Source organism: Microvirga sp. P4_A5, from assembly GCF_056402495.1.
This window is the reverse complement of sequence record NZ_JBFUHH010000001.1, coordinates 54772-166130: the sequence shown is the minus strand read 5'-3', so window position 1 is coordinate 166130 and position 111359 is coordinate 54772. Positions and strand designations below refer to the sequence as shown.

Here is a 111359-nt window from a genome sequence, read left to right as displayed (position 1 = left end):
ACCGGCGGATGACGGAGCTTCGGCAGGTCAACAGCCACGTGAACGACACCATCGTGGAGGTGTCCGACATGGAGCAATACGGACGGGAGGATTTCTGGGCCCTGCCCACCAGCGGACAGGGCGATTGCGAGGATTTCGCGCTCCTGAAACGCAAGCTCCTGATGGAACGGGGCTGGCCGGCCTCGGCCCTGTCGATTGCGGTGGGGGCGACCGCGCAGGGCGAGACCCACGCGGTGCTGGCGGTCGCCACCCAGCAAGGCACCTATGTGCTCGACAACCTCACCTCGGCCATTCTGCCGCCTGCCCAGACCGGACACGTCTTTCATGCGCGCCAGGCCGGCCGGGGTTGGATCTCGGCCTCGGGCGCCAAGACCCGGGAGCCCACAGCCGACCTGCCGGTCGCCCGTCGACCCGCGCTGACGCTTGCCGGCGCGAACTGATCGCAGACGACTCTGCATGAGGTTGGGAACCATTCTGCGCGTTCTAAATTATTAGCAGACAATTTGAGCTACTGATTCGATCAGCCCTCGTAGACCGTAATGGTCCGCGAGGGCTTTTTAATTTAATGACTCGTTAATGTTTGTATAACTTGGCTATAAAAGATAATTTATTGGARTAGTTCCTGCCCTATACTGAATATCTTTCTATCGTTCTCGTCGGAACTATGACGCCTCTTTGACGTATTCTCGGCAGTCAGGTTGCTTCACAGCGGCCTACCCCAGTTAACCTGTTCTCCGAGGTGTTTCCATGAAATATTCGCGTGCTCTCGCGTTGTCCGGCGCAGCCCTTTTCGTCGCCCTGTCGACCCCCTCCTTCGCTCAGCCGACGATGCCGGGGCAGCAATGCCAGCCGGCGGTCGCGGACCCCTCGATGTATGGCAATTGTCGCCTTCGCGTCGTCGAGGGCAACGAAGTGTGCCGTTGCGCGATTCTTCCCCGTTCGCTTCGTCCCGCCGCTCAAATGTCCGGGCGGGATTCGGATGTGACCGGTTCGCTCGGCGCCACCACGACGCCAGGCGAGATGAGCGGCACGCTGGGAGTGTCGAACCCGGGCGGCAGCGCAGCTGTCAACGGCCGCTCCGGTGGGAATAACGGATCCGGTGGTCTGGCGGGCGGAGTTAGCCAAGCTTCCTCGGGAAGCGGTAGCGTCGGTGGCGTCGCCGGCGGGACCAGCAGCGTCTCCAATGGCGGCGGCAGCGTGAGTGCGGGTGGTGGCGCCGGGAGCGTCGGTGGCGGAAGCACCGGCGGCAGCACCGGCGGAACGACCGGCGGCAGCRCCGGCGGAACGACCGGCGGCAGCACCGGCGGAACGACCGGCAGCGTGGGCGGCGGCGGCACCGGTGGCACGACCGGCGGCGTCGGCGGAGGCGCAGGTGGCAGCGTGAGCGCCGGCAACCCCGGCAACGACAATGCCGTCGGCAATGCGGGTGAAAGCCCCAATGGCGGCGATTTCGGCGGCGGTTCCAAAGGCCGCGGCGATGTCGGCAATGACGGCGGCAACGGTCGTGGCGGCAATGGCGGACACGGTAATGGCGACCATGGCGGCGGCAACGGTCGTGGTGGCAACGGCGGCCACGGCAACAACGACAACGCCGGCAATGGCGGCAATAACGGCTTCGGCAACGGCGGCGGCGACGGCAGCCCCAACGGCAAGGACGATTCCAACCGCTAACCGAGTCGATTCCTTTTGATTGCCGAACCCCTGGCTGCAAGCGCGGCCAGGGGTTCGGTGTTTCGAATTCGGGCGCTCAGATGAGGGAATGCTCCGCCCATGCGCGGTTTTCCGCGCGGATGCGGATTGCCAGAACCGCCGCGTTGAGAATCGAGAATGTCAACGCCCAGACGGGCAATCCGAAGGCGAGGGGCAACACCGCCATCTCACCCGCCACCACCCAGTAATTGGGATGCGACAGGAACCGGTAGGGGCCGCTGCGAATCGGCGCCGCGCCGGGCAGGACGATGATGCGGGTCGTCCAGCGCTCGCCGAGGGTGACCAAAACCCAGACCCGGCCCGCCTGCAGGGCCGCGAAGGCCGCGAGCCAACCCGGGTTCACCGGCCGGTTCCAACCGAGCCACCACAAGCCGACGAGCCAGCTCGCATGGAGCAGCACGATCAGCGGATAATGCCCCGATCCGACCTCCACCGCGCCCCGCGCCATCAGGCGGCGGGTGTTGCGCCGGGCGATCAGGAGTTCGCCGCCGCGCTGCAGGGTGACGAAGAGAAGGACCGCGAAGCCGAGCGTCACGCGGCTTTCTCCAAAACCACGCAACTGGTGGAAAAGCCCGGTCCCATGGCGTTGACGACGCAAAGTTCGGGCAGGCCGTCGGCGATCACGCGTTCCAGCACGAACAGAACCGTGGGCGCCGACATGTTGCCGTGACTTTCCAGCACTTCGCGCTCGTGGTCGAGAGATCCGACCGGAAGGTCGAGCGCCGTCTCCAGAGCCTCGATGACCTTGCTGCCGCCCGGGTGGCACACGAAGCGGTCGACGCTCTCCGTCGCATGATGGGACCGCTCGAGGATCTCCGTGACGGCTGGTCCGACATTTTGCCGCGCGAAAGGCGGGATCGCCTGGGCGAAGACGACGCCGAAGCCCAGCGGGTCGACATTCCATCCCATGATGTCGAGGGTGTCGGGCCAGGTGTGCTCCCCCGACGCTGCGATGCGAGCAAGTCCCTGCCCGCCGCTGCGCACCACGCACGCTGCCGCGCCGTCGCCGAACAGGGCCGACGCCACCACGTTGGCCTTGGTCAGCGTGTCCATTCGAAAGGCCAGCGTGCAGAGTTCGATCACCACCAGCAGCACCGTGGAACCTGGGCGGGCTTCGGCGAGACGCGCGGCGATCGACAGCCCGGTGACGCCGCCGGCGCAACCGAGGCCGAAGACCGGAACACGTGAAATATCGGGGCGAAAACCCATCGGGCCCATCACGCGCGCATCGATGCTGGGCGTGGCGATTCCGGTCGACGAGACCGTCACGACGGTGTCGACCTCCTCGGCGCGGCAGCCGGCGGCGGCCAGCGCCTTCATGGCGGCATCGATGAAAAGCGATTCGGCGCCCTCGAGATAGACCGCGGTCCGCTCGGGCCAGCCAAGCCGCGTGGCGTACCATTCGAGAGGCCGGACGGCGCGTCGGGTGCGGATCCCGCTCGTCTCGAACACCCGCGCGAGACGGGCGAAATCCTCGTAGCGCGGCGCAAAGATCTCATGCGCCAGCGCGGCCGCCTCGTCCTGCCGAAGCACGTAGGGTGGAACGGCGGTGGCAACCGCGAGGAGGTGGGCTGTTGGTTTGACGTCAGCGCCTGTAGGCAGCATGTCCCGCGCTCTGCTCGGCCGGCGAAGCCATCCTCTCGATCGACGGGCTTTTCGGCCGCTGACCATGCTTAGCACGACCGGTCGCGATCGTCTCGGGCGCTACGGTCGCGGCGGTTCCGCGTTCCGCGAGACCGGTCTGGACACCCTATGTCCAGCAGCGGCGGGTCGGCGCCGGGAAAGCTTGGTTAATCCGGGGACCGTGCTAGACGTGATGAGCCCGGCGCAATGACCGCCGCCGACCACCGGAGTTGTTTTGAACGAGTACGAAGAGGATGTCCCGGACACCGCCGCGCGGGCGTTATCGGAGCGGCATGTGGACGACGTGCGCGAGCAGGACGGTTTTTTCGTCGAGGCCGTGCGTTTGACGCGGATGCCCATGATCGTGACGGATGCGGGCCTGCCCGGCAACCCGATCATTTATGCCAATAACGCATTCATCGCGCTGTCGGGCTATTCTCTCGACAATTGCTGGGTCAGGACCCGCACTTCATGAACGGAGACCGGACCGACCGCAGGATGGCGCGTCCTAGGCGCGCATCTGCTCCTCTCTTCCTGCCCACAAGCCGAGGTCAAAACATGCGCTTACGCTCAATCGCCGTCGTCCTTGCGATGGTGGCCGCCACAGCCTCCCCGGCCTTCTCGCAAGTGCCTCCGCAAGTGGAGGCCTGCCGAAAGTCCGGTCTCGCAGCACTTCAGAAGAGCTCGCCTTCGCTCGACGAGATCGTGCTGGACATGGATTCGCTCGCCATCTCGAAGGCCGACACGAAGGTCGGCAGCACGCCCATCCGGATGGTCATCATGGGCGAGGCCTATCTTCAGCGTGACAAGACGGACAAGCCGAATCGCTTCCTGTGTCTCTTGAGCGACGCGGACGAGGTCGTGCTGACGTTCTTTACCGCCCAATAGCCGCGAGGCGATACGTCGGCCGGAACGAACCCGGGGGAACCTCGTTGAAGTCGCTCGAACCCGACACCTCGACGGCGACCGCTGGGTTACCCGGCCTGCGTCCTTCCGGAGCCCAATGCCCCAATTTCATGAGATCTGCTCCGGACACATTCCGAAGCTTCGCCTACCGTTCTCCACATGGAGAGCGCTCGCGCAGGACCAAATCCTGACGCTTGCCCAGTTGATCGCCGTCGCGGACGACATCGAAAAGTCCCCGGGAATCGGAACCCGGTCCGCGCAGCTCATCCGTCTCGAATTGGCTCGCATCGCCAAAGACGACGTCGCCCTGAAGGCGGCATAGCCCCTGCAGACAATGTCAGGCGCTGACCCGCCTGCCCCGGACAACAAAAAACCGCCCGAAGGCGGTTTTTGGTATCTTCTTGCAGACGAAGAAGAAATTGGAGCGGGCGAAGGGATTCGAACCCTCGACCCCAACCTTGGCAAGGTTGTCACCAGTGTTTCCGCTAGATTCCTGAAGTGTCCGCGTCTCTCCGAAATCCTTGGTGGAGAAGGGTTTTCGTTTCCTCGTTTGGCCTAGTTTATCCTGGAGCTTGCTGATACGGTGGACCCCAAGTGGACCCCAAAGGAATGCATGCCTCCTAAACGAGAACCTGTCCGATTGACCAAGCGAGTCGTAGACGCTGCCCAACCGCGCGCCGCTCGCTATGAGATTTGGGATGCTGATTTGGCAGGGTTTGGCCTGCGCGTTGAGGTAAGCGGCAAGAAGACATTCATCGTCCGCTATCGGGCCGGAGGTGGTGGGAGAAAAGCGACCCGTCGAAACCTGACAATTGGTCGTTACGGCGTTATCACGCCCGACGAGGCGAGAGGCGAGGCCAGCAAGCACCTCGGGGCTGTTGCCATGGGCGGAGACCCCTCCGAGGATCGCAACACCAAACGTGACGAACTGACGCTAGCTGATCTCATTGATCTGTACGAACGGATTGGCTGCGTGATCCAGCGTGGCAAACGTCAAGGGCAGCCTATGAAGCCCATGACGAAACAGTATACCATGAGCAGACTGCGGCATCACGCGGTCCCACTCCTTGGACGCAAAAAGCTCGGCGATATCCGTCCCCGGACAATTGAACAGTTCGTTCGCGATGTGGCGGCGGGCAAGACGGCGAAGGACGAGAAGGTCGGGACCCGACAGAGGATCATTGTGAAGGGCGGCGAAGGCGCAGCTCGAAAACTGGTTAGAGACCTCTCAGCGGTTTTTACGTTTGCGCAGAGGCAGGACATCCTGGTGTCCAATCCCTGCGAGACGGCCGGCGTCAACAAAACAGACAACAAGAGACGGGCCTTTCTGACACTCGATCAAGTAAGGGCTCTTGGAAAAGCGTTACTTGAGCTCGAAAGGGAAGGAGTGAACCCGAAGGCGCTGAACATCGCTCGCTTGTGGGCCCTGACTGGCTTTCGGCGGAACGAGGCCGCCGGGCTCAAACGGTCGGAAGTCGACTGGGTGCGTTCCTGTGTCGTGCTTGGCGACAGCAAGACGGGGTTCTCCGTGAGGCCGCTTGGGACTCCTGCGTTGGTTCTCCTCCGGTCCATCCCGGCTCTGAATAGCGCGACGTCCGACCCCTCGGATTTTTTCTTTCCGGCGGTACGCGGCACAGGTTTTTATCAGGGCACGAAGCGCGTTTGGCCGGAGGCAATTAAGCGCGCTGGCCTGACGAACGTGACCCCCCACACTCTCCGGCATACACTCGGTTCCACCGCAGTCTCGTCAGGCGAATCCCTGAAGATGGGTGGCGCACTTCTCGGCCATGCCACAATTCGCTCATCGGAAGTTTATGCTCACCTCCAGGTCGATCCGACAGTATTGGTGGCAAACAGAGTTTCAGGAGCTATCGCATCCGCGTTGGAGGGGAATGAGGACACGACCATTGTCCCGTCGCGGATGGAGCGCAGTTAGTCCGCACTCAATCTGGCGAGTGCAGACGACACGAGACGACACACGGCTAGGACGGCCATCCGAAAACCCCGCCGCACCGGGGCTGCCGTGTGTCACCTTCAATCGTGCGGTCAAATGCAGTGCGGTGCAATGTACGACCAAGTTGCGAGCGAACTTAGCGACCGTGAAGCCTACGTCCTGCTGAAAAGCCTGGGCTACCCAAAATCCGAGAGCGACGAGGCAAGTCGTCTAGGTGAAAAGTTCCGAGCGTCGGCCGGGTTTTTGACAGGAGGAGACGAAATCGATGGGTGGAAGCTACCCAGAGAGGAAATACGGCTGCCGGTGGACAACTTCATACGCGAACTGCTGGCAAAAAACTCAGAGCCAAGGATAGCGAGTAGGGCAGAGCACAAGAGCTCAATTGTGGTGCGTGAAGGGCCGTATGGGCTCGTACGCTCTCATCTTTGGCATTGCGTCACGTCTATCCCCGACTTTGCCTGGGACGCAACAGAAGCACGTGTCCGCACGGAAGTTGACGAGATGCTGGAAGGCGCGATCCATCAGCTCACTCGCGTACTTGGTCTCTCAGCCCAAGCCTTCGCCCGGCGCGCTGCGGTCGAGGAGACGTGGGCCTCTCACATGGAATTCGACCAAACTCGATCTTACCAGGAAGTGAGAAAACACCGCGAGACCCTCAGGTCCGCGCTGGAAAGCTTGGACGCGTTGATGAAAATGAGTCAGATCGAGTTGGAGCTCACCTGGAGCCATAAAGCAAAGACCGGCCGTAAACCGATACAATGGAAAAAATACTACGTACGGGCCATGGGCCATTTATGGTGGCTTCTGACTGGGACAAAACCCTCGACCGATAGCACGAGCCTATTCTCAGAGTTCGTCGAGACTTGCTGGATTAGCTTGGACGAACGAATGCCGGAAGTTTCGTTTACCCGCGCCATTCAAAACCATCGCACCTAGCGAAACCCCGACAACAAACGAGCGAGTTTCGCGATTACCTTGCTCGTCGTTTCGCCTGATTATCTCACCGTGCCCGATATGTCCGGGCAGAGAGAAACGGTGAGAGAAATGGACCTGAACGAATACGTCGACACTAGGAGGCTCGCGCAGATTACCGGGATCAGTGCATCTACCTGGAACAAGCGCCGCTTGACCGGTGACACTCCGCCATTCAGCAAAATCGGGAAATCCGTCCGCTATCGCGTCGACATAGTGTCGACCTGGATGGCGGAACGGCAACGGCGATCAACATCCGAAAGCACCGCGAAAGCCGCTTGAACCCATAATCACAGGGCCATTCAAGCGGACAAAAAAGAACCCCGACACGGGGACCGCGCGAGGCTCATTGGAGTTTTTACAATGCATCGTTCTTCTAACACATCGTTGCTTCAATGCAACGAGAAACTTCATCGCGACTCTCGTCGAGAGAACGTCCTGAAACCGCTTCATTGGCCGGAGGCAATCAGTACGTCTGATGCTGCCGACTTGGCAAAGCGAGCAGTCACCACAATCCGCTCCTGGGTCTACACTCATGACCTAGGACGCCACGTCGGGACGAATACCCTCTACGTCTCCAAGCCTCTTCTGATCGCGTTCTTGGAAAACGACCGTGAGGCTATGCGGCTCTATCACCAAGGCAAGCGCACGACACCCCGGGTAGCTCAGTATTTCCACCGTTGTGGCATCGATCCAGTGGCGGTTTTCGGGGAGGATCAGTGAAATGGGAAAGGCAAGAGCGAACAAACGTCATGCTGTGCACCTTGACGTCATCGTTGGTGGCAAGAGCCTTCTGCTAGAGGGCCGCGAAGCCTGGGCACTCAAGAATCTAATCGAGCGGGGCGAACGAGGCGTCACACCTATCGACAATCCGGCACCACGCTGGAGCCACTACATCTACAAACTGCGGAGCTACGGCATCACGATTGAAACGCGCCATGAGCCGCACGGCGGCGCGTTCAGCGGCACACATGCGCGCTATGTCCTGCATTCTCCCGTCCGCGTTGTGAGGGCGGCATGATGGAGCACCAACTTCACCCTTATGGGTCAACTCAGCGCGTGAGCATCTTTTCGCTGATGCCAGCAAACAAGCCGATGCATCCTGTCGAGGTGCGTCAGCTCTGGATCCAGTACATCGGCACTGAGTCAGCAATCATCTCACTGCTCAACCGCTACGCGCCGAAAGACGCTCATGCGGAAGCGGATTGGTATGAACGCCTCAAGGTAGCGGTAAATCACCCCGATGTTGTCGCGCGGTTTACAGAGGTCACCGGCATTGAATGGGATACCACGAGCGGAACGTTTGAGAATTTCGCTGGACCAAAAGCCGAAGCCACAAAGGCGTTTCTGACCGCCTTCGTTCCCTGGTTCACCTATCACGTCTGGGCCTCCCCAACTGGAGGTGCGGCATGACGGACGGATTGGTAATCGCAACCATCGGCAAAAATGCCTCGCAAGAGGTGCGCGTGAGCTTGAGTGAATACCGGGGGCATCACAACCTCGATGTTCGGGTCTACGCGCCCTATGGCGAGGGAGGCGAACGCGGACCCACGAAAAAGGGCGTCTCATTAAAATTATCTAAAATAGATGAGTTAATGGATGCGCTGCTCCAAGCCCGAATAGAAGCCGAACGCCTCGGCCTCTTGGAAGGCGGTGACGCTTGACGGATCGCCCCATAAACCTCGCAGCCCTGGCCCGCGCTCTCGGTGGAGAAGTCGCCGGCCGGGATTATCTGCTCGCTCCGGGGCCTGGCCACTCTCGGCAGGATCGGAGCCTGTCGGTCACTGTCAAACCGGACGCGCCGGAGGGGTTCGTTGTGAACTCATTCGCGGGCGATGATCCGCTACAATGCCGTGACCATGTGCGTGCTCTGGCGGGTCTTCCCGCCTGGGCTCCTTCGGATGGGCAGAGGACTGTCCGTCAAGTCGTCTTCACTCCAGCCCTCCCCGATGCTGAAGCCGAACGCAAGGCGGCGTGGGTGCAAGCCCGCGTCGTGGAGCTGTGGGGTGAGGCGCTCGACCCCCGGGGGGCCATCGTCCAGACGTATCTAGAAAGCCGTTGCCTGACGCTTCCTGACGAAGTCGCGGGGATTTCCATCCGGTTCCACCCGGCATGTCCGTGGAAGGACGCGGCGGGTAAGCTGATAGAAGTTCCGGCTATGGTATCGGCGATGCGTTGCGTGCGCACTGACAGGCTGAAGGCCATCCACCGTACCCGGTTGACGTCAGAAGGCCTAAAAGTTGATCGGCGGATGCTGGGTGATGCAACCGAGGCAGCAATAAAACTCGATCCTGATGAGATGGTAACAGCCGGCCTCACGGCCGGTGAGGGTATCGAGACGACTCTTGCGGCTCGCCAGCTTGGTTTCAAGCCGGCTTGGGCAATGGGCTCTGTGGGCGGCCTGGGAACGCTCCCAGTTCTCTCGGGGATCGACGCCCTAACGCTGTTATCAGAGACCGACAAGAGTGGCGCGAACGCCCGGGCAATCGACGCGTGCGGAACACGCTGGCACGACGCAGGACGGATCGTTCTCACGGTGGCGTCCCGATCAGGCGGCGATATCAATGATGCCCTGAAAGCAAACAGGAGGGCAGCGTGATGTACGAATTAGCTCCTCCCTCGGAAACGGCTGGCCAATTGGTAGCGCTGGAACAGTATCGGCCGGTTCAGCGGGGAGGGAAGCCCTCCCGCCCAGCCGCCAATCAAAACTTTAGTGACCTCGTCACTGAGGACAGCGCAGCGATCCGCTTTGCCGCCCTACATCGTAACAGGCTGAGATACTGCCATAGCACCGGCTCATGGTTCGTATGGGAAGGCACAAGCTGGAAACAAAATACAACGGGCAAGGCGTTTCAGTGGGCTCGTGAATTGGCTCGCACATTGGCAGAGGAGCAGAAGGACTCGGTTCGCTATGTCACGAGCAAGACCAGCTTCGCTGGCGGAGTAGAAAGATATGCCCGATCAGACGACGCCTTCGCCGTCACCATGGATGCGTGGGATCAAGATCCGTTCCTTTTAGGCACACCACAAGGAACGGTGGATTTGCGGACCGGAGCCTTAAGGGGGAGTCGGCCAGAAGAAGGCATAACCAAGCTCACCGCGGTAGGTCCCGCATCGGCGCCAGAATGCCCTCGGTGGTTGGCGTTTCTTGAAGAGGCCACAGGCGGAGATGCCGAGATGATCCACCTCCTGCAACAGTGGTGCGGGTACTCGTTGACCGGTGATACCCGGGAGCAATCATTGATGTTCGTCCACGGCCCGGGAGGGAATGGCAAGAGCGTGTTCCTGAACGTGCTCACTGGCATTCTGAACGATTACGCCGCTACGGCAGCCATGGACACGCTCACGGCCTCGAAATGGGACAAGCACACCACTGACCTCGCGATGCTGAGAGGGGCGCGACTGGTAACGGCTTCCGAGACCGAGGAAGGCCGCGCCTGGGCTGAGGCTCGTCTCAAGCAAATGACGGGCGGCGATGCCATCTCTGCCCGCTTCATGCGACAGGATTTCTTCACCTACAAGCCGAACTTCAAGCTCACGATTGTCGGAAACCATAAGCCCGCTCTTAAGAATGTCGACGAGGCGATGAGGCGGCGTCTCCGGATCGTGCCATTCGTTCACAAACCCGCACAACCTGACAGACAGCTGGAGGAGAAGCTTAAAGAGGAATGGCCGTGCATCCTGCGGTGGATGATCGACGGCGCACAAGACTGGCAAACCAAGGGCCTCGTGAATCCCAAGAGCGTTGCCGATGCAACCGACGCATATTTCTCAGAGCAAGATACGTTCGGCCATTGGTTGGAGGAAGAGTGTCTGCTCGATCCTAACAACGAACGAACTGCCCTGAAGGCAACGGCTTCTAACCTCTTCGGCTCTTGGAAGGTTTTTGCCCTTAACGCAGGCGAGGATCCCGGTGACGCAAAGGCGTTCAAGCAACAGATGCAGCGCAAGGGGTTTGAGCCGTATCGAAACGCCGGAAGTAGAGGATTCAAGGGCATCGAAATGAAGCCTCGTGATTACGAAGGAATGACACGATGACGGCACATGACACCAAATCAAGCCTGTCGCTCTCACGCGCACGCACGTGTAGTGGGTTATGCGGTTTTGCCGTCACTACGTGTCATCTGTCATCTCTGAGCAGTGGCTTCGCTCGCGGGAGCCTCATAACGCCTCCTCGTGAAGCTAGCTCGGGTGTCCTGGCATGAACGGCCGCCCCAGGCTTCGCGGCGAACGGTCTCCTGTAACGGGACGATTGAAACAGCAATGGACACCTAAGCAGGAGGCTTCTCGGAGGCCTTCTCAGCTGGAAGTGCTGTTGTTCAGCGGCGTCATCATTAAGCAGCACATCCGTGCGGCCCGGGAGTGGGCAAGGATAGCCGGCCGGCATGATCGGGTCATCTCAGCTCCCTCGCGGTCGGCGAAAAGTCCCGACTATCAGTCAGCGCGCTCGGGCAAAGACGATGGAGACGGTTTCCGATGCAATGGCTGCAATGGCGACTGTGAAGCAGCTTGCGAAGCGGCAGAGAAGATCAAACGGCAATGGGATGAGGCAAAGCAAGCCTTGGGCATCGCGTGGGGCCCTGTGTATGACACGGTGCTGCTCGACGAGGCCTGCTCTGCCGAAGAGGGTCTGGTAATTGCACGCGGGTTGGGGAGGCTGGCCAAGTCGTGGGGCTATGCGGATATCGAGAGCAGCAATTCCAACGATAATACGCGCTAGATGCAACACTTGAGGCAAACACAACAGATGCACCATTCGCGAAGAGTTCGACATATAACTACTGGGTTCAATCGTTGCCTATACTGGCGTCTTGTGAGACTATACGAAACACAGAATGGAGTTATTATGTCTGGATGCCTCGACGACCTCACCRGTGCAAAATACCCGGCCGCCATCAGTACGCGGGTACCCTGCGAGATGGCCGTCGACGTACGAGGGCTGGCTGCGGCTGAAAACGTCTCGATGCATGAGTTTGTCCGCCGGGCAATTTCGGAGCGGATTGCCCGTATCGCGACGCCTGTAGCTATCAAAGACGCTGAACTGATCGACGCGGCTACTGCTCTCGGACGGGATAACCCCGAAGCAACCGCCGCTGCTCGTGAGTTCAAGCCTCACGTCCTTGCGCACGCAAAGCAGGCACGGGATTGGCTGGAAATGTTCATTGAGGCGCTGGAGCATGGCGAACAGCCTGGAGGGGCCTCGACTCACGAGTGTCTTCTTCAGTTCAAAGAACAAGCGAACGCGGCCGCCGATTTCGCGGTCTTGGGCGGACAAGCTGCCGCGATGGTGCTGAAACAGGCTGAACAGCGAGCCGCCTTGGTCTCCGCATAGCAGCATGAAATTCACAGAGGTTACTGCCGACCGCATGTTTGATCGTGGGGGTTGGTGGTTCCTCTTTGCGCGTAAGGTTGCCGAACACGAAGGCGACAACCCGCAAGACTACATTTGGGAAGCGATCCGGGGCCAAGCGCGCATCTTCGTGTTTTGGGGTGCTGACGGAAGTCCGGCTGGCGCGTGTGCAACCCGTGTGCAGCTCCGTCACGACGGCACCAAAACGGGCGAACTCCACTGGCAGGCTGGAAGCGGGATGGCCCAATGGCTCCCGGAATGTCTGCCGCACATCGAGCAAATCTTGAAGCGCGACAACGGCGTGAGCGTTTATCGCGCTACGGGCCGAACTGGCCTTGAGCGCGCCCTGAAACCGTTCGGCTACCGCCGTCGCAAAATCATCCTCGAAAAAGGGGCTGGGGAACAATGACCTTCGGAAAAGAAAAAACGCAGACGACCACCACCAATCCGTATTCGGCCGTCTTGCCGGGAATCGAAACGGGCGTGGCATCTGCCACCAAGTGGTTCGGTAGCAACAAGGGGCCGTTAGCCCCCATGAACGCCTATACCAAGGACGCATTGAACCAAACTCGCGCCCTTGCCGGGAAACCGGTGGCAGGTCTGGACCAGGCACAGCAATTTACCTCTGACCTTATCGGGAAAGGCGGCTGGACGGACGACCTGCGACAGGTCCAGAATTATCTGAACCCGTTCGCCTCCGGTCAGTACCAGAACGACCCGCTTCTTGCGAAGGTCATCGCCGAGCGCGAAGGCCGCGCGATGAACGGCGCTGCCACGCAGTTTGGCGGCGGTCGCTATGGTTCCACGGCGATTGGTCTGGGCATGGGGCGCGCGATGTCGTCGGCCGGTGATGAGCTGATGCTCCAGTCGAACGAGAACACGCGCAACCGTCAGCTCACGGCCACCGGCTTGCTCGGTCAGTTGGGCGAAGGCGCGCGCGGTGCCGCAATGCAGGGCGTTTCGCAATTGCCGATGCTTCACGACCTCGGATTCTCTAATGCCGAACGCCTTGCCGGCGTTGGTGACTATTATCAGGGCCGCGCGCAGGCGCGTCACGATTGGCCGCTTGAAAAGAACAAGCAGTTTGCTGGCCTTCTCGGGAGTTACGGCGGCATGGGCAGCACGACCACGGCTCCCGCCAAGGGCTCGACCGCTCAAAGCGCAATCGGTGGTGCCGCACTCGGGGCCGGTGTCGGTGCGGGGCTTGGCGAAGCCTTTCCGAAAATTGGTGGCTGGGGGACGGCCATCGGTGGCCTGGGTGGCGGCCTTCTTGGGCTGCTGGGCGGTTAAGGGGCAACGAACATGGCGGGCGGGATCTTGGGGCTATTTGGCGCTGGGGACGGCGAAGGCAGCGGCCTTCTCGGCAACATGGGCAGCGGGCTGAACAGCTACGCCGCACAGAACAGCAATGCACTGATCGGCGCGGGCGCTGCGCTGCTTGGTGGACAGGGATGGGACGGTGCGGGCCAAGGCTATATGCAGGGCCAGCGGCAGGACATGCTACGGCGTGAAGTGGTCGCGAAAAAAGACGAGAAGATTCAAAAGAAGGCCTGGGCGCGTTCCATCGCTCCGAAAATTGGTATGGACCCGGCCCAAGCTGAGGCCAACCCGGACGCGGCGGAAGCTGTGTGGCGTACGGTGCAGGCAAATAACCTCACGCGGCAGCCGTCCGAGTGGCAACAGCTCATTGCCGGGCTCTCTCCAGAAGACCAGAAGCGAGCGACGGAGCATAAGCTCTTTGGCGCTCCGCCTGCTCCGTCGTGGGGCGTCATCGGTCAAGACGATTACGGGAACAACAATTACGGCTTCGTAGATCCTCGCAAGGGAACGGTCACGCCCTCGACACTACAGCCACAACAGGTTGCTGCGCCTTCAGGCCAAGGTGGCGCGCCGGATGCAGTTTCGCTCCCGCCTGCTCCTGCTGGCGTTAATCCGAAAATCTGGCGAGACGAACAGACAAGGATTGCTGCGAATGAGGGCAAGCAATCCGAGAAAATGCGAGGGGATCTGGCCACAACGCGGCAGGCTGCGGATGGTCTCAAATCCGAGCTTAAGGTCCTCAAGGATCAGGTTAAAAGATACGGCGCTGAATTGGTCGATGGCCCTGAAAAGGCAGCCATGCAAACGACCTACACCAACATTCAGATGCAGTTGAAGAATCTCTACCAGTTGGGTGCCATTACCGGGCCTGACATGGAGATTCTCACCAAGATTATTGAGAACCCGACCGCGAGCGGGCCGGGTGAATACGTCGGAAAGTCGTTCCGGCGCGAAGCGCGCACGGCCGCGCAAATCAATCAATTGGAGCGGATCATCGACAACAGCGTGAAGAATGCAGAGCGTAATCTTGGTGGAAGCTCAGGCGGTGGTGCGTCTGGATCAACGGGCGGGTTCACTCAGTCGGGAGCCGGGCGCACGTCTACAGGCGTTCCTTGGACGGCGAAGCGGTAAGGCGAGGACATGGGAACGCTCACGATTGGCAACACCTCCGTTGAAGTCGGGGACGAGTTCTTTTCGCTCTCACGCGAACAGCAAGCCGCGACCGTTGAGGAAATCGCTCAGTCGTTGGCGGCCGGTGGTGAAGACGGCGGAGAAACTGAAGAGCCTCAAGGCCCGGAACTGACGGCGGGCCGCGTGGCTGGCCTTGGTGGCCGCGCTGTCGTGCAGGCCGCTCCGGGGGCGATTGCCGGCCTTCCTGCCCTCGCGAATGACGGCGTGCAGCAACTCGCACAATGGGGTTATCAGGGCATCGACGCGCTTGCGGGTACGTCATTGGCCGATAGCCATCTGAAGGGCTGGGGCGGCCCCATGGGCACCCTCAACCGGCTTCAGCAATTGGGCGAAGGGGCGGCCGACATGATCGGACTTCCCAAGCCCGAGACCGACATGGAACGGATTGCAGTTACAGGCGGACAGACGGCGCTTGAGGCGTTGGGCGGGGCGGGCCTCGCAAAATCGGCGGGGAAGGTCACAGAGGGCGCGACACGGCACCTTATGACGGAACTCGCGCAAGCACCCAAGACGCAGGCCGCAATCGGTGGCCTGGCTGGTGGTGGTGCGCAGACGGCAGCGGAGAACGATGTTAATCCGCTGGTCGGCATGGCTGGCGGTCTTGCGCTCGGTGTCGGTGGCGTGGCGGCCGGTCAAGGGATCCGGCAGGGCGTCCGATCCGGCCGGGAAGCACTAGACCGCAGCCTAGCCGGCAGTGATGATATGCAAAGGCGGTTGGCGGCGGAGAGGATCCGGGGCGCAGCCTCCGACCCTGATGCGGCATACCGCGAATTGGACGAAGGCGCGGGCGGGAAATTGGTCCCAGGGTCCAAGCCGACCACGTTCCAGTCAACCGGCGACATGGGCCTAGGTGGCCTTGAGCGCGAATTGCAGACGGCCAACCCGGCCGCGTTCGCTGATCGCCGGGCGCAACAGAACTCCGCCCGGCTGGAATCTCTGCGTGCCGTGGAGGGTGAGGGCAACGCGGCTGATCTGGTGGGCTTCCTCAAGGGGCAGCTAGACGAAATCGACAGCGCGACAGAGGGACAGGTTTCGGGCGCCCGATCCACGGCCGAAGCGGCGGCGGAACGGTTCCGGCCCTCCGATGATGCCGAAGGCCTTGGCCGCAAGTTGCGCGGCGGGATGGCAGACGCAGAGGAAGCCGCTCGGGCAAAGGAAAGCGCCCTGTGGGACGCGGTAGACCCTGACGGGTCGTTGGTGGTCTCAACGGGCGGTCTCAAGCAGGCATGGGCCGGCCAATATGGGAACATGACGAAATCGGCACGCGCTGGAATGTCGGCCGAAGAGAGGACGCTGGCGGACCTCGTACAGAGCTTTGGCACTGAGGAAGCTTTTCGCGAATTGAAGGATTTCGGTTCGCAGGCCAAAGCGGCGATGCGCGCGGAAATGATGAGCAAGGGGCGCACTCCGACGTGGGCGCGTCTGGCGCAATTGAGCAGCGCGGCGCGTTCTGGTATGGAGAAGTCAGCGGCAACGAGGTTTGCCAAAGATCCGAGCGCAAGAGCGCGGCTGGGTGCGTATTTTGAAGAATGGCAGTCGGGAAGCGGGCAAGCTGATAGAGGCGCAAGTAGCGCAACTGGAGCCCTACGACCGGGCGGCGTTTCTGGCATGGCTGGAGCCTCGGCTTCGCAAGGCGGCGGATCTGGAGCTTTTGCGAGAAGTCCGGGCGTTCAAGGCCAGCCGAAACAAAAGCAAACCCTCTCCCTAACGCAATTCATCGCCAAAAATGGCGGGCTCCCGCTCGATGCCGAAAGCACGGCGCGGGATTGGGGCAATGTCACCGTCAAGGGACACGGCAAGCTCGCGCGCCCTGACGGTCGGTCGATTGACGGCTACTGGCGTCACAAGCTGATCGAGGAAGGCTATTTCCCTCCTGATGCCGATGGCTATTCAAGCCGCGATATCACCAAGGAGCTTTACGGCGCGCTTGAGAACGAACGGGCCGGCCGCAAGACCTTCACGGCGGAGGATGAGCGGTTCGGGGCTGGATCGTCGGGGGATGATGGCGGGATTGATATCCGCTCCGCGTCCAAGCAGCTTCGCGAGGAATTGAATAGCGCGGGCATTCGCAGCGACGAAGTGAGCCCCACCGCCTTTAACGACGCGGCGGAGCGGCTGGCTCGTGGCGAGGAAAGTGACGCACTGAACGCCTATGAGCGGGCGGTGATGGATCTGGAGGACGAGGGACCGAAGGCGGCTCAGTATGCGCCGCGCGATGGCAAGTCGGCCGGGTCATTGCTCGATGGCTACAGGGATGATCCCCAGGCCGGCAAACGCTACCGGGCTGCAACGGATTCTACACGCGAGCGAGTTGGCACCTTCAGCAAGGGCTACGTGGTTCAAATTCTGCGCAAGGAAGGCGAGAAAACAGGCTCGTACCGCATGGGGGACGCTTCGGTGTCTCGCAATGCTTTCATGCCGGGTCCGACAGGCGGTGAGCGGGTCAAGGCCATTGTGAAGGCTGGCGGCAACCCCTCGGAGCTGGCCGACATTGCGGCGGAGTCCCTCAATAAGCACGTTAAGGATGGGGTGCTCGATCCGAAGGCGTATCAGCGTTGGAAAACCACGCATGACGCCGCCTTGAAGGAATTGCCGGCTGATGTGCGGGCAAGGTTTGCCAGCGCCGCCTTGGCCACACAGGCCCTTGAACGTGCAGCGATGGCGCGCAAGACGGCCCTGAACGAATACAATAAATCCGTGCTCGGCAAGCTCGCGAATATCGAGCCGGCAGACCTGAACCGGATCATTGGGGGCATTCTCAACGGCAAGGATGCGTCGGCGCAAATGCGCAAGCTGTCCATCGCGGCAAGGCAGGATCCGGCCGCGCGTGAAGGCCTGAGGCGTGCCGTGGCGGAATATATCGACAGTCGTTTTATCTCCAGCAAGGAAGTTGGAACGTCGGGCGATAACTCCATTCGCGCCGATGCCTTCGCGTCGTTCGTGAAGGACAAGGCCCCCGCCCTCCGCATGGTGTTCGACGGCCCGGATCTTCTGCGCATGCAGGCGATTGCGGATGATATCAAGCGGGCGGAGCGGTCTCTTCAGGCTGTGCGGGTTCCGGGTAATTCAAACACGGCGGCCGATGTGCTTCCGGCTCTCGAAAAAGCCACCAAGGAAGCGGGCAAGTATACGGTTCTGTCACAGGTGGCGCTTGCCGGGGCTGCCGGCTTTATGGCGGGCGGGCCGAAGGGCGCGGTTGCTGGCGCCTTGGGGGCTTGGGGAAAAAGCCTTCTGGGCAATATGCGGGCGGCGGGTCTTCGGAAGGTGGATGACCTTGTGCTTGAGATGATGCTCGATCCCCAGCTTGGGAAAATCGCGCTCATGAAACAACCACTGTCGAACAAGGGCATGCAACAGCTTCTCTCGCAACGTCTCGCACGGGTCTCGCCTTTTGCTGTCTCTTCGGCCTCTGGAGGGTCCGATGACCGCTGAAGACCGGCTGCAAGAGAACCTCGCGCGGTTCGTCCAGCGTTTCGGGCATCTGCTCTTGCTGAAAATCGACCCGGAGGCCGCGATTGCGCGTAATCTGATGGCCGCCGCGTACTCCAATGAAGGGATGGGCCATGCGCCTCCTGATCATCCTCGTTCTAGCAACACTCTCACTCATGGGGGCGCTCGTGGCGCGCGATAACAGCTATCAGGCGGAGCCCTCCGGCCGCGACGTGACGCAATCCGATGCCTTCTGGAAGACAGAGCACGGAGCAGACATGAAGCGACTTATCGATTTGACGCTGGCCGGCGACAAAGAGGCGGCGAATAAGGCGTATGAAGAATACCGGAAGAAATACAACCCTCCGCCGATGGGATCGGCATACCCTGGCAGCGAGACGCCCGCCCCCCGGCGCTCCGCTCCGAACATGGGTCCTCCGATGCAACTCCCCCCTGAGGCACGATAATGGTTGATCTTGCTGCACTCGGTCTAAGCCCGGCCGATTATGCCATGACCGTTGGCATGGTCATGGGCGAAGCGATGAACGAGGGCCTAGTTGGAATGGGCATTGTTGCCGCCACAGGCCTCAATCGCGCACAGAACCCCTCCGCCTATCTGTCTCGATCTGCTGCCCTCGGGGATATCTTTGCCGCCCCCCACAGTGCCGGAGCGATGATCAGCGCCACTCGGGACGGGCGTTCGTTGCCCGGCGCGGGCCGTCAGTTCTCTCCAACCTTCAACAGCAATATTCCGGGTGCCTCGACGGAGGGTCATCAAAACTTCAAGGCCGGGCTACAGGCTGCCCTTGCTGCTGCCTATAATCCGTCGCTGTCCCCCCAGCTCGGCATTCGGCAGGATAGCTACAACCGCGCGCAAAGGGCCGTTGAGGTTGCGGTTAAGGCCCGCGATATGGGGATCGATCTCGGCTATGGCGTCGAACACTTCAGCGCGCCGGGTTTCGAGCGGGACGCGATGGTGGGCCGCAATCATGCGAAATTCGGAGGGCATAACCTTTCACCGACTGGCGGCTATGACCGGGGCGTGACGCCACCAAGCCGTTCTGAGTTTGCATCCCGCTTTGCCGCCGCTGCGGCCCTGAGCGGGGTCGATATTCCCGATGACCTGGTGGCCGATTTTCTGGCGCACACTGACCGCAACCAAATCAAGACCGCTGCCTCGATTGTCCAGCGTCAAGCGCAAGACTTCATGAGCGCGCAGCTCGGCCAAGACGTGTTTCCGGGCATCAATTACAATGACGTTGTACAGCCTACCGGCCTCAGAGCGGCGGACGTTCCGAATGTCGCGGGGCAACTCGGCATCGACCCCACGGGACAACAGAACTTTGCCAACACGTATGGCATTACGCCGGATAATTACGAAACCATGGGCCTGCCCGATCCGATTGGACGGGTGGACTATGAGGGAGAGTTGGCTCCCCTCAATCCTGCAGAACTCAACCCGGTCTCATATAACGAGGCGCTGGGGCCTCCCATCGGGGGGCTAGGCTGGCAAGGCGACCAGTTCAACAACTTCTCCACCGACCCGCTTCAGGCGGGTTTTTCTTTGCCCGATCCGACCATGCTCGATGTGATGAGTCAGTTTGATGGGCCGACCTATCCGGGTATCACTCATGGGACAGCGTTCGACCCTCTGGCGGGTTTCAGTCCGGCCGCCGCCGCGCCAACCGATTTCTCCGACGTGTCGGTGGGTTCATATCCCGATATCACCGCAGGGACAGCCTTTGACCCATTGTCGGGGATCGGTCCGGTGGATGCGGCCCCGGTCAATCTCTCGGATGTGGATGTGGGTTCATACCCCGAGATTACGGCTGGGGCATACGATCCCCCGTCATGGTCCGCTGATTTCAACCCGGCCCCTGTCAATTTCTCGGATGTCGCCACGCCACAGGTTAGCGGCTTCCATTCCGGCGTTGATGGGTGGTCCGCTCCTGAAACCTACACGCCAGATATGAGCACGGCGCGGGAGGCTCTGACCGCACAGGGGCGGATCGACAGCTTTGCCGATCACCAACTGCCGGGGATCAGCTATGGCAATCAGGACAAGATCAACGCCGATATCATGAACGAGATTGGCAAGCCCGCACCTACCGGCTTTGCTGCCATGTCTACGCCTGACCTTGAAGCGGCTTCCCTCGACAATGAGATGAAGATGGGAGCGCTCAACCAAACGGCCGTCAACGGCTGGGGGCCAACGCTATCCGGTCTCAATGATCAACAGGCGGATCTTGGTTTGGACCCGCTGGCAATGGGTGCAGTGGGCTTCGGAGCGTTCGGCGCCGCGCCCCAGGCTCCAGCTCCGGCCTCGTCCTTTACGTCAAGGGCCTCGTCCTCGATACCTCAGGGCGATTACTCACAGTCGCCTACGCGCTCCCCCTCAAGCGCGACCGGCAGCCCTCGCAGCCAATCCGCTCCGCAAGATGAGTTTGGCGGGTTTGGTGCCACGCTCCCGTCTGCCGATTACGCAAGTCAGGTCAGCTCGACATTCGGAGCCGGGAAGCCCGGTGGCACATTCATGGACGCCATGAACAATCCGATTCACGGGGCCGCGTACAATCCTAACAACGCACAGATGGGTCCGACCTTTGGCGAGAAGCTTTCGACCGGCTGGAGCACTCCCGGCCTGATTGGTGGCGCTGCGCTCGGACTCGCCACCGGCAACCCGTTCAGCGCCATTGGCGGATACAATTTCGGGAAGACAATCGGCAACCTGTTCAGCGGCAATGCCGGGCCAAGCTATGACCAGGCGGAGAAGGGCATACCCGGAACGCTGTCGTCTTTCGGGACGGCTTATGACGATATCGGGATCTCCATGCCGCACGACCGTTACATGGCCACGCCAGGCCTCGCGCAATCGTTCTTCGATCAGAACAATAAGAGCTGGCTCGGGGGCTTGTTCGGAGGCTTCGGGAGCGGCGGCCTGTTCGGAGGCAGCGAGGGCTATTACGGCGGGGGCACGAACAATGCCGGCTCAAGCCTTGGCGACGGGAGCTATGCGGAGAGCGAAGGCTACTCCGACAACAATCCGCAGGGCATCCTATGAGGTTTCCGAACGAGAGAGGCGCAATGGGGCGGACAGGAACGGAAAGCCGCTCTCTGCCCTCCGCAGGCGATTTCTCGGAGGATCYGGATCAACTGGCACGCCTCGCAATCGAGGGCTCGGATAGCCGGGTGACCGACATTGAGGTGGCGGCTTGCGCCCGGTGGTTGTCTCTCATGGAAGAACGGTGAGCAGCATGACGGACGGGAACCGAAACAACCAGAGGACGGCTTATGACCGTTGAGTGTGAGGCCGATACCTCGCGAAAAAACGCGACGACAACGCGCGGGAAGCCCTTTCAGGCCGGTAACGCCGGAAGACCGAAGGGAACCCGCAACAAGGCCACTTTGGCGCTGGAAGCCCTGTTAGATGGGGAAGGCGAGGCCATCACCCGCAAGGCTGTCGAGATGGCATTAGAGGGCGATACGACGGCCATCCGGCTATGCATGGATCGGATCATTCCGCCTCGTAAGGATCGCCCGGTACAGTTCGCCATGCCTGAGCTGAAGACGGCGGCGGATGCCGTTCTGGCAACCTCTGCTCTCGTCCAGGCTGTCGCGGCTGGGGACATCACACCTGGCGAGGCTGGCGACCTGTCAAAGCTCGTGGACGGATTCACCAAGGCGGTTGAACTCCACGACATTCAGCAACGCCTTGACGCGCTCGAAGCAGCACAGGGGACAAAATGACCAGTACAACGATGAGGAGGCTCGACAGGCTGGAGGCTACGGTCTTCCCACCTAAATGGGTGCCATGTCATTGCATCCTCGCGTGTTCGGAAGATGAGGCGGATTCGAAGCGGGCGGCAATGCTCGCGTCTGGGAAAGCCGCAGCGGGAGACGACTTCATGACTATACTTTTGGTCCCTGGGACTGGAGCAAAGCCATGAGTAGGGACATCGAGCGCCGTCTGTCGAAGCTTGAAACCTCCGTTTTGCCCATGCTCGGGTATTGGCATTCCATCTACCCTCGCGACGGCGCGGACTTCGACAGGCAAAGGGCGAACTTGATTGCCACGGGACAAGCCAAGCCCACCGATATGTTCTTTGATGAGAACGCGGGCCTTCCGCTCGTTCGACGGGTCATCCGTGATCCCGAGCGCGCCCCGGTCACGCGGACTCATGATGAGTGGATAGACATTCTAGACCGAAGGGAATCGGTGTGATGAGCAGAACAACCATGAGCCGCCTCGCAAGGCTGGAGGCTGTGAAAGCTTCCGCCAAGGGGAGCAACGTCTGGCATCAGGTTATCGGGGATTCCGACGATGAGGCATACGCGGCGCAAGCTGCTCTTATCGCTTCGGGGAGGGCATCTCCTGAGGACAACTTCATTCATCGGATCATCGTCACGCCCGCCCCTCGGCCCGGAAATGAATTTGTGGGGACGCACTCTTGAACCGGACCACGTTGAGACGCTTGGCGACTCTTGAACAGCAGGTGAGCAACCACGACGGCAACGTGCATATGATTTTCGGGATGAGTGCAGATGAATTGGAGTGCAAGCGATTGGCGCTAGAGGCTTCTGCTGAATGGACGGAGGGAGACCACGTTCTTGCAATCCGGTGGGTCAAAGCGATAGACGGGCGGCCTGCATGAGCTGGTCCGGCGCGCCCAGACAGCAGCGTAATTCAGGGGGGATGGGCTCGCACAGAAAGCTTACCGTTGTCAGGGTTGCTGACGACCCGGTGTGTCATAGTCCTCACGCTTGCGCCACATCCGTTCGCTTCGGATCCAAACCACGTCCGCTGCCGTCAGTTTGTTGAATGCGTCGAGGACATTCTTCTGAATGGCCGTGTTACCATTCGCGTTGATGCGCGTGAACTCGTCGCCAAATCGAGAAGCAATCTCACCGACAGCTGTCTCTTGGTGAAGAGCCCCGTTCTGCCTCAACTCAGATGCCATCCACGCCGCTACATCTTGGGCTGAGACGCTCAAAACTTTTTCCCAGAAGTTTCTGCCTGGGCAACGGGAAGGAGTGATTCGATAGAAAAATGCGCTCTTTCCCGTTTTGCTCCCGCAAACCAAACAGCCCAAATTCCTTTGTCACTCTCATCTGTGTCCACCGTCATCTTTGGGCCGCCGGATTTCAGTTGAACGATATCGCCTTTGTTGAACTTACTTGCCATCAGTTCTCGCCTTCCGTGGAACATGAAAAATCCCAAAGAGGAATTTTAACGCAAGAAGCTTGGCTGTAAAGGAGTATTCGCTGGCAAGGCTTCGCGAATCAGCGCCAATGTCGAGGCGAACGAACGATGTAGTTGAGTTTATAGCTATCTTACGGTAGTTTATAAAAATTCGATAAGATTGGGTAAGGTCGCTAAAAATGGATCCTCGGTTGAACCCATATTCCCCCGGAGCAGGCAGTCCGCCTCCGGAGCTCGCGGGACGGGATCAGATTATTGAGCGCGCCGATATAGCGCTTGATCGAATACGCTCTCGACGCTCCAGCCGCAGCTTTATCTTCTACGGGCTGAGAGGGGTTGGAAAGACCGTTCTGTTAAACCGAATCCGACTCAATGCCGAAGCTAAGCAATACGTAAGCGTATGGATTGAAGCTCCCGAGGAACGGTCCCTCCCGGCCTTGCTTGCTCCGGCCCTGAGGGCGACGCTCCTACGACTTAACCGAGGCGAGGCGCTTCGGGATGCCACCAGGCGCGCGATGAGAGCCTTGGCGGGCTTCTCAAAGGCCTTGAAAGTCAAATATGCCGACATCGAGGTGGGTATCGATCTAGAACCAGAGGCCGGGGTCGCAGACAGCGGGGATTTGGAAGCCGACCTAGCAGACCTTATGGAGGTTATCGGAGAAGCTGCTGCCGAGCGAAACACGGTGGTTGTAATTTATATTGATGAACTTCAGKATGTCCCCGAGGATCAACTTGCCGCTCTCATAAGCGCGTTGCACCGTGCTTCGCAGAATCAGTTGCCGATTACGATGGTGGCTGCGGGCTTACCCCAGCTCGTCGGTCGAACTGGCCGGGCAAAATCCTATGCAGAGCGACTATTCGAGTTCGTGCCCGTTGATAAATTGGATATTGATGCGGCTCGCAAAGCGCTCTGTGTCCCCGCCGAGAAGGAGGGAGTCGTCTTCGCAGAAGAAGCGATTTCGGAGATAACGGACCAAACACGAGGTTACCCATATTTTCTCCAGGAATGGGGCAAGCATAGTTGGGACCTAGCGGACACCTCACCTATTGAGGATGGCGACGCGAAGCGGGCCACGGTCGCTGCGTTAGCAGAGCTTGATGCTAGTTTTTTTCGCGTGCGTTTTGATCGTCTAACGCCCGCCGAGAAACGCTACATGCGCGCCATGGCGGACCTAGGCGCGGGGCCACATAGATCGGGCGACATAGCTGAACGCTTAGATCGAAAGGTAACGACTGTCGCGCCCATTCGGAACTCGCTTATCGCAAAGGGGATGCTTTACAGTCCATCCCACGGTGACACGGCGTTTACCGTTCCTTTGTTCGACGGTTTTATGAGGCGAACGATGCCCGGCAATGTTGAGGATAGTTCTGTCGAAGATGGCGATCTATCCGAGTAACACAACCGCACCCTGCCCGCGTCAGCGGAAAAGCAGGGTGTGGGAAGTGTCTATGGCTCGCCTTTGCCCTTAGCCGGTCACTGCTTGCCGCCCTGCCCGGTATCTGGATCAAGAAGGATCCTCGCGTAGATCGCCTCCTGAGCTTCGTCATCGGGGCTGGGGCTGTTGCGGACCGTCTCTTTCAAAGTCTCATAGAGGGGCGGAAGAAAGTGCGCGGCAAAGGCCCTCGCCGTGCTTGCCAAGGGTTCGGGCTGCTTCCCCGCCTCGCCATCGAGGAATGTCTCGTAGCGCCGCGCCATCTCTTGAACTCCGGCCTCATTCACCATCCCAGCCCGGTGCATCGACTGCATCGCGTGGTCGTAAAGCAAAAGGCTCATCAACTTGTCCAGAACGAAGAGCGTTCCCGTAATCTGTTCTGCTGTGAGCGGGGATATTTCTGGCGTCTTGTCGTCCATTATGCGGCGGCCTTTCTGACAGGGCGTTTAAAATAGAATTCATCCCCGGACACGGCCGCCAGCTCCCATCTTTCCCCGCCCAATTTCTGCAAGAGCTTCGGGATGTTGCTGCTCGTTCTGGGGCGCATGGCGGCTCGGTATTCCCACCCGTCTGTCGGTTGGCCGCTGTCGTCTGTTGTGTGCTCTGAGGCGTGACGCGTAAGGGCGGCCGTGAGCCGTTCAAGCTTGCTGCTGACATGCCCATGGGCCTCAAGGTCGCCGGCTATCTCGACAGCAAGGGAAGCCATCGCGGCCGCCTCTGTTCTCGTCATTGCGTTGTTCATGGATCTCGATCCCTCAGGCGAACGCCCGCCCCTCCCCCATTCTCGGGGATAAACTGCAAGCCCGCTTTCTCGAATGTCTCGACCAGGGCGCGATTATTCATTGTCGCCATTCGCGCGCCCTCGTCCTTGGTTTCGAACGCGCCAATGGTGGATTTCGAGACGCCAGACGCCTCCACCAAGTCGTTCTGTTGCCAGCCCAACAAAGCGCGGGCCGCTCGGCATAGCCGGGGCGTTAGCCGGATCGGCTTCTTGTCGTCAGTCATTTAGCCCCCTTCTGCACTGAAATTACTGTATCTCAAATACAGCCCTGTTGACAAGGTGCCGTTTGTCCCCCATACCTGTATCACAAATACAGAACAGGTCTGGAGATACAGATATGAGCCTCCACCGCAAAATTGACTGGAGAGCCGCAAAGCAAGAGATGCGCTCCGCTCGTCCTCGGATCGATACCGCTGCGATCCTAGCCCGGTCTCTTGAGGCCGCTCGCGTCCTGACCGCCCGCAACGTCGCCGCTGCCCGTCCGCTGGTGGCGAATGGCGCTTACGACCTCTCCGCCATCATGGGAGCAGCGCTCGCACAAGCCCGCCTCGACCGTTCCAAGGGCTCGACCATCGCATGGTCCGTGCTGATCGGTGCTGCCCTCCGGTTCGTCTGGAGCCGCGCAAAGGCTCTGCGCAATGCGGGGGCACACTGATGGCCGCGTTCCAAGTCTGCGCCTGCTGTGCCAAGCATAGCCGCCCCTCTCGCCTCGTCTGCACAGGCTGCGGCGCGACGGCATTCCGTCTCCCCACCGAAGCCGAACAACACCGCGTAGCCGCTGCGTGGGAACACGTTGGCAACCTCATTGCCGCGTCGATCCCAAAGGCCTCGCCCTGGTCAACCGGAAGCGCGTCATGACTTGGACCCTCTATCTCGTTGGGCAAGCCCTCCGCCTTGCCTGTGGCTTCGGTCTTCTCGTTCTCGCCTGTCTCCTTGTCGCCGTCTCAACCACCTAAGGGAGTGACCACAATGGCCGTCTTCAACCTGTTCCGCCGCGATCCTGCCAAGCCCCGCCTCTCGATGCGGGAGCGTCTGCACAACACCGCTGCACGGATCCTGCCCCGTATGTCTCGCGCCCATAGGAAGGGCGGGGGCGGCACGGACGCAGCTCGCAGGGCCGTCGTGACCGGGACACTCGCCGTTGCCGCCGTGGGTGCGGTTCCGGCGATTGCTGCGGCCCCCAGCAAGGACGTTGAGCTTATTCGCATCGGCCACTTGCGAGACGCCGAATTTGCGATTGCGACGGCCGGAGACGGCGAAGGCAAGAGCGATGCGGAATTTAGTGCGGCGTGCGAAAAGTATTGCGAAATCGAGTTCCGGATTCACGATATCCCCGCGCATACGATTGAAGGCCTCGCCGTCAAGGCGCGGCTCGCGCTGGAATATGCCACCCCGAAGGACCCCGATCAGCCCACCTTAGACGATATCATCGTCTCTTTGCTTGAAGACATTCTGCGTCTCGCGGGACGGGGGACAAAGGCATGAACGCGCACCCCTCGCAATGTGCTTTCTCCTTCACCCCAACCCAACGCGACCCCGCTTTGCTGGCGGTGGCTGACTGCTCCTATGCATGGAAGCGCTACACGGCCGCACTGGGCGAACGCGATGACCCGGAGGCGCCCGACGAAACGCGGGACCTCTTTGACGCGAGGGCCGCTGAGGCACTGTATGATTGGGAAGCAGCATGGCGGTGTGTGCTGCACGTCACCCCTACGACAGTCGCCGGGGCGGTCGCCCTGGCTGCGTTTCTTGCCGCGCACAATGACGAAACGGGCGGGGACGAAACCGCACGGGAGACCCTGAGCGCCCTCGCCGTTTCGCTCAAGCACTTTTCCGAGGCGGCGTGATGTTCACCGTGGAGATCAAGCGCATCCGATTCATGAACGCTACGGTGGCCGCGATGCTCGATAATGTTGAACGGCAACTTAAGGCGGGCCTGGTTGGTGAAAACGGACAGAGCGTAAGGGTCGCCGTCCGCGTTCTTGAAGAGCACACCGTTACTCTCGCCCGGCTGGTGATCGAACTCCGCAAGACCATACAGGCGGCGCGACATGAGGGGTGAAATGGGTCTTTCGCGCGGTTCGGGCGGATTGGCGAAAGGTCGGACCGCGCCATGAAACCCGCCACACTCGTTTTCGCCCTCTGTCTGTTGGTCCATGTCGGCCGCGCTGAAACCTTGGCCGAAAGCGTAGACGGCCGCTCCGCCGTTATCATTGATGGCGATACGGTAGCTATAGGTGGGGAGAGAATCCGACTTTTGAACGTGGATGCGCCCGAAAGTTTCCGGCCTCGATGCGAACGAGAGCTTGTCGCGGGCCTCAGGGCCAAGGAACGTCTCGCGGAACTGCTGCGGGCTGGATATGTCTGGATCGAGCGCCAGGGGCAGGACCGCTACAGGCGCACCCTTGCCCGGCTTTTGCTCGTACAAGCCTCAAGTGGCGCTCCCCGTGATGTGGGGGCTATCCTCGTCTCGGAAGGCCTTGCCGTGCTGTGGCAATCCGGCAGGGCTGCCTGGGAATGGCGGCGGCGTCATTGGTGCGGAGATTGAGCCGGGCTGGCCGCCTCACTCTTTTGAGTCGCCTTGGCTTCCTTGCGCCCCAACGGGTTTCCCGTACTATTCCTCTCAAGCACTTGCGGTCGGTGTTGGGTAGAGCACGATGGAACTCACTGTTGCAAGCGAGCGATCCGAAATCGAGATTCAGCAGCATGCGGATAGCGAGCGGGTAAAGCACTCGCTTCGACAACTAGCCGCCAACATGCTTCGCATAGTCCGGGGGGCCGGCTCTCCTAAGCTCGCTCGACAAATGGGCGATTGCGTTGACGCCTTCGAGGCCTATCGGGCGTCACATGGCAGCTATCCACCGTTCCAATCGATTCAAGAGTATCTGGACCCGGACAAGACCACTTCGGAAAACCGGCCGTGGAGTCTCCCGGACACTCAACAACTGATAAGATGGGAAGCTGACGGAAGCGTCGACCGAAAGTTCGCCTTGCAGGAAATTCGCAGCGGAGCGCTCCAGTTAGCCGCTTCCCAACTCGTGGATCAGCTTACTCATGAGGCGCGAGGCAAGCACGAGCTACTGGACGGCGTTCGCGCATACATCGCTGCACAGGAAAAGGGTCGCGAGTACCATCGCAGCGAATTGAAACGTACGACGACAACGGGTCGTAGAAAACGGCCGAAGACCGTCAAGTGGAAATGACGAACGCAAGCCGGCATATCGACGGCCGCCCGATCCTCTGGACGGATCCCGCTGGCACGACTCATTCATGTGTGCGGGCTGAGGCAGTGAAGGGCGAATACCTGATTTGGACGGATTGTCGAAAGGACGTCCCCCCCGACGCCGCGCATCTGTCGGGGCCCGACGAGCTCGTGACGTGCTTTGATTGCCGCACCGCCCAACATGGATGACGGGGGCGTTGATTGCCCTCCCCTTCGGCCATAAAACGGCGGGATGAAACCAGGTCGCAACCCCCGCCGCTCCTATGACGAGCACGGCAACCAAATCACTCCCGCGACAGTCGGGGAGCTGATCACTGGCAAGTGCAACTCCGTAATGGCCTATTGCGAAGCGGTTGGCTGCGGCCATGGTAGTGCGGTGTCCTTGCATGGCTGGTTATCGGAGACGTTCGTTCCTGACATGGCGTTGCGTCTTCGGTGCAGCAAATGCGGATCAAGGAGGATCAAAACGATGCTGAACACGGCAGAGATTTACCGGATGAGTTTCGGCCCTGGGGGCTATCAGGGGACATTCACCAGGGGGAAGAACATGGCGGAAATCGTGGAGATGATTGTGGGTCTGGGCCCCGGCAAACGGTTGGCGCTATCACGCAACGACGTGCGACTAGAGTTCGGAGATGGCGAGGCAGGCCTTGTTGCCCTGACAGAAGTTGCGCAGGACCACAATTGCGCGGTTGAGGCTGGCGACTCTACGACGGTAACCATTGCTAAGTATTCAGGCGTCCTCGTCTCGGGTGCCCTTGAATGAAGGGTGCCTTAGCTGGCCAGTATTGGTCCGGTCGCGGTACTCAACCTCCACTCGGATCTCGGGGCGCGTCCACGTGGCGCTCTTGCTTTTGACCCCGACAACAGCTGGTTTTTCTGTTCTGACAGCGTCGAGCCGGAGCTTTAACGCTCGTGCGCTGGCCACGCTAAAACCAGTTCCGACGCTTCCGGCGGCGTGCAGGCCGGTCGCGGTTTCCTCTGCCACGTAAATGCTGGCGAGAGACCCCGCACTCTTCTCGTACCCCACCACAACGAACGTGTCTGATCTGGTGCATTTGGTCTTGCGCCATTCGTCACGCCGCCCGGACCGATAGGCCGCATCTCGCCGCTTGGAGACGATCCCCTCCAGGCCGTGCCGGCAGGCATGGGAGAAAATGGTGGGACCGTCGCCCTCAATCTCCTCCGAGAGCAACAGCGGCCATTCTGCCGTGCCTATGATGCTCTCCAGTGCGTCTCGACGGTTTTCCAGCCTCCAGCTGCGCAAGTCATGCCCATCCAGGAATAGAAGGTCGAACGCATAGAACCCGGCGCGATCAGCGGGGGCGCGGCCCTTGCCCAAGGCGACCTGAAGCGCCGAGAAGTCCGAGCGCCCCTCTTCGTCCAGGACAACGGCCTCTCCGTCGAGGATGGCACTATGAATCGGCAGATTTTCTAAGGCATGGGCAATGCCGGGGAACCGTGCTGTCCAGTCGTGGCCTCGCCTCGTGCGGATCGTCACCTTGCCGCTGTCGATGTATGCGGAGATCCGGTAGCCATCCCACTTGACCTCGTGGACCCATTGCGCACCGCTCGGAGCCTTTGGGACGAGTGTCGCGAGGCAAGGTTCAATCCAGCTTGGCAAAGGAAGGTCAAAGAGCGCGGCCTGACGCGGATCCGGTGCCTTCGCCACCAGAGGCTGGCTGACCGCTTTCGGGTTGGCGACGTTGGCGCGCTGGACGGGGCGGCGGGGCGGCTTGACCATTTGTCAAGGGTGCAAGCCCTCGTGCCAGGAGTCGAATCGGATCGTGAGGCTGGGTTAACGACAGCAGTCTGTTATGCCCGCCGCTATCATCGGGAACGAGCAAGTTCGCGGCCCTGATCAATTCGAATGGCGAAGGAACTAGACTGGATCGACTTCCGTTCCCGCTTGACGCCCTAAGAACATAACCCTATGTCCCTTTCCGAAACGCGCTTGTCCTCGTCACTGAGGACGAGTTGTTGCATGTCCGGCAAGGGGTGACCCGATGCGAAAGAGACCATGGCCCACGATGGACCTCGCCTATATGGGAGCGTTTCTCGGCATGGGGATCGGTGCCGCACATAACTTCTATCACCTTGCCGACGGCGGGACCTCTTCCGAAAATCCAATTCTCCACATTCTCGTAGACGAGGTGGCGGCAACAATAGGTGTTGCTGGTCTGCTGGCCTGTTTTTCAGGCTTTCGCAACTGGCTTGTGCGCGCCTCCCCAAATTCTGATTTGTGACAAAGACCAGGAACCAACCAGGGCCCCCTTCTGAACTGGCAGGTGCACTACGCTGGGCGGAACAATACGCGAACCACGCTTTTACCTCCTGGGGCGATCAGTCCGGCGTTGAACTCTTCGCCAGTGGGAAAAGGGCTGGGTGGCCTTTATTGACACGGCAGCCGCGTCCCTTATTTCTTCTCCACCATGACAGTTCGCAAGACACGCAACGTGTCTCTCCCACCTGAACTTGCAACGAGCGATGAACGCGCCGCCTAGCCCTTCCACAGAACTCGAGCGCCTGCGGGCAAGCCACTCTGATCTGGAGATCGAAGTCGATAGGCTACAACATTGCCTGCGCCACGCGGAAGAGGCCCTTCAGGCGAGTAGGGCACTCAAGAGTGCGATTCTCGATGCGGCTCTCGATTGCATCATCAGCGTCAGCGACGAAAGCCGCATCGTTGAATGGAACGGCGCGGCCGAGAAAACATTCGGATACTCTCGCGAGGAGGCGCTGGGGAAGGATCTGGCTCAGCTCATCATCCCTCCTGAGTTGCGGGAGCGGCACTATCGCGGGTTGACCCGTTATCTCTCCACCGGTCAGGGCTCGGTTGTCGGAAAACGAGTGGAGGTGGAAGCACTGCGCGCGGACGGCACCCGGTTCCCGATCGAACTCGCGATAAACGCGACACAACTAAAGGGCAAGACGGCTTTCACCGCCTATCTCCGTGACATGACCGACCGCAAGCAAGCGGAGGCAACCCTACGCGAAAATGAACAGCGGTTCCGCGCCACCTATGAGCACGCCTTTGTCGGCATCGGAGAGGTGGGTCGTAACGGTCGTTTCGTGCGCGTGAATGAGCAGCTCTGCTCCCTCACTGGGTTCACGCGGGACGAGTTGCTCGCCCGGACATTCTGGGATCTGACCCATTGGGAGGAGCGCGAGGCGGACCTAGAGCAGTTCGCCCTCCAAATGGTGGGGAAACTGCATACCTACACGCTAGAGAAACGTTACATCCACAAAAGCGGCCGCATCGTCTGGGTTGAGGTCGCCGCGTCAAGGGTGGATGACGCGGCTGGTCGGCCACTCTACGGCGTTCGCGTGGTGCGAGATATCAGCGGCCGCAAGACGGCTGAGGAGCATCAGCAACTTCTCATCAACGAACTGAATCACCGGGTTAAGAACACGCTGGCGACGGTACAGTCCATCGCCTCACAGACGCTACGAACAGCATCCACACCTCAGACCGCAGTGGCGGCGATCGAAAGCCGGCTGTTTGCCCTCTCCCGTGCGCACAATGTGCTCACCAGTGAGAACTGGGAGGGTGCGTATCTGCGCGATATCGTCAGCGAAGCGCTTGCGCCCTACGGCAGCGACCAATCGGCCCGCGTTCATTGGCGGGGCTCCGAGAACCTGATTTCGCCAAGGATGGCTCTCGCCCTATCGATGGCGCTTCATGAACTCGCGACCAATGCGCTCAAGTACGGAGCCCTCTCCAACGACACCGGAGCGATCCACTTGACGTGGCTGGTCGATCATACGCTCAACCCTCCACACATCTTGCTCCGCTGGGAAGAGAAGGGCGGGCCGACGGTCAAACCTCCCTCGCGGGCGGGCTTTGGGTCACGTCTGATCGAACGCAGTCTGTCTCAAGACCTAGATGGGAAGGTGAAGATTGAATACGAATCGACTGGCCTCATTTGTACGATCGAAGTTCCTGTGCCTGTCTGAGGAGATGCGCGTTCCTTGAGCATCAGGCGCGCTTCCGTCGACCCGCGTTCTCATCACAGGAATACTGCGGAGTTGTGTGTTCAAACCTTTAGTTCTCAGCAGGGGAGTCTTGCTTCGCCCGCGCCCGACAACCCGATGCGCGCCGTCCGGTAACGGCCGTCGCCGCCCTCGTCCAGACATCGCCCTCGAAGCTGTCCTTGCTGCCTTTAACGCCGATGGAGACTAGAGCTGGTTACCATGGCCAAAGCCCGGAGAGCGCGATCCTCAAGACCTTTCGGATCTCTCTGGCCCGCCCTGGCACATTCTACGAGCTCCATGGCGATAAGGTCGCGGATTCGATTCGCCGGTATGTCCAGGCTGGATCTCTTCGTGGCAACCGACGCCATGGCCCGGTCATAAGCACGCCCCAGAAGTTGGGCTGATTCAGTGTCGAGGCATAGATACTCTCTACGTTCGGAATTTGGGATATCGCCACTCATGTTTGGGGCGAACTCGCTCTTCAAGGTCGGATGGGCGGGCATGGATACGACTCCGGAGAGGCTCAGACGCGCTAACCCACGAGCGTCGCCGTTGTTCCGTGCACGGTCTTTCCAAGAGCCTTAATTGGGTAACTTCCACAGCCAACACGCCCCAGGAGCTGTATGGCTAAGTCACTCGCCGCGAGCGCGCTGTTCGAGTAGCATTGTTCGAAAAGATTACTGTAAGAGTTGATCGAATCGTCTACCTTCGGTTCCTAGAGTGGGGGCGAATGGCAAACGGTAGCGAAAAGCCTCGTTCGAATAAAGATGATCCGGTCAAAAATCATGTCAAAGCGGTCTTGAGAAAACTGCTGACGCGGCACCCACCTGCTGAAAAGCGTTAGCCGCCTCAATGATGATCTATCCCAAGATCGAGTATAAAAAGAACATTCCCGGCAGCATCCGATACTTCCAGCGTCCATCCGCCAAGGGCGGCCTCGCTCCCAGCTTCAGTACGAAATTCCTCGACGGCTTTCCGCGCCTGTACGCATGCGTACTCAAAGCTTCCCGCTTCGATACCGGTGTCATCTGGGATGCGCTCCGTGTCGCTCGCCAAGTGGAAGAAAAATCTCACACCAGCCCCTCGTGCGCTTGGGTCAAAACGAAAAGTCGCCCGCGACGGGTATATAGGCTTACTATCATTAACGAGGGCTAAAGCTAACTCGCCGGAGAACCTAATCCTGAATTGCTACAAAGGTTCCTCAGCGTGGCGCGACCCGAACAGAGCCACGACTTCATGGCCAGCGTATTTCTCTTGCGTCGAGACGAGGATTTTGTGGGTCAGTTTCCCAAACGATTGCATGCTTGTAACTGCGCTAGAGCTTTACCCGGAGCGTACCAACTGGCTATCGGCTACTGTCTGTCAGTAAGTGCGTAGCCCCTCCGCCTCTTTAAAGCTTCAAACGCCACGAGAGCCGCGACTGCCTCCCCCCTCCCCTCGATACGCATCAAGCCGCGTCCTGCCGGGGCTGTTAATCCGCCTCCAGCGCCGCACGAGCACGACCTGGTCGAATAAGTCCCTCTCAACTGCCATCGTGTAAAAGCGAGCCATGTTTCGCGCGGGATYGATCCGCCAAAGCGAAACGGTGTCCAGCGATAAGGCGAGCTGCTCGGGACAATCTTGGTAACGGACTTTGTGGCGCAAGGCGGGGATGCCTCCGACCGAGCCCGTTCTAGAGTGCCATCAAGCGCCAGACTAGTTCAGGTCGTGATTGCATGACGCAGACCCCAACCGGTTCCATCTCACGCGAGTCTCCCGGCGCGAGTTCCGCCAACACTGTAAGGCTTATATCCCCAGAGTCCCTTCATGCTGTTCACCCGCAACCCTTCACCCCGCCCTCGGACTCGATCATCGTATGTGTCGTCCTTCCACATGAAGCAGAACCATTCGTCCGCAACCTTGCCGTGTGAATTTTGGAAGGATCCAATTTCCCAGAAGTACACATGCCTGTGGTCATCGAGGCGCTGCAAATACCATTCCTTCGCCTCGGCATAGTCTGCAAAGTGGCGCTCTTTCTTTTCCTCGGCATGTGAATTGTTCGTCCACTCAACGCAGAAGGGGGTCTCGTAAGGAAGTGTCATTGCTTGCTCACAATAGCTTAGGAGGGGGAGTATATGCGCTGACTTACCAGTGCCAAGTGAGTTCGCAGCCGGGCGGTATCTGGAAATGGCTTGTTGTTCCCACCTTAAGTGTTGGCTTTCGCCAAGTCGGCCGGGTTATCGATTATCGGTGAGTTCTATGACGAGGCAGTGAGCGGCGCGGATCATGTGACGGGTCCGCTCTGGCTTGGCTGCCATACGGAGCGGATTGCCGGCAACGGCGTTCGGTGAATCATCATTGAGATGGCCAACCGCTTCGCATTACCTAAAATGCGCGATCCGTGTCACAGGCCCGTCCGGGCACACCTGCTTTTATCGAGCTCGCCTGCACACGGAACTGAGATAGCAATGGCTCTTTGCTTTGATCGTGGACCTCAGGTGGACCCCAACGCAGCCCAACAAAAAACCGCCCGAAGGCGGTTCATTGTATCTCTATGAAAATAAAAGAGAAATTGGAGCGGGCGAAGGGATTCGAACCCTCGACCCCAACCTTGGCAAGGTTGTGCTCTACCCCTGAGCTACACCCGCGCTCCTCGGCTTGCGCCGTTGCGAGGCCGCTCATTTGCCCCAAAACGATTCACATTGCAAGGGGCTTTCTGTTTGCAAAGGGGCTTTCTGTGGCGGATGGTCGGCGTTGTGCGACGGCGCGACGGGATGGAGGACCCCTTTTGCGGACCCGACCGCGCCGGGCTTTTTTGCCGGCCGTCTTGAGCCGGATCGCTCCGGCCTCTAGAACCGCCCCAAGCGGAGTTTCCGGATCGTGGACCACCTTTCTCCCCAGGCGCTTCTGGCGCATCTCGCGTCCCTCGGCATCGAGACCGAAACCGTCGAACATACGGCGGTCTTCACGGTTGCGGAATCCCGCCCTGTCAAGGCCGGCATCCCGGGCGCCCATTCCAAGAACCTGTTCGTGAAAGACAAGAAGGGCCGCTTCTTCCTCATCACGGCGCGGGACGAGACGGCCATCGACCTCAAGCGGGTGCATGCGGCGATCGGCGCCTCGGGCCGGGTTTCATTCGGCTCCGCCGATCAATTGCGTGCCCGGCTGGGCGTGGAGCCCGGATCGGTGACCCCTTTCGCCATCGTCAACGACCACGCCGGCGACGTGACGATGATTCTCGACGCCAACCTGATGGACCATGAGCGGATGAATTTTCATCCGCTGGTCAACACCATGACGACGGGGATTTCCCGCGAGGATCTGCTTCGGTTTCTGCGCGCGACCGGCCACGAGCCGCTCATCCTGCGGCTGCCGGAACCGGCCTCTCTTGCCGAGCCGGAATTGTCAGAAGGGGCCTGAGCGCCCATCTGACTGATAACGCCATCCCTCAAGCTGTGTCCGAGGCCGCCATGCTGAACGATCGTCCCGCCGCCGGAATCGCCGATTCCGACCTCATCAAAGACACGACCACCAAGGATTTCCGGCAGGACGTGATCGCGGCCTCGATGGAGCAGCCGGTGCTGGTCGATTTCTGGGCGCCCTGGTGCGGGCCCTGCAAGCAACTCACCCCCGTCATCGAGAGGGCCGTTCGCGAAGCCGGCGGGAAGGTCAAGCTCGTGAAGATGAACATCGACGACCATCCGCAGATCGCCGGCCAGCTTGGCGTCCAGTCGATTCCCGCGGTCTTCGCATTCCAGAAGGGCCAGCCGGTCGATGGGTTCATGGGCGCCCTGCCGGAGAGCCAGATCAAGGGGTTCATCGAGCGCCTCGTGGGGCCCCTCGGGCCGAGCGCCGTCGAAGGGCTGATGGCGCAGGCCGATGCGCTCGCGGCCGAGGGCGACGCCGCCGGGGCGGCGGAACTTTATGCTGCCGTGCTGACGCAGGACCCCGAGCAGGTGGGCGCTCTCGCGGCTCTGGCGAAGCTGCATCTGGAATTCGGCGACCTGGAGGGCGCCAAGCGCTTCATCGCCATGGTCCCGGCAGCCAAGCAGAATGACCCGGCGGTCGCCGGCGCCCGCGCCGCCATCGATCTCGCCGAGCAGGCGGAATCGGTGGGAGACCTGTCCGACCTGCAGGCGCGCGTGGCCGCCGAGCCCCTCGACCATCAGGCGAGGTTCGACCTTGCCATCGGGCTCAACGCGCAAGGAAAGCGTGAGGAAGCGGTCGACCAGCTTCTTGAAATTGTGCGTCGCGACCGCAATTGGAACGAGGACGGCGCGCGCAAGCAGCTCGTGCAGTTTTTCGAAGCGTGGGGCCCGATGGACGACATGACCTTGGCGGGCCGCCGAAAGCTCTCGTCGATATTGTTCTCGTGACCGGGAGCCAATGGAGATCCGAATGGGAATGAACGCGGTCTACCGGGGGCCGAACGATTGCCCTGCGGTGATTCCGGTCTTTCCGCTTCCGGGCGCTCTCCTGCTGCCGCGGGGCCAGATCCCGCTCAACATCTTCGAACCGCGCTATCTTTCGATGATCGACGACGCGCTCAAGGGCGACCGGATGATCGGGGTCATCCAGCCGGATCAAGACAACGGCGGCTCGGCCGCTCTGCCGCGTCTCTATCACGTGGGTTGTGCCGGGCGGATCACCCAATTCGCCGAGACCGGCGACGGGCGTTATCTGGTGACCCTCGTCGGGGTGGCGCGGTTTCGCATCCTGGAGGAGCTCGGCACCACGACGCTCTACCGTCAGTGCCGCGTGAATTTCGACGCCTATCCGACCGATTTCATCGCGCGGGCCGGCGAGGACGAGGTCGACCGCGCCGGCGTCGTCAAGGCTTTGCGCGATTTCGTGCAGGCTGCCGACGTGCGAGTGGATTGGCAAGGCATCGAGGATGCGCCCAACGAGGCCCTGGTGAATGCCCTGTGCATGATGAGCCCCTTCGGCGTTCGCGAGAAACAGGCCCTTCTGGAGGCCGAAACCCTGAAGACCCGTGCCGAGGTGCTGATCGCCCTGACGGAGATCGAGCTGGCGCGGGGCGCAAGCGGCTCCGACACGACATTGCAATAGGACGAGACCCCATGACCGATGCCTCCCCCCAGCCCGTCGAGGCCACCCGGATCGACCCGAAGCTCCTCGAAATGCTCGTCTGTCCCCTGACGAAGGAATCGCTCGATTACGACGCGGCGCGGCAGGAGCTCATCAGCCGCGGCGCCAAGCTTGCCTATCCGATCCGCGACGGCATTCCGATCATGCTGCCCGAAGAGGCGAGGCCCCTGGACGATTGACGCCCGCCTTCGTCACATCGGTCGCCTGATAGTCACCTCGGCGAGCGCAAGGACGCGCCTCGCCATATCGGCATGGAGCCGCTCGACCATGCGACCCTGAAGCGCGATGGCGCCCCGCCCGGCATTTTCGGGCTGCGCGAAAGCCTCCACGATCGCGCGGGCACTGGCGATCTCCTGTTCGGACGGTGCGAAAATCTCGTTCGCGGCGGCAATCTGGTTCGGGTGGATGAGCGTCTTGCCGTCGAAGCCGCAATCGCGACCCTGCTCGCATTCGGCGCGAAAGCCTGGCTCGTCCCCCAGCAGGTTGTAGACGCCGTCCAGAATGTCGATGCCGTTGGCTCGCGCGGCCGCGAGCGCGCTCATCAGCCAAGGCAGCATGGCGGCCCGGCCGGGTGCGAGGCGCGTGCGCGTTTCCTTCGCGAGATCGTTGGTGCCCATCACCAGACATGTCAGGCGCGTATCCACATCGTGCGCCGCCGCCGCGATGGCGCCGATGTCGAGAAGCGCCAGCGGCGTTTCGATCATCGCCCAGACCCGCGTGCGCTCGGGCGCCTTCATGCGGCGCAGGCGCGTGCCGACAGCCACCAGCGCTTCGGGCGTCGACACCTTGGGAACCAGGATGGCGTCGGGGCCTGCGCCGGCCGCCGCCGCGAGGTCGTCTTCGCCCCAGGGCGTGTCGAGGGTGTTGATGCGGATCACCACTTCGCGATTCCCGTAGCCGCCCTGTCGAACGGCCGCGCAGACCCGATCGCGGGCCGCGGCCTTCTCGTCCGGCGCGACCGCGTCCTCGAGATCGAGAATCAGCGCATCTGCGTCCAGCGAACGGGCCTTTTCGAGCGCCCGGAGATTGGACCCCGGCATGTAGAGTGCGCTGCGTCGTGGAATGATGGCATTCATGGCGTTCTCCTTCGGGTCTTCATAGCGCGCAACGCAATCCTGCCAACTCCAAACATGCGCCGCGGGGCTTGCCGAGCCGATGGGTCAGGAGGAATGATGCGAAGGACGCGGAATAAGGAGCGCTGCGATGGACGGTTCGGGGGCTTCCAACCAGGATATCCTGCTGCGGGACGGTGCAGACGGTGTCGTGACCCTGACGCTGAACCGGCCCGCCGGCTTCAACACCTTGTCGGAGGACATGCTGGCGGCTCTGCAAACGGCGCTCGACGACATCGCGACGGATGAGCACGTTCGCTGCGTGGTGATCGCCGCGACGGGCCGTGCGTTCTGTGCCGGGCATGATCTCAAGGAGATGCGCGCCCATACCGATCAGGCCTATCACGAGGCGCTGTTTGCCACTTGCAGCCGCGTCATGCAGTCCATCGTCCGTCTGCCGGTTCCGGTCGTCGCCAAGGTGCAGGGCATTGCCACCGCGGCCGGCTGCCAGCTCGTCGCCACATGCGACCTCGCGATCGCGGCGGAGAGCGCCACCTTCGCGGTATCGGGCATCAATGTCGGGCTCTTTTGCTCAACCCCGGCGGTTGCGCTGTCGCGCAACGTGGCGCCGAAGCAGGCCTTCGACATGCTGATGACCGGCCGCTTCATCACCGCGTCCGAAGCCCTGTCGAACGGGCTCGTCAGCCGCGTCGTGCCGGATCGCGAACTCGACGCGGAGACGGCGACGCTGACGCGTGACATCTGCTCGAAAAGCCCGGTCGCGGTGCGGACCGGCAAGGCCATGTTCGCCCGGCAGCGCGCCATGAGCCTCGAAGACGCCTATGCGTATGCGGGCGGCGTGATGGCGCACAACATGATGGCGCAAGACGTCGCGGAGGGGATCGACGCCTTCATGGCGAAGCGCAGGCCGGAATGGACGGGGCGGTGAAGAGCGCGACGCTTCAGGATGTTCCCGCTTCTTTCCGCGCGCGCGCCATTTCGCGCAGGCGGAATTTCTGAATCTTGCCCGTCGAAGTCTTGGGCAATTCGGCAAACACGACGGTGCGTGGACATTTGAACGATGCGAGGTGCTGCCGGCACCAGGCGACGATATCCTCGGCCGACGCGGTCTCCCCGGGTCTCAGCTCCACGAAGGCGCACGGCGTCTCGCCCCATTTGTCGTCGGGCATCGCCACCACGGCGGCGGCCTGGACGGCGGGATGCTTGTAGAGCGTGTCCTCCACCTCGATGGACGAAATGTTCTCGCCGCCCGAAATAATGATGTCCTTGGAGCGATCCTTGAGCTGGATATAGCCGTCCGGATGCTTCACCCCGAGATCGCCCGAATGGAACCACCCGCCCTCGAAGGACGCGGCTGTGGCGGCGGGGTTCTTGAGATAGCCCTTCATCACCACGTTGCCACGAAACATGACCTCCCCCAACGTCGCTCCATCGGCGGGCACGGCGATCATAGTTTCCGGGTCGATGACGTCGACACTCTCCAGCACGGGGTAGCGCACGCCCTGGCGCGCCTTGAGGGTCGCGTAATCGGCACCCTCTCGCTCATCCCATGCCGAGTGCCATTCGTTGACGACGGCCGGGCCGTAGACCTCCGTGAGGCCGTAGAGATGCGTCACGTCGAAACCCGCCTGCTTCATGGCGGCAAGCACCGCTTCGGGTGGCGGCGCCGCGGCGGTGAGGAACGCGACCTGGCGCGGCAGGGGCCGCTTGTCGGCCGCCGGTGCATTGAGCAGCGTCGACATTACCACGGGCGCGCCGCACATATGGGTGACCCCGAGATCCGCGATGGCATCGAAGATGGGTTTCGCCCGCACCGCACGCAGGCACACATGGGTGCCGGCGACGATGGACAGGGACCACGGAAAGCACCAGCCGTTGCAATGGAACATGGGCAGCGTCCAGAGATAGACCGGATGCTGGCCCATGCGGCTCGTCAGGATGTTGCCCATCGCCAGCAGGTAGGCGCCGCGGTGATGGTACACGACGCCCTTGGGGTCGCCGGTCGTGCCCGACGTGTAATTGAGCGAAATGGCGTCCCATTCGTCGGCCGGCGGGCTCCAGGGGAAGTCCGGGTCGCCCTGATCGAGAAGCGCCTCGTATTCGATGGAGCCGACGCGCTCACCCTCGCCTGCGAATTCGGGATCGTCATAATCAATGACGAGCGGTTTCTCCGCGAGCTGTTCGAGGGCCGCTTTGGCCACGGCGGAAAATTCGCGATCGACGATCAACACCTTGGCGCCGCTATGCGCGATGGAGAACGCCACGATCGGCGCGTCGAGGCGCGTGTTGAGCGTATTGAGCACCGCGCCCGCCATCGGGACTCCGTAATGGCACTCGATCATCGCAGGCGTATTGGCCAGCATCGCCGACACGGTGTCGCCCCGCCGGACGCCGTGCTTTGCGAGCGCGGAGGCGAGACGGCGCGACCTTGCGTAGAAATCCCGGTAGTTGCGCCGCAGATTCCCGTGGACGATGGCCGTCTGGTCCGGGTGGACGCTGGCGGCCCGCTCCAAAAAGCCGAGCGGCGTCAGAGGCTGAAAATTGGCGGGATTGCGCTCAAGACCCTTGTCGTAGACGCTCTGGCTCACGGGAGAATTCTCCAGTTGCGGCGGCGTGCGGTCCGACCTTCGGGGAATGAAGGCAAAGGATTGGCGCACGCGCCACACTAGCCGCCGCGAGCGCCGGCGATCAACGGGCGAATTCAGTGACCCAGCGGCATCGATCCATGCTCAGGCGCCGGAGACGAACTCCACGTAGGGCTCGAGGCTGGAGAACGGCAGAGTGAAGCGCTGGCCGCGAAACATCGTCGGCACGTCCTGCCCGCCGGCATAGCCGGAGGTCAGCTTTCCGATCACCGTGAAGGTCTCGCCGGCCTTCACCGGGCCCCAGGGCTGGTCGATGTAGTCCACGACGCCGAGTTCGCTCAGCTTTTCCTCGACCGCCAGCGTCCGGGCGTGGGACGGAAGCTGCCGCAGGCTGTTCTGGATGTCGTCGCGCAGGCCCGCATAGGCCGGGTTGCCCACCTTGTAGCGGAGCTCCGCATCCTGCGTGAAGCGCCAGACCGAGCCGCGCACCATCTGGTCGAGCTTGGTGAGCGGCTTGTCCTCCGCCTTCTCCTTGCGGCCTTTGGCGCGCGCAGGGGCCTCGGCATGTTGCACGTCGCCGATCAGCGCCCATTTGCCGGTCCATTCGACGGCCCGGTAATCGCCGTTGGTCAGGCGATCGGTGAATTCCAGAATGTCGGAATCGATGGGACGGTTGCCGCCGCTCGACTCGAAATAGCGCAGGCGCATGTCATCGGGAAGCAGCAGGTAGAACGAGTCGCTTTTCACGTCGACGTCGAAGATCTTCTTGACCTTGACGACCTGTTCGCGCGCCGACGGAGCCTGAACGCCGTCACCGGTCGGGTAGACCATCGTGCCCTTGGGAACGCGAATATAGCCGCTCTGCTGAATCTCTGACATAAGAATGTAGTCTCGCTCTCGGAATAAACCATGCATGAAAGCCCGCGCACCGCGCAGGCAATCCTCCAAGTGCCCCGTAAACTCGCAAATAGCCACCCGTTACGGAGCGCAAAATGCTATCTGGGCCGCTTTTGTCACGCCCGCATGGCTGCTTTGCGGCGACGCGATAGCAAGTCGCTCGCGTATCGAGCCGTGGGACAGGGCGAGGCCCGGCGACAGCCATGAGCGGCCGTCGCCGGAATTGGAAGGGCTTCGTCAGGCCTTCTTGGAGCCGACTTCTTCGTCCCAGCGCCTGAACGCGATCACCATCTTGTCCGGTGTCAGCGGCAATTCGATCGGGTTGTTGGCGATCAGGTCGGCATATTCGGGACGGCCGAATTGCCGGATCACGTCCTGGCTCTCCTTCGGCGCCATCGACAACGGCACGTTCTTCACCGCCGGCCCCGGATAGAGATAGCCCTCGTCATACGAGAAGGCCTGCTGCTCGGGCTTGAGCAGGAAGTTCATCAGGTCGAGCAGGACCGCCAGCTTGTCGTCGGACACGCCCTTCGGCACGGTCATGAAGAATGCGTCCGACACCCAGTGGAAGCCCTTGAGGGTGCCGATCTGGGCGCTTGCCGGCACGATGCCGAGGGCGCGCGGATTGATGTCCCAGCCAGTGGTCGAAATGATGATGTCCCGCGAGCCTTCGCCGAACTCCTTCATGGTCGCGCCGGTGCCGGCCGGATAATACTCGATATGGGGGTTGAGCTCGCGCAAGTACTCCCAGGTCTTGTCCCAGCCCTTGACCGGATCCGTCGGGTCCTTGTCGCCGAGGATGTAGGGAAGCCCCATCATGAAGGTGCGGCCCGGGCCGGAATTCGCCGGCCGCGCATACATGAACCGCTTCGGATGAGCCTTGGCCCAAGCCAGAAGCTCTTCGGCCGTCTTCGGCACATCCTTGACGCGCTCGGGGGCGTATTCGATCAGCGGCCCGGAAGGGTAATAGTTGATGACGACCCCGAAGCCCTGTCCCTGTGCCTTGTGAAGGTTGAGCGCGGCCGGTTCGTAATTGGCCTCGAGACCGGGGAATCTGTCGTTGTAGGTCGGCAAGAGCTTGACCCAGAGATTCTGCTCGAGACCCGCCGCGAGACCGTCGCTTCCGGTCAGCACCATGTCGATATCGACACGGCCCGCATCCTGCTGGGCCTTGATCTTCGAGGCGAGCTCCGGCGCCGGCGCCTTCACGTAGGTGATGCGCGACACCAGTTCGGGCTTGGCCTTGCGGTATTCCTCGAAGGCCTTCTGCATCAGCGCCAGGGCGCCGCCGACATCGATGACGTTCAGCGCAACCGGGGCCTTGGGTAGCGGCAGGCCCTGCGCCCGCGCGCCGGTGGCCGCGAGGGCCGCAATGGTAGCAGCTCCTCCCACGAAGGTGCGGCGATCGATATTATTTCGTTCATGACTCATGTTTGTTCCTCACTGGTTTTTCAGGATCGGTGTCGACTTCCCGTTCGTCGCTATTGTGCAATCAGCCGATGGACGACCTCCTTACGGCGAGCGCCGCGTTTCATCGCGAAAAGACCTCGTCGCCCGCGCGGACTTCGAGAACGCGCAGATCGTCCGACCACAGAACCCGGCCGCGATCCGGCAGGGACACGCCGTGCCGGCGCAGCGCGGGCGCGATGAGCTCGAAAGGATGGTCGGAGGCCATCGCCAGCGCGTCCTTCGCGTCTGCGATGCCCCATTCGACAATTCTGCGGATGGCGCCATCCATCGTCAGCGCCGAGCCTGCGAGCGTGCGTCCACCCGGCGAACGCACGGAACCGTCGCTGCCGTGCTCGATGGTCATTCCGGCGAATTCGTAGGTTCCCGGTGGGGTCGCGGCGGCCGAGACCGCATCGGTGACGAGAATCGAGCGCGCGATCCCTTTGGCGCGGATCATCGCGCGCAGGGCCGGTTGCGGCAGGTGGATGCCGTCGACGATGAAACTGGCATGAAGATCCGGATCGGCCAGTTGCGCGAACAGCGTGTTGTCGAGTTTGGGCAGGATCTGCGGCAGGCCGTTGCCCAGATGGGTCGACATGCGGGCGCCTGCGCGAACCGCCATCGCCACCGTTTGCGCATCCGCCGCCGAATGACCGATCGCCACGATCTTGCCGGCCTCCGACATCGCGCGGATGAAGGCCTCGCTGCCGGGAAGTTCGGGCGCGATGGTGACGAGGAGGATCGGTTTCGACAGGCCGGCTTCGAGCCGGAACACGAGGTCCGCATCCGGCGCGATCATCACGGATGGCGGATGGCATCCCGCGTAGCCGTCCGCCGGATTGAGGAACGGTCCTTCGAGGTGATAGCCCGGCACCATCTGGCGCGCGCGCGGGCTTTGCGCGACGGCGCGATCGAGCGCGGCGAACCGGGCCGCAAGATCGCCGGCCGAGGCTGTGATGATCGTCGGCAGACACGACGTCACGCCCGTGGCGAACATCGCCGCGAGCGCCGTATCGAAAGCACGGGGGTCGAGGCGCGACGTGTTGAAGTCGACGCCCGCGAAACCGTTCACCTGAAGATCGACGAGTCCATGACTCTGCATTCCGGCCCTCTCATGCGCAGGCGGGAAGGGCGGCGGAATTCCGCCACCCTCCCCGTCATTCTGTCCACCCGCTGCGTCTATTGACGGGCTTTCGATCCGCCGATCTCGCGATCCCACTTGTCGAACATGGCGACCAGCGGCTTGGCGTCGAGCGGCGGCTCGATCGGGTTGTTGGCGATCAGGTCGGCATATTCGGGCCGGCCAAATTTCTTGATCGTGTCCTGGCTCTCCTTCGGCGCCATTTCGAGCGGCACGTTGTGGATTGCGGGACCCGGATACATGTAGCCGTGATCATACATGAAGGCCTGCTGCTCGGGCTTGAGCAGATAGGCGATCAGTTGCAGCAGCACGTCCACCTTTTCCTGCGGAACGCCTTTGGGGATCGCCATGTAATTGGCGTCGCCGACCCAATGGAAGCCTTTCAGGGTTCCGACCTTGAAGTCTTCGGGCACGATTCCGAGGTAGCGGGGGTTGATGTCCCAGCCGGTGGTGGTCGCGATGATGTCGCGCGTGCCTTCGCCGAGTTCCTTCATGGTGGCGGTGGTGCCGCCGGGATAATACTCGATGCAGGTGTCGAGCTGCTTCAGATACGCCCAGGTCTTCTCCCAGCCATTGACCGGATCCATCGGGTCCTTGTCGCCAAGAAGGTAGGGCAAGCCCATCACGAAGGTGCGGCCGGGGCCGGAATTCGCCGGCCGCGCGTACATGAACTTGTTCGGATGCGCCTTGCACCAGGCGAGCAGCTTCTCGGCGGTGTCGGGCATATCCTTCACGCGCTGCGGCGCGTATTCGAGCAACGGGCCGGATGGATACCAGTCGATCACGAAGGCCTGCCCGCGACCCATCTTCTGCATGGCATAAGCGCCCGGCATGTAGAGCTTCGACAGGTCGGGAAAGCGATCCTGATATTTTGGCAGGATTTCGAGCCAGACGCTCTGCTCCATGCCGCCTGCCAGCGCGTCGTTGCCGGTCAGCACGAAGTCGATATCGACGCGGCCGGCGTCCTGCTGGGCTTTCAGCTTCGCGGCGAGTTCCGGCGCCGTCGCCTTGGTGAAGACGAAGCGGCTGACGAGTTCCGGGTGATCCTTCCTGAACTTCTCGATCGCCGGCTGGCTGATCTGAAGATCGCCTGCCACGTCGATGACGCTGATCGTCACCGGAGCAGCGGGCTTCGCCGGCGCGGTCTGCGCGAGACTTCCGGTCGCGAACGCGGCCGCGACCGCGAAACTCGCGATGCCGCCGTAACGAGGCTTGAACTGGACATTCATCGACTCACTCCTCCGGTGTTGAAAAATCTCTGGTGGTTCTCGGGCGTTGTCACTGCTGGGTGATGCGGGCGCGAAAGGCTTGCGAAAGCTTTCCCGCCGAATCCGTGTCGAGGAAGATGCGGCAGGCCGGATGCTGCTGGACGATGGAGGCCGGGCAGGCGTTGGTGACCGGGCCTTCGAGCGCCTCGCGCACCGCCTCGGCCTTGCGCGCATCGGGGACCGACAGCACCAGAAGCTTGCTCTTCATGATCTGGCGGACGCTCATGGAAATCGCGGTCTGCGGCACATCCTCGAAGGTCGGAAACCAGCCTTCGCCGAATTGCTGGCGACGGCATTTCTCGTCGAGCGACACGACGATGTAGGGCTCCTCGGTGTCGAAATCGGCCGGCGGGTCGTTGAACGCGAGATGCCCGTTCTCGCCGATTCCCGCGAAGGTGACGTCGATGGGATGGGCCTTGATGGCATCCGACACGCGCTTGAGCTCCGCGTCGAGATCGGCGGCGTCGCCATCGATGAAATGGAACGCGCCGAGCGTCGGGAGTTTGGAGGTGAAACGCTCGCGGAGGTAACGCCGGAAGCTTGCCGGATGGGTGTCGGGCATCCCGATATATTCGTCCAGATGAAAGCCCGTGACCTTCGACCAATCGATGCTCCGGTCGGCAACGAGCGCTTCGAGAATCTCGAACTGGCTTGCGCCCGTGGCGATCACGACATTGGCGTGTCCCCTGGTGTCGATCGCCGCGCGGATCGCGTCCGCGCCGGTCGCGGCGGCAGCTTTGCCGAGCTCCGTCTTGGTGGTGAAAAGCCGAATGTCCATCATGTCCTGCATTTCTCGCTGAGTTTTCGTGTTCACGAGGCTGCCGCGAGCGGTTTTGCTCCCGCGTCCGTGCGCCTCGAAGGTTTTCGGGGTGGGGCGGTGGTGGCGCGAACCACCAGTTCGGTCGAGATGATCACCCGCTCCGTCTCGGCGCGGCCGCCCTGGAGAATTTGGCACAACAGGGCGACGGCCTGCGTACCCGATTCGGCGCAATGGGCCGCGACCGTCGTCAGGGGCGGATAGGTTCTTTCCGCCAGCACATCGTCGAACCCGACGACGCTCATGTCGCGCGGCACCTGGAGACCGCGATCGGCAAGCCCCGCCATGATGCCTTGCGCCACCAGGTCGTCGAACGCCACCGTCGCAGTGACGTCGGCCCGCAGCAATTCATCCGTCGCATTCTGTCCGCCCTGATAGGTCGGGTGAAGGGCCGGCACGGCCACAAGCGTGAGGTCCTGCGCCTTCGCGGCTTTCACCGCCGCCTTCTGGCGCTGCTGGTTGGCCCAGGAGGCGGGCGGCCCGCTCACATAGGCGATGCGGCGGTGCCCGAGATCGGTCAGATGGGCGATGGCCTGCGCGATACCCGCTTCCACATCCATGAGAATCCGCGGCAACCCGTCGATATCGCGGTTGATGAGGATCAGCGGGCGGCGCGCCGCATGGGCGCGGATGCGTTGCTCGTCGAGACGCGGAGACGCGAGGATGAAGCCGTCCACCTGCGCGGCGATCTTGGTGAGGAGAACGTCCTCCCGCTCCGGTTTTTCGTCGGAATCGCCGAGGAAGACCGCGAAGCCCGCCTCGTCGGCGCTCGCCTGCGCGGCGCGGATCAGAGGCGGAAAGAACGGATTGGCGATGTCGGGAACGATCAGCGCGATGTTGCCGGCGCGCCCGGTGCTCAGGGCCCGGGCGACCTGGTTGGGGACATAGCCGAGCCTCGACGCGACCGCGCGCACTCGTTCGGTGGTTTCAGGCGTGAGAAGCTCCGGCCGGCTGAAGGTCCGCGAGACGGTCGCGCGCGACACGCCGGCGGCGGCTGCCACCTCGGTGATCGTCGGCATCCTGTCCTTCGGCGTGGTCAAGGCCTGTGCCTCCCGCAACGGAAGACCTATGTAACCGGTTGCAGAGCCGTGTTGTCAAGCAGTCATGCCGTAACGGCATCTCGTGCGGGGAGAAGTCACCCTTCTCCGAAAATCGACGGCGTGCCGCCCGTATGGAGGATGCACGCGGCCTCGTCGGGCGGAAGGGCCCCGCCGGCGATGCCATCGAGCAACCCCGCGAAGGTCTTCGCCACATAGATCTGTTCCAGCATCAGCGCCTCGTGCCGGGCGAGCAGGGACGCCGCCGCGACGGACGCCTCGGTGGGAATACCGTAGCCTTCGCCCAGTTGCGCCACGTCGATGCGCAGGCGATCGGAGAGGCCCGCGGGCTGTTGTCCGAGCGCTCCGGCCAGTGCGCCGAGGATCCGGTCGAGGCGCTGGCGCAAAGTCGCGGCATCGTACTCGACGCTGATCAGATGAAAGGTCCACGGCAGGTTCAGGCAGGCGGCCCCGAAGATCATGCCGGCCTCGGTGACGCCCATCGATCCCGGAAGGATGATATGGTGGAGATCGCAGCCCATCGCGAAGGCCTGTTCGGCCAGTTCCTGCGCGGCGCGCACATAGCCCAGCGCCCCGACCAGCGGATCGCCCACGAGGTAGGGGCGTCGCCCGGCTTTCTCGAGATCGGCGACAGCCTGCCGCGCGAGGGCTCCGCGCTGCGCTTCGCTCACCGGGCCGAGCCTGCGGATCTCGGCGCCCAGGCGCTGCGTCAGCAATGCATTTCCGCGCAAGGGCAGCGACGCGTCGCCCGCATAGAGCACCTGCACCTCGAGGCCGATCTTTGCCGCTGCCGCCGCGGTCAGCCGGCATTGGTTGGAGGCAAGCCCACCCGCGATCACCAGCATATCGCTGTCGCGGGCAAGCGCCTCGCCGAGCCAGTATTCGAGGCTCCTGACCTTGTTGCCGCCGAACGCGAGCGGCATGCAATCGTCCCGCTTGACGAAGAGCAGCGGATGACCGGTCAGCGCTCCGATGCGGCGCATGGGCTCGAGCGGCGTCGGGACGCCCACGAGATCGATCCGGGGAAACCTGTCCGGCACCATCAGTCCAGATCGACGATCTTCGCCCCGCCGACGCGACGCTCGGCCCAGCGGGCGAACCGGAGCACCGGATAGCAATAGACGAAATACATGGCGGCGATCAGCCCGTAGATGAACAGCACGTCGCGGGGGAAGCGCAGGATTGAGATTTCGCCCTGGCGCGTCAGTTCCGAGATGCCGATCACCGACAGGATCGCCGTGCTCTTGATGATCATCACATAGACGCCGCTCATGGGCGGCACCGTGAGTTTTAAAGCCTGCGGCAGGACCACGTACCAGAGACGTTCGAGCCTCGTCATCCCGAGCGCTGTCGCGGCTTCGGATTGGCCGCGCGGCACGGCCTCGATGGCGGCCTTGACGATCTCCGCAACGTAGCTCGACGTGTAGACCGACAGGGCGACGAACGCGGCCGTCACCGAATCCCAGCTCAGCCAGGAGATGCCGGTATTCGGCAGCACGAAATAGAACAGGTAGAGTTGCACCAGAAACGGCGTCCCGCGCAGGGCATGAATGTAGAGGCCGAACACGCCGCTGAGCACCGGCACGCGCTGGCTGCGCACGATTCCGATCAGGAAGCCGATCAGCGACCCGGCCACGATGGCCACGAGCGAGATGTAGAGCGTCTCGACGAAGCCCTTCCACAGGAAGGGGAACAGCGCGGTGGTGATGGACCAGTAGCGTTCGATCATGGCATCAGCCCTGTGCGTTCCAGGCCGGACCGGCCAGCCGTCGCTTGACCATCCGGGCGAGCAGCAGGATGACCCCGTAGATCGCCAGATATCCGAGCGCGATGGTGATGAAGCTCTCGTTGGGCCTGACGCGTTCGCTGTTGAGCAAAATCCCGGCGCTCGTGAACTCGAACACGGTGATGATGGACAACAGCGACGTGTCCTTGATCAGCACCGCCGTCTGTCCGATGAGCGGCGGCAGCGTGTTGGCGAAAGCCTGCGGCAGCACGATGTGGCGAAGCCGCTCGTTATAGGTCATGCCCACCGCCTTCGCGCCTTCGATCTGTCCGCGCGGAACCGATTCGATACCAGCGCGGATGATCTCGCCCATATAGGGCGCGCTGTTGAGCACCAGCGCGGCGATGCCGAAATACATGTCGCTCCAGGTCTTGGCGACCGGCAGGAGCGCGGGAAGGCCGTAATAGACGAGGTAGATCTGCACCAGAAGCGGCGTCGCGCGGATGAACGCCACATAGGCCGCGATGGGACGGTAGAGCGCTTGGCGTCCCGAGAGCAGCGCCACGGCGATGAACGTACCGAAGATCACCGACAGAACGAGACTGATTCCGGCGGCCGTCAGCGTGTTGCCAAGACCGACCGCGAAACGGTCGAGATATTGGGCGACAATCCGGTAATTATAAAAGTCGAGAAGCCAATACATGCCAGCCCGATCGCCTGCATTCACAGAAGAGAGCCGGCCCGAAGGCCGGCTCCAAGGGGTTGATCGGGATTACTTGTGGTCTTTTTCCCAATCGGTGGAATTCCACCAGTAATTCACCTGCTTCTCCAGCCGGCGATCCGCCGTGACCAGCTCCACGTAGTTGTCGAGCCACATCTTCAGGTGGAAGGCGTTTGCCTGAACCGCGAAGGAGAGCGGCTCGCGGGTGATGATGCCGTCGAGGATCTTCAGGTTTCCGAACTCACGCACGAAGTTCGACACGTTGCCGAGGTCCGAGACCGCCGCGTCGAGACGGCCGCCCGACAGCGCCTGCGTGACTGCGGCCGTACCGCCGGCGAATTCCTTGAGGGTCGCCCTCGGCATGAACTTCTTGATCGCCTCGCCATAGGAGCTCGCCTGGGTGGCGCCGATGTTGAGGCCTTCCTTGTTGAGGTCTTCCCAGGCCTTGTAGGGCGCATCCTTGAGAGCGACCGCGACCGTCTCCTGGTAGAACATCGGACGCGAGAACAGCAGCTGCGCGGCGCGCTGCGGCGTCGGGGTCATGTCGGCGGCGATCAGGTCGACCTTGCCGGACAGGAGCGCCGGGATCAGGCCTTTGAAATCGTAGTCCTGGAACACGATCTTCACGCCAAGGTCGGTCGCCATCATCTTGGCGAGTTCGACCGCAAGACCTGTCCGTTCCCCCTTCTTGTTGACGAAGCTCACGGGTGCGCCCTGCGACTGCACGGCGACGCGCAATTCGCCGCGCTTGAGAATCTCGTCCATCTCGTCGGCATGCGCGACGCCGACGAAGCCCATGCACGCCGTGACGGCGGCCATGATGGCATTGCGAAGTCTCTTCATTGGTGTTCCCTCTGGTTGGTTGATAGGCGTTCCCGCGGCGCGTTTCGAGCGTCAGAGAATCTGGTCGAGAAAGGCCCGGGTCCTCTCGTGCGACGGGGAGGCGAAGAAGGCGCCCGGTTCACCCTCCTCGACGATCCGGCCCTGATCCATGAAGATGATGCGGTCCGCCACTTCGCGGGCAAAGCCCATCTCGTGGGTGACCACCGCCATCGTCATGCCGTCGCGGGCGAGTTTGCGCATGAGGTCGAGAATGCCGCCCACCATCTCGGGATCGAGCGCGGAGGTGGCCTCATCGAACAGCATGATCTTGGGGTCCATGGCGAGCGCGCGCGCAATCGCCACGCGCTGCTGCTGGCCACCGGAAAGCTGGCTTGGATAATGGTTGGCCCGGTCGGCGATGCCGACTTTGTCGAGCAGGTCGCGGGCCCGCGCCAGCGCCTCGCCGCGGGGCCGCCCGCGCACGACCACCTGCGGCAGCACGACGTTCTCGAGCGCCGTCTTGTGCTGAAACAGATTGAAGTGCTGGAACACCATGCCGATCTCGGCCCGCATCCGGTCGAGATTGGTGCGCTTGTCGCCGAGCGCCACGCCGTTGACGACGATGTTGCCGGAATCGAACTTTTCCAGCGCGTTCAGCGTGCGCAGCAGCGTGCTCTTGCCGGAGCCGGAGGGGCCGATGATGACGAGGACCTGCCCGGGCTCGATGGTGAGAGAAACCTCGTCGAGGGCGAGATGAGACCCGCGCCCATCCGCGGACGGGAAAGTTTTGGAGATCTTGTCCACCACCACGATGGGATTAGCCGTCATCACGACACCTTCCGATTGGCGGGAAAATTGCCCGAGAACGCCACCGCGACAGGCCCGGTGAGCGTGATGCTCTCGTCATCGTGGATCTCGACCCGAAGCAGACCGCCGGGCATCTCGACGGTGGCGCAGCTTGCGTCGGTCAGGCCTCGTCGCCGCGCGACCAGGACCGCCGCGCAGGCGCCGCTGCCGCAGGCTTGCGTCAGGATGCCGGGGCGTTCCCACACCACGAGGCGGAGCCGGTCGGGAGCCGCCATCTGGGCAACGCCCACATTGGCGCCCTCCGGCAACAGGGGATCGTTCTGCAGGACGGAGGCATGACGCGGCACGTCGACGGCGTCGCGATCCTCGACGAAACAGACGAGATGCGGATTGCCGAGGTTGACGGCGCTCGGTGCCCTCAGCGGTCCCGACGCAAGGTCGAGCGCGAGGGTGTCGGCCGGGGAGGCGAGCGGAATGCTCGCCCAGTCCCAGCGCGGTGCCGGAAGCCGAAGCGAAACCTCGCCGGCGCCGGCGACGCTGGCGTGGATCAGGCCGCCGAGGGTTTCGAGAAGGATCGAGTCGGAGCGGCTTTCGCCCAGGAGCATCGACGACACGCAGCGCGTCGCGTTGAGGCAGGTCTGCGCTTCGCTACCGTCCACGTTGTAGATGCGCATCCGCGCCACCGCCTCAGGGGCCGTCGGAGGCTCGATGACGAGAAGCTGGTCGCCGCCCACGCCCACATGACGGTCGCAGACCCAGCGGATGAAATCGCCCGACGGCGAAAACGCGTCCGCGCGGCCGTCGACGATGACGAAATCGTTGCCCAGGCCATGCATTTTCAGGAACGACCGGCCTGGAGATGGAACAGCAGTCAAGATGGAACCGCGCAATAACAGAACCTGCCTACGACCCGGCGGCAAGCGGGACCGCAGACTGGTCTTTGCGCATCGGCAAGTCAAGCAGGCCGCCTCTGGCCCGATACGGAGCGCGGCGGCAATCGATTGGCGCAGGGCCGAACTTCGCCTAAAGCTTCCAACACCGAGTATCTTTGGCGCGAGATCGCATGTCCCGTTCGTATGTCGATTCCTACTACAGCCGCACGCTGGCATCCTCCGAGACCTATCCGCCCGCCGAGGGGTCGATCTCGACCGACATCTGCATCGTCGGCGGGGGTCTCGCGGGGTTGACGGCCGCCCTCGAACTGGTGCGAAGCGGCCGGTCGGTGGTGGTGCTGGAGGCGCAACGCGTGGCCTGGGGGGCGTCGGGCCGAAACGGCGGCTTCGTCACGCCGGGCTATGCGACCTCTCTATCAGCCATCGAGCGCAAGGTCGGGCAAGCGCAGGCCGAAGATCTCTATCGCCTGTCCATCGAGGGCATGGAGATCGTGAGGCGCAACATCGAGAACCTCTCCATCGACGAGGCCCAGCCGACCTCGGGCATCATGCGGGTCGTGCGCTACGACGGCGGCGCCGGCCTGAGGGCCTTTCGCGATCTCCAACAGGAGAAGTTCGGCCGCAAGCTGCGCTATCTGCCCAAGGAGGAGACGCGCGCGGTTCTCCAATCACCGAAATACCACGCGGCGCTGCTGGAGGAGGATTCGTTCCACTTCCACCCATTGAACTACGCCCGCGCGCTGGCCCGCGAGATCGTCCGCCTCGGCGGCCGGATCTGCGAAGGGTCGCCGGTCGTCTCGGGCGATTTCGACGCTAAACGAAAGCGCCTCCGCACGGCGGGCGCGACCGTCGATGCGGAGAACGTGCTGTTCACCACAGGCGGCTATACGGGGAACGTCTTTTCGCCCCTTCGCCGAGCCTATCTGCCGATCAGCACCTACGTGCTTCTGACGGAGGCCGCCCCCGAGCTGATCGCGAGCGCCATCCGCACCAAGGCAGGAATCGGCGACGACCGCCGCGCGAGCGATTATTACCGGCTCGTGGAAGGCGGGTCGCGTCTGCTCTGGGGCGGGCGCATCACCACGCGCACCACGGACCCCCGTGACATCGCCCAATTGCTTCGCCACGAGATGGTCACGACCTATCCGCAGCTCTCCGACCTCAAGGTCGAGATCGCATGGTCGGGGCTGATGTCCTATGCGCGCCACCTGATGCCGCAGATCGGGCAATACAAGCCCGGCCTCTGGTACTGCACCGCCTTCGGCGGCCACGGCATGAACACGACGGCGATCGGCGGCACCGTGGTGGCGGAGGCGATCAAGGGCGAGAGCGATCGCTTCCGGCAGTTTTCCGCCTTCGGCCTGCCGTGGAACGGCGGCGTGTTCGGCACCGCGGCGGCTCAACTCACCTATTGGGCCTACCAGGCTGCGGACTTCGTGCGGGAGCGCCGGCCGTGAGGGATGCCACGGGAGACAGAATCGGGCTGGCGCATCTGCCGACGCCGCTCGAGCCCCTGACGGTTCTGAGCACGTCTCTCGGCGGCCCGGAAATCTGGGTCAAGCGCGACGATTGCACCGGCCTCGCGGGCGGCGGCAACAAGGCGCGCAAGCTCGAATACCTCATGCACGACGCCATGATGCAGCGCGCCGACACGATCATCACCGCGGGCGGCATCCAATCGAACCACGCGCGGCAGACGGCGGCCGCCGCCGCGAGGCTCGGGCTGCGCTGCATCCTGCTTCTCACCGATTCGGTGCCCGGGCAAGGCGAGCTTTATCATCGCGGCGGCAACGTTCTCCTCGACCGCCTCTTCGGCGCCGAAATCCGGCTTGTCGGCGGGGAGGTGGATCCGCTGGTTGCCATGGCTGAGATCGCCGAGGAGTGCACTCAGGACGGAAGGCGACCCTATGCGATTCCGGTGGGCGGTTCGAATGCCATCGGGGCTCAAGCTTATGTGGATGCTGCCGGCGAGATGCTCGACCAGGCGGCGGACGCGGGAATCGGGTTCAGCCATGTGGTGCTGGCGACCGGCAGCGGCGGCACCCATGCGGGCCTGGTCGCCGGGCTTTCCATCCGGGGTGCATCCACCGAGGTCGTGGGCGTCAGTGTCAGCCGGCGGCGCGAGGAGGCAATCGGCAGGGTCGCCGACCTCACCCGCGACACCTTCGCGCTTCTTGGCCTCGACCGTGCGGTTCCCGAAATCTCCATTGACGACCGGTTTGTCGGCGAAGGTTACGGCCTTCCGACCTCCGCGATGGCGGACGCGGTTCGGATGGTTGCGCGACGCGAGGGCCTGCTTCTCGATCCGGTCTATACCGGCAAGGCGATGGCGGGCCTCATGGCAATGGTCGCCGAAGGCCGATTGACGCCGGCCGACCGGGTTCTGTTCTGGCATACGGGCGGGAGCTTTGCGCTCTTCGCCTATGAGGAGGTTTTCGCGGCTACGTGAGAACATCGCCGACGATTGACCGCGCGGCCATTTAGGGCACAGTCGCGAGTGGACCGAACACCGGGCGGGACTCATGGGCGGGGATTTCATGGGCAAGACAGTGCCGGCGGACAATATCAGGCTGAAACGGGCCTACGAGCCCCCCTCGCCGGAGGACGGCGCGCGCATCCTCGTCGACCGGTTGTGGCCCCGGGGCGTGACGAAGGACGAAGCGGCGATCGATCATTGGGCCAAGGATCTCTCTCCCAGCACGGCGCTGCGCAAGCGATTCGGGCACGATCCCGAAAAATGGGACGCCTTCCGTCGAGCCTATGCGGAGGAGCTTCAGGAGAGCGAGGCGCAGCTGAAAAACCTGCGCGAACTCGCCAGAGAGCGGAAAATCACGCTCGTCTTCGCGGCCCGCGAAGAAAAGCGCAATAACGCGGTCGCCCTGCGCGATATCCTTCTGGGCCGGTGAGGCTTCAGCAGCCCCCGCGCTCCTACTCATTCATGAGTACGTTCCGGCCGGTTCCGGCGATCCATTCGCTAACGCAGTAATACTTCAGGAACGTTGTCAGCCCATCGGGAAGGGAGAAGGATGACGGCCGTAAGCGAAGAAACTTTTCTCCGCTGAGGCGCACAGCCTTGGCGTCGTACAATTTCCAGTATGCGTCCCCGCGTCTGAAGATTGTCGCCCCAGACCTGTGCCTCCCTCCTGTCGCGCACACGGAGTTGCACATGAGTTCCGGCATTCTTCCCGCCTCCCTCGAGGACCTCGAAGCCCGCAATTCCGACGGAACCGGCAACAACGCTGCCGGCCTCGGCAGGCCCGGTCTCTACGTCCGTGTCTCGGACAACAGCTATGCGGATGGGGCCGGGGCGATGGAGGTGGACGGGCTTCCGACGCCGCGCGCGATCAGCAACACGATCCTGGCGCAGCCGCAGGTGGGCGGCGTTGACGTCGACCTTCCGAATGCTGCCGAATACAATGAGTTCTTCCAGTTTTTCGGCCAGTTCATCACGCACGACATTACCGAGGCGGCCGGTGGCGGTGCGCCCGTGTCGGGTGTGGACGGCGTTCCGTTCTTTGGCCGCACGTTGTCGACCCCCGTCAATGGGGTCCAGGAGCAGATCACCAACGCGACGAGCTTTCTCGATCTGTCCATGGTGTACGGCACCAGCGACGCGATGCGGGACCTGCTGCGCGACAACGTCGTGGTGAATGGTGCGACCGTCCAATCGGCCAAGTTGCTCACATCTCTCTCTGGTGTGTTGCCGAGCTTTCAGGACGTGGCGACTGATGCCGGAGTATCCACCGACGACGTATTCGCAATCAACGGAGGAACGACGGCGCTGGGAGCGAAAGACATAACGCTCCTCGTCTCCGGCGACGACCGCACCAACCAGAGCGCCGCGCTCATCACCCAACACACGATATGGCTGCGCGAACATAATTATCAGGTCGACCGTCTCGCGGCGAAATTTCCAGGCTGGAACCAGAACCAATTGTTCGAGGCCGCCCGGGCGATCACCGAGGCCGAATGGCAGCATGTGATCTATTCCGAGTATCTGCCCAAACTCCTCGGAGCGAACGCCATTGCAGATTATACGGGATACAAAACATCCGTCGATCCGTCGGTCATCAACGAATGGGCGACCGTCGCGTTTCGGTTCGGTCACGACCAATCGAGCAATTCGTTGAACACGCTTGAGGAAAACGGCGGCGTCGCCGGCACTTTCACGCTCGCCGATGCATTCAACCTCGCCAATGCGTCAAAAGCCATCCGCACTGGCGGCAATCTCGACGAGTGGGTGCGCGGGCAGCTCGCGCACCAGACTCAGGAAATCGACGGCAAGATTGTCGACGGCAACCGAAACCTTCTGTTCGGCACCAACAACCCCGGAGTCACTCTCAGCATCGACCTCAACGTCTTCGACATCCAACGCGGGCGGGACCACGGTGTCGGTGACTACAACACCTTGCGGAAAGGCCTCGGTCTCGGCACTTATGACAATTTCGCAGAGTTCGCGAGCGACAATAATCTTGATTCAGAGACCCTCAGGTCACTTGTCGATGTCTATGACAATGACATCACCAAGCTCGATTCCCTCGTCGGCGGTCTTCTGGAGAAAAAAGCGCCGGGATCACAGCTTGGGGTAACGTTTACGATTCTGACAGTGATGCAGTTCGAGCGTGTTCGCGACGGCGACCGTTTCTACTACGAACAACGGTTTGCAGAAGAGCCTGATCTCATTGCGGCAATTGAATCGACATCTCTCTCCGACATCATCGCGCGCAATACCGGCCTCCAGTACATGTACCACGACGCTTTCGCGGCGCATGAACGTGTGGGCGGGACGGACGGTGCCGAAACCCTGAACGGCTTTGCCAAGAAGGATCTCATCATCGGCTTCGCGGGTGACGACGTCGCCAATGGCGGCGACGGCGACGACGATATCTATGGCGGACAGGGCAACGACCATCTGCGCGGGCAAGCCGGGAATGACAGGCTCGCAGGCGAAGCCGGAAACGACACGCTGGAAGGCGGGGCGGGCAGCGACCGCCTCAATGGCGGCGACGGCTCCGACACCGCGAGCTATGCGGCCTCGGCGGCCGTGGCGATCGACCTGCAGAGTGGCAGCGCATCGGGCGGGGAGGCCAGCGGCGACACCTTAGTGTCCATCGAGAACCTGATCGGCAGCGCCGGCGCTGACGTGCTCTCCGGCGATCAGGGCAACAACCAGTTGAGCGGTGGGGCCGGAAACGACGCGCTCCAGGGAGCCGCCGGCAACGACACGCTCGACGGCCAGGACGGCAATGACTATCTCGACGGCGGCGCGGGCGCGGACCTCATGCGCGGCGGGACGGGGGACGACGTCTATTTCGTTGATGACGCCTTCGACATCGTGTTCGATTCGAGTGGCTACGACACGGTCTATGCCAGCGTGAATTATACGCTCGCGGCCGATTCCGGAATCGACGCCTTGATCATTACCGGCGGAAATGGGGTCAACCTTTCGGGCAATGCCTTCGCCAATATCCTCATGGGCGGAAGCGGGCCCGACCGTCTCGACGGGCTTGGCGGCAATGACCGATTGTACGGCAATGTCGGAAACGACAAGCTCTATGGCGGGCGCGGCATTGATTATCTGTTCGGCGACAGCGGCAACGACCGTCTTTATGGGGGCGCGGAGAACGACAGGATGTCGGGGGGTGCCGGCTCCGACACCTTCGTGTTCAACACCAGGCCGAACAAGAAAACCAATCTCGACAGGATCGCGGATTACAGCGTCAAGTACGATTCGATCGCGCTCGACGATGCGGTCTTTAAGAAGATCGGCAAGGGAAGCGAGACGAAACCCGGCAAGCTCAGCAAAAATTACTTCACGCTCGGCGACCACGCGAAAGATTCGAACGATCACGTGTTCTACAACGGCAAGACCGGCATCCTGTATTACGATTCAGACGGCACGGGAGGCGCCAAGGCGGTCGAGATCGCGGTGCTGAAGAAGCATCTGAAGATGACCTACAAGGATTTCTTCATCGTCTGAGCGGGGGTTCCACCGGCGATGCGGGTGCCTTAAGAAATAAGTCGCCTTGAAAGCCGGTCGCACATATGCACTCTCTGGCGATCTTACGATCAGGTGGCATGTGCCACACGTCCAGAGAGGAAAAATCATGACGAATCACGTCGCTCGGCGCTGGGTATTGGGCGCGACAGCGGTCTTGGGCCTGACATTCGCAGGCGTCGCCGCCGCGCAGGCCCCCACCTTCTTCCGCATCGGAACGGGCGGCACCGCCGGCACCTACTTCCCCATCGGCGGCCTGATCGCCAATGCGATTTCGGGTTCCGAAGGCAAGGGCGTGCCCGGGCTCGTCTCGACGGCGGTCGCGTCGAACGGTTCGGTCGCCAACATCAACGCGGTCCAGGGCGGCTCGTCGGAATCCGGCTTCACGCAGTCTGACGTGGCCTTTTGGGCCTACACCGGCACGGGCCTCTATGAAGGCAAGGGCAAGGTCGAGGATCTTCGGCTGATTGCCACCCTCTACCCGGAGACCATCCATCTGGTTGCGCGCAAGGGCGCCAACATCAAGTCGGTGGCCGATCTCAAGGGCAAGCGCGTGTCGCTGGACGAGCCCGGCTCCGGAACGCTGGTGGATGCGCGCCTCGTGCTGACCGCTTTCGGGCTCACCGAAAAGGACGTCCACGCCGAATACCTGAAACCCGGCCCGGCCGGCGATCGCCTCCGCGATGGCGCGCTCGACGCCTATTTCTTCGTCGGCGGCTATCCGACCGGAGCCATCTCCGAACTCGCCACCTCGTCGGGCATCGAACTCGTGCCGATCAACGGCGCGCCGGTCGAGAAGCTGCTGGGCGAGTACAAGTTCTTCGCCAAGGACACGGTGCCAACCGGTGTGTACCAGGGCGTCGGCGAGACGCCGACCATCTCGGTCAATGCCCAGTGGGTGACCAGCGCCAAGCAGCCCGAAGATCTGGTCTACAAGATCGTCAAGTCGGTCTGGAACGCCGATTCGCGCAAGCTGCTCGATGCCGGCCACGCGAAGGGCAAGCTGATCACGCTGCAGAACGCTACCAGCGGTCTCGGCATTCCGCTGCATCCGGGCGCGGAAAAGTTCTACCGCGAAGCCGGCGTCCTGAAGTAAGCGCCGATCAGGGAGGCGCGCTCGTCGCCTCCCTGTCTCTCTTTCTCACCGTTCATCATCACGTGAAGACGCGCGCAGACGCGTAAGGGGACGTTTCATGTCCACAATGGAACTCGACGAGGCGAAAGCCCGGGAACTCGAAGAAAAGTTCGATTCCGAAATCCGTTTCCGGCCGCTGGCGCCGCTCGCCGCGAAGCTGGTGGGCGGGCTCCTCGTGGTGTTGTCCCTGTTCCATTACTACACGGCGGGCTTCGGCCTGCTGCCCGAGATGATCCATCGCGGAATCCATCTGTCGTTCGTCCTCGGGCTCGTGTTCCTGGTCTTCCCGTTTTCCAAGCGCGGTTACGACCAGCCGACGAAATCCACGCTTCTGCGGCCCCTCGGCATTTCGGTGATCGATTGGGCGCTCGCGATCGGCGCCGTCATCGCGGTCTGCCATGTGCCGCTCATTCCGTTGGACGATCTGGCGTTCCGGGTCGGTAATCCCACCCGCACGGACGTGATCCTCGGCGGACTGCTGATCGTCGTGCTGCTCGAGGCGACCCGCCGGTCAGTGGGCTGGCCGTTGCCGATCATCGCCATCCTGTTCATGGCCTACGCGATCTACGGCCAATCGATGCCGGGCATCCTCGTGCATCCCGGCGCCACGTATTCGCAGTTGATCGATCACCTTTATCTGACGAGCCAGGGCATCTACGGCATCGCGCTCGGCGTGGTGGCAACTTATGTGTTCCATTTCGTCCTGTTCGGAGTCTTCGCAACCCGAATGGGACTCGGACAGCTTTTCCTCGACAACGCCGCCTGGGTGGCGGGCCGGTATTCGGGCGGCCCCGCCAAGGTGTCGATCTTCGGCTCGGCGCTGTTCGGCATGATCTCCGGTTCGTCCGTCGCCAACACCGTCACGGTCGGCTCGCTGACGATTCCGGCGATGATCCGCCTCGGCTACAAGAAGCATTTCGCGGCCGCGGTCGAATCGACCGCCTCCACCGGCGGTCAGATCACGCCGCCCATCATGGGCGCCGCCGCCTTCCTGATGATCGAGTTCCTGGGCCTGCCCTACAGCACCATCATCCTGGCCGCCATCGTCCCGGCCTTCATGCACTTCTTCGGCGTGTTCATGCAGGTCCATTTCGAGGCCAAGCGCAACGGGCTGCGCGGCCTGCGCCCGGACGAGATGCCGGACCTGAAAGAAGCCTGGCGGCGCGACTGGCCAACCGTCATTCCGCTCATCGCCCTGATCGGCATTCTGGTGGCTGGGTATACGCCCTATCTGGCGGCGTTCTGGGGCATCACGCTCTGCATCGCGGTGGGTCTGTTGAACCCGCGCCGACGCATGTCCATCGGGGAGGTCTTCGAGGGTTTGCGCGACGGCGCGAAATATGCGCTCGCGGTCGGTGCCGCCGCCGCAACGGTCGGCATCGTGGTCGGAGTGGTGACCCTCACGGGCGTCGGCTTCAAGCTGTCCTTCATCGTCACGTCGACGGCCGCCAACCTCGCGGACCTCGTGGGCGCGATCCTGCCGACCTGGTTTGCAGCGCCCACGACCCTCACGTTGCTGTTCACCCTCGTGATGACGGGCGCCGTCTGCATCCTGATGGGTTGCGGCATTCCAACGACGGCGAACTACATCATCATGGTGACGATCGCCGCGCCGGCTCTCGTGCTGCTCGGCGTCGAGCCCATCGTGGCGCATTTCTTCGTCTTCTATTACGGCGTGCTGGCTGACATCACGCCGCCGGTGGCGCTGGCGGCCTACGCCGCCGCCGGCATGGCGGGCGCGGATCCGTTCAAGACCGGCAACACGGCCTTCCGTCTCGGCCTTGGCAAAGTGCTTGTCCCGTTCGTCTTCGTCTTCTCGCCGTCGCTGCTGCTGGTGACGTCGGATTTCACCTGGGCGAATTTTACCCTGGCATTCGTCGGCTGCGCCCTCGGCATCACGTGTCTCAGCGCCTCCCTGTCGGGCTGGTTCCTCGTGGCGACGCGCGGCTGGGAGCGGATCGTGCTGATCGTCGCGGCGCTGCTGCTGATCGCGCCGGAGCTCTATTCGACGCTGCTGGGCGGGTTGCTGATCATCCCGATCGTCGTCAGGCACCTCGTGGCCTGGCGCGCGGGACCCGTGCCGGCAACGGTCTGAGGGAACGGCGCGTTCGAGAATTCCTGTTCCGGCTCGGTCGGGACAGGAGCGCCTCACGAGACCACAGACGATCTAGCGGATCTCGGCGAGGCGCCCGACGCTCTGCCGCCGCATAGGGGCACTCATCACCTTGTTGCGGCCGCTCTGCTTGGCCTTGTAGAGCGCCGCATCCGCCATGGCGGTGAGTTCCGCCGCCCCCGCGGAGGTTTCGGGGATCGACGCCACGCCCATCGAGGCGCTCACCGTGACCCCCTCCACTGACGACAGGTCGGCGATCTTGATGCGAATCGCCTCCGCTTTCGCCACCGCCATATCGAGATCGCTGTCAGGCAGAAGGACGATCAATTCCTCGCCGCCATACCGGCACGCGATGTCGGTTTTTCGAAGCGCTGCCATGATCACGCCGGCCACGTCCCGCAGCACGGCATCGCCCGCCGCGTGACCGTGCTGATCGTTGAGCTGCTTGAAATGATCGAGATCGATCATGATGGCGGAAATCGGCGCCTTGCGTCTCTCCGCCTGGACCGTGAAGCTTTCGAGCACCTCTTCCATGAAACGCCGGTTGTAGAGTCCGGTCAGCGGATCGCGCAGGGCCTGATTGCGGAGGCGCTCGCGCAGCGCGATGCTCGACAGGGCCAGCGACATGCTGTCCGCCAGCGCCATCGCCAGGGGCTTCACGGATTCGAGAGAGGCGCCCGTCGGGTCGCTGCTGAAAATTTGCAGGAGGCCGTACAACTCGCCGCGCGCCATCATGGGGATTTCGAGCGCGCTCTTTCCCTCGATCGCATGGCCGCACCGGAGCGCGCCGGACGTGCCGAGATTGACATGGGCCTTGCCGCGCTTGAGGGCCCAGCATTGCGAAGGCGAGATCACCTGCGCGACCGACGGGTCCGTGTCGTCCGCGCCCCATGCGGTGGAAAGATCGAGGCGGTCCCGCGAATTGTTGAAAATGTAGAGCGCACCGCCGAGACCCGGCAGGAGTCGCTGCGCGGTGGCGCGCAGCACGCCGTTCGCATCCTCATAGCCGGTTGCGCTCTGCAGCATGTCGGCCATGCCGAACAGATGCTCCACCTGCTCGCGGCTTTGCACCGCCTCGGTCACCGCGACGGCGCGCGCGCGCGCCTGTTTGGACATACCGGTGAACGCCAGGATCAACGCCCCGAGGACCGTGCTTCCACTGACGATCTGCAGCACCAGCAGCCATTGCGTGAGAAGCGCCAGACTGTCCTCGGCCTTGTTCGCGGCCGCTGTCTGGATCGTCAGAAACTGCACGATGTACTGGCGCAGCGTGTCCATCGTGGCCTTGGTGTTATCGAGCCGCGCCCGTTGGCCCGCGAGATCGATTCCGCCGCTATGAGCAAGTTCAATCATGCGGCCGACCTCGGTGCGCAGATGCGCCAGCAGCGCCGAGAACGTTCTCGTTCCCGGTGCGCTCTGCGTGCTCTCCTCCACGAACCGGTCGAGGACGGCAAGGGTCGGCTTGTAGACTTCCAGCACTTCGAGCCCGCCCATATAGGGCTGCAGATAATCCATGCGGCCGGAGAGAACGAAGCCGCGCGCGCCCGATTCGATGTCGAGGAGAGCGAGCTGCACGATACGGACTTCCCGGTTCTCGGCGCGGATGGCCAGAAGTGCGCGCTGGGTGCCGGTATTGTAGAGGAAGCCCGCGATGGTCGCGGCGATGGTCAGAAGCGTAATGCCCACCACGGCAACCGGCAGCATGGACGAGCGCGTCGCAGGTTTCCGGCGCAACGATCCGAAGCGCCGCCTTATCGTCGCGCGAGGATCGGCGAGAAATGATCTGAAGGTCGTCGCACTCATGGGTCGGGCTCTCGGAACGCTCGCCGACAGGACGGCCAACGAATGGTCGATAGCATATCCCGGCGTCGTGTGCACGAAAGGGGTACCCACATAGTTGTGGCATGCGCTTCGCGGCCAAGCTTGGCCGTCACAGGCGTCGGACGTGGTTGTCCCACACCCAACGGTCAAGCTCGCCAAGATCGGTGGCGGCTTTCAGATAGGTGGGGCGTCGCTCGCAATTCGCGTGCGCGCGATTCTCGAGCGAGTAGTCGCTGGCCGGACGCGGGCGGGCAACCGCCTTCGTGCCGTTGAGAGACTGTCCCCAGAGCAGGGACTCCATGGCTTGGTGGCCGCTGGCGACATTGGACTCGACGCAGCCGGTTTCATCGGACGACTCCACTGATATGGCCGTATTGCGAGACGCATCGCGCGGGGCAAGCTTGGTGCAGGGCCGTGTCGGCCACTCTGCGCGCCACGCCCCACCGAGCATGGCGCGGGCTTGGCCCCCGCGCCATGCCGCGTTAGAGATGCGCGTCCTCATGTTCCGAACGGCTTGTCATGCTCATCACCCGTACCGACATCGAACAGGCTCATTCGCGCATCGCGCCGCATATCCGGCGCACGCCGGTCTGGACTCTGCCGACGGCCTTCGGCCATGACGGGCCCGTGAGCCTCAAGCTCGAATTTCTGCAGCATGCGGGTTCGTTCAAGGCGCGCGGCGCCTTCAACACGTTGCTGGCGCATCCCGTCCCCGATGCCGGAATCGCCGCCGCCTCCGGTGGCAATCACGGCGCCGCCGTGGCGTACGCGGCCAAAATGCTCGGCGTGAAGGCGCGGATTTTCGTGCCGGAGATTTCAAGCCCCGCCAAAATTGCCGTCATCCGCTCGCACGGCGCCGAAATCGTCATTGGCGGCGCGCGCTATGCGGACGCGCAGGAGGCCTGCGACCTTTATGTGGCCGAGAGCGGTGCGCTGCGCGCCCACCCGTTCGCCGCCGACACGACCATCGCGGGCCAGGGCACCGTCGCGCTCGAATGGGAACAGGACGGCGCACCCCTCGACACGGTCCTAGTGGCGGTAGGTGGCRGCGGCCTGATCAGCGGCGTCGCCAGCTGGTGGGGCGGCCGCGTGAAAGTGGTGGGTGTCGAGCCCGAAGGCTCGCGCGCGCTCCACGCCGCCATGGAGGCGGGCGAGCCGGTCGATGTGGAGATCGAGTCGGTTGCGGCGGATTCGCTCGGCGCCCGCAATGTTGGCGACCTCGTCTATTCGATCTGCTGCGACAGCGTCGATCACGTGGCCTTGGTCACCGACGCGGCGATCCGGGACGCCCAGGCCACCCTCTGGCGCGACTGGCGGATCGCCAGCGAGCCGGGCGGGGCCGCGGCGCTGGCGGCGTTGATCTCGGGGGCTTACCGGCCCGCGACGGGCGAGCGCGTCGGCGTCTTGCTGTGCGGGGCGAATGTGGAGTTGGGGAACCTGGCCACGGGCCTCGATTCACGTTGAGCTCGTCGTAACGCCTGCGACAACCTTGAATTGAATGAATACTTTTTCCGCACGCTCAGTCTGTATTCCCCTGTGGGTCTTCGTTTCTTGCTTTTTGGCAAGGCTATCTTGCGCTAATGCCCAACTGGAGAAAGCACCTGCAATTTCAATATTTTAAATAAGCGCATGTTCGGCGATGTCGAGCCTAACGATATGTCACAACAGTTTAGTCGTTGACCATCTACCGTGATGTAATACCGTTTAAAAAACGGGGGACCCATCATGGCCATTGATTATATTACCGACACACGAACTCAGGAACAGTCGGTCGACACGGATCAGCATCTGATCGTCACAGCAACTGGATCCATTGTCGCGACGAGCAGCGATGGAATTGGAATCAGCGATCCCTCAACCGTGCACATCCAAACGTCGATCTACGGTTCGGTCTATGGCCAACTTAAAGGAATCGCTTTCGGCACGAGCGACACCACGGCCTTCATCGGCGAAACCGGTATCGTCGAAGGCGGGGTGACCGGTCTTGAACGGGCGAGAACGGGGTTGTTACCAACAACGGCCAGATCAAGGGCGGGCTTCAGGGCATTCTAGCCAACTACATCAACGCCAGCATCACGAATGGCGGCTCCGTCGTGGGCTCGGTCGGAATCGAGGGTGATTTCGATTTTGGTGATAATACGCGGTTCACCAATACCGGCACCGTGACTGGCCTCTCCCATGGCGTTTTGCTTTACCGGAACAGCCTCATCACCAATGACGGGATCATCCAGGCTCTGGGCGGGAATGCGAGCATCGGCATCTCCGTGAAGACATTTCAGGACGTGTTCGACCCCGACGCCAATGTTGCTACGGTCACAAATCGCGGCACCATCATCGGCGACTACGCCATCGAGGGCGATTCGGGCGTCGAGCAGATCACCAACCTGGGCACGCTGCAGGGAAAAGTCGCGCTCCTCGACGGCGACGACCTTTATGACGGCCGCGGCGGCTTTGTCAGCGGGATCGTCGATCTCGGCGACGGCGCCGATACCGCGTTCGGCGGCGACGGCACCGAACAGATGCTCGGCGGCAACGGCGACGACCGGCTGTCGGGCGGCGGCGGCGCCGATATCCTCAGCGGCGGCACCGGTAGCGACCGGCTCGATGGCGGAACCGGCGCCGACGAGATGACCGGGGGCGACGACGACGACACCTATGTGGTCGACGATGCGGGAGACGTGGTTACCGAAACGGCCAATGGCGGCACCGATACGGTCGAATCCTCCATCTCCCATATCCTCGCGGACAGCGTCGAAAACCTGGTACTGACCGGATCGGCCGACCTCTCCGGCATCGGCAACGCCGCCGCCAACGTGATTGTGGGCAATTCCGGCAATAACTATCTCTATGGCGGCGCAGGCGCGGACGATCTGCGCGGCGGCGCGGGCAACGATACCYATGTGGTGGACGACGCCGCCGATGCGGTGACGGAAGTGGCAGACGGAGGCATCGATACGGTGCAGGCCTCGGTCAGCTTCACGCTCGCGGCCAATGTCGAGAACCTCCACCTCACGGGTGCGGGCGACATCGACGGCAGCGGCAACGCTCTGGCCAACATCATCAACGGCAACGCGGGCAACAATGTCCTCGACGGGGGCGGTGGCGCCGACCAGCTCAGGGGCGGGGCAGGCAACGACACCTACGTGGTCGACCACGAAAGCGATGCGGTGTTCGAGATGGCCGGGGACGGCGTCGACACCGTGCAGGCATCGATCAGCTTTACGCTCGCAGCCGATGTGGAGAACCTCAGCCTCACGGGCACCGGAGCCATCAATGGCACCGGCAACGCACAGGCCAACATCGTCACCGGCAATGCCGGCGACAATCTTCTTGATGGCGGCGCAGGCGCGGATGCGCTCTCGGGCGGCGGCGGCGGCGACACCTACATCGTGGACAATGCCGGCGACACGGTGGCGGAAGCCGCGAACGAGGGCGACGACACGGTTCGCGCCTCGGTGAGCTTCACGCTGGGCGCCGATATCGAGAACCTGATCCTGACGGGTTCGGCGAATATCGCGGGGGCCGGCAACGGGTTGGCCAATGTTCTGATCGGCAATACCGGCAATAACATCCTCACGGGTGCCGGCGGCGACGACCAGATCGACGGCGGCGAGGGTCACGACACCGCGCTGTTCTCCGGCCAGAGCTCGGATTACCAAATCATCGTGAACCTTGACGGTACCGTGAACGTCAACGGGGCCGACGGCAACGACACCTTGCGAAGCATCGAGTCGCTGCGGTTCGACGATGGCACCTTCTCGGTGAAGTTCCCGGCGGCGCCGACCGTTGTGGGCAGCGTTGCCCCCGTCAACGAGAACGCGCCCGCCAACACGGTCGTGGCGACCCTCCACGCCAACACCCTGGCGGGCGAGAGCGTGCGGTACGTTCTCGATGACGACATCGACGGCAAATTCGCCATCGATTCCGGTACGGGCGTCATCACGCTCATCGGCGCGGTCGATTACGAGGCGGATTTCCAGGACGATCCGAACCTCATGACCACCGCCGACGGTTTGCGCAAATACTACGTTCTTCAGGTCAAGGCGGTCTCGGCGGATGGGCTGGCGCTGTCATCTGCGACCGTGCCGCTGAACGTCTACGTCAACAACGTCAACGAAGCGCCGGCAACCCTCAGCTTCACGGACGGCAGCACCACTGCTACCGTCGACGGCGCGGTCGGGAACGGCGCGGTGGTGGGCACGCTCATGGCGAGCGACCCGGATGGCGACACCCAGCTCGTCTATTCGTTCGACTCGACCGGAAACGGCAATTCGAGCGGCGCCGGCAATGCCGGCGGCCTGTTCAAGATCGAAGGCGGCAAATTGAAGTTCGCGCGCACGCCGAGTGCCACGGATCCCGAATCCTACACCGTCACGCTGAAGGTCACCGACAAGAATGGCGGCCCCGGTGCGACGTCCTACTACAAGGACTTCCTGATCAATTTCAATCCCGGCGACACGCCGCCGACCCCGAACGAATTGTCGATCGCTCCACAGAGCGCGACCCACGCGGAGGGCAATTCTGGCTTCACCGACTTCACCTTCGTTGTAAGCCGCGCAAACGCATCGGGCGACACGGACGTCACCTGGAGCATCGCCACGAACAGCACGATCACAGCGGCGGATTTCGAGGATGTGACCGGAACGGTGAACTTTACCGGCACCGCGACCACGCAGGTCGTGACGGTTCGCGTCAGAGGCGATGGCAACATCGAAGGCAACGAGGCATTCACGATCGGGCTGACGAACGCGCAAGGCGGAACCGTCAAGATCGGCGGCGGAACCGCCGTCGGCACCATCACCAATGACGACCAGCCCAGCATCGTGAATGGTGCTCCGACCGGCATCACGCTCAGCGGACCGGGAATTGCAGGCGAATACGCAGCCGCGGGATTCTCCGTCGGCACGCTGAGCGCCAGCGATCCGAACACAGGCGACACATTCAGCTACGCGCTTCTCGACGACGCCCAAGGTCGTTTCGCGATCGCCGGCGACCAGCTGGTGGTCAAGAACGGCTTCAAGCTCGACTTCGAACAGGCGACCTCCCACCAGGTCGTCGTGCGTGTGACCGACCAGTCCGGCGCGAGCTTCGACCGCGCGATGACGATCGGCGTTGCCGACATGAATCCCGAATTCACGCTGGGCAGCGCCGACAACGACATCTTCAAGGGCGGCGCGGGGAATGACACCTTGGGCGGCGGCGCGGGTGACGACATCCTGTGGGGCGGCCTTGGCAAGGATGTCCTGACCGGAGCTGCGGGACGGGACATCTTCGTGTTCAACACGAAGCCGAACAAGAAGACCAACCTCGACAAGATCGTCGATTTCAACGTCAAGGACGATTCGATCTGGCTCGACAATGCGGTGTTCAAAAAACTCGGCAAGAAGGGTAGCGAGGCTTCGCCCGGCAAGCTCAGCAAGGCTTTCTTCACGGTGGGCAAAGAGGCGAAGGACAGGAACGACTACCTTGTCTACGACAAGAAGAAGGCCGTGCTCTATTACGACAGCGACGGCTCCGGCAAAGCAAAGGCGGTCGAGATCGCCACGCTCAAGAAGAACCTGAAGATGACCTACAAGGACTTCTTCATCATCTAAGCCGGCCCGCACGACGAAAAACCCCCGCTGTTGCCAGCGGGGGTTTTTGATTCTGGTCGGATCGGACGCGTTTTTCAGGCAGCGCGCTTGCGGCCGGGAAGCAGGCCGCGATTGACCAGCGCTTCGGCGATCTGCACGGCGTTCAGCGCCGCGCCCTTGCGCAGGTTGTCGGAGACGCACCAGAACGACAGGCCGTTTTCCACCGTGATGTCCTCGCGGATGCGCGACACGTAGGTGGCGTCTTCGCCCGCGGCCTCGTGCGGCGTGATGTAGCCGCCCGGCTCGCGACGGTCGATGACGATGACGCCCGGCGCGGAGCGCAGGATCGTGCGGGCTTCCTCGGCCGAGATCGGCTTTTCGAATTCCACATTCACGGCTTCCGAATGGCCGATGAAGACCGGAACGCGCACGCAGGTTGCCGTGAGCTTGATCTTGGGGTCGAGGATCTTCTTCGTCTCCGCCATCATCTTCCATTCTTCCTTCGTGTAGCCATCCTCCATGAAGACATCGATATGGGGGATCACGTTGAAGGCGATGCGCTTCGGAAACTTTTCTTCCTTGAGGTCCTGCAACGAGTAGAGCGCCTTGGTCTGGCGATCGAGCTCGTCCATGCCTTCCTTGCCGGCGCCCGACACGGATTGGTAGGTGTCGACCACCACGCGCTTGATGATCGCGTGATCGTGCAGGGGCTTTAGGGCGACGACGAGTTGCGCGGTCGAGCAATTGGGATTGGCGATGATGCCCTTCTTCATGCCGCGAACGGCTTCGGCATTCACCTCGGGGACCACCAGCGGCACATCGGAATCGTAGCGCCAGGCGGATGAATTATCGATCACGATGGCGCCCTGGGCTGCGATCTTGGGCGACCATTCCTTCGAGATCTCGCCGCCCGCCGACATCAGCACGAGATCGACATCGGAGAAATCGTACAGGTCGAGCGTCTTCGTTTTCAGCGTCTTGTCGCCGAACGAAAGCTCCGTGCCCTGGCTGCGCCGTGACGCGAGCGCCACGACCTCATCGGCGGGAAACGCGCGCTCGGCCAAGATGTTGAGGAGCTCGCGGCCCACATTGCCCGTCGCGCCGACAACGGCGACCTTATAACCCATTGGACTTCTCCTGTTGATCTCCCCGGAATCGTGAACCCTCGTCGGGTGCGCCTCTCGCCCCGTGGGGAGAGAGGACCGGGGACGACGAGGCTTAGGCGGCCGTTATTGCGGCCGTCGCGGCCGTCGTGACGGTTTTCGTTTTGCTCGTCGTCAGGGTGAGCAGCGTCATTGCCATCGTCCATCCGGAGCCGGTCTCGGCTCGGTTTTGGCAGAAACACATCAAACTCAGCTCGCCGTCAAGCAAATCCGTTCGCCGCGGCTGCCGCCGCGTCGGTAACCTCCGATTCACGCTGCCGGGCAAAAGCCTTCGATCCGCGCCCGATGATACGGTAGAACACGGGTTCGGACGCGAAGGGCGCGTCGGGTCGGGAATCTCATGCCGAGGGCCATCGAGCTGGACGAGGACGACGACGAGCTGTTCGATTCCGGCGACGAACGGCCGCTTCCGCGCGCGAGACGGCGTCTTCCCTGGTTTCGCATGAGCCTGTCTTCCGGCCTCTGCATCGCCGGGCTCGCCTATCTGGCCGAGCACGAAGCGGCCCTGAAGGTGCCGAACCAGCCCGGGGCCGTTCCCGCCACGGTACTGATTGCTCCCCCGCCCACCTGGCAGATCCTCAATTCCACCGCCGCCTACGGCCTCGACAAGACCCTCGGGTCGGCAATCGCCGAGGCTCGGCAGCATTCCGGAGGCGGGCGCGAGGACACGCTGGTGGTCGGCGCGCCCGGCACGTCCCGCTATGCCCGCGTGACGATGAGCCACCGCATTCCGGTCGCGCCGCGCACCTTCTACGTGGATCTGGTGCGCCGCGCCGCGGAGGCCGGACTTGCGGTCGAGCGCAGCGGCCAGACCGCGATGATCGCCACGAAATTCGGCCCGGTCGAAAGCGCCCCCGTCACGCTGGCGGGCCCGGCCGAGCAGGCCTGCGAGGCCTTCCGCTTCCGCGACGACGATGCGGCGTTCGGGTTCCAGGGCTGGCTCTGCGAACCGGGCATCTCGGCCCAGCGCGTCGCCTGCTTCCTCGATGCGATGACGGCGTTGGGCACGGATCCCAGCGTCTCGGCGCTCTTTGCCGGCGCCGAGCGCAGCCGCGTCGATCATTGCGCTCCGGAGGCGCGAAACGTGGCCGCCGGGTCGAAGCCCGTCAAGGCGTTGCCGGGTCCGTCGGCGAGCGCCCTGCGCTGAAGCTCAGAGACCGCGCTTCTTCAGCCACGCCTGCATTTCGGCGATCTCGCGTTCCTGCTCACGGATGATGTCGGTCGCCCATTTGCCGACCTGCTCGTCGCGCCCGAATTTCAGCGCCACCTTCGCCATATCGATGGCGCCCTGATGATGCGCGATCATGCCGCGCACGAAGTCGGCGTCCGCATCCTGCGTGAAGGCGATGTCCATGTCGCGGTGCATTCTGGCATTCACCTCGCGATAGGCCTTGGTGGCGGGGGTCTCGGCGGCGGTCGCGGGCGCCGGCATCGAATGCCCCGCATGGCCACCGGGCTTGGTGCCCTGAGCGAGCGCGGCGGTCGCGAGGAAAACCCCGGCGGCCGTAAGAGCGATGAAGCTTTTTCTCATCAGGTTGATCCTCGAACGAAAGCCGCCAGGCGGCATAGTGATTGAACCGCCGGTGTAATCCTTCCTCCGATGGCAAGGTCAAGCCGGCTTCGACATCCCCGACCCAGGCTGCCCGACCCTCACGCTCACCCGGTGCAGGACGTTGCAGCCATAGCCGTTGGGGTTCCAGTTCGTGGCGCGGAAAGGCTGGGCGCGTCCGCGCGCATCCGTCGCCCGGGCGTGAATCTCGTAAAAGCCGTCGGCCGGGATTGCCACCTCGACGGTCCACCGCGTCCAGTCATAGGGATTGCGCGGCGGCGTGAGAGTCGCCGCGAGCCAGGTGGCGCCGCCGTCAAATGTCACGTCGACGGCCCGCACGCTCTCGTCGCCCGCCCACGCGGCCCCGCGCACCCGCAATCGTCGCGTTCCCGCCGGATAAGCCGCCCCATCGGCGGGGAACGACACGATGCTGCGAACCGGCATCGATTCGAGGACACGCAGGGCTATTCCCGTTGCGTCCGCGCCCGGCGCCAGCGGCTCGACTGGAACGCGGTAGGACTGGCCCGTCATGCCCGGGCCATCATGCTCCCGGTCGCGGACCCAGATCCGCGTGAGCCATTTCTGGCTCAGCGATCCCGGCCAGCCCGGTACGATCAGCCGCAACGGTCCCCCATGGATGAAGGGAAGCCTCTCGCCATTCATGCCGAAAACCAGCAGCGTGTGGGGATCGAGGGCCTTGGCCAGCCTGACGCCCCGGGAGATCGACGGCGCGGCGGAATCGCCGTTCTTGTCCGGGTCGGCGCCGAAATGGGCGGTGTGCGTCGCGCCCGGCTTCAGGCCCGCGGCGGCAAGCACGTCGGCGAGCGGAACGCCTGTCCATTCGGCGCAGCCGACGCCCCCGTTTGTCCAAGCATTTCCCTCGGCGGGCGGCGCGAAGAACGAACGGCCATTCCCGCCGCATTCGAGCACCATGCGGAAGGTCCTGACGGCGAAGTGGCTCTTGAGATCCGCCACGCTGAGGCGCAAGTCGCGCTCGACCTCACCATCGATGACGAAGGTCCACGATTCGGGTTCGCTCGCCGGTTCCGGCAGCAGGCCGTTATTGCGGATGAAGAAGCGGGAGACCGGTGTGGTCTCGTCGTCGAGCAGGTGTTCGGGTGTTTCCGCCACCAACGGCCTCTCCCCCAGAACCGACAGGCGATCCTTGCCATGAGGACCAAGAAGCGGATGCGGGAGATCTGTCATCGGTGACGTGCCCTCTGAAAGAATTCCACCGCTATCACAAAGCAGCAGCAGCGGGGAGTTGGGTGAACCGCGCGGAACAATTCAAGCGGAGCCGTTTTGTCTTCATGCTCCGCTGTCTTTCGAGAGGCGTCCGGCCGCTCGCGACAGCGATTGGCTGGAGTTGACCCATGAGACGCCTTGCCCTCGTCACGCTCGCTTCGCTCGCCGCCTGCTCGGCCCTGTCAGTGGCCGCGCAGGCTCAGGATCGGCCCCTCGTGCTGCGAGTCCAGCCTCGCAGCTTCCTCGACCCCGGCAACAAGGTGCCGGTCGGCTCGATGAACCGCTATGTGACCAGCGGGCAGACCTCGACCATGATCATGCCGCCCTGGAACAACAACGAGCGCCTGGGCGGCGCAGGGGTTCTGCCCGATCCCATCGATGGGCCGTTCGTCGGCGCCCGCAACCCGTTCCCGCCGATACCGTTCGACGTGCAGGCGACGGGGTCGACGCGGTAGCCGCCTTTCGGCTCAGCGGATGGATTCGAGTTCCTTGACGATGGCATCGCCGACATCCTGCGTGCCGACCGCGTTGGCTCCCGGCGCCGAGATGTCCTTGGTGCGGATGCCGGCCGCCAGAACGTTGGCGATCGCCCGGTCGAGACGGTCCGCCTCCTCGATCAGGTCGAACGAATAGCGCAGGGCCATGCCGAAGGACGCAATCATCGCGATGGGATTCGCCAGGCCCTTGCCGGCGATGTCGGGCGCCGAGCCGTGCACGGGTTCATACATGGCCTTGCGCTTGACGGTAACCGGGTCTTCGGCGCCAAGCGCCGCCGAGGGGAGCATGCCCAGAGAGCCGGTCAGCATCGCGGCGATGTCGGACAGGATGTCGCCGAACAGGTTGTCGGTGACGATGACGTCGAATTGCTTCGGGTTGCGCACGAGCTGCATGGCGGCGTTGTCGGCCAGCACATGCTCGAGCGTCACATCCGCATAATCGGCCTTGTGCAGCCGCGACACCACCTGACGCCACAGCACGCCGGTCTTCATCACGTTGCTCTTTTCGGCGGACGACACCTTGTTGCGACGCTTGCGGGCCATGTCGAAGGCGACCCGCGCGATCCGGTCGATCTCGCCGGTAGTATAGACCTGCGTGTCGACGGCGCGCTGCGACCCGTCCTCGAGGGTCACCAGCTCCTTCGGCTCACCGAAATAGACGCCGCCCGTGAGCTCGCGCACGATCACGATGTCGAGCCCCTCGACGATCTCGCGCTTCAGCGACGAGGCATCGGCGAGCGCCGGGTAGCAGATGGCGGGGCGAATGTTGGCGAAGAGGCCCAGATCCTTGCGCAGACGCAGCAAAGCCGCCTCGGGGCGCACATTGTAGGGCACCGCGTCCCATTTCGGGCCGCCCACCGCGCCGAACAGTACCGCGTCGGCCTCCTCGGCGCGATTCATGGCGTCGTCGGTGATCGCCACCTTGTGCACGTCATAGGCAGCGCCGCCGGCGAGATCCGTCTCCGTTTCGAAACCGATGCCGCGCTTGCGGAACCAGCCCACGATCTTCTCGACCTCCCGCATGACCTCGGTGCCGATCCCGTCGCCGGGCAGGAGAAGGAGCTTGTACGTCGCCATGGGAGAAAACCTCGTTCGTGAACCGCCAAAAGACGTGGATGGCCGGGACGAACCCGGCCAAGACGAAGAGGGTTTAGGCGCGACGAGGCCGAGTTGGCAAGAGTTTGCTCAGGCCGCGAGATCCCGTCCGGCGGAGCTTATCCCCGCAGAGCCTCAAGCACCTTGCCGCCCGGCCGGCCGCGCTGTTCGAGGCCGATCCGGCGCTCCACGTCCTTGATGGCGTCGCGGGTCTTCTGGCCGATCTTCCCGTCCGGCTCGCCCACATCGTAGCCGCGCGCGCTGAGGAGCTGCTGCAGCTCGAAGCGCTGGGCGCGCGAGAGCGGCGGATCGTCGGTCGGCCAGGCAGTGCGGATGCCCGGCAGACCTTTCAGGCGATCGCCCAGCAACGCGATGGCGAGCCCGTAGGATTCGGCCGCGTTGTAGGAATAGACCGCGTCGAAATTCCTGGTGACGATGAAGGCCGGTCCGTTGACCCCTGCCGGGATCAGCACCGCCGCCGCGTAATTCCCCGAAAGCGGGCGGCCGTCGACCCGGGTCACGCCCATGGCGGCCCAGGATGCGAGGTCGCGCTTTTTCTTGCGACCCGCCAGCGATGCGCTGAAATTCGAGGGCAGGCGAACTTCATAGCCCCAGGGGAGACCGTCCACCCAGCCGGCTTTCTTCAGGAAATTGGCCGTCGACGCGACCGCGTCGGGGACCGAGCTCACCACGTCGCGGCGTCCGTCGCCATCGCCATCCACCGCCAGGCGCTGGTAGGTCGAGGGCATGAATTGCGTGTGGCCGAAAGCGCCGGCCCAGGAGCCCTTCAACAGGCGCGGATCGATATCCCCGTCCTGCACGATCTTGAGCGTGGCCATCAGCTCGCCGGCGAAATAGTCCTGACGCCGGGGGGCATAGCACGCGAGCGTCGCGAGCGACTGCACCAAGGGGCGATCGCCGAAATTCTTGCCGAAATCCGATTCGACGCCCCACACGCCGGCGATCACATAGCGATCGACCCCGAAACGGGCCTCTGCCTGGCTGAGGGCCCGGCCCCATTGCCGCATGGCGGCGTTGCCGTCCTGCACCCGCTGCTCGTCGACGAGCGCCGACAGATAGTCCCAGATCTCGGTCTTGAACTCCGGCTGGCTGTTCATGAGTTCGAGGATCTTGAGATCGGGCTCGATCCCGCGTGTCGCCATATCGAAGGCTTGTCCCGACACGCCCTTGGCGGCAGCCTGGCTGCGCAGGGCGGGCAAGCACGAACGAAAATCGGCCTGGGCGGATGCGGGCCACGCCGCAGCTATCCCGGTCATCGCAACGAAGGCGAGGGCAAGAGAACGAATCATGCTCCCGAATGTGCCAGCAATCCGGTTAATATTGGGCAAACCCCGAATTTTCGGCGCCCGTCACGCCCAGGCGCGCTCGTCCAGCTTCTTCTCGAAGGTGTCGATGGCGGCGCCCTTCTGCATCGTGAGGCCGATGCCGTCGAGACCGTTGAGCAGGCAATGCTTGCGGAAGGGGTCGATGTCGAACTTGACCGTGCCGCCGTCGGGGCCGCGAATTTCCTGGTTTTCCAGGTCGATCGTCAGCGTCGCGTTGGCGCCGCGCTCCGCGTCGTCGAACAGCTTCTCGAGATTTTCCGGCGACACCACGATGGGCAGAATGCCGTTCTGGAAGCAGTTATTGTAGAAGATGTCGGCGAAACCCGTGGAGATCACGCAGCGGATGCCGAAATCAAGCAGCGCCCAGGGTGCGTGCTCGCGCGACGAACCGCAGCCGAAATTGTCGCCCGCGACGAGGATCTCGGCCTTCCGATAGGCCGGCTGGTTGAGCACGAAATCCGGGTTCTCCGAACCGTCGTCGCGATAGCGCATCTCGGAGAAGAGGCCGACGCCGAGGCCGGTGCGCTTGATGGTCTTGAGGTACTGCTTGGGGATGATCATGTCGGTATCGACATTGATGATCCGCATCGGCGCCGCGACGCTTTCCAGCACAGTAAACTTGTCCATCGTCCAGATTCCTTGAAAACAACCCGCATTCCCGCGACAGCCTCTTATCAAAGCCGCCCGCCCAGCACCAGACCCATGGTGGCGCATCCGCTTTTCAGGCGACTGCCCTTGCGGAAAAACCCTTTCCACGAGACAACATTCCGGGGGAGCGCTTCATGGATCAGCTGGTGTTGTTTTGCCTGTTCGGCGGGAGCGCGCTCATGGCGTGGTTCGGCCACCGCAGGGCCGCCATCGGCGTGTTCTTCGCGGCCCTCGCACTCACGGCGGCGGATTACCTCCACCACGCGACCGACGCGCTGACCCTTTCATTCTGAGAGTCCCCGACCCATGCTGACGCCACGCCTCGCCGTGACCCTGAACGCGCTCGGGCTCTACGCCATCGGGCTGATCCTGTTCGCGGCCTTCGTGTTTCAATTCGCACTCGGCGAACTTCCCTGCCCGCTCTGCCTGTTGCAGCGGGTCGCATTCGCGACGCTTGCGGTGGGACCGATCCTAAACCTGCGCTACGGCCCCCGCCCCAGCCATTACGCGCTGTCGCTGATCGCGGCCATCGCGGGCGCCGGCATCTCCATGCGGCAGGTCCTGTTGCACATCATTCCGGGCGACCCCGGCTACGGGTCGATGATTCTCGGAGCGCATTATTACACTTGGGCGTTCATCTGCTTCGCCGCCGCCATCGCGCTGCTGTCCATCGTGCTGCTCTCGGATCGCCAGTTCGAGTCGCGCGAGGCGCCCCTGCCCGGATTGTTCGCTAAGGGCGCGGTCTTTCTCGTCATCGCCATGATCGCCGCAAACGTGCTCAACGTCTTCGTCGAGTGCGGCCCGAGCGTGTGCCCGGACAACCCCGTGTCGTATTGGATGCTGCGGTAAGTCCGGACGGCGATCAGGCCTGCGCGGCAAGTCGGTCCGCGCCTGTCACAGCAAGAAACGGAGTGCGGCAGGGCTGTGCCTTTGCCACGGTGATCCGGTTCTTCAACGTACCGGATTCATCGCATGCCTCTGCCCGTTCGCCTTCCCGCCCCGTTCCTGCGGCTTGCCTGGTCGAATCTCGCGGCCCAGTCGGCCGAGCAGATCGCGCTCGTGGCCGCGCCCATCGTGGCGGTGGTGGCGCTCGGAGCGGGCGAGGCCGAGAGCGGCCTGCTCCAGATCGCCCTGACGCTGCCGTTTCTCCTCTTCGCCCTGCCGGCGGGCCTGCTGGCGGACCGGGTCGCGCGGCCGCGCCTCATGGCCTGCGCCGAGGCCCTGCGCGCGGTCTCGCTCGTCTCGATCGGGCTATTGCTCGGGGCCGGACAACTGAGCCTTTGGCTACTCGCGCTCCTGGGTTTCGTCGGCGCCGGCGCGACCGTGATTTACAGCGTCGCGGCCCCGGCCCTGGTCCCGGCGCTGGTGCCGCCGGCCTTGCTGTCGACGGCGAACGCCCGGGTCGAACTCGCCCGCACGCTGGCATTTACGGCCGGGCCTGCTCTGGGCGGCGCGCTCGTCGGATGGACCGGAGCGGGGCTGGCCTTCGGGCTGGCCGCCGCCCTTTCGGGCATGGCCTTCATCCTGCTTTCGGGATTGCGCGAAGAGCCGCGTCCGGCGCCCCCGCGCCGTCACCCCCTGCGCGAGGTCGCGGACGGCATCGCGTTCGTGGCGCGCCATCCCCTGCTGCGGCCAGTTCTGCTGACGCAGTTCCTGTTCAACGCAGCGTTCTTCGTGCTCGTCGCGGCCTTTTTTCCCTATGCGGTCCGAAATCTCGGCCTCGATGCATCCGAGATCGGCCTGATCTTCGCTGTCGACGGCGCCGGCATGGTGCTGGGGGCACTTCTCGCGCCTTCCATCCTGAAGCGGCTCACCTTCGGGCTGGTCGTCGGCACCGGCCCCCTGTCCGGCCTCCTGGGATCGGTCTGCGTCGCGCTGACGATCTGGTATCCGACGCCGCTGCTGGCGGCTCTCGGCTTCTTCCTGTTTGGCATCGGACCGATTCTCTGGGTCATCAGCACCACGACACTCCGCCAGGCCGTGACGCCCCGCGAGCTGCTCGGGCGCGTCTCCGCCGTGAGCGTTCTGACGCAGGGCGCGCGCCCGCTCGGTGCGGGCCTGGGGGCGCTCGTGGGCGGAATGTTCGGCGCCGAAGCCTGCCTGCTGCTCGCCGCGATCGGCTTTGCGGCGCAGGCCCTCGTCATCTGGACCTCGCCTGCCGTCGGCCTCGCGCGTCAGCCCGCCATGATCGACGAAATCCTGCCTGCCGCGGGTTCGTGAGAAAGTCTATCCGGCCGCCATGAGCGCCCAGCGCGGCCGGTTACACAGCGGGAACCGGTGCGCGCACGCCGAACGCGGCGCATAAACCGCCGGCGAGGCGCCGGTACGCCGTCTCGACCTCATCCGGGATGTCGAGCGCGACGATAAATCCTCGGCCGTTGGGTCCGTATCCATTCGGATCATTTCGCAGCCGTGGGATCTCGCCCATCAGAAGCGACAGAAAGCGGTCCATGGGCCACAAGCCAGCCAACGGCCCGAGATCGAAGACGAGGTCGTTTCGTTCGATTTTCACCCGGGGCGTGAAGGTCGGCCAGTTCAAAAATTTCACTTTCGGATGATCGAGCCAAATTTGCCGGAAAGATGCATCCGTGCGGCGCTGCATCGTCGGATCCTGAATCAGCACGATATGCTGCGGATCGATGCCTCTCGCGTCGAGAGCCCGGCGCGAGAAGCGCGCGTTCTCACCGCAATTGGTGGAGACTTGTTCGACGATGATGCGATCGGGATCGACACTCCAATGCTGCCTCGCGACGTCGCTCAGGATGTTGGCTTCGGCACGGTTGGACGTGGGAATTCGGCTATAGAGGTGGTGTTTCTTCACCTCTTCACAGAGCCGGTGCGTCGAGTGTCCGACACCGCCCGAGATGAGAAGAATGCGACGGGAATTCATGCGCGCCAGTTTGAAAGCGGATTCCGCCGTGTGCAGCACGCTGTTTCCCGCCAGGACGATGCAGTCCGCATTCTCCACTTTCGGGAGCGCCTGCGCCGGCCCTTGGCTGAAATCGCTCAACGCGAGAAACGCTGCGATTTCATTGATGGGGGCCACATCGTCCGGGTCGATTCCACCGGTCGGTAACTCCATGCCCCAATCCCCTTTTTCGACCTATCCGGCCGCCGCTTCGATCGCCTCCATGTCGTCGTCGGAGAGGCCGAAATGGTGGCCGATCTCGTGGACGAGCACGTGGGTGATCAGATGGCCGAGGGTTTCCTCGTGCTCCGCCCAGTAATCCAGCAGCGGACGGCGATAGAGCCAGACCATGTTGGGGAATTGGCCGGTCTGCATGATGCCGCCGCCCTGCGCGAGGCCGACGCCGCGGAACAGGCCCAGGAGGTCGAACGGCGTCTCGCAATCCATGTCCTTCAGCGTCTCGTCGTCGGGGAAATCCTCGACCCGGATCACCACTCCGTCGCAAAGAGCCCGGAACGCCTCCGGCAGGGCTTCGTACGCCGCATAGGCCAGCACCTCGAAATCCGCCAGCGAGGGCGCTTGCAACTTCGCAAGTTGGCTCATGATCTCCCCGCGATCAAACCAGCTGGAGCTGGGATGCCAGCCAATAGACCAGCACGACGAATCCGACAACCGAGAGGCTTCGGCCGATTCTTCGGCCCCACACCTCAATCGGGTCGGTCTGGCCGTTTTCCCCGGCGCCAATCGCGTCCCGCCCTGAAAAATGGTCGGTCATACGGCGACTCATGCGGTTAAGCGAGGACGAACCGAGGGTTTCCGAATCCCGTTCAACCCGCTCGAGGGTTTCGCGCGCCTCCTGCTCCGGGTCTTTCATCGAGGTCTCCTTCCCAACCGAACTGCTCCTTGAGCTGGCAAAACTGCAATTGAGGCCGGAACGGTCTGTGCTCAATGGCGTTAGCCAAGCCAGATCATCCACGAAAACGAGGCTCACATGCGAAAAATTCTCGGAATCCTGGCTTTGGCCGGGCTGGTATCGTTCGGTGCCGCTGCCGGCGCGGGTCAAGCTTCCGCCCAGGGCCTCGACGTTCGCGTCGGCGTGGGTGGCAACGCCCCCCATGTGCGTGTCGTGCAAGACCGTAATGACCGCTACGACCGCTACGACCGGTACGATCGTTACGATCGTCCCCGTCACGTCGATCGTCGGTGGAACAACGAGCGCCGCTGGGGCGGTCGCCCCCCGATGCGCACCGTCTGCCGCACGGTGATGCAGCAGCGCGTTCGTGGCAATGGCGTGGTCGTTCGTCGCCCGGTGGAAGTCTGCCGCCGCGAGGTCGCTGGACGCTACTGAACAGCTCTTTAGTCTTGCGTAGAAAAACGGCCGCGGGGACATCTCCGCGGCCGTTTTTTTGTCATCCGAACGTTCTGATGTCCACAAAGTGTCCGGCGATCGCCGCCGCCGCCGCCATGGCGGGCGACACCAGATGGGTGCGGCCCTTGAAGCCCTGACGGCCTTCGAAATTGCGGTTCGACGTGGAGGCGCAACGCTCGCCCGGAGCAAGCCGGTCGGCGTTCATCGCCAGGCACATGGAGCAGCCGGGTTCCCGCCAGTCGAAACCGGCCGCCTTGAAGATCACGTCCAGCCCTTCGGCCTCCGCCTGCATCTTCACGATACCGGATCCCGGCACGATCATGGCGTTTACCGCTTGGTGCACTTTCTTGCCCTCGACCATCTTGGCGACGACACGCAGATCTTCGATGCGGCCATTGGTGCACGAGCCGATGAAGACGCGATCGAGCGTGATGTCGGTAATCTTCGTGCCCGGCTTGAGGCCCATGTATTCGAGCGCGCGCCATTTCGACAGGCGCTTGTTCTCCTGCGGAATCAGATCGGGGTCCGGTACCGAGCCGGCGACCGAAATCACGTCCTCGGGGCTGGTCCCCCAGGTGACGATGGGCGGCAGGCTCGCCGCATCGAGACGAAGCTCGGTGTCGAAGAACGCGTCCTCGTCGGACAACAGCGTTTCCCAATAGCGCACGGCCGCATCCCACGCGTCGCCCTTCGGCGCCTTGGGGCGGTCCTTCAGATACGCGTAGGTCTTCTCGTCGGGGGCGATGAGGCCGGCGCGGGCGCCGCCTTCGATCGCCATGTTGCAGACCGTCATGCGGCCTTCCATGGACAAGGCGCGGATGGCCTCGCCCGCGTATTCCATCACGTGCCCGGTGCCTCCGGCGGTGCCGGTTTCGCCGATGATGGACAGGATGATGTCCTTCGCGGTCACGCCCTCGGGCAGCTTGCCGTCGACGGTGACGCGGTAATTCTTCGCCTTCTTCTGGATCAGCGTCTGGGTGGCGAGCACGTGCTCGACTTCCGACGTTCCGATGCCGTGCGCGAGGGCGCCGAATGCGCCGTGGGTCGAGGTGTGGCTGTCGCCGCAGACGATCGTCATGCCGGGCAGCGTGAACCCCTGTTCGGGGCCGACCACGTGGACGATGCCCTGGCGCCGGTCGAGCTCGTTGAAATATTCCACACCGAAATCGCGAGCGTTCTGCGCCAGCGTCTCGACCTGGATGGCGGATTCGGGATCCTCGATCCCGTGCGAGCGATCGGTGGTCGGCACGTTGTGATCGACGACCGCCAGCGTCTTGCCGGGCTGGCGCACCTTGCGGCCGGTCAGGCGCAGGCCCTCGAAGGCTTGCGGGCTCGTCACCTCATGCACGAGGTGGCGGTCGATGTAGAGAAGGCACGTCCCATCATCCTGCCGGTCGACGACGTGCTCGTCGAAGATCTTGTCGTACATGGTGCGGGACTTGGCCATCTGTCTCATTCCAAAGGGTTTCGGGTCTCGTGACCGGGTCTTTAGCGCGTCCGCGCCTGCGCGAAAAGGTGCCTCGGCAGCGCAGCCCGGGACATCATCGCATAGCGGATCGGGTCTCCGGCGCAATTAAATGTTGCCGCCCAAGGCCGGATGCAGGGCCGGGATGCAAAAAAGCGCGGCTGCAACCGCGCTTTTCTCAACCTCGCAGGTTTCGCTGCGTGAAAAATTACTCGGCGGCTGCCGGGGTCTTGCCCTTGCCGCCCTTGGCCGGCTGACGGTCGGTCCGCTCGGCGATACGCGCCGACTTTCCGCGACGGTCGCGCAGGTAATAGAGCTTGGCGCGGCGCACGAGACCGCGGCGCACGACCTTGATGGAATCGATGTTGGGCGAGTAGACCGGGAACACGCGTTCCACGCCTTCGCCGTACGAGATCTTGCGGACGGTGAAGCTCTCCTGGAAGCCTGCGCCCGAGCGGGCGATGCAAACGCCTTCATAGGCCTGCACGCGGCTGCGCTCGCCTTCCTTGACCTTCACGTTGACGATCACGGTGTCGCCGGGCTGAAAGTCCGGAATGGTCTTGCCGAGCTTCTCGATATGCTCGCGATCGAGCTGCTGGATGATGTTCATTGTCTATGCTCCTGCCGTCGCGCGGCTTGCCCGGGAGATCCCGGTGCCCCGCAGGATTTCGGCGTCCTGTTGTGAATTGTGGGCGGCTATACAGGGTTTTGGGGGAAAGGGGAAGGGGGGAAGGGGCGAGTGGGGAGTGGCGAATAGTGAGAAGGCCGTTGAAGCTTCGCTATTCGCTATTCGCCATTCGCCCTCTTTCCTAAAAGTTCCGGCCGCCGCTCGCGCGTGATGCGCTCCGCCTCCTCGCGTCGCCACCGTTCGATGGCGGCGTGATTGCCGTTGAGCAGGATTTCGGGGATCGGTCTGCCTTCCCAATCGCGGGGTCGCGTGTAGTGCGGATATTCGAGGAGGTTCGTCTCGAAGCTTTCTTCATGGCCTGAGGCTTCCTTGCCCATGACGCCGGGAAGCAGCCGGACGCAGGCGTCCAACAGGACCATGGCGGCCATTTCGCCGCCCGACAGCACATAATCGCCGATGGAAATCTCTTCCAGATCGCGGCCCTCGATGACGCGCTCGTCCACGCCCTCGAAGCGGCCGCAGACGATGATCGCACCGGGACCGACCGCGAGATCGCGCACCCGACCTTGAGTCAGAGGTTTTCCGCGCGGCGTCATCAGCAGACGCGGTCGCGGGTCGGCGGCGGGCGAAGCCGCGTCGATGGCCGCGCCCAGCACGTCGCAGCGCAGAACCATGCCGGGACCGCCGCCCGCCGGGGTATCGTCGACGTTGCGGTGGCGACCGATTCCGTGATCCCGGATCTGGCGCGTCTCCAGCGACCAGATCTCGCGCGCGAGGGCGTCGCCGGAGAGCGAGAGGCCGAGCGGGCCGGGAAACATCTCCGGATAAAGGGTCAGGACAGTAGCGCGGAAGGTCACGCCTCAGCCTCGTCGACCGGTTCATCGCCCTCGGGCTCAGGCCGGGCGGGTGCGAACAGGTCGTCCGGGGGCGTCGCGACCACGTATCGCCCGGCTATGTTCACCTGCGGCACGAAGGCCCGGGTGAAGGGCAGAAACGCCGTGGCGCCGCCGGTCGCGGGCTTGATTTCCAGAAGGTCGCCGCCGCCGAAGTTCGGCACATCCGCGACGGTGCCGACGGGCTCGCCCGCCTCGGTGCGGACCTTGCAGCCGATGAGGTCGGCGAGCAGAAACTCGTCCTCGTCTTCCGCCGGCGGCAGTTTTTCGCGCGAAAGATAGAGCTCGATGCGGTTCAGCTTTTCGGCGGCCTCGCGAGTCGAAACGCCGTCGACCCGCGCCACCAGCATGTCAGGCGCGCCGCCCGGTGCCTGCCGGGGATTTTTGATCGTGTAAGCGCGGCCCCTTGAATCCAGCAGCGGGCCGTAGGAGGCGATCGCCAGCGGATCGCCGGTATGGGATTTCAGCCGCACCTCGCCCTTGAGGCCATGCGCGCGGCCGAACTCGCCCAGGAGAACGAGGTCGCTGGGCGCAACCGAGCTCTCTCCCCCACGAATGTCAGGCTTGCCTGACATTCGATCCGAGCTGCGCAAGTCGGAAACATCCGAATTGCGATGGGGGAGAGTTGGAGTGGGGGGTGTGGGCGCGACCTCGGATAAACGCGCGCCGGCACCCCCACCCCTGCCCTTCCCCGCAAGGGGGAGGGAAGAGGCGGAGCGCAATGGGGGGCGCTCCCGCTTCATCGGCTTTACGCCGCGTCGCCTTCAGCCGGCGCAGCAGCGGCGGCGGCGGCAGCAGCCTTCGCGTCCGAACGCTCCTGGGCCTTCTTGCCGGGAACAGCCTTCTGGGGGTTGTTGCGGGCGTTGCGCTTCACGAGGCCGGCGGCATCGAGGAAGCGGAGCACGCGGTCGGTCGGCTGGGCGCCCTTGGCGAGCCAGGCGGTGATCTTGTCGTTGTCGAGGGTGATGCGCGAGGCGTCATCCTTCGGCTTCATCGGGTCGTAGGTGCCGACCTTGTCGATGAAACGGCCGTCGCGGGGCGAACGGGCGTCGGCGACGACGATGCGGTAATAGGGGCGCTTCTTCGCGCCACCACGGGTCAGGCGGATCTTGAGGGACATTGAGTGCTCCTTTGGCTTTGTCCTGCGATCAACTTTTTCCTGTCATTCCCGCGAAGGCGGGAACCCATAAACGAGACGCCTATGGATCCCGGGCTCCGCTCGAGCGGCCCCGGAATGACGGGCCTTCAAAAACTCACTTCTTCTTGCCTCCGAACGGGAAGCCGCCCAGCCCTGGAAGGCCGGGGATCTTCGGACCGAGGCCGGGCAGGCCTGGCAGGCCCTTAGCCCCGCCGAGACCCGGAGGCATCGGCGGCAACCCGCCGCCGGCACCGCCGCCCATCTGCTTCTGCATCGCCTCGATCTGCTCGGGCGTCGGCTGCGGCATGCCGCCCATTCCGCCACCCTTGCCGATGCCGAACATGTTGCCGAGCGCGCCCGCCATGCCGCGGCCTTTGCCGCCGCCCATCATCTTCATGACGTCGGCCATCTGCCGGTGCATCTTGAGGAGCTTGTTGACCTCCTCGACCTTCGCGCCCGAACCCGCGGCGATGCGCTTCTTGCGAGAGGCCTTCAGGAGGTCGGGATTGCGGCGCTCCTTCGGCGTCATCGAATTGATGATGGCGACCTGCCGCTTGATGACGCGGTCGTCGATATTGGCGTTTTCGAGCTGCGCCTTCATCTTGCCGATGCCCGGCAGCATCCCGAGCATCCCGCCGATGCCGCCGATCTTTTCCATCTGGGCGAGCTGGTCGCGCATGTCCTCCAGATCGAACTTGCCCTTGCGCATCTTGTCGGCCATGCGCTGGGCCTGCGCCTGGTCGAAATTCTCCGCCGCCTTCTCGACCAGCGACACGATATCGCCCATGCCGAGGATGCGGTTGGCGACGCGGGAGGGATGAAACTCCTCCAGCGCATCGACTTTTTCGCCCGTGCCCACGAGCTTGATGGGCTTGCCGGTGACGGCGCGCATGGAGAGCGCCGCGCCGCCGCGGGCATCGCCGTCCATGCGGGTCAGAACGATGCCGGTGACGCCGAGTCGCTCGTCGAAGGCCCGCGCCGTGTTGACCGCGTCCTGGCCGGTGAGCGCATCGGCGACGAGCAGCACCTCATGCGGATTGGTCGCGGCCTTCACTTCGGCTGCTTCCAGCATCAGCCCTTCGTCGACGGTGACGCGGCCGGCCGTGTCGAGCATGACCACGTCGTAGCCGCCGAGGCGGGCCGCTTCCATGGCGCGCCGGGCGATCTGCACGGCACTCTGGCCGGCGACGATCGGCAGGGTGTCGACCTCGACCTGCTTGCCCAGAACCGCGAGCTGCTCTTGTGCGGCCGGACGGCGGGTGTCGAGGGAGGCGAGGAGAACGCGGCGCTTGTCGCGCGAGGTCAGGCGCTTGGCGATCTTCGCCGTGGTGGTGGTCTTGCCCGAGCCCTGCAGGCCGACCATCAGGATGGCGACGGGGGCCGGCGCGTGGAGATCGATGACCTCAGCGTCGGCGCCCAGCATTTCCACGAGCTGGTCGTGGACGATCTTGACGACCTGTTGGCCGGGGGAGACCGACTTCACCACCTCGGCGCCGACCGCGCGGGCCCGCACCTTGTCGGTGAAGGAGCGCACGACCTCGAGCGCCACGTCGGCTTCCAGCAGCGCGCGGCGGACCTCGCGCAGGGCCGCGTTGACGTCCTCCTCGGTGAGCGCCCCGCGGCGCGTCAACCCGTTGAGGATGGAGGAGAGTTTGTCGGAAAGGCCCTCGAACATGTCTATTCAATCCCTTTCGCGATGAGCGGCACGTCGCGCTCCGCCAGCGCCTTGTCGAAATGGGCGATCGCCGTCTCGAACTTGTCGCGACAGCCGGTGTTGCAGAAGCCCACGACCGCGTCGCGATAACGCGTCAGCGAATCCGCCGCGATCGGTTTTCCCGACCACGGGCAGGTGTCGTTGATCGCGTCCTCGATCCGCAATGCGTCCTTCGCCATGCCTCACCGTTCCCTACATCGAAACCCAAACACCAGCGCGCCCGAGGGCGCATCGCGCTGTCGGACGTGGACCTCCAGCCTCCAGGGCTGGGCGGCGGCTCATGGGGCTCGCTCAATAGAATTAGGCGGGAGGCCTAGGGGGAAATGCGCGGAGAGTCAAGAAAAAGACCGGAGGTCCGGGCGAGGCGCCCGTTCTGGCGCCCCTCGGTCTCTGACTGCCGCAAGGGAACTTATCCGTTGCGGAAAGCCTCGCAAAAGAGTAATGACATAACAAATCACCATGCGAGACCGTCATGCCTCTGACCCTCACTCTCCAGTCTTTCGCGCGACTCGATTCGCGGCTCCTCATCGACCGCGTCTCGTCCGGAACCGGACCGAGCGCCGGGGAATCCGCCCTCAGCGGCGACGGTCGCTATGTGGTGTTTCAGAGCTACTCCAACGACCTTGTGTCCGGCGACACGAACAATGCGCGCGACATCTTTCGCCGGGATCTCGTCACCGGCGCCATCGAGCGCGTCTCCACGAAGGCGGACGGCACCGAGATCAATTTGAACAGCGAACACGCTTCCGTGAGCCATGACGGGCGCTACATCCTGTTCGAAAGCGCTTCCGACGCTCTGGTCACTGGCGACACGAACGGCAAATCCGACGTTTTTCGCAAGGACATGGTCACCGGCGAAGTTTTACGCGTGTCGACCGGTGGCGCAGGCGCGCAACTCGGCGATTTCAGCCTCGGCAGCCAGATCAGCGCCGACGGACAATTCGCGGTGTTTGCGACGCAGGACGGGTCGCTCGTCGCGGGGGATACCAACGGCACATTCGATATCTTCCTGAAAAATATCGCCACCGACGCGGTGACCTGCGTGTCGAAGCTCGGCGCGATCATCGGCAATGGCGCGAGTTCGAATGCGGTTCAGCGCCGACGGCGCGTCCGTGATCTTCGACAGCGTGGCGAACAATCTCGTGGCTTTCGAGACCAACAACGCCTCGGACGTGTTCCTCTTCAATGTGGCAAGCGGCACGAACAGCCGCCAATCGGTCTCGACCAATAGCGATGAGGCCATGGGCGCATCCAGCGGCGGCGGCCTCAGCGCGGACGGCCGATATCTGGTATTCGCGAGCGCTGCCGACAATCTGGTGACGGGCGACACCAACGGCGAGGTCGATATCTTTCGCAAGGACTTCTACGATGGCGGAAAGGTCGTCCGCGTCTCGACCGGCGCCGGCGAGACCGAATCGAACGGCGGAAGCTCCAACGCTTCGATCAGCGCCGATGGCCGCTATGTGGTGTTCGTCAGCACGGCCGGCAATCTGGTAGCGGACGACACCAACGGGGTCGCGGACGTTTTCCGCAAGGACCTCGCCACCGGCGCGATCATCCGCCTCTCGGCGTCAGCCGACGGCCTCGAAGGCAACGGTCCCAGCACGTTCGCATCCATCGGTCAGGATGGACGCTATGTGGTTTTCTCCAGCGATTCGTCGAATCTGACGGCGGGAGACACGAACGGGAACGCCGATGTGTTTCGTGTGGACACGACCCAGTTTTTGCGCGCCGGGGCACTTCTCGAAGGCCGCATCGTCGAGATGCGGTTCGGCACCGGGTCGGCATCCTCGCTCCAGATCGCATGGGGGGACGGGTCGACGGACCGGGTGACGCCGGCGCAGGGGACCGCCGCCTTCAGCCACACCTATGCGAAGGCGGGCGTCAAGGCCGCGCTGGTAACATCGCAGGACGGCGATCTCACCTGGACCATTCCCTACCGGATCGACCTCGCGGCGGGCCAGATGGCCCGCGACACCGCGCTTCTCGACACGGTGACGGGCGCTGCCGGGAACGACGTGCTGACCGGCGATTCCTACGGCAACATCCTCGTCGGAAAGGGCGGCAACGAAACCTATTGGGTCGACAATGCGCTGGACACGATCAGCGAGGAGGCGGGTTCCGGTACCGACACGGTCTTCGCCTCCATCAGCTATCGGCTGGCGGCCCACGTGGAAAATCTCACCGGCACCGGGTCGGCGGGTCTCGTGCTCAAAGGCACGTCCCTCGCCAACCTCATCCGGGGAACGGCGGGCCATGACCGGCTCTACGGCGGGAGCGGCCGCGACACCCTGTGGGGCGGCGCGGGGCGCGACCTCTTCGTGTTCGACACCAAGCCGAACAAGGCAACCAACCTCGACAAGCTCGCGGATTTCAACGTGAAGGACGACACGATCTGGCTCGACAACGCGGTCTTCAGGAAGTTGGGCAAGAAGGGCACGGAGTCGAAGCCCGCGAGGCTCGACAAGAAGTTCTTCACCATTGGCGACAAGGCCAGGGACTCGAACGATCACCTCGTCTACAGCAAGAAAAAGGGCGCGCTGCTCTATGACGTCGATGGCTCGGGCGCCAAGGCGGCGGTGGAAATCGCCACGGTGAATAAGAATCTGGCGATCACGGCGTCGGATATCCTGATCATCTAAGAACCCAGCGGAGGCCCAGCAAAGCCGGGGCATGCTCCGGCTTTCTTCGTTGCCGGAGGACGCTGTCTGGGCGRATCTGCCGGAACGCACCGAGGCCGGATCCCGCTGTCCACCCCGGACCTCCAGCCCCTCGCACGGACGGCCTCTCTCATCCCCGATTTGCGACGATGCGCGAGCGTGTCCGAGCGCACACGCCTGTTCCCAAAGCCGCAACGATCCCGGCAAGCGTCACGTTATGGCGTTGCTAACTCAGCGGCTCAACGCGCAAAAGGAACAGCACATGATCAACTACACCTATACGATTGCACCGCAGACCACACGCTCCACGCCTCTCGTTCTCCAGAGCGGGGAATCGGTCCTCGTGGAGGCAGGGGGCGAGGTCATCAACACAGATCCCCAGAAGGCTTTCGTCGAATCCATCACGACGGCGGGCGTGGGCAATCTCATCACCGTCAACGGCGCGGTGAAATCGGCAACCTGGAGCGCCATCAAGGCCGGGTCCAGCGGTGTGGTCGAGATCGGCAGCGCAGGGAATGTCGAAGGGTTGTTCAACGGCATCATTCTGGGCACGCTCAACGCGTCAAGCACCGGCGAAGTCCGTAACGCCGGCACGATCAGCGCCGTGAATGCGACGGCTTCGTCAGGCATCAAGATCTTCGGCAGCGCTCTTGTGACGAATTCCGGACATATTTCCGGAAAAACGTTCGGCGTCGACGCCCATGAATACTCGGACGCCAGCACCTTCCGGATTGAGAACACCGGTGTGATCAAGGGCGGCAACACGGCGATCCGCGGCGGCGACGTGGACGACGTGGTGATCAACAAGGGACATCTGGAAGGCGGCAACGCGGTCTTCCTCGCCGGCGGCAATGATACCTATGAGGCGCATGAGGGCGGAACCTCGGTCGGATTCATCGACCTTGGGGGTGGCGACGACGTGGCAAGCGGCGGAATCGGAGCCGAGCACTTCATCGCGGGTGACGGTGCCGACGAAATCGCCGGCAATCAAGGCAACGATACGATCGACGGCGGCGCCGGTGACGACACGGCCTACTATTCAGGCAAACAGGACGAATACGACATTATCGATCACGGCGACGGGTCCTTCACGGTCAAAGACAGGGCACAGGGAGGAGACGGCCAGGACCTGCTGAAGAACGTTCGTTATCTGAGTTTCGATGACTCGGTTCTGGATCTCGAAAACCTTCCGCCTGACAATCGTGCTCCGGCCTCCCTGGATCTCTCCCAGAAATCGGTGGCGGAGAATGCCAGCGTGGGGACCGTCGTGGGCGGATTTCTGAGCCAGGATGCCGATGGTGACGCGCTGCACTTCAGCCTGGTGTCGAACCCGGACGGCATGTTCAGAATCGAGGGTTCGAACCTGATCCTCGCCGGTCGGCTCGATTACGAGACGAAGCGCGAATACAAGGTTGCCGTGAAGGTGTCGGACGGCTTTGGCGGTGAGCTGACGCAGGAGTTCACCATCGGCGTGAATGATGTGGCCGAGGAGGAACACGGCCTTACCCTTTATGGGACGTCCCGCGCCGACGCACTCAATGGCGCATCGGGCAACGACAAGATCTGGGGACTTTCCGGCAATGATCAGGTACGCGGCGGAGCCGGCAATGACTGGCTCTGCGGCGGCACCGGCAAGGACACGATGTGGGGCGGCTCCGGTCTCGACATCTTCGTGTTCAAGGACAAGCTGAACAAGAAGACCAATGTGGACAAGATCGCGGACTTCAACGCGGCCGACGACACGATCTATCTGGCGAAGTCTGCCTTCTCCAAGATCGGCAAGAAGGGCGTGATGAAGAAGAGCGCGTTCCATTTCGGCACGGAGGCGCACGATGCCAACGACCGCATCGTCGTCAACAAGAAGACCGGCGCATTCTTCTATGACCGGGACGGGAACGGCGATGCCGCGCAGGTCCAGGTCGGCACCCTGTCGAAGAACGACCTCAAGGCGGTCTCGCATCTCGACTTCTTCGTGATGTGAGCCGCGTGGCGCGCATCCCTCATGGGATGAGCGCAATCGGCCGCGGCGACGCCGGGCACTGACTCTCGGAGCGGGCGGCGGGGTCAGGCTCGATCGATCGGTTCAGACCGAGCCCCGGAGGCAGTCCCTCCGGGGCGAATTGGACCCGGCGGAAGCCGTCGGACGGCTTTTCGTGTCTTCCTGTGCGGAATTGCACACTTGGAAAAAGCCGCGATCTGTTACAGATACAACATAACGTACCATCTTCATGGGTAGCAGCATGCCATTAACCTTGAACCTCCTGCACTTCGATCGGCCGGCCGACGACCGGATTATCGTTAGGGAAGCCTGGGGCGCTCCGAGTCAAAATCAGAGCCAGCTTCTTGGGGCGAAGTTCAGCCCCGACGGGCGATACGGCTATTTTTACAGCCAGGCGAAGCTGGTGCAGGGCGACCTCAACAACGAGATGGACATCTACCGCAAGGACTTCGTGACCGGAGAGATCACCCTGATGTCCGTCAAGGGCGTCCCGACCGGCCACTACGATCTCGATGTCAGCCGGGACGGGCGTTACCTTCTGTTCTCGAGCACTGCGAGCAATCTCGTCACCGGAGACACCAACGGCTTCGAGGACGTCTTCCGCATGGACCTGTCGACGCGCGCGATCACCCGCGTGTCCATGAGCTTTTCTTTCCTCCAGGGCAACGGCGACAGCTATTCGGGACGTTTCAGCCCCGACGGGCAATACGTGGTCTTCACCAGCGACGCCAACCCCGCCGCCGGCGACAGCAACTCATGGAGTGACATCTACGTCAGGAAAATCGATTCCGGCGGCGTCATGCTCGTCTCCACCCTGCCCGATGGGCAGCAGGGCGACGGCACCAACTGGGACGCCAAATTTTCGGCCGACGGCAGCCAGGTGCTGTTCAGCAGCACCGGCTTTAACGCGAACAGCGGCGAAAGCCAGGTCCTCATCAAGGATGTAACGCCGGGCGGCAACGTCATTACGACGGGCGGCGAGCTTAAAATCGTCTCCGTTGACAAAGGCAACAACTGGGGCACCAACCACAGCCTCGAGGCGCAGATCACCCCCGATGGCCGCTACGTCGTCTTCGCAAGTCTCGCCAACAATCTGGTCCCGCTCGACTCGAACGGCACCTACGACATTTTTCGCAAGGATCTTCAAACCGGCGATATCGTGCGCGTATCGACAACGGGGAACGGCAACCAGGCCTTCGGCAACAGCCGGCAGCCCCAGATCAGCGCGGATGGCCGCTTCGTCATCTTCGTCAGCACAGCGGACAATTTGGTAGCGGGCGATTACAACGGCGCTCAGGATGTTTTCCGCAAGGATCTGTTGACGGGACAGGTCATCCGTCTCTCCGAATCCTCCAACCACGCTGACGGGCGCAATCCGGTCGGAGACAGCTGGAACCCGCAATTCAGCCCCAACGAACGCTACGTGCTGTTCGACAGCTTCAGCAACTTCGTGCCGGGGGACACGAATTACGAGCGGGACCTGTACAGCGTCGATCTGATCCTCAAGTAGAATACCGGCGCCGTCCAGACCAAGCAGTACATCGAACTGGCCTTCGAGGTCGGGCAGGCCTCTTCCGTGAGCATCGCATGGGGCGATGGGACGAGCGAGACGGTCCAACCCACGGGCGGCGCCGTCGCCTTCAACCATGCCTATCGGACGGGCGGCCTCAAGACAGCGACGGTGACCGTCATTGAGGGCGGCCAGAGCCGGACCCTGTCCTATTCGGTCGATCTCGCGGCGGGACAGATCACCCGCAACCCTTCGGCCCCCGACAGCCAGTCCGGCAGCGGTGGCACGGATGCCCTGACCGGAGACGACTTCGCCAATATTCTGGCGGGCGGCGCTGGCAACGATTCCCTGAAGGGGATGGGCGGCAACGACCGCCTTTACGGCGGCATCGGCCGTGACACGCTCTGGGGCGGCCCCGGCCAGGATCTCTTCGTGTTCGACACCAAGCCCAACAAGAAGTCCAATATCGATCGGATCGTCGATTTCAACGTCAAGGACGACGCGATCTGGCTCGACAACGCGGTCTTCAAGGCGTTGGGCAAGAAGGGCAGCCCGACCGCGCCGGCTAAACTCAAGAAGGCGTTCTTCACCGTCGGCACCAAGGCCCAGGATGCCAACGATCACCTGGTCTACAACAAGAACACGGGCGCGCTTCTCTACGACGACGACGGGGCCGGGGGGCATGCCGCCGTGCAGATTGCGACGCTCCCCAGAAAACTCGCGGCGATCTCCCACAAGGACTTCTTCGTCGTCTGACACCGAAAGGACCCGCCCCCCGGCGGGTCTTTTTCGTGGCGTGACCTGATCCGTCGCGGCCTCGGCGAGCCTCCCCAACGGCGACACGGCCCGCTTTTCCGGCGCCGCTTCCGAGCAGGTGAGCCTGGCGCTGAGAAAAAACCCGCGCGGCTCGACACAAAGGTCTTCACTCTCGGAGAAAAGGCGGAGGATGCGAACGACTACCTCGTCTACAGCGCGGAAAAGGGTGCGCCGTATTGCGACGCGGACGGCTCCGGCGCCAAGGCCGCCGTGGAGATCGCGACGGTGTAGACAGGCCCGACGCTGTCGGCGCTGGATATTGACGTCGTCTGAGCGAGCCTCCGGCGCGACGTTCGCTCCTGCACCGTCCGCGGAGTCAGCTGTGTCAGCGCGAGGTGCGTCCGCGCACCACGGCAGCACCGGCCGTCGGAACACACGAAACTCCTCCTCAAATGAAACGTTGCTACGTGACGAAGAGTGTCGCGTCGCTGCGAAGGTCGCGGCCCCGTCGCTCTCAGTGAGGGGAAGTTCGCCATGGCTGACCATCGTGTCGACGGAAAGCGCGAAACGACATTGAGCCTTCTCAGTGGCGAAACGGCCACCATTACCGCCTCAGGAGAGATCGCGGTCGACGGTCCTTGCATTCAGGGAAGTGGCCGCAGCGTCGAGGTGCAAGGCATCGTCCATACCACCGGGACATTCGGCACCGCGATTTCGCTCCAGGTCGCCACTGTCACAGTCGGAGTGGGAGCGACAGTTTTCGGGCGCGATGTCGCCGTAAACTTCGGAATACAAGGCTCCATCGACAACCAGGGCACGATCTCGTCCGACGGACGGGGGATCGTTGGCAACGCCTATACGTCAGTGAGCAATAAGGGCCTGATCGAGGGTGACAGCATGGGCGTGCAGGTGCTCGACACCGCGAGCACCGCGGGCCGGACGACGATCCACAATAGCGGAACCATCAGAGGCGGGGACGCTGCGATCCAAGGAGGGAGCGGCGACGATTTCATCCGAAACACCGGTCGCGTGGAAGGTGCCGTCGTGCTCGGAAACGGCGACGATCAATATCAGGGCGGCGGCGGACAAGCGACCGGCGTCATCGACCTCGGGGACGGCGACGACCTCGGATATGGCGGCGATGGCAACGCAATTTTCTATGGCGGCGCGGGCGACGATGACCTTTACGGCGGCGCCGGAATCGACACCGCGATCTATACCGGCGGCGCCGATCTGACAGTCGATCTCGCGGTTTCGACGGCGCAGGAGACGGGTCAGGGAAAGGACACACTGCACGGCATCGAAAACATCTGGAGCGGCAACGGTTCGGATCGCCTGAGCGGGGACCGGTTCGACAACACGATCACGGGCAACGGCGGCGACGATATCATCACGGGCGGCGGCGGCAGCGATACCGTGACCTTTGCCGGGAAGAGGATCGACTACGCCGTCACGACCAATGCGGATGGGACCGTCACGGTCGCTGATTCGCACGGCGGTCGAGACGGAAGGGATGTGCTGAGGGATATTCGCCTCCTCAAATTCTCCGACACGACCATCGCCCTCACCAATACGGCGCCTTTTGACATCAAGATGTCCAATCAGATCGTGGCCGAGAACGCCGCGGTCGGCACCATCCTGTCGGGGCTTTCCGCCCGTGACGGGGAGCGGGATGCCATCACGTACAGCCTCGACTCAACGACAGGTCCGTTTGCCATCGAGGGCGCCAAGATCGTGATCACCGGTCCCCTGGATTTCGAGACCCACGCGCGGCACACCATCATCGTCAAAGCGACGGATGCGTATGGGGCCGAGACCACCAAGGAATTCACCGTCACGGTGACGGATCGAGCCGAGCAGCACGGCGGCTCGTCAACCGGGGATCCCACGGACGGTGGCCTGACGCTCTACGGCACGCCCCGTGCCGACGCTCTCACCGGGGCCGGCGGCAATGACGCCATCTGGGGCCTTTCGGGCAATGACCGTCTGCGGGGCGAAGCCGGAAACGACCGGCTGTGCGGCGGCAAGGGCCGGGACACGATGTGGGGCGGCTCCGGCCTCGACATCTTCGTGTTCGATTCGAAGCCGAACAAGAAGACCAACCTCGACAAGATCGTCGATTTCAACGTGGCGGACGATACGATGTATCTGGCGAAGTCGGCGTTTTCCAAGATCGGCAAGAAGGGCATGCTGAAAAAGAGCGCGTTCCATGCCGGCACGGATGCGCACGACGCCAACGACCGGGTGATCTACAACAAGAAGACCGGCGCCTTGTTCTACGACCCGGACGGCAACGGCGATGCGGCCCAGGTCCAGATCGCCACCCTGTCGAAAAGCCTCAAGGCGATCTCGAACGGCGATTTCTTCATCACCTGAACGCTCGTCCGCTCCTTACAAGAAAAAGCCCGCCTCTCGCTATCGGGAGGCGGGCTTTTTCGTCTCTCTGTCGTGCCCGCGTTACGCCGCGAGCTGCCGCAGCACGTATTGGAGAATTCCGCCGTGGCGGAAATATTCCAGCTCGTCGAGCGTGTCGATGCGGCAGACCAGCGGCACCTTCTGCACGCGGCCGTCCGCGGAGGTGATTTCCATCTCCATGCGCTTGCGCGGCGTCAGGCCTTCGGCGAGACCGTGGATGGTGATCGTCTCGTCGCCTTTCAGCCCGAGCGACGTCCATGACGTATCGCCCTCGAACACGAAGGGCGCGACCCCCATGCCGACGAGGTTCGAGCGGTGGATGCGCTCGAAGCTCTCGGCCACCACGGCGCGGACGCCGAGGAGGTTCGTGCCTTTCGCGGCCCAGTCGCGCGACGAGCCGGTGCCGTATTCCTTGCCGGCCAGCACGATCAGCGGAACGCCCTCTTGTTGGTAGCGCATGGCCGCATCGTAGATGAACATCCGCTCGCCGGACGGCTGGTGGATGGTATAGCCGCCCTCGACCACGTTGCCGGCCTCGTCGCGCACCATCTGGTTCTTGATGCGGATATTGGCGAAGGTGCCGCGCATCATGATTTCATGGTTGCCGCGGCGCGTGCCGTATTGGTTGAAGTCCGCGACCGCCACCTGATGGTCGAGGAGATATTTGCCCGCCGGCGAATTGGCGCGGATGTTGCCGGCCGGCGAGATGTGGTCGGTGGTGATCGAATCGAGGAAGAGGCCGAGGATGCGCGCATTGGCGATATCCTTGATGGCCTTCGGATCCTTGGTCATGCCCTCGAAATAGGGTGGGTTCTGCACATAGGTCGAACCCATGTCCCACTTGAAGTTCAGGCCCTCGTCGACCGTCACGGCCTTCCAGTTGTCGTCGCCGGTGAACACGTCGCTGTAGCGGCTCTTGAAGAGTTCGCTGGTGATCGTGCGGTCGATGAAGTCCTGGATTTCCGCCGAAGACGGCCAGATGTCCCGGAGGTAGACGGGCTTGCCGTCGGATCCCGTGCCGAGCGGGTCCTTGGAGATGTCCACGTACATGGATCCGGCCAGCGCATAGGCGACGACGAGAGGAGGCGACGCGAGATAGTTCGCGCGCACGTCCGGGTTCACGCGGCCTTCGAAGTTGCGGTTGCCCGACAGCACGGAGGCGGCGACGAGATCGTTGTCGTTGATCGCCTTCGAGACGTTCTCCGGCAGCGGGCCGGAATTGCCGATGCAGGTGGTGCAGCCGAAGCCCACGAGGTTGAAGCCGAGCGCGTCGAGATCCTTCTGCAGACCGGCCTTGCGGAAATACTCCTCGACGATCTGCGAGCCCGGCGCGAGGGAGGTCTTCACCCACGGCTTCGACTTCAGGCCCTTGGCGACCGCGTTGCGGGCGAGGAGCCCGGCGCCGATCATCACGCTCGGGTTCGACGTGTTGGTGCAGGACGTGATGGCGGCGATCACCACGTCGCCATGACCGAGATCGAAATTCGCCCCTTCGACCTTGACGCGCTTGTGGATCTCGCCGGCCTTGCGGAATTCCTTGTCCATCGCGATGCCGAATTCCGCCTTCGCGGTGTCGAGGGTGACGCGATCCTGCGGACGCTTGGGACCGGCAAGCGACGGCACCACGTTGTCGAGATCGAGTTCGAGCATGTCCGAGAACACCGGATCGGCGGTCTCGGCGGTGCGCCACATGCCCTGCGCCTTGGCGTAGGCCTCGACCAGCGCGATGCGCTCGTCGGTGCGGCTGGTGGTCCGGAGATAGTCGATGGCGCGGCTATCGATCGGGAAGAAGCCGCAGGTGGCGCCGTATTCGGGCGCCATGTTGCCGATGGTGGCGCGGTCGGCGACCGTCATGTCGTTGAGGCCGGGGCCGAAGAATTCGACGAACTTGCCCACCACGCCCTTCTTGCGCAGCATCTGCGTGACGGTGAGCACGAGGTCGGTCGCCGTCATGCCTTCGCGTAAGCGGCCGGTGAGCTTGAAGCCGATGACTTCGGGGATCAGCATCGAGACCGGCTGGCCGAGCATCGCGGCCTCAGCCTCGATGCCGCCGACGCCCCAGCCGAGAACCGCGAGGCCGTTGACCATGGTGGTGTGCGAATCGGTGCCCACCAGCGTGTCGGGATAGGCGGTTTCGATGCCGGTCGCCGGATCCTTGCGGGTCCAGACGGTCTGCGACAGGAATTCGAGATTGACCTGGTGGCAGATGCCGGTGCCGGGGGGAACGACGGAGAAGTTCTCGAAGGCGGACTTGCCCCATTTCAGGAAGCGGTACCGCTCGCCATTGCGCTGGTATTCCAGCTCCACGTTGCGGTCGAACGCCTGCGGCGTGCCGAATTCGTCGACGATCACCGAGTGGTCGATGACGAGGTCGACCGGTACCAGCGGATTGATCTTGCGCGGGTCGCCGCCGAGATTCTTCATGGCGTCGCGCATGGCCGCGAGATCGACCACGGCGGGGACGCCGGTGAAATCCTGCATCAGCACGCGGGCCGGCCGGTAGGCGATTTCCTTTTCGGCCTTGCCGCGGTTATCGACCCAGGCGGCGATGGCCTCGATATCGGCCTTGGTGACGGTGCGGCCGTCCTCGAAGCGCAGCAGGTTCTCGAGCAGCACCTTCATGGAGAAGGGAAGCTTCGAGATGCCCTTGAGGCCGTTCTTTTCGGCCTCCGGAAGCGAGAAATATTCGTAAGACTTGTCGCCGACTTTCAGGGTCTGGCGGGCGTTGAAACTGTTTGAGAGCGTCACGGCGAATCCTCGCGTGCATTTGGGTTACGAACAGGTTGTTCGGCCGAAAGCGCGGTAAGCGCGCGCCGCTCCGGGGGTGCCCGGATGGGGGTAGATAGGCGCGCTGAAGCGGGTTGGACGCTTGGCGCGCGGCGCAGCCGACCGTGATATAGATCATTTCAAGCGACCCCGCTACACGGTTTAGAACCATTCTGGGGTGGAATCACGGCAGGGGTCTGGCGGTTGCGTCTGAGCGTCGAAAATCTGGCTTGCGAACGAGGAGAGCGCCGCATCTTCGAGGGCGTATCGTTCGCCCTCGGGCCGCGCGATGCGCTGATGGTGCTGGGACGCAACGGTGCCGGCAAATCCTCCCTTCTGGAGATTCTCYGCGGGCGGCTGAGATCCGCCGCGGGCGCGATCCGGCTGGACGATGCGGGCGAACGGATGCTTGCCGAATGCCTTCATTATGTGGGCCACCGGGAGGCGCTGAAATCCGCCCTGAGCGCCGGCGAAAACCTGGCTTTTGCCCGCGACTTCCTGGGCGATCCGGCGATGTCTCCCGCCGAGGCCCTGACGGAAGTCGGCCTTGCCCACGCGCTTCATCTGCCGGTCGCCTATCTGTCGGCCGGCCAAAGGCGGCGGGTGGCGTTGGCGCGACTCCTCGTGGCCCACCGTCCGCTCTGGCTGCTGGACGAGCCGAGCGCGGCGCTCGATACCGCGTCGCAGGCGACCTTGCGGGGCTTGATCGAGACGCACCGCGCCGGCGGCGGCATCGTCATCGCCACGACCCACGCGCCCCTCGGCCTGCGCGATGCGCAGGAACTCACCATCGAGCGCGCGAAGGCGCCGGAGACGCTCGCGTGACCGGCTCTTCTTTCCGGGCCCTGCTGCTGCGCGACCTCAAACTCGCGGCGCGGGTCGGCGGGTCCGGCACCATGAGCCTGGTGTTCTTCCTCGCCATCGTCACTCTGATGCCGTTCGCGCTGGGGCCGGATCTCAACCTGCTGGCCCGCATCGGCCCCGCCATCCTGTGGATCGCCGCGCTGCTCGCGACCCTCATCGGCCTCGACCGGCTGTTTCAGGCCGACCAGGAGGACGGGTCGCTCGACCTCCTGCGGCTTTCGCCCGCCCCGCTCGAAGTGGTGGTGCTGGCCAAGGTGCTGGCCCATTGGCTAGTCACCGGCCTCCCGCTGTCCCTCGCGGCCCCGCTCTTCGGTCTGCTAGTGGCGCTGACGCCCGAAGGCATGCTCGCCATGGTGGCGACGCTTCTGGTGGGAACGCCCGCCCTCACCTTCATCGGCGCCATCGGGGCAGCGCTCACGGCGTCGCTCCGGCGCGGCGGGCTGATCCTCGCCATCATCGTGCTGCCCTTCATGATCCCGACCCTGATCTTCGGCGTCTCGGCCGCGAACGCCGCGCTCGGCGGCACGGTGCCGTTTCTGACCCCGTTCCTGATCCTCATCGCTCTGTCGCTGATCGCGGCGGTGGTCGGCACGTTCGGGGCGGCGGCAGCGTTGCGCTCGGCGGAATAAAGGCGCGTCCGGCTGCATCCGACGCCACCGCGTGTGCTCCGACACCTGCCGGACAGGAGAGGCGAACGATCGGCTGCCCTTGGGTTTTGACAGGGGCAGCTTGGATGAGACCGATGCTTCCGAAATCCCTACTCGCCGGCCTGATTCTCACGCCCGCCTTTCTGATGGCAGCGACATTGGCCCATGCGCAACCCTGCGGCTGTGCACGGCCGGCGCCGAAGTCTCGCCAGGCTGCCGGCGGGCCGGGACATCGGCCTATTTTTTTCGAGAATACCTGTGACAAGCCTACCTCGTCCTCTATCAAGCGCCCCAGGGTCACTACGACATCTCGGAATTGAAGCCTGGCCAGGTTGCAAGAAGCATATGCCGAGGCAAGAATTGCACCGTTAAAGTGATCGTCGAGATGTGCGAAATGAAGTAGCTCTTGGTTCAGGGTCGGAGTTCGATCGCAAACGCCTGGTCGATCGCCGGCTTGCCGTCGCGCAGCACCCTGTAGGTCGCTCGGTAGAGGCCCGGCCGGAAGCCCCCCGGCGGGCTTTTGACGCCTGAGAACAGCATCCATTGCGCCTTGTCGCGATCGAGGGCCGCCGGCTTGTTCTCGGCGAGTAACTTGCCGTCCGGGTCCGCCAGGGTCAGGACCTGCAGGTCGCCGCCTCTCAGCCCGATGGCCCGCACATAGGCGACCAAAGCGGGCGAACGGGTGTTCGGAACCGCCGCTTCCGTCTCGCCGGATTCCACCGCCGGCATGGTGACGGGGCCGGGGGCGAAGCCCTTGTTCAGGACGCTGCCGGCGCGGTAGGCGAAGGCCGTTTTCGTGGCCGCGTCCCACAGGGACGTTCCGCCACCGCAGGATTTCGCTTCCGCGCCGAACGCGAAGGGATCGACCACCTGGCCGTCCTTGCGCAGCGTGAAGTGGAGATGGGGGAACTCCGTCAGGCCCGACAAACCCACCCGGCCGAGCGCGTCGCCGGCCTTCACGGTATCGCCGGGCTTCACCGCGAGACTGGCCCGGGCCATGTGGCAATACTGGGTTTCCCAGCCTCCGCCATGATCCACCACCGCGCCGTTGCCGCATTCGACGTTGTCGACGCCCGCCCGGTCGCGGCCCGCGATCGACGCGTCCTCGACGCCGTCGCGCACCCGCAGGACCTTGCCGTCCGCCGCCGCCAGCACGTTCACGCCGGCTTTCTGCGCCGCCATGGTGGGGATGCGGATATCGGTGCCGGTGTGGCCCTCATAGGTGAGCGAGCCACATTGGTAATCCTGCGCGGCCGGAGACGGATCGCGGTCTACGTAATGCTGGATGAAGCAGGTCTTTCCGACCTCGCAGGCAACCGGCAGGCGCAAGCTGATGTCCTGCCCGAATGCGGGCGCGACGAGTAGCGGGAAGAGGAGGCTTAACGGCAAAACACGCATGGTCGCTCCGTAACAAAGATGCGCCAGCATAGCGGATGGTATGGCGGTTTGAAGGAGGCGTCGTCCCTCCCCCTTGCGGGGAGGGATCGAGGGTGGGAGTCGCGGGGCTGGAGCGCCGCCGGGGTCTTTTTCCACGCGACGCTGGTGCGACATCGGATTTGCGCCGAACCCAGCCCGACCACCCCACCCCTGCCCCTTCCCGCAAGGGGGAGGGGAAAACACCAACCCACCTTGCGGCAATCCTCACGTTGCAGGCGCGCCGCAGGCCCGCTACATCGAGCCTCATGATCCGCGATCTCGCCAACCCGACCCGCTTCATGCGCCTCAGCGGCATCCTGCTGCCGTGGCTGTCGGGGGCGACCGCCCTGCTGCTGGCACTCGGCCTTTATCTCGTGTGGTTCGGCTCGCCGGCGGATTACCAGCAGGGCGAGACGGTGCGCATCATGTACATCCATGTGCCGGCGGCCTGGCTCGGCCTGTTCTTCTACATGATCATGGCGGCCTCGGCGCTGGGCACCCTCGTCTGGCGTCACCCGCTCGCCGATGTCTCCCAGAAAGCGGCCGCGCCTATCGGGGCCGCTTTCACGCTGATCTGCCTCGTCACCGGTTCGCTCTGGGGCAAGCCCATGTGGGGCACCTATTGGCAATGGGACGCCCGGCTCACCTCCATGCTGGTCATGCTTCTGATCTATGGCGGGATTCTCGCGCTCTGGCGTGCCATCGAGGAGCCGAACCGTGCGGCCCGCGCGGTGTCGATCCTCACCCTCGTGGGCGCCGTCAATGTGCCGATCGTCAAGTTCTCGGTGGATTGGTGGAACACCCTGCATCAGCCCGCCTCCGTGTTCCGCCTCGGCGGACCGACCATCCACCCCTCGATGCTAGTGCCGCTCCTCATCATGGCGCTGGCCTTCACGCTTCTGGGGATCTGCCTGCATCTCTCAGGCATGCGCACGGAGATCCTGCGCCGCCGGGTCCGCACCCTCACCATTCTCGAGGCCGAGCGCCTCGACGCGCAGGCGGCCTGAAGATCATGCAGCACGCCGTCTTCATCGCCGGAGCCTATGGGGTGACGCTTCTGATCGTCGCGGGCCTGATCGTCCGCGCGATCGTCGATTTCCGCCTGCAGAAGCGCAATCTCGCCGAACTCGAAGCCCGCGGGGCCGGTCGGCGCTCGGCGCGCCGGAATCCCGCATCATGACGAACGATGCACCGGAGGCGCTCCCCAAGGCCAGGACGGCGCGCCTGCTGTTTCTGCTGCCGGTGGGAATCTTCCTCGGCCTCGCGCTGCTGTTCGTCTTCCGCCTCGGCGGCGGCGACCCCGGCCAGGTGCCCTCGGCGCTGATCAACCGGCCCGCCCCCGCCTTCACGCTGGCGCCTCTCGAAGGATTGACCGCCGACGGGCAGCCGGTCCCGGGGCTCTCGGATGCGGATCTCAAGGGCCGCGTGACGGTGGTGAACGTGTGGGCGTCGTGGTGCGGCCCCTGCCGGCAGGAACATCCGTTCCTGGTGGAGCTCGCCAAGGACAAGTCGATCCGCGTGGTCGGCATCAACCAGCGCGACGACCCCGACAATGCCCGCCGTTTCCTCGGGGCGCTGGGCAATCCCTATGCGGCGGTGGGCACCGACCCGAAGGGCCGCGCCTCCATCGATTGGGGCGTCTACGGGGTGCCGGAGACCTTCATCGTCGGCCCGGACGGGACCATCCGCCACAAGCATATCGGCCCGCTGACGCCTGAGACGATGCCGGCCTTCAAGGCGCGCCTGAAGGAAATCCCGCCCGCCTGAGCCTGACGATCGCCACGTCGAGGGCGCTGAGGAAAGCCGAGCGATCCTTCGGGGAAAACGGTTTCGGCCCACCCGAGACGTCGCCCATGGCGCGCAGGTCCTCCATGAGGTTGCGGGTCGCCAGCGCCATGCCGATGGAGGCCTCGGAGAACGGGCGGCCGGTCGGGCCGATCACGTCGGCGCCCGCCTTCACGCAGCGGCTCGCCAGCGGGATATCCGCCGTCACCACGATGGCGCCGCGCCGGGCCCGTTCGGCGATCCAGTCATCCGCCGCATCGAAGCCCGAACCGACGAGGACGCGCTCCACCAGCGGTTCGCGCGGCACGTTGATGAAGCTGTTCGCCACCACGAGCACCTTGATCCGGTGCCGCTCGGCCACCCGGTAGATCTCGGGCTTGACCGGGCACGCATCCGCATCCACGTAGATTTCGATGGCTTGAAGGATGGCGGTCATCGATAATGCGGGCTCCTGCCGCGTCGTGTTTCGGCAGAATGCAATGACACGTCTGGCGAAATCAGGCGAGGGGCCGACCGTTTGAGAAAGCTTTCCCGATCGTGATGCCGCCACCGGGCTCCCCCAAACGCGCCGCCCTGCGGCCGCGGATCGCGTCGGCGTGGATGTCGCTCCGGCATCTGCGCACCACGACCCAGATCAGCGAATCGACCCAACGCCTGATCCGCGAGGCCGACGTGGCGGCCCTGCGCCGGGCCGGCATGGCGCGCATGGTGGTGGCGGCGCTTCTCATGCTCACCGTGCTGGCCGTGACCGCGGGCCTCGACATGTCGCCCGCGGCGACCAAGCAGATACGCGCCGCGACGCTGACGCTCACGCTCTTTGGCGCGCTCGGCTGGGCCGGAGCTTGGCTGGCCTCGCGTCGAATCGCGGTCGAGAAACTGCCGGCGGTCATCGCCACCATCGATGCGATGCTGGTCCTGGGCAACCTCGCCTATTCGCATTGGGGCATCGGCCTGGAGGGCGATCTCTTTTCGGCCTTTCCGGTCGTGTGGGTGGTGCCGATCACCATGGCGGCCGCCGCGATCCACTACCAGCCGCGGCTGCAGATCTATGTGGCGGCCGTCTACGTGATCGGGCTGTCGTTCCTGGCTTTCGGCGAACCCCTGATGGGATCGCGGGAGACGGCCACCGATTCCGGCGAGCTCGGCGGGTTCTTCTCGCCGCAAGCCAATCTCGTGCGCGTCATGATGGTGCTGGCCGCCGCGCTGATCCTCATCCTCGTCGCCCGGCAGGGACGCCTGCTGCTGGAACGGGCGGTGCGCGAGACCACCTTGCGCGTCAATCTCACCCGCTACCTGCCGCGCGAGCTTGCGCCGATCCTGTCGGACCGCGCCTTCGACGCCCTGCGCGCCGGAAAGCGGATCACCGCCACGCTCCTGTTCGTCGATATCCGCGATTCGTCGACGCTCGGCGAAAACATGGACCCGACGCGGCTTGCGATCTTCATCGCGTCGTTCCGCCGCCGGGTCATCAGGGCGGCGGCGCTGCATGGCGGCATGATCGACAAGTTTACCGGAGACGGCGCGCTGATTTTGTTTGGCGTACCCGAGGCCCGACCCGATGACGCCGCCCGGGCGCTCGCCTGCGGCCGCACGCTTCTCGACCTCACCGAACGCTGGAACGCCAAGCGCGGGTTCGAGCCCCCGCTTCGCATCGGCATCGGCATTCACACGGGCGAGATGTTCTGCGGCGTGGTGGGGGACGAGGACCGGCTCGAATTCACCGTGCTGGGCGAGGCGGTCAACACCACGGCCCGGATCGAGCAGGCCACCAAGGCGGTCGAATGCGACTGCCTCGTCTCGCTGGATGCGGTGATGGCCGCCGGGGAAGAGGACCTGTGGACCGAGGTCCCGTGCCCTCCCCTTCCCGGCGTCACCCGCAAGATCGTGCTGATGGGGCTAAAGGCGGGCGGGTCGTAGAGGAGGCTTACGCTTCCTTCTTGCTGGCGTCGTAGCGCATCAGCAGCGGCGTCTGCGCCAGCGCGAACACGATGGTGAGCGGCATGATGCCCAGCACCTTGAAGCTCACCCAGAAATCCGTCGTCTGCGTGCGCCACACGATCTCGTTGAGCGCCGCGAGCGCGAAGAAGAACAGCGCCCAGCGGAAGGTGAGCTTGCGCCAGCCCTCGTCGGTGAGTTCGAACACGCTGTCGAGCACGACCTGCAGCAGGTTCCGGCGAAAATAGAGACCGCCCAGCAGCACCACGCCGAACAGCGTGTTGACGATGGTGGGCTTCAGCTTGATGAACACGTCGTTCTGCAGCGCCAGAGTCAGTCCGCCGAACACCAGCACGACGACACCGGACACCATCGGCATGATCGGCAACTTGCCGATCAGCGCATAGCTGATGGCGAGGGCCACCAGCGTCGCGACGATGAACAATCCGGTCGCCGCATAGATGCGCTGGTCGTCCGCGAAGCCGAAGCGATCCGAATAGGCATTGGCGATGAAGAACAGCGCCAGCGGCCCGAGTTCGAGCACCAGCTTGAGGAGCGGCGGAAGGCGTTTGGGTTCGGTCATGCGGGGTCTTTTACAGCAAGTTCGGGGGATGTGGATATGGCCGCGACGGCGCCAGAACAGCGCGGCTTCCCTCCCCCTTGCGGGGAGGGGAAGAGAGCGCGCTCATCCATTCTCCAAACCGGCGATGGCGCGGGCGAAATCGCGAGCCGCGAAGGGCTCCAGATCCTCAACCCCCTCGCCCACGCCGATGAAATGCACGGGCAGGCCGAATTTCGCCGCCAGCGCCACCAGGATGCCGCCGCGCGCCGTGCCGTCGAGCTTGGTCATCACCAGCCCGGTGACCCCGGCGATCTTCTGGAAAAGCTCGACCTGGCTCAACGCGTTCTGGCCGACCGTGGCGTCGAGCACCAGCAGCGTGGCATGGGGCAGGTTCTGGTCGCCCTTCTTCAGCACGCGCACGATCTTCTCGAGCTCCGCCATGAGGCCGGCCTTGTTCTGCAGACGTCCCGCGGTGTCGATGATGAGCACGTCCGACCCCGCGGCCTTCGCCTCCACCAAGGCGTCGAAGGCAAGGCCCGCCGCGTCCGACCCTTGCGCCCGGGCGACGACGGGCGCGCCGACGCGCTCGCCCCAGACCTTCAACTGCTCGATGGCGGCGGCGCGGAAGGTGTCGCCGGCAGCGAGCATCACGCTCAAGCCCTGCTGGCGGAATTTCTGCGACAACTTGCCGATGGTGGTGGTCTTGCCGGCGCCGTTCACGCCCACCATCAGGATCACGTAGGGCTTCGTCGAACGGTCGACCACCAGCGGGACGGCGACGCGCTCGAGGGCCTTTTCGACCTCGCGGGCGAGGATCGCCTTCACCTCCTCGGGGGCGATTTCCTTGTCGTAGCGGCCGGCCGAGACCGCCTCGGTGATGCGAAGCGCAGTGGCGACCCCGAGATCGGCGCGTACCAGCGCGTCCTCCAGCTCCTCCAGCGTGGCGTGGTCGAGCTTGCGCTTGGTGAACAACCCGGTGACGCTCTCCGACAGGGAGGACGAGGTCCGCTTCATGCCGTGGGAGAGCCGCTGCCACCAGCTTTGCGGACCGGCGGCAGGCGGCGTCAGGCCGGGCGGGACCGGCGCGAGGGGTGCGAGGGCCTCTCTCCCCACAGGCTCCTCGATGGGCTGAAGATCGGCCCCCGCGACCTCCGGGGCCACGGGCGGCGCCGCCATCTCCGGCGACAGGGGCGTGGCGACCGGCTCGGGCACCGCCGGATGGGTGACCGCATTGCTGAAATCGAGCCCGGGCTGCCCCGGACCGGGCTCAGTCGGGATCGGTGTCTCGACGACGGACGGCTCGGCCGGTTTCGCCTCGTCGTCGACCGGGCGGCCGAACAGACGCGAGAAAAATCCGGGCTTGTCGGGCTTGCTGTCCGCCATGGGGTGTCGGCGCCTCTTTGGTTGGTGTGCGGGACTTTACTTCGCGAAGAAGCCTCGATAGCCGAGGCCTCATGAATGCGGAAGAGATAGTATCGAGGGTGCTCTATCGCGATGCCCTGATGCTCGTGATCGACAAGCCCGCCGGATTGCCGGTGCATCCGGGGCCCAAGGGCGGTGAGACGCTCACTCACCACCTCGATGCCCTGCGCTACGGTTTGCCGCGCCGCCCGGAGGCCGCCCACCGCCTCGACAAGGATACGTCCGGCTGCCTGATCCTCGGCCGCCACCCGAAAGCGCTGGCGCGGCTGAACGACCTCTTCCGCCAGAATGCCGTCGACAAGGTCTATTGGGCCGTGGTGGAAGGCGGACCGACGGAGAACGAGGGCGAGATCGATTTCGCCCTCGCGCCGAAATCGCCCGATCGCGGCTGGTGGATGAAGGTCGACCCGAAAGGCCAGCCCTCGCTGACCCGCTGGAAGGTGCTGGGGCGAAGCGCCGGTGGACAGACTCTTCTCGAATTGCGGCCCATCACCGGCCGCACCCACCAGCTCCGGGTCCATTGCGCCGCATCGGGCTTTCCGATCCTCGGCGACACGATCTACGGCCATGCGCCGCGTTTCCATGGGCCGGGCCTGCATCTCCACGCCCGCAGCGTGACGGTGCCGCTTTCTCCGAAGAAGCCGGCGATCGTCGTCGAGGCGCCGCTTCCTCCGCATATGCGAGAGCGCGTGGCGGCCGCGGGCGGCGCCTGAATCACTTAGCGGAACCGGCGCACCCGCAGCCTGTTAGCCATGGGCAACATGGAGAATGCCCACATGGCGACGCCGCAAGAACTCGAAGCCAAATTCTGGAAGGCCCTGCGTTCCGACATGACGATGATGCTCGGGATCGACGGCGTGGAGGAAGGTCACACACGGCCGATGACCGCGCAATTCGAGGACGACCGAAGCCCGATCTGGTTCTTCACCTCGAAAGACGGCGAGCTCTACAAGGCGACCCGTGACGACAGCCGCGCGGTGGCAAGCTTCGCCTCCAAAGGGCACGATCTTTTCGCGACGCTGCACGGCCGGCTTTCCGTCGACACGGATCGGGCGAATGTCGACCGCCTGTGGAACCGCTTCGTCGCCGCCTGGTACGAGGGCGGCAAGGACGATCCGAAGCTCGCGCTTTTGCGCCTCGACGCCGAACGGGCCGAGATCTGGCTCGACGAGCACAACCTGGTGGCCGGCGTGAAGATGCTGCTCGGGATCGACCCCAAGAAGGATTACAAAGATAAGGTCGCGGAGGTCAGGCTGGGTTGAGCTTGCGGGCTCTCCTCACGCCGCCAGCAGCTGCTTTCCATCATGGCCCACGATCGTCACCGTCCGCAGGTCGCCCCGCGTGACGGGCGATGAAAACCGGACCGGCGTGAAGGCCTCGGTGCGGCCGAGCTGATTGAGCTCGATCAGCACCTGGCGCTGCCGGCCGATTTCGCCATCGAGATGAGCCTTCAGCGCTACGTCGCCCTTGTGACGCAGACGCCTCGCGCGCTCCTTCACCACGTCGCGGGGGACGGCGGGCATGCGCGCCGCCGGGGTGCCGGGGCGGGGCGAGAACGGGAAGACGTGGAGATGGGTGAGACCGCATTCCTCCACGATGTCGAGGGATCGCGCGAACATCGCGTCGGTTTCGGTCGGAAAACCCGCGATGATGTCGGCGCCGAACACCATGTCGGGCCGAAGCCGCCGCACGCGGTCGCAGAATGCGATCGCCTCGGTGCGCGAATGCCGGCGCTTCATGCGCTTCAGCACCATGTCGTCGCCTGCCTGCAGTGACAGGTGCAGATGCGGCATCAGGCGCGGCTCATTGGCGATGGCGTCGAACAGGTCCTCATCGGCTTCCACCGAATCGATGGACGAGATGCGCAGGCGCTCGAGTTCCGGCACATGGCGCAGCAGGCTCTTGACCAATGCGCCGAGCGTCGGTTCTCCGGCAAGATCGCGGCCATAGCTGGTGATGTCGACGCCGGTCAGCACGACCTCGCGCGATCCGTGGCCGACGAGATTACGCACCTGCTCCACCACCGCGCCCATGGGCACCGAGCGGGAATTGCCGCGTCCGAACGGGATGATGCAGAAAGTGCAACGGTGATCGCAGCCGTTCTGCACCTGCACGAAAGCGCGCGTGTGGCCGCGCATGCCATCGAAGAGATGAAGCGCCGTTTCCTTCACTGCCATGATGTCGTTGACGAGGATCTTTTCGCTCTCGCCGATGCCGAAATCGTGCAGGTTGCGAAACGTCTCGGCCTTCATCTTTTCGTCGTTGCCGATGACCTGAGCTACTTCCGGCATGGCCGCGAAGGTCTGCGCCTCCACCTGCGCGCCGCAGCCGGTGACGACGATCCGCGTGCCGGGCTTTTCGCGGGCGATGCGGCGGATCGACTGGCGTGCCTGGCGGGAGGCTTCCGCCGTCACCGCGCAGGTATTGACGATGACGATGTCGGATAAACCCGCCGCTTCCGCATGACGCTGCATCGCTTCCGATTCGGCGATGTTCAACCGGCATCCGAACGTGACGATGTCGACGCTCATCAGGCGGCGCCCGCGAAGAGCGCCGGCGCGAACACGCCCTCGTGTTCGAGTTCCACCGGCCCGGTCATCAGCACATGGCCGTCCGTCTCGCGCCACGCGATCGTCAGGTCGCCACCCGGCAGCGTGACGATGGCGCCCCGGCCCGTCAGGCCCTTTCGGGCGGCCGCCACGACCGTCGCGCAGGCAGCCGACCCGCAGGCGCGGGTGAGCCCGGCGCCGCGCTCCCACACATGGAGGAGGATGTGCTCCGGCGAGAGAACCTGCGCCAGAGAGATATTGGCGCGCTCGGGGAAGACCGGATCGTTCTCGACGATCGGGCCGATCCGCGACAGGTCGTAGGCGGCCGCGTCCGTGACCCAGAAGATGGCGTGGGGATTGCCC

The 111359-nt window shown here is 63.3% G+C and carries 116 protein-coding genes and 1 tRNA gene (2 of these 117 only partly in view); 66 read left to right on the top strand and 51 right to left on the bottom strand.

Translation table 11 applies throughout. From position 1 onward, the window contains the following. Both AC1DVM_RS00875 and AC1DVM_RS00870 read left to right on the top strand, forming a co-directional pair. Positions 1–440: the 3' portion of a transglutaminase-like cysteine peptidase gene (locus AC1DVM_RS00875; protein WP_477251167.1), read on the top strand. Its footprint begins 109 nt before the window's first position; 440 of the gene's 549 nt are visible here — the last part of the coding sequence; its start codon lies off the left edge, out of view; it ends in the stop codon at positions 438–440. Positions 441–747: 307 nt separating this feature from the next. Continuing rightward, positions 748–1671, top strand: a complete 924-nt coding sequence (locus AC1DVM_RS00870; RefSeq protein WP_477251165.1) for a hypothetical protein — start codon at positions 748–750, stop codon at positions 1669–1671. Between the two features lie 76 nt (positions 1672–1747). Here the strand turns inward: AC1DVM_RS00870 and AC1DVM_RS00865 are convergent, their stop codons facing one another. Together AC1DVM_RS00865 and AC1DVM_RS00860 are read right to left on the bottom strand one after the other, a co-directional pair. After that, complete coding sequence (locus tag AC1DVM_RS00865; RefSeq protein ID WP_477251164.1) at positions 1748–2245, bottom strand: isoprenylcysteine carboxyl methyltransferase family protein; 498 nt, start codon at positions 2243–2245, stop codon at positions 1748–1750. Further along, positions 2242–3315, bottom strand: coding sequence for a type III polyketide synthase (locus AC1DVM_RS00860; protein ID WP_477251162.1), 1074 nt, complete (start codon positions 3313–3315; stop codon positions 2242–2244). The genes AC1DVM_RS00865 and AC1DVM_RS00860 overlap by 4 nt, the downstream gene beginning before the upstream one ends. Positions 3316–3568: 253 nt before the next feature. Between AC1DVM_RS00860 and AC1DVM_RS00855 the strand changes: the two genes are divergently transcribed. From AC1DVM_RS00855 to AC1DVM_RS00760, 20 genes are all read left to right on the top strand, one after another. Beyond that, entirely contained in the window at positions 3569–3808 is a 240-nt protein-coding gene (locus AC1DVM_RS00855) for a hypothetical protein (RefSeq protein WP_477251160.1), read from the top strand. Between the two features lie 83 nt (positions 3809–3891). After that, positions 3892–4221, top strand: coding sequence for a hypothetical protein (locus tag AC1DVM_RS00850; protein ID WP_477251158.1), 330 nt, complete (start codon positions 3892–3894; stop codon positions 4219–4221). 115 nt (positions 4222–4336) lie between these two features. Then, positions 4337–4561: a hypothetical protein gene (locus AC1DVM_RS00845; RefSeq protein WP_477251156.1), complete on the top strand. Its 225-nt coding sequence runs from the start codon at positions 4337–4339 to the stop codon at positions 4559–4561. A 318-nt stretch (positions 4562–4879) separates the two neighbouring features. Then, positions 4880–6175 carry a tyrosine-type recombinase/integrase gene (locus AC1DVM_RS00840; protein ID WP_477251154.1) on the top strand — a complete coding sequence of 432 codons (1296 nt, stop codon included), beginning with the start codon at positions 4880–4882 and terminating at the stop codon, positions 6173–6175. A 129-nt stretch (positions 6176–6304) separates the two neighbouring features. Further along, complete coding sequence (locus AC1DVM_RS00835; protein ID WP_477251152.1) at positions 6305–7129, top strand: hypothetical protein; 825 nt, start codon at positions 6305–6307, stop codon at positions 7127–7129. 760 nt (positions 7130–7889) lie between these two features. Further along, the gene (locus AC1DVM_RS00830) at positions 7890–8186 is read left to right on the top strand and encodes a winged helix domain-containing protein (protein ID WP_477251150.1); all 297 of its coding nucleotides are present in this window, start codon (positions 7890–7892) and stop codon (positions 8184–8186) included. Beyond that, complete coding sequence (locus tag AC1DVM_RS00825; protein ID WP_477251148.1) at positions 8183–8578, top strand: hypothetical protein; 396 nt, start codon at positions 8183–8185, stop codon at positions 8576–8578. The genes AC1DVM_RS00830 and AC1DVM_RS00825 overlap by 4 nt, the downstream gene beginning before the upstream one ends. Next, complete coding sequence (locus AC1DVM_RS00820) at positions 8575–8829, top strand: transcriptional coactivator p15/PC4 family protein (protein ID WP_477251146.1); 255 nt, start codon at positions 8575–8577, stop codon at positions 8827–8829. The genes AC1DVM_RS00825 and AC1DVM_RS00820 overlap by 4 nt, the downstream gene beginning before the upstream one ends. After that, positions 8826–9764, top strand: a complete 939-nt coding sequence (locus AC1DVM_RS00815; RefSeq protein WP_477251144.1) for a DUF7146 domain-containing protein — start codon at positions 8826–8828, stop codon at positions 9762–9764. Before AC1DVM_RS00820 ends, AC1DVM_RS00815 begins: the two co-directional genes overlap by 4 nt. Further along, the gene (locus AC1DVM_RS00810; RefSeq protein WP_477251142.1) at positions 9764–11203 is read left to right on the top strand and encodes a phage/plasmid primase, P4 family; all 1440 of its coding nucleotides are present in this window, start codon (positions 9764–9766) and stop codon (positions 11201–11203) included. The genes AC1DVM_RS00815 and AC1DVM_RS00810 overlap by 1 nt, the downstream gene beginning before the upstream one ends. Positions 11204–11480: 277 nt before the next feature. Continuing rightward, positions 11481–11885, top strand: coding sequence for a hypothetical protein (locus tag AC1DVM_RS00805; RefSeq protein WP_477251141.1), 405 nt, complete (start codon positions 11481–11483; stop codon positions 11883–11885). A 198-nt stretch (positions 11886–12083) separates the two neighbouring features. Continuing rightward, entirely contained in the window at positions 12084–12497 is a 414-nt protein-coding gene (locus AC1DVM_RS00800) for a hypothetical protein (RefSeq protein ID WP_477251140.1), read from the top strand. A gap of 4 nt (positions 12498–12501) precedes the next feature. Beyond that, entirely contained in the window at positions 12502–12924 is a 423-nt protein-coding gene (locus AC1DVM_RS00795; protein ID WP_477251138.1) for a hypothetical protein, read from the top strand. Next, positions 12921–13805 (top strand): hypothetical protein, encoded by an 885-nt coding sequence (locus AC1DVM_RS00790; protein WP_477251137.1) that lies wholly within the window; start codon positions 12921–12923, stop codon positions 13803–13805. The genes AC1DVM_RS00795 and AC1DVM_RS00790 overlap by 4 nt, the downstream gene beginning before the upstream one ends. 12 nt (positions 13806–13817) lie before the next feature. Then, positions 13818–14966, top strand: coding sequence for a hypothetical protein (locus AC1DVM_RS00785; protein WP_477251135.1), 1149 nt, complete (start codon positions 13818–13820; stop codon positions 14964–14966). Between the two features lie 9 nt (positions 14967–14975). Beyond that, the gene (locus AC1DVM_RS00780) at positions 14976–18458 is read left to right on the top strand and encodes a hypothetical protein (protein ID WP_477251134.1); all 3483 of its coding nucleotides are present in this window, start codon (positions 14976–14978) and stop codon (positions 18456–18458) included. Positions 18459–18589: 131 nt separating this feature from the next. Next, positions 18590–18922 carry a hypothetical protein gene (locus tag AC1DVM_RS00775; protein WP_477251133.1) on the top strand — a complete coding sequence of 111 codons (333 nt, stop codon included), beginning with the start codon at positions 18590–18592 and terminating at the stop codon, positions 18920–18922. A gap of 56 nt (positions 18923–18978) precedes the next feature. Then, complete coding sequence (locus AC1DVM_RS00770) at positions 18979–21516, top strand: hypothetical protein (RefSeq protein ID WP_477251132.1); 2538 nt, start codon at positions 18979–18981, stop codon at positions 21514–21516. A 230-nt stretch (positions 21517–21746) separates the two neighbouring features. Beyond that, the gene (locus AC1DVM_RS00765; protein ID WP_477251130.1) at positions 21747–22202 is read left to right on the top strand and encodes a DUF5681 domain-containing protein; all 456 of its coding nucleotides are present in this window, start codon (positions 21747–21749) and stop codon (positions 22200–22202) included. Between the two features lie 196 nt (positions 22203–22398). After that, the gene (locus AC1DVM_RS00760; protein ID WP_477251128.1) at positions 22399–22677 is read left to right on the top strand and encodes a hypothetical protein; all 279 of its coding nucleotides are present in this window, start codon (positions 22399–22401) and stop codon (positions 22675–22677) included. 499 nt (positions 22678–23176) lie between these two features. Here the strand turns inward: AC1DVM_RS00760 and AC1DVM_RS00755 are convergent, their stop codons facing one another. Together AC1DVM_RS00755 and AC1DVM_RS00750 are read right to left on the bottom strand one after the other, a co-directional pair. Further along, positions 23177–23446 (bottom strand): DUF6953 family protein, encoded by a 270-nt coding sequence (locus AC1DVM_RS00755; protein WP_477251126.1) that lies wholly within the window; start codon positions 23444–23446, stop codon positions 23177–23179. Then, positions 23443–23637, bottom strand: a complete 195-nt coding sequence (locus AC1DVM_RS00750) for a YodC family protein (RefSeq protein WP_477251124.1) — start codon at positions 23635–23637, stop codon at positions 23443–23445. Before AC1DVM_RS00750 ends, AC1DVM_RS00755 begins: the two co-directional genes overlap by 4 nt. A 197-nt stretch (positions 23638–23834) precedes the next feature. Here AC1DVM_RS00750 and AC1DVM_RS00745 point away from each other — a divergent pair, with 197 nt between their 5' ends. Further along, entirely contained in the window at positions 23835–25052 is a 1218-nt protein-coding gene (locus AC1DVM_RS00745; RefSeq protein WP_477251123.1) for an AAA family ATPase, read from the top strand. 77 nt (positions 25053–25129) lie between these two features. Here the strand turns inward: AC1DVM_RS00745 and AC1DVM_RS00740 are convergent, their stop codons facing one another. The 3 genes from AC1DVM_RS00740 to AC1DVM_RS00730 are packed head-to-tail and all read right to left on the bottom strand — an operon-like array spanning position 25130 to position 26093. After that, on the bottom strand, positions 25130–25507 hold the full coding sequence (locus tag AC1DVM_RS00740) for a hypothetical protein (protein WP_477251122.1): 378 nt from the start codon (positions 25505–25507) through the stop codon (positions 25130–25132). Beyond that, the gene (locus AC1DVM_RS00735; RefSeq protein ID WP_477251121.1) at positions 25507–25830 is read right to left on the bottom strand and encodes a hypothetical protein; all 324 of its coding nucleotides are present in this window, start codon (positions 25828–25830) and stop codon (positions 25507–25509) included. The genes AC1DVM_RS00740 and AC1DVM_RS00735 overlap by 1 nt, the downstream gene beginning before the upstream one ends. Beyond that, the gene (locus AC1DVM_RS00730) at positions 25827–26093 is read right to left on the bottom strand and encodes a helix-turn-helix domain-containing protein (protein ID WP_477251119.1); all 267 of its coding nucleotides are present in this window, start codon (positions 26091–26093) and stop codon (positions 25827–25829) included. Before AC1DVM_RS00730 ends, AC1DVM_RS00735 begins: the two co-directional genes overlap by 4 nt. A gap of 113 nt (positions 26094–26206) precedes the next feature. On the opposite strand from AC1DVM_RS00730, the gene AC1DVM_RS00725 reads away from it, so the two are divergent. The 7 genes from AC1DVM_RS00725 (at position 26207) to AC1DVM_RS00695 (ending at position 29858) form a co-directional block, all read left to right on the top strand. Continuing rightward, complete coding sequence (locus AC1DVM_RS00725) at positions 26207–26524, top strand: hypothetical protein (RefSeq protein WP_477251118.1); 318 nt, start codon at positions 26207–26209, stop codon at positions 26522–26524. 314 nt (positions 26525–26838) lie between these two features. Next, positions 26839–27354 carry a hypothetical protein gene (locus tag AC1DVM_RS00720; protein WP_477251117.1) on the top strand — a complete coding sequence of 172 codons (516 nt, stop codon included), beginning with the start codon at positions 26839–26841 and terminating at the stop codon, positions 27352–27354. After that, positions 27351–27716 (top strand): hypothetical protein, encoded by a 366-nt coding sequence (locus tag AC1DVM_RS00715; protein WP_477251115.1) that lies wholly within the window; start codon positions 27351–27353, stop codon positions 27714–27716. The genes AC1DVM_RS00720 and AC1DVM_RS00715 overlap by 4 nt, the downstream gene beginning before the upstream one ends. Next, on the top strand, positions 27716–27931 hold the full coding sequence (locus tag AC1DVM_RS00710; protein ID WP_477251113.1) for a hypothetical protein: 216 nt from the start codon (positions 27716–27718) through the stop codon (positions 27929–27931). Before AC1DVM_RS00715 ends, AC1DVM_RS00710 begins: the two co-directional genes overlap by 1 nt. Positions 27932–27982: 51 nt before the next feature. Then, the gene (locus tag AC1DVM_RS00705; protein WP_477251112.1) at positions 27983–28417 is read left to right on the top strand and encodes a thermonuclease family protein; all 435 of its coding nucleotides are present in this window, start codon (positions 27983–27985) and stop codon (positions 28415–28417) included. A gap of 109 nt (positions 28418–28526) precedes the next feature. After that, the gene (locus tag AC1DVM_RS00700) at positions 28527–29072 is read left to right on the top strand and encodes a hypothetical protein (protein ID WP_477251110.1); all 546 of its coding nucleotides are present in this window, start codon (positions 28527–28529) and stop codon (positions 29070–29072) included. A gap of 489 nt (positions 29073–29561) precedes the next feature. Beyond that, positions 29562–29858 carry a hypothetical protein gene (locus AC1DVM_RS00695; RefSeq protein WP_477251109.1) on the top strand — a complete coding sequence of 99 codons (297 nt, stop codon included), beginning with the start codon at positions 29562–29564 and terminating at the stop codon, positions 29856–29858. Here AC1DVM_RS00695 and ligD read toward each other — a convergent pair. Continuing rightward, positions 29826–30836 (bottom strand): non-homologous end-joining DNA ligase, encoded by a 1011-nt coding sequence (gene ligD, locus AC1DVM_RS00690; RefSeq protein ID WP_477251107.1) that lies wholly within the window; start codon positions 30834–30836, stop codon positions 29826–29828. The genes AC1DVM_RS00695 and ligD overlap by 33 nt on opposite strands. Before the next feature lie 286 nt (positions 30837–31122). Between ligD and AC1DVM_RS00685 the strand changes: the two genes are divergently transcribed. Both AC1DVM_RS00685 and AC1DVM_RS00680 read left to right on the top strand, forming a co-directional pair. Further along, positions 31123–31338 (top strand): hypothetical protein, encoded by a 216-nt coding sequence (locus AC1DVM_RS00685; RefSeq protein WP_477251105.1) that lies wholly within the window; start codon positions 31123–31125, stop codon positions 31336–31338. A gap of 241 nt (positions 31339–31579) precedes the next feature. Further along, positions 31580–33049 carry a sensor histidine kinase gene (locus tag AC1DVM_RS00680; RefSeq protein WP_477251103.1) on the top strand — a complete coding sequence of 490 codons (1470 nt, stop codon included), beginning with the start codon at positions 31580–31582 and terminating at the stop codon, positions 33047–33049. Positions 33050–33916: 867 nt separating this feature from the next. Here the strand turns inward: AC1DVM_RS00680 and AC1DVM_RS00675 are convergent. From AC1DVM_RS00675 to AC1DVM_RS00660, 4 genes are all read right to left on the bottom strand, one after another. Continuing rightward, the gene (locus tag AC1DVM_RS00675; protein ID WP_477251101.1) at positions 33917–34141 is read right to left on the bottom strand and encodes a DUF6894 family protein; all 225 of its coding nucleotides are present in this window, start codon (positions 34139–34141) and stop codon (positions 33917–33919) included. A gap of 324 nt (positions 34142–34465) precedes the next feature. Further along, positions 34466–34711 (bottom strand): WGR domain-containing protein, encoded by a 246-nt coding sequence (locus tag AC1DVM_RS00670; RefSeq protein ID WP_477251099.1) that lies wholly within the window; start codon positions 34709–34711, stop codon positions 34466–34468. 98 nt (positions 34712–34809) lie between these two features. Beyond that, complete coding sequence (locus AC1DVM_RS00665) at positions 34810–35148, bottom strand: hypothetical protein (protein ID WP_477251097.1); 339 nt, start codon at positions 35146–35148, stop codon at positions 34810–34812. A 471-nt stretch (positions 35149–35619) separates the two neighbouring features. Further along, positions 35620–35694 (bottom strand) — tRNA-Gly (locus tag AC1DVM_RS00660). A gap of 232 nt (positions 35695–35926) precedes the next feature. On the opposite strand from AC1DVM_RS00660, the gene AC1DVM_RS00655 reads away from it, so the two are divergent. From AC1DVM_RS00655 to AC1DVM_RS00640, 4 genes are read left to right on the top strand one after another with little or no spacing between them, the layout of a single operon-like run. Continuing rightward, complete coding sequence (locus AC1DVM_RS00655) at positions 35927–36466, top strand: prolyl-tRNA synthetase associated domain-containing protein (RefSeq protein WP_477251096.1); 540 nt, start codon at positions 35927–35929, stop codon at positions 36464–36466. A gap of 50 nt (positions 36467–36516) precedes the next feature. Further along, positions 36517–37422 (top strand): thioredoxin, encoded by a 906-nt coding sequence (trxA, locus tag AC1DVM_RS00650; protein ID WP_477251094.1) that lies wholly within the window; start codon positions 36517–36519, stop codon positions 37420–37422. Between the two features lie 22 nt (positions 37423–37444). Further along, the gene (locus tag AC1DVM_RS00645; RefSeq protein ID WP_477251093.1) at positions 37445–38116 is read left to right on the top strand and encodes an LON peptidase substrate-binding domain-containing protein; all 672 of its coding nucleotides are present in this window, start codon (positions 37445–37447) and stop codon (positions 38114–38116) included. Positions 38117–38127: 11 nt separating this feature from the next. After that, positions 38128–38334 (top strand): Trm112 family protein, encoded by a 207-nt coding sequence (locus AC1DVM_RS00640; protein ID WP_477251092.1) that lies wholly within the window; start codon positions 38128–38130, stop codon positions 38332–38334. A 12-nt stretch (positions 38335–38346) separates the two neighbouring features. Here AC1DVM_RS00640 and AC1DVM_RS00635 read toward each other — a convergent pair whose 3' ends face one another. Then, positions 38347–39231, bottom strand: coding sequence for an HpcH/HpaI aldolase/citrate lyase family protein (locus tag AC1DVM_RS00635; RefSeq protein WP_477251090.1), 885 nt, complete (start codon positions 39229–39231; stop codon positions 38347–38349). Positions 39232–39358: 127 nt separating this feature from the next. On the opposite strand from AC1DVM_RS00635, the gene AC1DVM_RS00630 reads away from it, so the two are divergent. Next, on the top strand, positions 39359–40156 hold the full coding sequence (locus AC1DVM_RS00630; RefSeq protein ID WP_477251088.1) for an enoyl-CoA hydratase: 798 nt from the start codon (positions 39359–39361) through the stop codon (positions 40154–40156). 13 nt (positions 40157–40169) lie between these two features. Here the strand turns inward: AC1DVM_RS00630 and AC1DVM_RS00625 are convergent, their stop codons facing one another. The 13 genes from AC1DVM_RS00625 to dapF (AC1DVM_RS00565) form a co-directional block, all read right to left on the bottom strand. Beyond that, complete coding sequence (locus AC1DVM_RS00625) at positions 40170–41816, bottom strand: acyl-CoA synthetase (protein WP_477251086.1); 1647 nt, start codon at positions 41814–41816, stop codon at positions 40170–40172. Positions 41817–41957: 141 nt separating this feature from the next. Beyond that, positions 41958–42692, bottom strand: a complete 735-nt coding sequence (locus AC1DVM_RS00620) for a hypothetical protein (protein ID WP_477251084.1) — start codon at positions 42690–42692, stop codon at positions 41958–41960. Positions 42693–42947: 255 nt separating this feature from the next. Continuing rightward, entirely contained in the window at positions 42948–44141 is a 1194-nt protein-coding gene (locus AC1DVM_RS00615) for an ABC transporter substrate-binding protein (protein WP_477251082.1), read from the bottom strand. Positions 44142–44241: 100 nt separating this feature from the next. Beyond that, positions 44242–45261 (bottom strand): N-acetylglucosamine-6-phosphate deacetylase, encoded by a 1020-nt coding sequence (locus tag AC1DVM_RS00610; RefSeq protein WP_477251080.1) that lies wholly within the window; start codon positions 45259–45261, stop codon positions 44242–44244. Between the two features lie 77 nt (positions 45262–45338). Further along, positions 45339–46529, bottom strand: a complete 1191-nt coding sequence (locus tag AC1DVM_RS00605) for an extracellular solute-binding protein (protein ID WP_477251078.1) — start codon at positions 46527–46529, stop codon at positions 45339–45341. A gap of 49 nt (positions 46530–46578) precedes the next feature. Next, a complete protein-coding gene (locus AC1DVM_RS00600; RefSeq protein WP_477251077.1) occupies positions 46579–47349 on the bottom strand; it encodes a glucosamine-6-phosphate deaminase in 771 nt (256 codons plus the stop codon). 29 nt (positions 47350–47378) lie between these two features. Then, positions 47379–48425, bottom strand: coding sequence for a LacI family DNA-binding transcriptional regulator (locus AC1DVM_RS00595; RefSeq protein ID WP_477251075.1), 1047 nt, complete (start codon positions 48423–48425; stop codon positions 47379–47381). A 95-nt stretch (positions 48426–48520) separates the two neighbouring features. Then, positions 48521–49486 carry a 1-aminocyclopropane-1-carboxylate deaminase/D-cysteine desulfhydrase gene (locus AC1DVM_RS00590; protein ID WP_477251073.1) on the bottom strand — a complete coding sequence of 322 codons (966 nt, stop codon included), beginning with the start codon at positions 49484–49486 and terminating at the stop codon, positions 48521–48523. Then, the gene (locus tag AC1DVM_RS00585) at positions 49486–50172 is read right to left on the bottom strand and encodes an amino acid ABC transporter permease (protein ID WP_477251072.1); all 687 of its coding nucleotides are present in this window, start codon (positions 50170–50172) and stop codon (positions 49486–49488) included. The genes AC1DVM_RS00590 and AC1DVM_RS00585 overlap by 1 nt, the downstream gene beginning before the upstream one ends. 4 nt (positions 50173–50176) lie before the next feature. Next, positions 50177–50872, bottom strand: coding sequence for an amino acid ABC transporter permease (locus AC1DVM_RS00580; RefSeq protein ID WP_477251070.1), 696 nt, complete (start codon positions 50870–50872; stop codon positions 50177–50179). A 69-nt stretch (positions 50873–50941) separates the two neighbouring features. After that, complete coding sequence (locus AC1DVM_RS00575) at positions 50942–51733, bottom strand: ABC transporter substrate-binding protein (RefSeq protein ID WP_477251069.1); 792 nt, start codon at positions 51731–51733, stop codon at positions 50942–50944. 51 nt (positions 51734–51784) lie between these two features. Beyond that, a complete protein-coding gene (locus tag AC1DVM_RS00570; protein WP_477251067.1) occupies positions 51785–52540 on the bottom strand; it encodes an amino acid ABC transporter ATP-binding protein in 756 nt (251 codons plus the stop codon). Further along, a complete protein-coding gene (gene dapF, locus AC1DVM_RS00565) occupies positions 52540–53394 on the bottom strand; it encodes a diaminopimelate epimerase (RefSeq protein ID WP_477251065.1) in 855 nt (284 codons plus the stop codon). The genes AC1DVM_RS00570 and dapF (AC1DVM_RS00565) overlap by 1 nt, the downstream gene beginning before the upstream one ends. 188 nt (positions 53395–53582) lie before the next feature. Between dapF (AC1DVM_RS00565) and AC1DVM_RS00560 the strand changes: the two genes are divergently transcribed. The 6 genes from AC1DVM_RS00560 to AC1DVM_RS00535 all read left to right on the top strand — a co-directional run bounded on the left by AC1DVM_RS00560 (position 53583) and on the right by AC1DVM_RS00535 (position 62640). After that, positions 53583–54869, top strand: coding sequence for an NAD(P)/FAD-dependent oxidoreductase (locus AC1DVM_RS00560; protein WP_477251063.1), 1287 nt, complete (start codon positions 53583–53585; stop codon positions 54867–54869). Next, positions 54866–55861 carry a D-cysteine desulfhydrase family protein gene (locus AC1DVM_RS00555; protein ID WP_477251061.1) on the top strand — a complete coding sequence of 332 codons (996 nt, stop codon included), beginning with the start codon at positions 54866–54868 and terminating at the stop codon, positions 55859–55861. Before AC1DVM_RS00560 ends, AC1DVM_RS00555 begins: the two co-directional genes overlap by 4 nt. A 73-nt stretch (positions 55862–55934) precedes the next feature. Further along, complete coding sequence (locus AC1DVM_RS00550; RefSeq protein ID WP_477251060.1) at positions 55935–56318, top strand: DUF488 domain-containing protein; 384 nt, start codon at positions 55935–55937, stop codon at positions 56316–56318. Positions 56319–56578: 260 nt separating this feature from the next. Beyond that, a complete protein-coding gene (locus AC1DVM_RS00545; RefSeq protein ID WP_477251059.1) occupies positions 56579–59392 on the top strand; it encodes a peroxidase family protein in 2814 nt (937 codons plus the stop codon). A gap of 127 nt (positions 59393–59519) precedes the next feature. Then, a complete protein-coding gene (locus AC1DVM_RS00540; protein WP_477251058.1) occupies positions 59520–60506 on the top strand; it encodes a TAXI family TRAP transporter solute-binding subunit in 987 nt (328 codons plus the stop codon). 97 nt (positions 60507–60603) lie between these two features. Then, complete coding sequence (locus tag AC1DVM_RS00535; RefSeq protein WP_477251056.1) at positions 60604–62640, top strand: TRAP transporter permease; 2037 nt, start codon at positions 60604–60606, stop codon at positions 62638–62640. Positions 62641–62712: 72 nt separating this feature from the next. On the opposite strand, the gene AC1DVM_RS00530 is transcribed toward AC1DVM_RS00535, so the two are convergent. Then, positions 62713–64461 carry a diguanylate cyclase gene (locus tag AC1DVM_RS00530; RefSeq protein WP_477251054.1) on the bottom strand — a complete coding sequence of 583 codons (1749 nt, stop codon included), beginning with the start codon at positions 64459–64461 and terminating at the stop codon, positions 62713–62715. Between the two features lie 127 nt (positions 64462–64588). Continuing rightward, positions 64589–64930 (bottom strand): imelysin family protein, encoded by a 342-nt coding sequence (locus AC1DVM_RS00525; RefSeq protein WP_477251356.1) that lies wholly within the window; start codon positions 64928–64930, stop codon positions 64589–64591. A gap of 68 nt (positions 64931–64998) precedes the next feature. Between AC1DVM_RS00525 and AC1DVM_RS00520 the strand changes: the two genes are divergently transcribed. From AC1DVM_RS00520 to AC1DVM_RS00510, 3 genes are all read left to right on the top strand, one after another. Then, positions 64999–65943: a threonine/serine dehydratase gene (locus AC1DVM_RS00520; RefSeq protein ID WP_477251053.1), complete on the top strand. Its 945-nt coding sequence runs from the start codon at positions 64999–65001 to the stop codon at positions 65941–65943. A 261-nt stretch (positions 65944–66204) separates the two neighbouring features. Then, the gene (locus tag AC1DVM_RS00515) at positions 66205–66531 is read left to right on the top strand and encodes a hypothetical protein (protein WP_477251052.1); all 327 of its coding nucleotides are present in this window, start codon (positions 66205–66207) and stop codon (positions 66529–66531) included. A 41-nt stretch (positions 66532–66572) separates the two neighbouring features. Next, positions 66573–70073: a Calx-beta domain-containing protein gene (locus AC1DVM_RS00510; RefSeq protein WP_477251050.1), complete on the top strand. Its 3501-nt coding sequence runs from the start codon at positions 66573–66575 to the stop codon at positions 70071–70073. A gap of 74 nt (positions 70074–70147) precedes the next feature. Here AC1DVM_RS00510 and AC1DVM_RS00505 read toward each other — a convergent pair whose 3' ends face one another. Then, a complete protein-coding gene (locus tag AC1DVM_RS00505; RefSeq protein WP_477251048.1) occupies positions 70148–71179 on the bottom strand; it encodes an aspartate-semialdehyde dehydrogenase in 1032 nt (343 codons plus the stop codon). A 376-nt stretch (positions 71180–71555) separates the two neighbouring features. On the opposite strand from AC1DVM_RS00505, the gene AC1DVM_RS00500 reads away from it, so the two are divergent. Further along, positions 71556–72362, top strand: a complete 807-nt coding sequence (locus AC1DVM_RS00500) for a hypothetical protein (RefSeq protein WP_477251046.1) — start codon at positions 71556–71558, stop codon at positions 72360–72362. A gap of 3 nt (positions 72363–72365) precedes the next feature. Here the strand turns inward: AC1DVM_RS00500 and copM are convergent, their stop codons facing one another. Both copM and AC1DVM_RS00490 read right to left on the bottom strand, forming a co-directional pair. Next, entirely contained in the window at positions 72366–72746 is a 381-nt protein-coding gene (gene copM, locus AC1DVM_RS00495; RefSeq protein ID WP_477251045.1) for a CopM family metallochaperone, read from the bottom strand. Between the two features lie 78 nt (positions 72747–72824). Beyond that, positions 72825–73970: a sulfite oxidase gene (locus AC1DVM_RS00490; protein ID WP_477251044.1), complete on the bottom strand. Its 1146-nt coding sequence runs from the start codon at positions 73968–73970 to the stop codon at positions 72825–72827. Positions 73971–74137: 167 nt separating this feature from the next. Between AC1DVM_RS00490 and AC1DVM_RS00485 the strand changes: the two genes are divergently transcribed. Further along, complete coding sequence (locus AC1DVM_RS00485; RefSeq protein ID WP_477251042.1) at positions 74138–74464, top strand: hypothetical protein; 327 nt, start codon at positions 74138–74140, stop codon at positions 74462–74464. Between the two features lie 12 nt (positions 74465–74476). Here AC1DVM_RS00485 and leuB read toward each other — a convergent pair whose 3' ends face one another. The 3 genes from leuB to leuD form a co-directional block, all read right to left on the bottom strand. Then, on the bottom strand, positions 74477–75583 hold the full coding sequence (leuB, locus tag AC1DVM_RS00480; RefSeq protein ID WP_477251041.1) for a 3-isopropylmalate dehydrogenase: 1107 nt from the start codon (positions 75581–75583) through the stop codon (positions 74477–74479). Positions 75584–75720: 137 nt separating this feature from the next. Continuing rightward, on the bottom strand, positions 75721–76878 hold the full coding sequence (locus AC1DVM_RS00475; protein WP_477251354.1) for a lytic murein transglycosylase: 1158 nt from the start codon (positions 76876–76878) through the stop codon (positions 75721–75723). Positions 76879–76971: 93 nt separating this feature from the next. Further along, the gene (leuD, locus tag AC1DVM_RS00470) at positions 76972–77574 is read right to left on the bottom strand and encodes a 3-isopropylmalate dehydratase small subunit (RefSeq protein WP_477251039.1); all 603 of its coding nucleotides are present in this window, start codon (positions 77572–77574) and stop codon (positions 76972–76974) included. Between the two features lie 155 nt (positions 77575–77729). Between leuD and AC1DVM_RS00465 the strand changes: the two genes are divergently transcribed. The 3 genes from AC1DVM_RS00465 to AC1DVM_RS00455 all read left to right on the top strand — a co-directional run bounded on the left by AC1DVM_RS00465 (position 77730) and on the right by AC1DVM_RS00455 (position 79815). Next, positions 77730–77888 (top strand): DUF5993 family protein, encoded by a 159-nt coding sequence (locus AC1DVM_RS00465; RefSeq protein ID WP_477251037.1) that lies wholly within the window; start codon positions 77730–77732, stop codon positions 77886–77888. Positions 77889–77901: 13 nt separating this feature from the next. Next, positions 77902–78444 (top strand): disulfide bond formation protein B, encoded by a 543-nt coding sequence (locus tag AC1DVM_RS00460; protein WP_477251036.1) that lies wholly within the window; start codon positions 77902–77904, stop codon positions 78442–78444. 123 nt (positions 78445–78567) lie between these two features. Further along, positions 78568–79815, top strand: a complete 1248-nt coding sequence (locus tag AC1DVM_RS00455) for an MFS transporter (RefSeq protein ID WP_477251034.1) — start codon at positions 78568–78570, stop codon at positions 79813–79815. A gap of 40 nt (positions 79816–79855) precedes the next feature. Here the strand turns inward: AC1DVM_RS00455 and AC1DVM_RS00450 are convergent, their stop codons facing one another. Genes AC1DVM_RS00450 through AC1DVM_RS00440 form a run of 3 tightly spaced genes read right to left on the bottom strand, consistent with a single transcriptional unit; the run spans position 79856 to position 81494 of the window. Beyond that, a complete protein-coding gene (locus tag AC1DVM_RS00450) occupies positions 79856–80677 on the bottom strand; it encodes a YdcF family protein (RefSeq protein WP_477251032.1) in 822 nt (273 codons plus the stop codon). Positions 80678–80698: 21 nt separating this feature from the next. After that, positions 80699–81106, bottom strand: coding sequence for a metallopeptidase family protein (locus tag AC1DVM_RS00445; protein ID WP_477251031.1), 408 nt, complete (start codon positions 81104–81106; stop codon positions 80699–80701). Positions 81107–81119: 13 nt separating this feature from the next. Then, complete coding sequence (locus AC1DVM_RS00440) at positions 81120–81494, bottom strand: hypothetical protein (RefSeq protein WP_477251030.1); 375 nt, start codon at positions 81492–81494, stop codon at positions 81120–81122. Between AC1DVM_RS00440 and AC1DVM_RS00435 the strand changes: the two genes are divergently transcribed. Then, a complete protein-coding gene (locus tag AC1DVM_RS00435; protein WP_477251028.1) occupies positions 81495–81851 on the top strand; it encodes a hypothetical protein in 357 nt (118 codons plus the stop codon). A 61-nt stretch (positions 81852–81912) separates the two neighbouring features. Here the strand turns inward: AC1DVM_RS00435 and leuC are convergent, their stop codons facing one another. The 7 genes from leuC to AC1DVM_RS00400 form a co-directional block, all read right to left on the bottom strand. Then, positions 81913–83319 (bottom strand): 3-isopropylmalate dehydratase large subunit, encoded by a 1407-nt coding sequence (gene leuC / locus AC1DVM_RS00430; protein ID WP_477251026.1) that lies wholly within the window; start codon positions 83317–83319, stop codon positions 81913–81915. Between the two features lie 226 nt (positions 83320–83545). Further along, positions 83546–83947 carry a 50S ribosomal protein L19 gene (gene rplS / locus AC1DVM_RS00425; protein WP_477251024.1) on the bottom strand — a complete coding sequence of 134 codons (402 nt, stop codon included), beginning with the start codon at positions 83945–83947 and terminating at the stop codon, positions 83546–83548. Positions 83948–84123: 176 nt separating this feature from the next. Then, a complete protein-coding gene (gene trmD, locus AC1DVM_RS00420; protein WP_477251351.1) occupies positions 84124–84783 on the bottom strand; it encodes a tRNA (guanosine(37)-N1)-methyltransferase TrmD in 660 nt (219 codons plus the stop codon). A 35-nt stretch (positions 84784–84818) separates the two neighbouring features. Further along, the gene (gene rimM / locus AC1DVM_RS00415) at positions 84819–85433 is read right to left on the bottom strand and encodes a ribosome maturation factor RimM (protein WP_477251021.1); all 615 of its coding nucleotides are present in this window, start codon (positions 85431–85433) and stop codon (positions 84819–84821) included. Positions 85434–85606: 173 nt separating this feature from the next. Then, the gene (gene rpsP, locus AC1DVM_RS00410; protein ID WP_477251019.1) at positions 85607–85978 is read right to left on the bottom strand and encodes a 30S ribosomal protein S16; all 372 of its coding nucleotides are present in this window, start codon (positions 85976–85978) and stop codon (positions 85607–85609) included. Positions 85979–86111: 133 nt separating this feature from the next. Continuing rightward, positions 86112–87671 carry a signal recognition particle protein gene (gene ffh, locus AC1DVM_RS00405; protein WP_477251017.1) on the bottom strand — a complete coding sequence of 520 codons (1560 nt, stop codon included), beginning with the start codon at positions 87669–87671 and terminating at the stop codon, positions 86112–86114. A 2-nt stretch (positions 87672–87673) separates the two neighbouring features. Continuing rightward, positions 87674–87889, bottom strand: a complete 216-nt coding sequence (locus AC1DVM_RS00400) for a glutathione S-transferase (RefSeq protein WP_477251016.1) — start codon at positions 87887–87889, stop codon at positions 87674–87676. Positions 87890–88182: 293 nt separating this feature from the next. Between AC1DVM_RS00400 and AC1DVM_RS00395 the strand changes: the two genes are divergently transcribed. The 6 genes from AC1DVM_RS00395 to AC1DVM_RS00370 all read left to right on the top strand — a co-directional run bounded on the left by AC1DVM_RS00395 (position 88183) and on the right by AC1DVM_RS00370 (position 97011). Further along, on the top strand, positions 88183–88941 hold the full coding sequence (locus AC1DVM_RS00395) for a TolB family protein (protein ID WP_477251015.1): 759 nt from the start codon (positions 88183–88185) through the stop codon (positions 88939–88941). Between the two features lie 10 nt (positions 88942–88951). Then, a complete protein-coding gene (locus AC1DVM_RS00390; protein WP_477251349.1) occupies positions 88952–90352 on the top strand; it encodes a hypothetical protein in 1401 nt (466 codons plus the stop codon). 280 nt (positions 90353–90632) lie between these two features. Then, positions 90633–92351: a cadherin domain-containing protein gene (locus tag AC1DVM_RS00385; RefSeq protein WP_477251013.1), complete on the top strand. Its 1719-nt coding sequence runs from the start codon at positions 90633–90635 to the stop codon at positions 92349–92351. A gap of 259 nt (positions 92352–92610) precedes the next feature. After that, positions 92611–93879 (top strand): hypothetical protein, encoded by a 1269-nt coding sequence (locus AC1DVM_RS00380; RefSeq protein ID WP_477251011.1) that lies wholly within the window; start codon positions 92611–92613, stop codon positions 93877–93879. Positions 93880–93945: 66 nt separating this feature from the next. Then, positions 93946–94635 (top strand): calcium-binding protein, encoded by a 690-nt coding sequence (locus AC1DVM_RS00375; protein WP_477251010.1) that lies wholly within the window; start codon positions 93946–93948, stop codon positions 94633–94635. A gap of 534 nt (positions 94636–95169) precedes the next feature. Further along, positions 95170–97011: a cadherin repeat domain-containing protein gene (locus AC1DVM_RS00370; RefSeq protein ID WP_477251008.1), complete on the top strand. Its 1842-nt coding sequence runs from the start codon at positions 95170–95172 to the stop codon at positions 97009–97011. 81 nt (positions 97012–97092) lie between these two features. On the opposite strand, the gene acnA is transcribed toward AC1DVM_RS00370, so the two are convergent. Next, positions 97093–99798 (bottom strand): aconitate hydratase AcnA, encoded by a 2706-nt coding sequence (gene acnA, locus AC1DVM_RS00365; RefSeq protein WP_477251006.1) that lies wholly within the window; start codon positions 99796–99798, stop codon positions 97093–97095. Between the two features lie 222 nt (positions 99799–100020). On the opposite strand from acnA, the gene ccmA reads away from it, so the two are divergent. Both ccmA and ccmB read left to right on the top strand, forming a co-directional pair. After that, on the top strand, positions 100021–100641 hold the full coding sequence (ccmA, locus tag AC1DVM_RS00360) for a heme ABC exporter ATP-binding protein CcmA (protein WP_477251004.1): 621 nt from the start codon (positions 100021–100023) through the stop codon (positions 100639–100641). After that, positions 100638–101309 (top strand): heme exporter protein CcmB, encoded by a 672-nt coding sequence (gene ccmB, locus AC1DVM_RS00355; RefSeq protein WP_477251003.1) that lies wholly within the window; start codon positions 100638–100640, stop codon positions 101307–101309. The genes ccmA and ccmB overlap by 4 nt, the downstream gene beginning before the upstream one ends. 429 nt (positions 101310–101738) lie before the next feature. Here ccmB and AC1DVM_RS00350 read toward each other — a convergent pair whose 3' ends face one another. After that, the gene (locus AC1DVM_RS00350; RefSeq protein ID WP_477251001.1) at positions 101739–102725 is read right to left on the bottom strand and encodes a M23 family metallopeptidase; all 987 of its coding nucleotides are present in this window, start codon (positions 102723–102725) and stop codon (positions 101739–101741) included. Between the two features lie 284 nt (positions 102726–103009). Here AC1DVM_RS00350 and AC1DVM_RS00345 point away from each other — a divergent pair, with 284 nt between their 5' ends. From AC1DVM_RS00345 to AC1DVM_RS00335, 3 genes are read left to right on the top strand one after another with little or no spacing between them, the layout of a single operon-like run. Beyond that, complete coding sequence (locus tag AC1DVM_RS00345) at positions 103010–103750, top strand: heme ABC transporter permease (RefSeq protein WP_477250999.1); 741 nt, start codon at positions 103010–103012, stop codon at positions 103748–103750. Positions 103751–103755: 5 nt separating this feature from the next. Next, positions 103756–103923, top strand: coding sequence for a heme exporter protein CcmD (ccmD, locus tag AC1DVM_RS00340; protein WP_477250998.1), 168 nt, complete (start codon positions 103756–103758; stop codon positions 103921–103923). Further along, complete coding sequence (locus AC1DVM_RS00335) at positions 103920–104510, top strand: DsbE family thiol:disulfide interchange protein (protein WP_477250996.1); 591 nt, start codon at positions 103920–103922, stop codon at positions 104508–104510. The genes ccmD and AC1DVM_RS00335 overlap by 4 nt, the downstream gene beginning before the upstream one ends. Here the strand turns inward: AC1DVM_RS00335 and AC1DVM_RS00330 are convergent. Beyond that, entirely contained in the window at positions 104476–104964 is a 489-nt protein-coding gene (locus tag AC1DVM_RS00330) for a YaiI/YqxD family protein (RefSeq protein WP_477250994.1), read from the bottom strand. The genes AC1DVM_RS00335 and AC1DVM_RS00330 overlap by 35 nt on opposite strands. A gap of 104 nt (positions 104965–105068) precedes the next feature. On the opposite strand from AC1DVM_RS00330, the gene AC1DVM_RS00325 reads away from it, so the two are divergent. Continuing rightward, positions 105069–106445, top strand: a complete 1377-nt coding sequence (locus AC1DVM_RS00325) for an adenylate/guanylate cyclase domain-containing protein (RefSeq protein WP_477251347.1) — start codon at positions 105069–105071, stop codon at positions 106443–106445. Positions 106446–106452: 7 nt separating this feature from the next. Here the strand turns inward: AC1DVM_RS00325 and AC1DVM_RS00320 are convergent, their stop codons facing one another. Both AC1DVM_RS00320 and ftsY read right to left on the bottom strand, forming a co-directional pair. Next, a complete protein-coding gene (locus AC1DVM_RS00320) occupies positions 106453–107046 on the bottom strand; it encodes a septation protein A (protein WP_477250992.1) in 594 nt (197 codons plus the stop codon). 102 nt (positions 107047–107148) lie between these two features. Beyond that, complete coding sequence (ftsY, locus tag AC1DVM_RS00315) at positions 107149–108408, bottom strand: signal recognition particle-docking protein FtsY (RefSeq protein WP_477250991.1); 1260 nt, start codon at positions 108406–108408, stop codon at positions 107149–107151. A gap of 71 nt (positions 108409–108479) precedes the next feature. Between ftsY and AC1DVM_RS00310 the strand changes: the two genes are divergently transcribed. Next, positions 108480–109160, top strand: a complete 681-nt coding sequence (locus tag AC1DVM_RS00310; protein ID WP_477250989.1) for an RluA family pseudouridine synthase — start codon at positions 108480–108482, stop codon at positions 109158–109160. A gap of 63 nt (positions 109161–109223) precedes the next feature. Next, the gene (locus AC1DVM_RS00305) at positions 109224–109709 is read left to right on the top strand and encodes a pyridoxamine 5'-phosphate oxidase family protein (protein ID WP_477250988.1); all 486 of its coding nucleotides are present in this window, start codon (positions 109224–109226) and stop codon (positions 109707–109709) included. Positions 109710–109724: 15 nt separating this feature from the next. On the opposite strand, the gene mtaB is transcribed toward AC1DVM_RS00305, so the two are convergent. Together mtaB and dapF (AC1DVM_RS00295) are read right to left on the bottom strand one after the other, a co-directional pair. Further along, a complete protein-coding gene (gene mtaB, locus AC1DVM_RS00300) occupies positions 109725–110978 on the bottom strand; it encodes a tRNA (N(6)-L-threonylcarbamoyladenosine(37)-C(2))-methylthiotransferase MtaB (protein WP_477250987.1) in 1254 nt (417 codons plus the stop codon). Continuing rightward, a protein-coding gene (dapF, locus tag AC1DVM_RS00295; protein WP_477250986.1) for a diaminopimelate epimerase crosses the window boundary here: on the bottom strand, positions 110978–111359 show its 3' portion. The gene runs 500 nt beyond the window's last position; only the last 382 of its 882 coding nucleotides appear in the window; its start codon lies beyond the right edge, outside the window; the stop codon is at positions 110978–110980. Before dapF (AC1DVM_RS00295) ends, mtaB begins: the two co-directional genes overlap by 1 nt.

What these genes read in the sequence shown, in the direction of transcription:
- AC1DVM_RS00350 (WP_477251001.1), bottom strand. Translation starts at nt 102,725, where the DNA reads ATGCGTGTTTTGCCGTTAAGCCTCCTCTTCCCGCTACTCGTCGCGCCC.
- AC1DVM_RS00320 (WP_477250992.1), bottom strand. Translation starts at nt 107,046, where the DNA reads ATGACCGAACCCAAACGCCTTCCGCCGCTCCTCAAGCTGGTGCTCGAA.
- AC1DVM_RS00765 (WP_477251130.1), top strand. Translation starts at nt 21,747, where the DNA reads ATGACCGTTGAGTGTGAGGCCGATACCTCGCGAAAAAACGCGACGACA.
- ftsY (WP_477250991.1), bottom strand. Translation starts at nt 108,408, where the DNA reads ATGGCGGACAGCAAGCCCGACAAGCCCGGATTTTTCTCGCGTCTGTTC.
- AC1DVM_RS00810 (WP_477251142.1), top strand. Translation starts at nt 9,764, where the DNA reads ATGTACGAATTAGCTCCTCCCTCGGAAACGGCTGGCCAATTGGTAGCG.
- trmD (WP_477251351.1), bottom strand. Translation starts at nt 84,783, where the DNA reads ATGTTTCCCGGCCCGCTCGGCCTCTCGCTCTCCGGCGACGCCCTCGCG.
- AC1DVM_RS00515 (WP_477251052.1), top strand. Translation starts at nt 66,205, where the DNA reads ATGGCCATTGATTATATTACCGACACACGAACTCAGGAACAGTCGGTC.
- AC1DVM_RS00305 (WP_477250988.1), top strand. Translation starts at nt 109,224, where the DNA reads ATGGCGACGCCGCAAGAACTCGAAGCCAAATTCTGGAAGGCCCTGCGT.
- AC1DVM_RS00455 (WP_477251034.1), top strand. Translation starts at nt 78,568, where the DNA reads ATGCCTCTGCCCGTTCGCCTTCCCGCCCCGTTCCTGCGGCTTGCCTGG.
- AC1DVM_RS00575 (WP_477251069.1), bottom strand. Translation starts at nt 51,733, where the DNA reads ATGAAGAGACTTCGCAATGCCATCATGGCCGCCGTCACGGCGTGCATG.
- AC1DVM_RS00770 (WP_477251132.1), top strand. Translation starts at nt 18,979, where the DNA reads ATGGTCATGGGCGAAGCGATGAACGAGGGCCTAGTTGGAATGGGCATT.
- AC1DVM_RS00475 (WP_477251354.1), bottom strand. Translation starts at nt 76,878, where the DNA reads ATGACCGGGATAGCTGCGGCGTGGCCCGCATCCGCCCAGGCCGATTTT.
- trxA (WP_477251094.1), top strand. Translation starts at nt 36,517, where the DNA reads ATGCTGAACGATCGTCCCGCCGCCGGAATCGCCGATTCCGACCTCATC.
- AC1DVM_RS00345 (WP_477250999.1), top strand. Translation starts at nt 103,010, where the DNA reads ATGATCCGCGATCTCGCCAACCCGACCCGCTTCATGCGCCTCAGCGGC.
- AC1DVM_RS00680 (WP_477251103.1), top strand. Translation starts at nt 31,580, where the DNA reads ATGAACGCGCCGCCTAGCCCTTCCACAGAACTCGAGCGCCTGCGGGCA.
- AC1DVM_RS00395 (WP_477251015.1), top strand. Translation starts at nt 88,183, where the DNA reads ATGCCTCTGACCCTCACTCTCCAGTCTTTCGCGCGACTCGATTCGCGG.
- AC1DVM_RS00825 (WP_477251148.1), top strand. Translation starts at nt 8,183, where the DNA reads ATGATGGAGCACCAACTTCACCCTTATGGGTCAACTCAGCGCGTGAGC.
- AC1DVM_RS00490 (WP_477251044.1), bottom strand. Translation starts at nt 73,970, where the DNA reads ATGACAGATCTCCCGCATCCGCTTCTTGGTCCTCATGGCAAGGATCGC.
- AC1DVM_RS00445 (WP_477251031.1), bottom strand. Translation starts at nt 81,106, where the DNA reads ATGAGCCAACTTGCGAAGTTGCAAGCGCCCTCGCTGGCGGATTTCGAG.
- AC1DVM_RS00750 (WP_477251124.1), bottom strand. Translation starts at nt 23,637, where the DNA reads ATGGCAAGTAAGTTCAACAAAGGCGATATCGTTCAACTGAAATCCGGC.
- AC1DVM_RS00775 (WP_477251133.1), top strand. Translation starts at nt 18,590, where the DNA reads ATGCGCCTCCTGATCATCCTCGTTCTAGCAACACTCTCACTCATGGGG.
- AC1DVM_RS00735 (WP_477251121.1), bottom strand. Translation starts at nt 25,830, where the DNA reads ATGAACAACGCAATGACGAGAACAGAGGCGGCCGCGATGGCTTCCCTT.
- leuD (WP_477251039.1), bottom strand. Translation starts at nt 77,574, where the DNA reads ATGGACAAGTTTACTGTGCTGGAAAGCGTCGCGGCGCCGATGCGGATC.
- AC1DVM_RS00820 (WP_477251146.1), top strand. Translation starts at nt 8,575, where the DNA reads ATGACGGACGGATTGGTAATCGCAACCATCGGCAAAAATGCCTCGCAA.
- AC1DVM_RS00435 (WP_477251028.1), top strand. Translation starts at nt 81,495, where the DNA reads ATGCGAAAAATTCTCGGAATCCTGGCTTTGGCCGGGCTGGTATCGTTC.
- AC1DVM_RS00780 (WP_477251134.1), top strand. Translation starts at nt 14,976, where the DNA reads ATGGGAACGCTCACGATTGGCAACACCTCCGTTGAAGTCGGGGACGAG.
- AC1DVM_RS00725 (WP_477251118.1), top strand. Translation starts at nt 26,207, where the DNA reads ATGAGCCTCCACCGCAAAATTGACTGGAGAGCCGCAAAGCAAGAGATG.
- AC1DVM_RS00760 (WP_477251128.1), top strand. Translation starts at nt 22,399, where the DNA reads ATGAGTAGGGACATCGAGCGCCGTCTGTCGAAGCTTGAAACCTCCGTT.
- AC1DVM_RS00400 (WP_477251016.1), bottom strand. Translation starts at nt 87,889, where the DNA reads ATGGCGAAGGACGCATTGCGGATCGAGGACGCGATCAACGACACCTGC.
- rpsP (WP_477251019.1), bottom strand. Translation starts at nt 85,978, where the DNA reads ATGTCCCTCAAGATCCGCCTGACCCGTGGTGGCGCGAAGAAGCGCCCC.
- leuC (WP_477251026.1), bottom strand. Translation starts at nt 83,319, where the DNA reads ATGGCCAAGTCCCGCACCATGTACGACAAGATCTTCGACGAGCACGTC.
- AC1DVM_RS00610 (WP_477251080.1), bottom strand. Translation starts at nt 45,261, where the DNA reads ATGCAGAGTCATGGACTCGTCGATCTTCAGGTGAACGGTTTCGCGGGC.
- AC1DVM_RS00640 (WP_477251092.1), top strand. Translation starts at nt 38,128, where the DNA reads ATGACCGATGCCTCCCCCCAGCCCGTCGAGGCCACCCGGATCGACCCG.
- AC1DVM_RS00845 (WP_477251156.1), top strand. Translation starts at nt 4,337, where the DNA reads ATGCCCCAATTTCATGAGATCTGCTCCGGACACATTCCGAAGCTTCGC.
- AC1DVM_RS00540 (WP_477251058.1), top strand. Translation starts at nt 59,520, where the DNA reads ATGACGAATCACGTCGCTCGGCGCTGGGTATTGGGCGCGACAGCGGTC.
- AC1DVM_RS00835 (WP_477251152.1), top strand. Translation starts at nt 6,305, where the DNA reads ATGTACGACCAAGTTGCGAGCGAACTTAGCGACCGTGAAGCCTACGTC.
- AC1DVM_RS00385 (WP_477251013.1), top strand. Translation starts at nt 90,633, where the DNA reads ATGATCAACTACACCTATACGATTGCACCGCAGACCACACGCTCCACG.
- ligD (WP_477251107.1), bottom strand. Translation starts at nt 30,836, where the DNA reads ATGGTCAAGCCGCCCCGCCGCCCCGTCCAGCGCGCCAACGTCGCCAAC.
- AC1DVM_RS00570 (WP_477251067.1), bottom strand. Translation starts at nt 52,540, where the DNA reads ATGACGGCTAATCCCATCGTGGTGGTGGACAAGATCTCCAAAACTTTC.
- AC1DVM_RS00505 (WP_477251048.1), bottom strand. Translation starts at nt 71,179, where the DNA reads ATGGGTTATAAGGTCGCCGTTGTCGGCGCGACGGGCAATGTGGGCCGC.
- AC1DVM_RS00685 (WP_477251105.1), top strand. Translation starts at nt 31,123, where the DNA reads ATGGACCTCGCCTATATGGGAGCGTTTCTCGGCATGGGGATCGGTGCC.
- AC1DVM_RS00830 (WP_477251150.1), top strand. Translation starts at nt 7,890, where the DNA reads ATGGGAAAGGCAAGAGCGAACAAACGTCATGCTGTGCACCTTGACGTC.
- AC1DVM_RS00615 (WP_477251082.1), bottom strand. Translation starts at nt 44,141, where the DNA reads ATGAGTCATGAACGAAATAATATCGATCGCCGCACCTTCGTGGGAGGA.
- ffh (WP_477251017.1), bottom strand. Translation starts at nt 87,671, where the DNA reads ATGTTCGAGGGCCTTTCCGACAAACTCTCCTCCATCCTCAACGGGTTG.
- AC1DVM_RS00535 (WP_477251056.1), top strand. Translation starts at nt 60,604, where the DNA reads ATGTCCACAATGGAACTCGACGAGGCGAAAGCCCGGGAACTCGAAGAA.
- AC1DVM_RS00325 (WP_477251347.1), top strand. Translation starts at nt 105,069, where the DNA reads ATGCCGCCACCGGGCTCCCCCAAACGCGCCGCCCTGCGGCCGCGGATC.
- AC1DVM_RS00560 (WP_477251063.1), top strand. Translation starts at nt 53,583, where the DNA reads ATGTCCCGTTCGTATGTCGATTCCTACTACAGCCGCACGCTGGCATCC.
- AC1DVM_RS00730 (WP_477251119.1), bottom strand. Translation starts at nt 26,093, where the DNA reads ATGACTGACGACAAGAAGCCGATCCGGCTAACGCCCCGGCTATGCCGA.
- AC1DVM_RS00310 (WP_477250989.1), top strand. Translation starts at nt 108,480, where the DNA reads ATGAATGCGGAAGAGATAGTATCGAGGGTGCTCTATCGCGATGCCCTG.
- AC1DVM_RS00390 (WP_477251349.1), top strand. Translation starts at nt 88,952, where the DNA reads ATGGGCGCATCCAGCGGCGGCGGCCTCAGCGCGGACGGCCGATATCTG.
- AC1DVM_RS00860 (WP_477251162.1), bottom strand. Translation starts at nt 3,315, where the DNA reads ATGCTGCCTACAGGCGCTGACGTCAAACCAACAGCCCACCTCCTCGCG.
- AC1DVM_RS00695 (WP_477251109.1), top strand. Translation starts at nt 29,562, where the DNA reads ATGCTGAACACGGCAGAGATTTACCGGATGAGTTTCGGCCCTGGGGGC.
- mtaB (WP_477250987.1), bottom strand. Translation starts at nt 110,978, where the DNA reads ATGAGCGTCGACATCGTCACGTTCGGATGCCGGTTGAACATCGCCGAA.
- leuB (WP_477251041.1), bottom strand. Translation starts at nt 75,583, where the DNA reads ATGGCGACGTACAAGCTCCTTCTCCTGCCCGGCGACGGGATCGGCACC.
- AC1DVM_RS00795 (WP_477251138.1), top strand. Translation starts at nt 12,502, where the DNA reads ATGAAATTCACAGAGGTTACTGCCGACCGCATGTTTGATCGTGGGGGT.
- AC1DVM_RS00545 (WP_477251059.1), top strand. Translation starts at nt 56,579, where the DNA reads ATGAGTTCCGGCATTCTTCCCGCCTCCCTCGAGGACCTCGAAGCCCGC.
- AC1DVM_RS00635 (WP_477251090.1), bottom strand. Translation starts at nt 39,231, where the DNA reads ATGAATGCCATCATTCCACGACGCAGCGCACTCTACATGCCGGGGTCC.
- AC1DVM_RS00715 (WP_477251115.1), top strand. Translation starts at nt 27,351, where the DNA reads ATGAACGCGCACCCCTCGCAATGTGCTTTCTCCTTCACCCCAACCCAA.
- AC1DVM_RS00485 (WP_477251042.1), top strand. Translation starts at nt 74,138, where the DNA reads ATGAGACGCCTTGCCCTCGTCACGCTCGCTTCGCTCGCCGCCTGCTCG.
- AC1DVM_RS00335 (WP_477250996.1), top strand. Translation starts at nt 103,920, where the DNA reads ATGACGAACGATGCACCGGAGGCGCTCCCCAAGGCCAGGACGGCGCGC.
- AC1DVM_RS00800 (WP_477251140.1), top strand. Translation starts at nt 12,084, where the DNA reads ATGGCCGTCGACGTACGAGGGCTGGCTGCGGCTGAAAACGTCTCGATG.
- AC1DVM_RS00450 (WP_477251032.1), bottom strand. Translation starts at nt 80,677, where the DNA reads ATGGAGTTACCGACCGGTGGAATCGACCCGGACGATGTGGCCCCCATC.
- AC1DVM_RS00600 (WP_477251077.1), bottom strand. Translation starts at nt 47,349, where the DNA reads ATGATGGACATTCGGCTTTTCACCACCAAGACGGAGCTCGGCAAAGCT.
- AC1DVM_RS00330 (WP_477250994.1), bottom strand. Translation starts at nt 104,964, where the DNA reads ATGACCGCCATCCTTCAAGCCATCGAAATCTACGTGGATGCGGATGCG.
- rplS (WP_477251024.1), bottom strand. Translation starts at nt 83,947, where the DNA reads ATGAACATCATCCAGCAGCTCGATCGCGAGCATATCGAGAAGCTCGGC.
- AC1DVM_RS00665 (WP_477251097.1), bottom strand. Translation starts at nt 35,148, where the DNA reads ATGACACTTCCTTACGAGACCCCCTTCTGCGTTGAGTGGACGAACAAT.
- AC1DVM_RS00710 (WP_477251113.1), top strand. Translation starts at nt 27,716, where the DNA reads ATGTTCACCGTGGAGATCAAGCGCATCCGATTCATGAACGCTACGGTG.
- AC1DVM_RS00525 (WP_477251356.1), bottom strand. Translation starts at nt 64,930, where the DNA reads ATGCTCGGTGGGGCGTGGCGCGCAGAGTGGCCGACACGGCCCTGCACC.
- AC1DVM_RS00530 (WP_477251054.1), bottom strand. Translation starts at nt 64,461, where the DNA reads ATGAGTGCGACGACCTTCAGATCATTTCTCGCCGATCCTCGCGCGACG.
- rimM (WP_477251021.1), bottom strand. Translation starts at nt 85,433, where the DNA reads ATGTCAGGCAAGCCTGACATTCGTGGGGGAGAGAGCTCGGTTGCGCCC.
- AC1DVM_RS00785 (WP_477251135.1), top strand. Translation starts at nt 13,818, where the DNA reads ATGGCGGGCGGGATCTTGGGGCTATTTGGCGCTGGGGACGGCGAAGGC.
- AC1DVM_RS00700 (WP_477251110.1), top strand. Translation starts at nt 28,527, where the DNA reads ATGGAACTCACTGTTGCAAGCGAGCGATCCGAAATCGAGATTCAGCAG.
- ccmD (WP_477250998.1), top strand. Translation starts at nt 103,756, where the DNA reads ATGCAGCACGCCGTCTTCATCGCCGGAGCCTATGGGGTGACGCTTCTG.
- AC1DVM_RS00465 (WP_477251037.1), top strand. Translation starts at nt 77,730, where the DNA reads ATGGATCAGCTGGTGTTGTTTTGCCTGTTCGGCGGGAGCGCGCTCATG.
- AC1DVM_RS00460 (WP_477251036.1), top strand. Translation starts at nt 77,902, where the DNA reads ATGCTGACGCCACGCCTCGCCGTGACCCTGAACGCGCTCGGGCTCTAC.
- AC1DVM_RS00705 (WP_477251112.1), top strand. Translation starts at nt 27,983, where the DNA reads ATGAAACCCGCCACACTCGTTTTCGCCCTCTGTCTGTTGGTCCATGTC.
- copM (WP_477251045.1), bottom strand. Translation starts at nt 72,746, where the DNA reads ATGAGAAAAAGCTTCATCGCTCTTACGGCCGCCGGGGTTTTCCTCGCG.
- AC1DVM_RS00500 (WP_477251046.1), top strand. Translation starts at nt 71,556, where the DNA reads ATGCCGAGGGCCATCGAGCTGGACGAGGACGACGACGAGCTGTTCGAT.
- AC1DVM_RS00620 (WP_477251084.1), bottom strand. Translation starts at nt 42,692, where the DNA reads ATGTCAGAGATTCAGCAGAGCGGCTATATTCGCGTTCCCAAGGGCACG.
- AC1DVM_RS00740 (WP_477251122.1), bottom strand. Translation starts at nt 25,507, where the DNA reads ATGGACGACAAGACGCCAGAAATATCCCCGCTCACAGCAGAACAGATT.
- AC1DVM_RS00605 (WP_477251078.1), bottom strand. Translation starts at nt 46,529, where the DNA reads ATGAATGTCCAGTTCAAGCCTCGTTACGGCGGCATCGCGAGTTTCGCG.
- AC1DVM_RS00790 (WP_477251137.1), top strand. Translation starts at nt 12,921, where the DNA reads ATGACCTTCGGAAAAGAAAAAACGCAGACGACCACCACCAATCCGTAT.
- AC1DVM_RS00645 (WP_477251093.1), top strand. Translation starts at nt 37,445, where the DNA reads ATGGGAATGAACGCGGTCTACCGGGGGCCGAACGATTGCCCTGCGGTG.
- AC1DVM_RS00630 (WP_477251088.1), top strand. Translation starts at nt 39,359, where the DNA reads ATGGACGGTTCGGGGGCTTCCAACCAGGATATCCTGCTGCGGGACGGT.
- AC1DVM_RS00370 (WP_477251008.1), top strand. Translation starts at nt 95,170, where the DNA reads ATGGCTGACCATCGTGTCGACGGAAAGCGCGAAACGACATTGAGCCTT.
- AC1DVM_RS00580 (WP_477251070.1), bottom strand. Translation starts at nt 50,872, where the DNA reads ATGTATTGGCTTCTCGACTTTTATAATTACCGGATTGTCGCCCAATAT.
- AC1DVM_RS00590 (WP_477251073.1), bottom strand. Translation starts at nt 49,486, where the DNA reads ATGGTGCCGGACAGGTTTCCCCGGATCGATCTCGTGGGCGTCCCGACG.
- AC1DVM_RS00720 (WP_477251117.1), top strand. Translation starts at nt 26,839, where the DNA reads ATGGCCGTCTTCAACCTGTTCCGCCGCGATCCTGCCAAGCCCCGCCTC.
- AC1DVM_RS00380 (WP_477251011.1), top strand. Translation starts at nt 92,611, where the DNA reads ATGCCATTAACCTTGAACCTCCTGCACTTCGATCGGCCGGCCGACGAC.
- AC1DVM_RS00850 (WP_477251158.1), top strand. Translation starts at nt 3,892, where the DNA reads ATGCGCTTACGCTCAATCGCCGTCGTCCTTGCGATGGTGGCCGCCACA.
- AC1DVM_RS00550 (WP_477251060.1), top strand. Translation starts at nt 55,935, where the DNA reads ATGGGCGGGGATTTCATGGGCAAGACAGTGCCGGCGGACAATATCAGG.
- AC1DVM_RS00585 (WP_477251072.1), bottom strand. Translation starts at nt 50,172, where the DNA reads ATGATCGAACGCTACTGGTCCATCACCACCGCGCTGTTCCCCTTCCTG.